This window comes from Nocardia coubleae NBRC 108252, from assembly GCF_001612805.1.
Lineage (GTDB): Bacteria > Actinomycetota > Actinomycetes > Mycobacteriales > Mycobacteriaceae > Nocardia > Nocardia coubleae.
The window spans coordinates 1-113796 of sequence record NZ_BDBD01000019.1; the positions used below are offsets into that span (position 1 = coordinate 1).

Genomic DNA, 113796 nt, shown 5'->3' on the forward strand with positions numbered 1-113796 from the left:
GCGCATGCCCAGGGTTGTTCATCCGTGTCGTTCGTCATTCCACAACGCTACGCCGTGAGATTAGGCAGATCGACCCGAAATCTGCAGTGCCACACAGCGGTTGAAACCTGATCAGATTTCATATATGGCGAGCCAGTACTCCCGCAATTGTCACTGAACCAGATCAAGGGTTGACTGCGGTCGACCAACGTGTAGCCGCGTGCTCGCGTGGTGACTGGAAAGCGTGCAGGAGAGACAGGTTCACCCACGTGTCCCTGCTCGAGGGATCGGAGTATCGGCCAGTACAGCTGCTAAGAGCTGACTAGTAATGTGCGCAAAAACGATTAGGCAGCCGACGCTTGTTCCGTGAACCAGTACACTGCTTCGTCGACGAGAACATCTCCTACCGAGGCGTGTTCGGCAACCACCACCCAGCCCCAGCGCAGACCGCCTCAGTACGTCCCGGCATGGCCGACAGCTGATCCTTTGCACCCGCCAGGCTCGATGCACTGTGCAGCTCGGGGGGTTCTCGTTTCGCGCGGGCAGTCGCTGCACCTTAGTCGGTCGGCTAGCGCGCAGCTTTGATGGCAAGCGTGAGAGCAGAGCTGACAGCGTCTTCTGGCGAAGTGGCGCGCGTAGATTCTGGAACTTCTCTCCCATCGGAGGTAATGATGCGCCACCCTCCGATGGACACGATAGGAACGCCGCCTCTGCGGTTGGCCAGCGCAAGTTCGGAGAGGGTGCCCCATGATCCGCCGATGACGATCACCGCATCAGCCGACTCGACGATGATGGAGTTTCTAGCTTCACCCATGGCGGTGTAGAGGACGGCGGTCAGGCCGTCGCAGACCCTTGTTCGGTCGGTGTCAGGGCGGACGCCGATGACGATGCCTCCTGCGGAAGAGGCGCCTTCGGCTACGGCGGCCATGACGCCGGTTCCACCGCCGCAGATGACGGTGGCGCCTTCTTCCGCAAGGAGTTGTCCGATTCGGGTTGCGTGCTGGGCATCTTCGGCGGTGCAGTCGCGGGGTCCGCACACGGCGACCTGCAGCTGGGGCACGTCAGTCTCTCTCTGCGGTGTAGGTGGTGAAGAGTTCGATCTGTTGAGTCATATCACGGGCGGTGCTGGTCTGGGCTGCGAGTGCGTGCAGTTCGGTTCCTGCGCTGACGACGCGACCGACGATCGGGGTTGTCCGGAGTTCGACGGGAAGGTCAAGGACTCGAGTGATGCGGTAGTGCGCGGCGTCGGCATCGCCGAGCGCCAGGTGCGCGCGGGCGGCATCGAGTTCGGCAGCTGCCCGGAATTCCGCTGGTGAGGAGTCGGCAAGGAGGTCGAGTGCGTTTTCGGCGAGTTCCAGAGCGAGGGTGTTGTGTGTTCGTCCGCCGATAGCGAGGTGGACTTCGGATCCGTAGTAGAGAGCTTTCGCGGGATCGAAGTGCATGACGCCGGGCTCACTGGCGTTGGGGTGAACGTTGGGGGCGAGGTCCAAAGCGAGGTCGAGGGCTGCCATGGCGGCAGCAGTGTTTCCGCGGGCGGCCTGGGCGCGGGCGAGCTGGCTGGCGAGCCGCAGTCGTGTGGAGAGGTCACTGGACTTGGCGAGGCCGTTCTCGGCGAAGTACACCGCTTGGCCGAAGTCGTTGTTCCAGTAGGCCACGTTCGCTTGGATCCAGGAGACGTAGGCACGCAGGTGTTGGTCTTCGGCGAAGTCTGCTGCGAGTTGGGCGGTTCGCGCGTGGGTCTCAGCCGCGCTGGTTCGGCCGAGGTCGGCACAGGCGTGCGCCAGCAGCGCGCAGACTTGGCCGGCGAGCAGGTACAGCGTGGCCGCGGTTCGCGGACGCTGCCGTGGGGCGTCGAGTAGCTGGAAGACTTCTCGGCGGGTCCGGTTGAGCTCGGGGATGAGGGTGATCGGCGGCTTCACCAAATAGTCGACGGCGTGCTGGCCCACCTCGAACCGGAGCTGGTCGAGCACGACGGGATCGACGCCAGTGGTGCTGCGTTTGATCCACTGTGCGGACTCGTCCGTACTCATCGCGATCTCCTGGTCCAAGCTCTCGGTGATGTCGGGTTGCAGCCCTTCCATCATCGGTTGGGGCACCGCGATCAGGCTCTCGAAGGGCATGTGCCAGACCTTCTCGGCGATGCGGCGTGACGCGGGTTGGGCGGCCGGCACATCTCCAGCCATCCAACGTCGTAGTTGCCGTTCCGACAAGGTTGCGGATTCGCGATGCCGCTTTGCTATGTCATTGAAGTGGCGGCACCACTCGGGCACGGTGCGGTTTCCCTGCCGAATGAGCTGCTCGAGGACAGTGCGTGGATCTGGCATAGCCATATTCCCCACCTTTGCTTTCGGTATGTCCACGGTATGCGTTGTGCCCCAGGACAACTAGTGGCTACGCGCGGACGTCCGAGAAAAGTCCGGCAAAAGTCCGGTTGGCGACATTGTGACGTCCGTGCCTGGTGAGTGACGCTCATCTCGTGCTCGGCACCGGGCCCGCGCCATCGGACCACCCCGCGATGGCTGCACAACCGACGCGCCCTTCCGGACCCCCGCCGCACGGGGCAGCGCCTCGGTGCCGAGCACATCGAGTTGGTCGGCGACCAAGGAGGCAGCGAATGCGAAGGCTCGATGACCTCGCGGTGTGCGAGGAGAGCGACCGTGACTGCACCGACCCGGGCTCGTTCGCGTCCTACAACGAGGCGTACTCGGCACTGAAACTGCACGACGCACACGGCCCTCAGTGTCAGCGGCACTTGGCCGCAACCGCTTTCGTCGCCGCCGAGCACGACTGAGTCGCCACGGCGAGGCCTAGGTAGAGACGAGGAACAGATGCCCACCACAGACCTGTCCGCCTGCCCGCCTGAGTCAGAACCACCACCGCCGAAGTTCGGCTCGTCGGGAAGGTCCCTGCGATGACGAGGATGATCGGGTACTTTCGCGAGGCGCTGGTGCACCCGGATGACGTTCTGGTGGTGGAGCATCAACTGCAGCGCGCCGCGTCGGCGGTCGGGGCGCCGCTCCTCCAGGAGGAGATCAAACGCGAGCCAGCACCGACGAGGAACCCGCTGTGGTCGTTGATGGAGACGTTGGACCGGCGCCACGACACCATGCTCGTGCGGACCGTGACCGACCTGGCAGCACGCGATCGGGTCGACCTTCGGCCGCTGATGGGCGGGCCGGCCAGCTACCGTGTGCTGTGGGCGGCGGTCGAGCAGCTGCACTCCGGCGAGGGCGGCTACATCGTCGTTCCGAGCATGACCCACTTCGAAGGTCTGGTCGTCTCGCGGCCCGTGCTCATGCGACAAATCGCTGACCTGCATCCTGCGGTCGGGATCTTGGATGCCAGCAACGCCGACCACCTCGCTGTCGGCGCGAATACTGTGGTCATCGGCGAGTTCCAGGTGCCCCCGGTTCCGCTGGCCGAGGATATTGCCAGCACCAATGCGCGCGCTCGGATCGGCCGTGCCGGGCTGGCCGACCTGGCACCCGCGGTGGACCTCCTGGTCCGCAAGTTGGTTGGCACGGTGACCGAGAAGGACCACTTCTCCGGGCAAGGCCATCTGTTGACGATCCGCATCCATCGCGATCTCGCAGCGAGCACGCTGGTTGTTACCTGTCTCGACACCAGGGACTTCGCAGAAGTCCCACCACACCGAGCGGTGGTGGAGGCCTGCGCGCCTGGACGGATCGCGCGGACGCGCTGGGGGACGTCGGGAACGGCGACGCGGTGCGAGCTTCTGTTGCCGGGCGCTCAGCAATCGGAGCCGCTATCGGCGACGGCCCGGTGAGCGCGATGCAGGTGCACCTCAAGGTGGCGTTTCCGGGCGCTCATCACCGAGAGCGAGTCGTCTTCGACTATCGCGCCGAACGTGAGGTAGCGGAGGCGTTCGCAGCGGATATGACGCGCTGGCACAGCGCCGTGCTCGTCACCATTGATCGAGCGGTAACAGCGACGATGCGCAGACTTCCATGCCACAGGCTCTACGAAGGTGGCGGATGAGCGCATTGAGACCAGGACCTACGGACTGCCGGATCCCAGCCACAGAAGTCGTTGGCGCAGTGCCGTGCTCGCCACTGTCGCTCGGGCAGCAGGTGCAATGACACCTCGGCTGCCCGGCCTGAACTCGATGAGGCTCGACCGCGATGAATGACCCCGATGAACACCAGCTGCCGCACCGCGAGGCACAGAAGATTCCGCCTGCGCGGGTTGATTGCGGAATCGTCAGGGATCCAAGCCTTTTGGGGGCAGTCCTGACGGGGCTGCGAGAAACCTTTCGATACGAGACCAGCACCTAGGCCGAGTAGGTTGCTCCAAGCCGGTTCATCTCACTCCAACTTTCCGGGCGAGAGAAACATCGTGCAGCTAAACAAAGAAAGCGAGTTGTTTACGAGACCCTGAATTGCAGTCCTGAATATCGACGGTGAGGCACGGAAAGCCTTGCACCGCGATTAGGCGTATCCGGTTCAGCGAGCATGCTGGACCGGCATTGGCCGTGCATAGACCATGCGTTTGAGATGTCAAGGGCTACAACAACTTTCGACAGATTTTTGCTGACAGAGGCGGTGCAGGTATGCCACCATCATTGGCGTCAGATCGACTCGGACGATTTCGGAGGGGGTGATTCTGATGACCAAGTGGGTCGCAGGCGGAGCCTGATCTCAGAAGGCCGGCGACGCCCGGCCGAGTTTGATGTCTGTCGGCGTCCAGCATTGCCGCTGGGCGCCGACAGGTAATTTTCCTGAACTGTTTTTCCGTTCATTCCAGCTACCGGAGCGAGGTTTTCTGATGCTTCCGTTCGAGTCATTTTCTTATCCCTTTTTCGATCTGAGCACTTCTGCGGATCATCGGGCGCTGGTGGCTTCTCACCTGTCGACGCCGGATGTCGCGATCCCTGCCGATCACACGCGCGGGCTCAAGGCGTTGTACGTGCACATTCCGTTCTGCGACAGCCTGTGCACGTTTTGCCCGTTCGTGAAGTGGGTCGGTACCCCCGAGCGGGTGGCGACGTTCCTGGCCGCGCTGCAAGTAGAGCTGGAAACCCTCGGGGCGACGCCGCGGATGCAGGGTTGGGTCTTCGACAGTGTCTACATCGGCGGCGGGACGCCGTCGGTGCTGTCGGTGGAGCAGATCGCTGCGTTGATGGCGCAGATCCGCGCGAACTTCACCCTGGCCGCGGATGCGGAGATCTCCTTCGAGTTCGAGGTGAAGTCGGTGTCGCCAGAGAAGTTCGCCGCCCTGGCCGAACTGGGCGTCACGCGGGTGAGTTTCGGCGTGCAGTCCTTCGACCCCGAGATCAGGGACATGGTGCACATCACCGCCACCCTCGACCAGGTCCACGACGCGATCGGCTGGGCCGGTGAGCATTTCACCAATACCAACCTCGACATGATGACCGGTTTCCCTGGTCAGGACCATGCGCACGCACGCCGGGATGCTCGGCTCGCCGCAGAATCGGGTGTGGGCAGTGTGTCGATGTACCCGGTCGACTACTGCATGACCCTGCCGGGGTGGCAGGACCGTATCCGCTCGGGCGAGCTGCCGCGCCCCGCGCTGCTGGATGAGCGGTCGCGGATGTTCCACGAGGCTCGCGCCGCGCTGCTCGAGTCGATGGGCGAGCAGAACATGTACTGCTTCGGCCCGGCGGACGCGCCGGCGACGAAGTACATGTTCTCCACGCTCTACGGCGGTTACCGCGACGAGGCAGTCGGGGTGGGACCGGGCGCCTACAGCTTCATCCGGGGTTTGGCCTGGATGAACGACGCCGACGAGCGGCACTATGCCAAGATCGCGGGCGCCGGGCTGCTGCCGATCACCCGCTCCTCGGTCTACCACGCCTACGAGAAGGGCTTGGTGTTCTTCCCGAAGCGGCTCACCTTCGACATGCGCGACCTGCAGGTGTTGGACCTGGACAAGGTCTACGGCGAGCGGATCGAGCGCATCGTGGACGCCGGGCACGCCGAGATCAGCGGTGACGTGCTGCGGCTGACCGAACCGGGCAAGCTGGTCTACAGCGAGCTGATGGCGCACTTCTTCGCCGACCCGCAGCAGCGGCTCTACCACCGCATCGTCGACCGGCTCTCCCAGCAGGTCGGTGTCATCGACGAGACCGAGTGGAAGGCCGGCGCCGACCGGGTCGCCGCGATGGGCGCGACCAACGCCCTGCCGGGCGCGTCGAGCCGGACCCGCCACAAGCGCCTCCCCCTCGTCACGGCTGCCCCGTGACCGGCGACCCGTACTTCTCCCGGCTCCTGGACGCGCTGACCGCGCCTGAAGCCGGATACGTGCGCGCCAGCACCCCGGCCGCGGCCGGGAGCGGCCCGGACTTCGCGGTCGGGGAGGCCCGGTACCCGATGCCCGCCGAGGTGCGTGAGCGCCTGGCCGAGCAGGCGCGCGGCATGGACCGGTTCTGGTATTCCGATCCCCGTGGGGAGGCCGGACTGCGCGCCATCTATCTGCGCGATCTGGTGGGTGGCGAGGCCGACCCGGACACGGTGCTGGTGACCGCGGGAGGCAAGGAGGCCGCAGCCCTGGCGGTGCGGTTCGCGCTGCATCAGCAGGGCGGCGGACCGGTGCTGATCCCCACGCCCGGATGGGAGCCCTACCGGTTCTGGGTCGAGGCGGCCGGTGCCGAGGTCCGTAGCTATGACCCGTCGGCCATGGCAGCCGACCCGTCGCGGTTGCGGGCTCTGATCGACGAGTGCGATCCACGGCCGCGGGTGCTGGTGCTGAACTACCCGCACAACCCCACCGGCACCTCGCTCTCGCAGGCGGTGATGGATGAGCTGATCGCCGTCGCGACGGTGTACGGGGTGTCGGTGGTCTCCGACGAGGTGTACCGCAGCTTCGGGCCGGCGCCGGTGAGCGCGGCGCGGGCGCTCGCGTTCGACCCGCAGCGTCACCTCGTGGTCGACTCGATCTCGAAGTGGTGCGCGGCTGCTGGGCTGCGCGTCGGATTCGTGCACGCCGAGCGCCGAGTCGTCGACGCGCTGACCGCGGTGCGCGCGGCCTCGGCCTCGTGCACCAGCGTGCTCACCCAGGCATTCGCCGCCAACCTGCTGACCGATTCGGCCGCCACCACCTGGCTCGTGCAGCTGCGCCGCCAGGTGGCCGCCGACCGCACGGACACCGCGGTCGCACTGGGCGAGGCCGGGATCGACGTCGTGTCCCATGGCGGGCTCTACCTGTGGTGCAAGACCCCGGACCCAGCCGCCCTGCCCGCCCGAGACGGGACCGCGGTGGCGGGCGCGCGGGTGAGCGGGGGCGCGGGTTTCGGTGCGCCGGAACACTTTCGGGTGTGCCCGGCGCGGGCCGCGCTGGATCCGGTCGCGGCGGCGGCCGCGGTCGTCGAGACGTTGGGGACCTGGTGATGTTCGATCACTTCGCTGCGCCGCCGTTCCCGGCTACCGAGCCCCTGGCCGCGCTGCTGGATGTGACCCTGCGTGACGGCGGGTTCGAGGTCAATTTCGATTGGCCCGTCGACCACTTCGCGATGGTCACCGCGGCAGCCGGTGCTGCCGGTGTCGAGATCGTGGAGCTGGGCTACCTCGGTGGTGTCCCGCTCGAGCACAGTGTCGCTCGCGCCGGTATCGGCGCCTACCTGACCCCGGAGCACGTCGCCGGCGCCCGCCACGACGGGCTCACCCTGGCCGCGATGGTGCATCCCAGCGCACTGGCACAGCCGATCGACCTGGAGGCCTACGCGGCGGCCGGGCTGGGCATGGTCCGGCTCGTCTACCACCCGGCCTGGGCATCGGCGATCGCCGCGCTGGCCGGCCAGGCGCGCCGCCACCGCCTGGCGGTCGCGGTGAATCTCGCCCTCGCCTCGCGCTACACCGCGACCGAGCTGGGCGATCACGCGGCGCGCATCGTCGAAGACATCGCCCCCGACGTCGTCTACGTCGCCGACACCTGCAGCGCGCTGATGCCGGGACAGGTCGGTGACCTCGTGCAGGGGCTGGTCGCGACCCTGGACGCCGAGATCGGGTTCCACGCCCACGATTTTGTGAACCTGGCCTACGCCAACGCTCTCGCCGCGGTGGAGGCGGGGGCGAGCTACCTGGATGTGTCGCTGCTCGGGCTGGGCCGTGGCGGGGGGAACCTGGTTGCCGAGCCGCTGCTGCTGCGTCACCGGCTGCCCGAGGCCGACCCGGCGGCGGCCGCGCTGCTGCTGGGGTGCCGGTCCCAGCTCGCCGCGACGACCGGTCGCCGCGCCGGGTCGCTGCTGGCGCCGGTGTGCGCGACACTGAACCTGTCGCCGGTCGAGGAACAGGCGCTGTCCCAGTTCGCCGCCGAGGTCCACCTCGACGATGACACCGCCGCGCTGTGGCTGCTCACCCAGGCCCGGCGGGTGCCCGGCCTGCGGGTGCCCGACCTGCGCGCCCACTGGCAGCACGAGGATCTGGCGGCGCGGCGATGAGCGCCCCGATCAGCCACCGCGCGGCCGCGCTGAGCGCCCATAGCTACGACGACTTCCCTTGCGAGGCTGGCCACCTCGACATGCGCGGCGACAACTCGCCCCCGTTGACGGCGGAGTTCGCCCGCCCGATCGCGCTGCCGACCCTTGCGGCCGCGGGTTACGGCGATATCCGCGGCGAGCTTCGGTTGCGCACGGTGCTTGGCGAGCTGTTCGGGGTGTGCCCGGACCAGGTGATGGTCACCGGGGGAGGCAGTGAAGCGCTGTGGTTGGCGATGGCCTGCGTCAGCGATTACTCCGGCTTCATCCGGGTTCCCAGGCCCGGCTTTCCCGGATTCGAGCAGCTGGCTCGGCTGCTCGGGCTGCGGGTGCTGCCCTACGGGCCCGGTGCTGTACCGGGCCGCGGCCGCATTCCCGTGGTGGTCTGCACCCCGCACAATCCGACCGGGATCGTCACCGCACCGGACGCAGCCGGCGCCGGCGCCGGCTGGGTGATCTGGGATCTGTCGCACATGAGCACCGCCGGCCACGACCTGGCCGAGTTCACCGCTGGGTTCGGGAGCGGTGATATCGCGGTGTTCAGCCTGTCGAAGCTGCTGCGGCTGCCTGGCGCCCGGGTGGGCTGCCTGGTGGTACGTGACCCGGAGCTGTTGGCCGCGCTCACACGAGCCAAGACCCATACGTCGATGTCGACGAGCTGCCTGGCCCAGGGCCTGGCGCTTCGGGTGCTCCAAGACCCCGGCGTGCGCCACGAACTGATCATGCGCGCCAAGGTGTTCGCCGATCACCGTGCCCAGCTGCTCGAGGCGGTGGCCGCGGCGTCGAAGCTGCGGGCGGTCGCGGCTGTCGACGGCACCCACCTCTACCTCGAGACCACCGACGGCGGCAACGGGTGGGAGCGGCTGGCCGGGTGCGGGGTGATCGGGATCCCGGGCACCGTGTTCAACGGCAGCGCCCGCGAGGTCCGGCTCTGTATCGCCCAGCCCCAGGAGGTCATCGATGCCGCCGCTGCCCGGGTGGCCGCCCTGTGACCGGCCCACACCGCCACGGTGGCGGCCGGTCAGACCAGGGCGGCGTCGAGGATGCGCACCAGCGGTTTCGGGTCGGTGCCGGGCATCAGCACCCGGAACTGCGCGGCGGCCTCGCTGCTGCGCGCCTTGATCGCCTCGTTGATCAGCCACGCGCTGGCCTTGCGGATCACCGGGTCGCGCTCGTCCATCAGGGCCGCGAGCTCGGGCACGTCGGTGGGCGACAGGCCCGCCTTCACCGGGCGGATCAGTGCGACGAGGTAGAGGCGGCGCTGCCAGATCGACGGGGAAACCGCCAGCGGATGCAACTGGGCCAGCAGCGCGGCGTCGTCGACCAGGGACATGCCGACCACACCGCCGAGCTCGTCGACCGACAACCAGTTGTCCAGCAGCATCGCCCACCGCAGGATCATCGGCGCGGTCATGCGGGTCTGCGACAGGCGCAGCATCATCGACCCGGCCAGCTCGGCTTCATGGGTCTGCCCGTGCCACAGGGCTTCGGCGGCGGCCGCCACCGTCGCCGGGTCCGGGGTCCGCGCGCTGATTCCGGCGGTCTTGAGCGCGGCTTTCACCGCGCCGCGCAGCAGCGGAATCCGCACCCCGAGAACAGGTTTGCCGGGGTGCCGCGCCGCCACGGTCCCCTCGACGTAGGTGGGGTCGGCGTGCTCAGCCAACCCCTGCTCGACATCGGTCACCAGCGACGAGACCCGCCCCGCGGTCACTGCGTCCATCCCCCGAGCCTACGACCCAGCACCGACAACTTTCGGCAGGAGAGACGATGACGGGCACAGCCCTGGACATGACCGGACCGCGACCGGGCGCCGCGAGCCCGGTCTGGGCCGTCTACGGCACCCTCGACCCGCGCGCCCTGACCATCCCCGACGCGTGCGCTGCGGGGATGACCGTGCACCAGGTCCCCACCGACGTGCTGCTGGCCTTGGAAACCGGGAGCCCAGCGCTGCGGGCGCACGCCCTCGAGCGCGTGCGCGTCGGCGGGCAGGACCTGATCGGGGCGGTCGGCTACGACGACTGGTGGAACACCGCTCTGGATGCGCTGAACCCGAACTGGGCGCTGGCAGCGGCACGGGCGCTGGTGACCGACAAGGCCCGCCTGTATGAGGTGCTGCGCGGGCATGGTGTCGCGGTCGCCCCCTACTACACCGGGTCGCTGTCGACCCGGCTGATCCAGTACGCGCTCGACAATCTGGGCCCGCGCCCGATCTTCAAGCCGGCCACCGGCGCCGGATCACGCGGGGTCTACCGCTACCGCGACGAACTGTCCGTCGAGGACAACCTGGCGCTGTACCGGCAGGTCCTGCGCGCCGGTCACATCGACACCGCCACCCCGATCATCGCCACCCAATACCTTGGGGAGCACGACGCCGCGGTGGAGATCAGTGTCGACGTGACGGTGTGCGACAGCCGCATCACCCACGCGGTCGTGCACCAGAAGTGCACTGCGACCGCGACTCCGCCGTATGTCGACGGGCTGATGATCTGCCCGCCGACCGACCGGCGCATCCACGCCGAACTGCCGCAGCTTCCCCAGACCCTGGCCGGGATCGTCGCTGCGATCGGACTCGCCGACGCGGCCCTGCACATCGAAGCGCGTCTGCACCTGCGGCGCTGGCACGTCCTCGACATCGGGGTGCGGCCCGGCTCGGGCCTGGTCGCCCACGCCGCGACCGCCCAGACTGGGGTGGACCCGCGGCTGGTGCACCTGGCCGCCAGCATCGGCCGCCCCCTGCACCCAGGCGCGGTCACCGCCGCGCGTGGCCGCTACTTCGCCACCGCCATCGCCTGCTGCTATGTCACCGACGAGCGTCGCCCGGCGATCACGCTGCTACGCCACAGCTCACTCGCGGACGAGCTTCACGGCTCCGAGGATGTGCTCGGCTGGCACCTCAACGCCGCCGAGACCGACGACGCGCTGCTGCGTCCCGACGCCGGGATCTCGGTCGGGATCGGCGCGCCCGACATGCCCACCGCGCTGGCGCGACTACGGTCGCTCGTCGACCCGTTCGACTTCACCACCACCCACGCCCATGCCGACACCGAAACCGTTGTCGCCCAATGAAAGGAAGCCCGTGCTCAGCTTCAACCACCTCGCCCTCACCACCGCCGACCACGCCAAGTCCGGCCCGTTCTACGACACGGTGTTCGGGCTGCTCGGATACACCCGCGGCTACACCTCCGACCGGCTGTGCACCTGGGGCGGGCCCGGCCCGGAGCTGCTGGTCTACATCACCGAGGGTGAGGACACCGCGCCCCACACACACGGCCGCCCAGGCTGGCAGCACGGCGCCTTCTCCGTCGACGAGCGCGACACCGTCGACGCGGTACACAGCGCGGTCGTTGAGGGCGGCTGGACCGTCGTGCACGCACCGCGCGAGTACCCCGACTACGCGCCGGGCTACTACGCGACCTTCGTCGAGGACCCCGACGGCATCCGCTGGGAGGTCGCCCACATCCCCACCGCCCCTCACTGACGCACCGAACCAGGCACGTCCGGCACCGGCGCAGATCGGAGCCGGACGTGCCCAATAGCACCCTCGTCATGGTCCTGGTCGACCTCGTCATCATCATGATCGCGGCCCGCGTCTTCGGCCGGTTGGCCGAAAAGCTCGGCCAACCGGCCGTGATCGGCGAGATCACCGCCGGCATCCTGGCCGGGCCCACCCTGCTGGGCCCGCACCTGTCGCAGGTGCTGTTCCCGCCCGACGCGCGCCCGGTGCTCAGCGTGCTGGCCAACCTCGGGGTCGTCGCGTTCATGTTCCTCGCCGGGCTCGAGGTCGACCGTAACTCCTTCACCAACCAGCGCGCGGCGATCCCAGCGATCGCAACCGCGGCCTACCTCGCACCCTTCGGGTTCGGCTGCCTGATCGCGGCCACGGCACTGACCCGCCACCACACCGGCGCCAACACCGTGGGATTCGTGCTGTTCATCGGCTGCGCGCTGGCCGTCACCGCGTTCCCGGTGCTCGCCCGGATCCTGGTCGACCGGAACATCATCCGCACACCGATCGGGCAGATGAGCCTCGCGTGCGCGGCGATCGTGGACGCCGCGGCGTGGATCGCGCTGGCCGTCGTGCTTATGCTCGTCGCCCCGACCGGTGGGCATTGGCGGTGGGCGCTGCTCGCGCCGCTGGCCGTCCTGGTGTGGTGGGGTGCTCGCCCGGTGCTGGACCGGCTCGCTGCGGCCGGCACCGGGCAGCAGGTGCTGGTACTAGCCATCGGCACCGCGCTGCTGCTCGCCGCGGTGACCGAGTGGATCGGCCTGCACCTGATCTTCGGTGCCTTCGCCGCCGGGTTGATCTTCCCCCGGGCCCATCGCGACAGCGCCGAGAACGGCGCCGTCGTTGTGAGCACGCTGCTGCTACCGGCGTTCTTCGCCGTCGCGGGCCTGTCGGTCGACCTCGGCATGCTCGACACCACCGGGGTGGGGGAGCTGGCGGTCGTCCTGGCCGCCGCGGTCGGTGCGAAGATCGCCAGCGTGGTCGTGGTCGGACGACTCGCCGGCCTCGATACCCGGACCGCGGCCGCGCTCGCCGCGCTGCTCAACACCCGCGGACTCACCGAACTCGTCATCCTGCACGTCGGGCTCACGGCCGGACTGACCAGCACCAGCCTGTACTCGCTGCTGGTCGTGATGGCGCTGATAACCACCGCGATGACCGCACCACTGCTGCACCGAATCCACCTGCCGCACAAACCAATCCAGTCGCAAGACTTCGTCCGAACGGCAAAAGCGGGGACGCGACAGGCCGACATTGACTAGGACCCGCCATTTCAGCGCAGTACCCTGCCGCCCCGGCTGGCCAGGTGTAGTTTTCAATGCACCACACCACCGGGGGTTGGAGCTGGTCGAAATGTCGATCGTCGACGAATGGCAGGGAAGCGACACCCGCGCTCTGCGGATGGCATTGAACTTGAACGCGAAGGAGTTCGCCGACGCGCTGAAAATTGAAGAACGCACCGTACGTCGGTGGGAAAAGCCGGGTAGCACGGTTGGGATCCGCCGCAAGAACCAGCGGCAGCTCGACGCGATACTCCTTGGCGCGCCCGCTGCCGTGCAGCGCCGCTTCGAGCGGCTGCGCCGCGGTACCGACAGCATCGAGCTGCCCGCTTCCAGCATCGATGCCGATAGGCTGACCATCGACGCCCCTGGTGTCGATGGTCCCGATCAGGTGCAGGTCCTGGCCCACACCGCAGACGGAAAGGCTGTGCTCGTGTCCCTATCGCGCCGCGCACTCGTCGCCGGCCTCGGGCTCGGTGCCGTCGCCGCAACGATTGGAACGTCGCCAGCGACCTCCCGGGCGCTGGCAACCACCCCCGCCGACAAAGACTGGGTGACCCACCTACGTCAACTACGGCTGTCGCTGATCGATAACGACAACCTCTGCGGCGCAGGCAAGATTCTGCCTCTGGTAGAGCACAACGTCGACGTGATCGGCACATTGCGACGGACCGGCGCGGCGGATGCGGCGCAGCTGCAGCGACTGCGGGTCCTGTACGCCGAGTGCGCGTCGTGGCTGCATCAGGACGCTCGGAACTGGGACGCGGCGACAGCCTGGACGGACAAGGCCAACCGCTGGGCACTGACGGTGAAGGATCCCGGGTGCGTGGCGATGGTGGCGATCCGCCGAGCACACATCGCATGCGAACGCGGCGACGGCGTCGAAGCGATCGAAAGCGCCGAGGCGGCATCAGCACAGGCACCGCACAGCAGCAGGGTCGCGGCGGTAGCGGCATTGTTCGGCGGCTGGGGACACGCGCTGCTGCGTGATGCAGTGGCAAGTGCTCGCGCATTCGACCAAGCCCGTGAGCTTGCCGCCGCCGCCGACGACGACTCGGAGTGGGGCATGTTCCTGGATGGCTCCTACGTCGACGTGCACCAGGCGACCGCCGCTGGGCTCCTCGGGCAGCACCGCACCGCCATCAACAACTTCGCCTCCGCGATCGCGACGATGAGAGGCGGATTCACCCGCGACAAAGCGGTGTACACCGCCCGGCTCGCCCTGGCTCACGCCCAGGTCGGAGACTGCGAGGCTGCTTCGGCACTCGGGGTCGCGGCCATGAACACCGGTATCGCTACCAGTTCTGAACGGGTGCTGGCACCGATCCGACAACTGCACACAATGATCGACACGTCCAGCACCGACCCTCACATCCGGGAGTTCGCGGCCGCCGCCGAAGTCTGGTTGGGTCACTCGGCATGAGGCCAAATGTTCTTCTGTCGGTGGCAGTTTCACTCGACGGATATATCGACGACACGACCGACGAGCGACTTCTGCTGTCCAACGCGGCGGACTTCGATCGCGTAGACCAGGTCCGCGCCGAGAGTGACGCCATCATGATCGGCGCCGGAACCGTGCGCAGCGACAACCCGCGACTGATCGTCAAAAGCGAGTCCCGTCAGGCCGATAGAGTCGCGAAGGGGCTCCCCGCTCAGCCGAGGAAGATCACGGTCACCGCATCCGGCGATTTGGACCCGACCGCAAAGTTCTGGCACCACGGCGTCGAAGATGCTCGCCCGCTGGTCTACACCGTCGCCGCGGCAGCACCCAAGCTGCGCGAGCAGCTCGGCGAGCTCGCCGAAGTCGTCGACCTCGGCGACGAAATAGATTTCGCCGCCATTCTCGACCACCTCGGCGGTGTCGGCATCGGCCGGCTCATGGTCGAGGGCGGCACACACCTGCACACCGAATTCCTGGCCCGAGGTCTGGCCGACGAACTGCACCTAGCGATCGGCCCGTCCCTGGTCGGCGACTCGAAAGCCCCTCGGTTCGTCAACCCGGCCCACTTCCCTGGCGGCTCTACGCGACGGCTACACCTGATCGACGTCTCCCAAGTCGGTGATGTCGCATTGCTGCGATACGCACCGAAGGACGCATCAGGTGCCTGAACCTGATGCGTCCGATGGCTCAACTACGCCGTCGAACTGGCGCACCAGTGTCCCCGTGCCGAAGCCGCATTCGCGGTGGGAGCGGGATCGTCACAGATGGCTGGTTGAGGCCTAAGCGGGGCACCACTGTGTGACTGGCAGGCGGCCGTGATGGTGGTGTCGGCGACGCCGCGGCTCGTCGATACGAGATGTCCAGCGCTGGGTGTTCAGGGGGCTCGCCGGGCCTCGTCCAGGTGCCGAGCTGCGCTCGTACCACTCCGAGGCGAACTCGCCTCTCGACGCGGCGACGGCGAGCTGCTTCTGGCACAGGTAGATCAAGATCATCTCGGTGCGGGTCAGCGGGTCGGGTTCGTCGCCCCGGCCCTCAGCGACCCCTCAGCCGTCGAAGCTGCACTGTTCGAGCTCTTCGACGGCTGAGGCGTCGTCCGGGTCGTCGAAGCTGGCTTCGTGGGTGGTCGTCGGCGCTCACCGGTGCTCGTCGGTTCCGTCCGCGGTGCTGGCGCGCGGACCGGGCTGGATTATACCGGGCAAACTCCAGAGCGCCAGTTTCCAGTCCGAGACCGGTGGCACCGGCTCACCGAGCCGGGCGGGAAGAGCCAGGTAGAAGTACGGCTCGTCGCTCGGAGCCACCTTGAGTCGAAAGCCCGCCGCTTCGCCATTCTCCAGGGCTGCGAGGGCTTTTGCGGCGTTGCGTGCGATCGCGCGGGGATGAAAGACCAGCACGTCGGTGAGAGTGAACTCCTTCGCACCGACGGAGAACGTGAAACGTTCTGCGGTGAAGCTGACCCAAGCCGCTTCACCTGCAAGAAGTTGACGTAGGCGTGGGCTGTCGGAACCGTTCAGAGTAACCACACCACCGGGCGCTTCCGGAGATGCGACCGCGTAGCCCTCCAGCAACAGCCGCGCCACTCGCAGATTGATGCGCTCCAGTGGCGTCAAAGCGGCGGGGATGTCGAACGACGACCGGCAATGTTCCTGCACGGCCTTCAGGTCGTAGGCGAGGCGGAACATCGCATCGAGCTCGTCATCGACCTCGGTATCTGCGGGGGGATCGAATGACAGCGACACGAGCAACTTGTCGTCGATGTATACCCGGCAGAGAAGATCGGTCTGGTTGATCGCTGTCAGAATCTCCTCGACACCGAGGGCGTCCGCGGGGCGGATGCGCCGCAGGTTGTAGCTGATATCGGCATGGCCTGGCTGGGAGAGATCCTTCGGGCTCAGCAACTCGATCTGGAGGTGGTCGAAGAAGTCGATCCTCATCGCGAAGCCCTCCGAGCCCTCAGTCAGATGTGAGATCCGCCCTTCGTGCGCGAGGACCTGAGTGCCGTGTTCATCGAAGAACCGAAGCTCCGCCGGAGCACCGATACCCGCGCCGTGGCTCAGTGCCTCGAATCGCACTTCCATCCCTGTGTAAACACCGGCGACGAGTTCTGGTCCGGTGATCGTCACGGCGCCTACGACCTCGGCTGGCAGGACAACCTCGCCCGAGGCACCGAAGCGTGTCGAACGTTCGAACTGCTCTCGCAGCGCAGCATGTTGTGGACCGAACGCTCCTTCGATGTTGACCAGGATCGGGCTCTGTTCCTGCGCACGAGGGTATTTCGGGCGTATTGACCGGGTCACCACGTCACCGACGCGCGCGAAGTCGGTCGCCCAGTGCAGATCGGTCGAGTCCGCCAGCGCGCCCAGAGCGGCCACTCGAATCGGCAGATCGTCAGGGCTGAGCAGGTTGTCGCGCTCACGGTTGTAGATCGCGGCGTTGTCTCGCAGTTCGCTATGAACATCGCGCTGAGCCCAGCGGTCGACCTCGGGAAATTCGATGAGCAGATCATCGAGGTCTTTGCGACCAAAGGGCCGGGTCAGCGGCGTGCCAGCGGTCTTGCCGAGGCCGGTGACGAACGCATGCTCACCAGGAGTCAGGTTTCTCGGCACCACGAGAACCCATTCGTCGACCATGCAGGTCTTGTCGACGGTTCGCGTCTTGACCAGCTTGGCGAACGAGCGCTTGATCTGCGTGCGGCGGGGTTTCCAGCCGCCGCTGAACCCTTCGGGAAAATACTTGAGCTGGAAGATGATCACCCGCCCGCCTTGGCGCACCTCGATGTCGACACCGCCGTCACCACCCCGGCCGTCGAGTGCGATCACCTCGACGTCGGCGCCGCGATATTTGTGGTTGATCAGTGCTTCGACGACGCGGTCGAAGTGTTCCTGACCGATCGTGTGCCAGTCGATGCTCATCGGGGTCGGGCGTCCTTTCACTTTTGCGGTCGACAGCGGCCGCGCCAGCGTGGTTGATGGTGGCGATGGGTGTCCTGCAGGATCCTCCTCGGGGCACAGCCGGTCGGATCAGTTGCCAGTATCCACACCTGCACCGACAGCTTGAGCCCGTAGTGTGCACGGGACTCCGAATGGCATTCGTTCGCGCGCCCGCGTCCCGAGAGCTGCAACATTTCCAATCTCCGCCTCCAGATGCCCAAATCGACTTGGCCCGAACGCCGTTCTCGGTTGTGGTCGTAGCGCAGGGCCAATGCCCGCTGCTCCACCCACCCAGGGCGATGACGTGTCCGTGGATGCCGACGCACGCTCAGGCGTGGGCATCGTTGTCGCAAGCCATGCACCCTTCAGGACTGCGTGCCAAGCTGATTGGCTAACGTAGCGACTGCGCGCGCAACCCGGCTGAAGGAGGGGTCAGCATGCCCATCGGCGATGAACTCAAGGCCGCACGAAAAGCTAAGGGATGGTCGCATACTCGGGTCATCCATGCCCTCACACTTCACGCCCGCCACCACGGCGTCAGCATAATGACCGAGCGAAGCCTTAAAACGGCCTTGAGTCGATGGGAAAATGGACACACCACACCGGATCAGTTCTATCGTGGCCTCCTCGCGAGTGTCCTAGGGCTTCCCGACCCGTATGACCTTCTTACTCAAACTTCACGATACGAACTCAAGCTTGATGTCGCTGTCGACCGCGCAGAGGATCTGAGCAGGTACCAAGGACCTCCCGACAGCGCAGCATCCATCGCGTCGCCGCTTATCGATGATGACCAGGTGGTGGCGGGCTACGTATTCGCGCATTCGCATCTTCTTCCAACTGCAGTCGAGCCAGAATCCACCGACAGGACGTATGCCGCTAACCGGCTTCGCGATCGCGCGGCCCAGCTGATGGAGCTGGACTTCCAGCGAGGCGGGGGGCACGTGCGACCGATGCTGCAATCGTTCTTCCTCGCGGAGGTCGTACCGGCCGTGCGGGCGTGCATGGCCAGCAAATCCGATCGAAATGTCTTCTCCGCAGCTGCCGAAGTTTCTCAGTTGCTCGGGTGGGCAGCTTACGATGAACATCGCCATCGTGAAGCGGCTCGCTACTTCGTGCTCGGTCTCCGATTGGCAAGTGAAGCGGGGGACCAGCTGCTGGGGGCACGGCTGCTGGCAAACCTTTCGCATCAATACACGTTCCTAAGGAAACCTCGGCAGGCCTTGACCTTTGCGCGTGCGGCCGAGTCGGTGTTGCGTGGCCGAGGCACACCGGCGGTCGAAACAATGTGTGTGATGATGGAGGCACGAGCGCTGGCAGTCGCGGGTGAACGCCAGGAAGCGATTGCGGCCATCCTGCACGCGGAGACTCTGTTCAGCCGGAGTAGCGACTTCGAACCGCCCTGGATCGGCTACTACGACGCAGCGGAGTTAGCTGGCGACGCGGCTCATGCATTCCACGACCTCAGCGCCTTCCGGGAAGTGCAAGAGTTTGCTAGTACGGCAATAACTTCCAGCACTCCTGCTCGCACTCGCGGCTTCATACGGTTCTTGTCCGCCCAAGCTGCGCTCGTCGCAGGCGACGCTGACCACGCAGCAGTGCTCGCAGCGGAAGCTATGCAAACCGGTGTGACCGTCCTTTCGGCCCGGCACCAGCGCTATGTCGACGACTTCCGTGCCGCAGCGATTAAGCGAAAAGTCCCTCAACTGCTCGATGTTCTAGAGCGTTATCGCTCTGCTCCGGTTCAGAAGCCGCGCCAGTCTTCGGAGGGCTGACCGTCTCGCAGCGTTTTGATGCGCTTCGCGAACTCTTGTGCTACCGCATCAGAGTGTTCAACGTTCTGGGCAATCCAGGCCGTCATTCGCAGTCGCATGACCGAGCTCACGACACCGAAGCCTTCCCACGTCCGAACGTCGTAACCGTACGCGCGCACAAACGCTTCATAGTGGTGAGAGCTCACCATTCCCAACTCGGCCTCGGTCGCGACCTTCGCCAGATCCCACTCGCGAGGACCTCGACATACACCCTCGAAGTCGAGCAACACGCCCTCGCCTGCAGACGTGACAATCACATTCTTGATGTGCGCATCGCCATGGTTCACACCCGATGGAAGTTCATACCGCACTTCTCGCAACTCAATACCTAGCCGAAGCAATTCTTGTAGCAGGAACTCCCTGTCCTCCGCGGGTATCGATGCCGACTCGACTCGCTGTCGAAGCTGTGCCAGCGGGTCGAAGTCGGGCACAGCCAAGCTCGCAGGCCAGCCCAAGTTGTGAAAGCGGAGAAGTTGGGCACCAAGCAGCGCGAGGTCGGATTCATCAGAGACCCGACCAGGGACATAGCGCCAGAAGGTGACCGGGTAACCCTGCACTACTCGAGGTTGATCCACGGCGAGCGCTTCCGCGGCGGCGAACCCTTGACGCCGAAGCCAGCCGGCGACAGCCACCTCCTTCACGGCAGTCGCCAGGAAATCAGAGTTGCGGGCAATCCGCACAACCACGCCTTCTCCAGGCAGGAGGTACATCAGGTTCTGGCCCAGGCGTAACAGCTCCACCCGCGTCGCCGAGAGGCCAGCATCGGTGCTCGCCTCACGAGCGACGGACACCATCTGGACGGGATCGAACAGGAACCGCTTCTCTGCCACATCACCAGGCTAGCGGCGCCCGCACTTGCTAACACTTGCCAACTACCGCAGAACGGCAGGTGACACCAAGCTCGACCTATGCCCAGGCGCGGACTCTCGACCCCGACCACACGAACCGAATGCACAGCTGCAGGCGGTTCGTCTCTGGCGTCGATGAGCAAACAACCCTGCAGGCAAACAGCGCCGCTGATCTCGCACGCGCCCGGTGAACGCTCGTTCCCGGTGCGGTGTACCCGCCCAACCAGCCCGACCCCATGCGGGGCGTCGCTCAACGAAGGAAATAGCACATGTCATTCACCGGGACTGTCAAGTGGTTCAGCGCCGAGAAGGGTTTCGGTTTCATCGCGCGCGATGCTGGCCGCGATGTATTCGTCCACTACACCGGGATCCTCGGGCAGGGCTTTCGCGCGCTCTCCGAGAATGATCATGTCCAGTTCGAGATCACCGACAGCGACCGTGGACCACAGGCTGTCCAAGTACGACGGGTCGGCTCCCACGGCCAGGAATAGAAGTGTGGCGGGACTCCCCTCGCACCTGATCCGAATATCCCACCCGCCACAAACGTGGAGGACCCGATGACGGCCTACCTCACGAGCTCTACACGACTATGTCACCCAGATGATGCCGCCCAGCGCCCGGCAGCAAGTCCCCGCGCACACGCCCATCCAGACATGGAAGGCGTCACCGTAGCTGCGCGGTGCGCCTACTACCGGCAAGTGTGCCAGTTGCCAGCGGAGCCTGATCCAGTCTCCGGCCAGATCGTTCTCTTGGCTGGGCGGGTCCAGGCAGTCATGGTCTCCGAACTTCTCGGCCGACGGGCTCGAAGTGAGCTCAGGCGTACCGGAGCAGGCTGCGGCCCAATCGTGTCGCACCCCAAGTCCGGGACGTGGACGTTCCTCACCAATTCTGACCGCAGAATCGAAGCGCTCCCAGATGCCGTCCGGTTGTGGGTCAACGGCGTCGTGGTGTTGGCTTCCGGTGCCCGCATCGGTCTCCCGACGCCCACCGCGACCAACACGGGCTCATGTCGTGCATGGGAGTCACCCCCGACCAGCCCTCAACGACCGACAACCACCACGGTCCTCGACGCCGTCCGTCGTTCCCTGCAGCAGGGCGGCGCGCGATGAAAAGCATGCGTTTACTGCCGGTGGACAAAGTGGTTCACCGTGCCACCATCTACCGCAACTCCTGCGGGTTCGACGTGTTCGTTCGGGAATCCACCAGCCAGATCGTGTTGCGGGTCGGGACCGTCGGCGCCATCGAGTTGGCCTCCGCGTTCGGCCAACGAGTAGTCGCGGCACTGCCGTGGCCCGGCCCGGTGATCGTACGCAGTGACACCCGCCAGCCACTGCTGACCATCCTTACCGGTCCCGTACCCGCACACCTACGCGGCGGTGCCACCTTCGCGGCTCTGTCCAGTACCGGGGCGGTGCTCGCTGCCGAGGGCGATGAGGTGTTGCTGCCCTCGCCCCGTGACCCGGCGCGACGTTGGCTACCGCACGAACCCTTGGATCCCTATCGGCCGAGCGCTGAGGTCGTGGTCTCCACGATCCTGGCCTGCCGATAAGCGGCGCCGGAGCCCGTCATGCCGCGGTCTGGATCGCCCCGCCCCGATGAGCCCGACACTCACCTTCGAGTGATCAGTGGCGGGCTCGTCGCCGACTTCAGCGGGTGCGTCTCGGCCGTACAGAACTTTTTGCGCGAGTGCCGGATCCATCCTCGTCCCTCCATCACTGCCCTCGAAGTCAGCGATGGATATCTACCGAAACATCGAATGCCTTGTGAGGTCCTGTGGCTACATCCGTGACCGAGACGCCCGCGCACCGCTGCGCCGCCTACCGGCAATTGGGCTGGCGGGTCGAGCTCGACAGCCACGACAACATCGTGCTGCCCGCCGACCAGATCCACGGCATCCAGGTCTGCGACCGGCTCGCTGACAGAGTCGCAGACCAGTTGCGCCACAGCCGAATTCAGACACCGATCGTGCACAACACCGCGACCGGGCAGCGCATGTTCTTGACCACCGCGATCCGAGCCGAGGACCCGCGCCTGGTCAACATCTTCCCGCGCGGCTCGAAGGTGCAAGCCATCCGCACCGCGCCGGGTTCCCCGATCCCGCTGCCGACCCCGGGTGACCCGACACGGGTATGGCTGAGCCCGCCGCGCCCCGGCGCCCTGGCCGACTTCGAGCTCGTCTACACGATCACCCGCGATGCCGCCCGCGGCCTACTCGACGCCGCCTGACCACCGCCCGCAACGGCCGACTGGTCGCGCCACACCGGATAGCAAGGAAGAACATCATGTCCTACACCAGCATTTACGACCACACCATCGACGGGCTGGCGCCGTTGCAGCGCAGCCTGATCGCGATCGAGGAACGCGTCACCCAGCAGCGAGCCTGGAACCCCGACATCGTGATCGGGCTCGTCCAGACCGAGGACTACGCGCGGGCGATCCTGTCCGAGTGCTTCGGGGTGCTCGAGGTTCCCGACGATCTCGACGAGACGGTCGCCGCACGGATGAAGCGCCAGCAGATCCTGGACCGAGATGAGCGTGACTTCCATTTCCTGATCGGGGAATCGGCGCTGCATCACGTCGTCGGCAGCAGCGAGATCATGGCCGAGCAGATCCTCGCGTTGCGTGACCAGCTCGATGCGCGCCCGCACGTGCGGATCGGGATCGTGCCGCTCAACGCGCGTTTCGTGGGTCCGGCACCGGAGTTCGTCCTGCACGACACCGCCCGCGTGGAGTCCGAAACCGCGACCGGGGAGGTGGTCGCCACCTCTTCGCGCGACGTCGCCTTGGCCGCGCGGCTGTTCGACCGCCTGCACGGCCAAGCCGTCTACGGCCAGGACGCAACGGTCGTGCTCACCCGTGTGCTGGCCCTGCACACCGGCCACTGACCCCCCGTGTGTCCGGTCGGCCAGGCCCCGGCCGACTCGGACACCGACATCGCTGTGCCGCAGCCTCTCTCGACCGATCGATGCCATTTTCAGGAGCCGCCGTCATGACTTCCACTGCATTCGAACAGGATTCGCCGCTGCCGACCGGCATGACAATTCTCGGTGCGGTCCTGGGCTGGAGTGAGGGTGAGGACTTGGCCGACCCGATCCTGGCCGGCGCTGTCGAGCTGGTGGAGATCGCCCGCGCCGAGGGGCTGGCTGGTGAACGGCTCAGCGCGGCACGGGCCGAGCAGATGCGCCGAATCGATACCGCTGTCGCCGAAGCGTTGCCTGTACCGTCGATCGCGACTCCCCCACACACCGAGACCGTCGCGATGAGTCTCGCACGGATGGCCAGCTACGCCGCGCGGCTCGATGACTCCCATACAGCGACCAGTCTGATCATGGTGTGGGGTCCGTTGTTCGAGCTCGCCGTGGCGCTCGACGGACTCCTCACCGACCTCGCCGTCGGCCGACGACGCGTCCCGTTGAGCATCTGGTGGGCCGGTCTCGGCGCAACGGCACACACGCCGGAGCATCCCTGATGCCCGCCCGCCTGGTCACCGCCGTCCTCGGCGTGGCCGTAATGGTCACGGCAGCCACGCCAGCGGCTGGGGCACCGTCCTCGCCCCCGGCCGCGGCGCCCTCAACCGTCCTCGCGCTGGGCGCGTGCCCTGCGCTGTATGTCTTCGCCGTGCAGGGTACCGGTGAGTCGTCACCGGATGCCGCGCCGAGCACCGACACCGGGATGCTGTCGCTGGCGGTGCGTCCGATGATGGCCGCGGCCAGCGATCCCGGTTTGGTCGACCGCGCGTATGTGCCGTATCCGGCCGGGTTCGGCGGCGCGGTCGGCGACTCAACCGTGCCGTATGCGGAATCGGTCGCTACCGGTGTCGTACGCACGGAATCAATGATGCGGCAGGTGCATTCGGCGTGCCCGCAGACCCGTGTCGCGCTGCTGGGCTATTCCCAAGGCGCGCACGTGGTTTCGCTGGTGGCTCAGCAGGTCGGCGCGGGACAGGGGGTCGTGGCTGCCGAGAAGGTCGCGGCCGTGGTGATGATGGCCGACCCGACCCGCAGCCCCGGCGCGCCAGTCTTCCCGGGAACCGATGCCCTCACCCCGGCCCCGGCACCGGGCACCAGCGGTCGACATCTGGCGCTGCTGCCCGCCGCGCCGTTTCCGTCGGTGGCCTCCGGTGGCGGCATCGGCCCGCAACGCGACATCGCCGCCGACTACGGCGCCCTGACCGGTCGGGTGGCGAATCTGTGCGTCGCAGGCGATCTGGCCTGCGACACACCGACCGGGTCGGCGATCTTGCGGGCGGCCGCCGGGGTGGCGTCGCAGTCGCTGCTGTCGGCCGGTGATCCGATCGCCTCGCTGGTCTCGATCGGGCAAGCCCTGGCCTACACCTCACTCGAGGCCGTCTCGACCGCCGTCGAGGACGACGTTTCCGGGGCCTCGTTGACCGAATGGGAAGTGTCGCCGTCCAAGTCGATCTCCCAGCGGCTGGCCGAGGCCTCCGATCCCCGCACCCCGCTCGAGGTGAACGCGGCGTTGGCGGCGGTGATGCGGGTCGGCGTGATCGGGCTGAACACGGTCCACGTGCTGCTGGCCTCGGTCCTGAATCCGGCTACCCTCGCCCAGTTGGGCACTATCGGGTTGTCTCACCCCGCGGCTGCAGTGGCGATGCTTGGTGAGAAGTTCACCACCGCGATCACCGAGCTGATCCCTCCAACCACGTCGGATCGACTCGTCGCGGCGGCCTTCGACGTCGTGCGCCGTGAGGTCGCCGACAACCACGCCCTGCTCGACCTGACGACCTGGGTGCGGATCTGGGAAACGGGCATGCGTCATGACGCCTACTCACGGCCGATCGGCGACGGTCCTTCCCCCGCCGCATGGGCCGGCGCGTGGTTGGCCGCCGCCGCCCACGACGCCGCCGGAACACCCCTGCCCGCGAGCCACTCGACCTCGAATACCGCCACAGCGCCGACCACGACACCGGCCGTGGGGCTTTCCTCGACTACGTCCACGTTCCGTCACGTGGACCTGCCCGCTCCCACCTCCTCCCCAGGCCCCTCGCTGGGTGAGGTGGTGGGAGCCCCCCCAACACATCGCCTCCCCACCGACGGCTCTCCCCGACACTCCAGATCCTTCCGTGCCCGCCACGGTCGCAGCGCCGCAACAACCCGGCATCCACCGCGACACCTCCGCGCCGTCGACCTCATCGATCCCACGACAGCCCGGCGTCAGCGGCCCCGCCCGCTGACCGTGTCGCATCCCATTCTCGAAAGGCCGACCACTTGATGAACGTTGTGCTCGCCGCCGGTCACGACCTGCTCGCACAGCTGAGCAACCCCACCCCCGAAGCGCCGCCGATGTCGAACAAGATCCTGCAGCTGGTGCAGTACCTCACCTGGTTCGTCCTGTTGTCGGGGGTCGTGGCCATCACCTACGCGGGCGGAAAGTTCGCCTGGGAGAAATGGACCGGCGGCGGCCTGGAATCGCCGAAGATGATCGCCGGAGCCATGATCGGCGGCGCCATCGCCACCAGCGCCGGAACCATCATGAACGCCATGATCGGCAACTGATGACGACCCTCAATCCCCGCCCGGATCGGCAGGTCTGTGTCCTGCGCGGCCAGTCGAAACCGCGCCTGCCCGACACGATCGCCCACACGACCATCGCCGGACTGGCCTTGTCGTCCACCGCGACTGCCCTGGCCTACCTCAGCTTCCCAGCCACCGACGCCACCCTGGCCCGCGAGGCCCGGATACATACGGCCGTGTTGGCCTGGCAGTTGTTCATCCATCACGGATTCCATGACCGCGTCCACCGCGAGTTCGTGACCGGGTTGAACCAGGCACGGCGACGCGCTCGCGCGATGGCGGCCTTCGATCCGCTGCCCCAGCTACGCCGATTCGAGCCGACCAGAGCAGTCGCGGCGTTGAACCGCCGCTGGGAACGCCGCCACACCAGCCGCTCCACGGCGCTGGCGCTGCTCGACCTGAGCAACGACGTGAACGGAGCCCGCACAGACCTCGTCGCCCTGCTGGCCCACTACGGTCTGCGACCGCACCAGCACAGCAGCTTCGGCGCCCATCGGCCCGTACTGGTCGAAGCGATCGCCGCCGCCGCACTCGGCGCCCGCCACCTCAATCTCGCGACGTGGCAGGTCTTGGACATCGACGCACTACTGGCCCCGACGGGCCCGAGCACGAGCCCATACACGCAACCGGTTCGGCGCTGGCCGCCACCGGCAGGCGTGCCCGCGCGTGCACAACCTTCGTCACTGTGACATCTCGACCGGACTCGTCCATCTCCACACCACTATTCGAAGGGGGCATCATGTCGCTCGATTTCGACCCGACCACCGCTCAGGAGTTCGTGGCGGTGACACGAACCCAGGTTGTCGGTGACCTCGCCGCTGCCACCCACGCCACGACTGCCGCCGCCGCCGCAGTTCCGGGTCTGGGGTTGATCGGCGCCGAGTTCCGCACCCAGCTCATCGCTGCGCTGGTCGACCACGCCGCCCACCTCGAGGGTTGCGCGAACGCGGTCACTGACCAGGCCGGGCACGTCGAGACCTGCCGAACAAGCTTTGCCAGTCACGACCAGCAGCTCGCCGCGAACCTGTCCACCATCTCCGAAGGACAGTGATGGTCCCCCGAACCAAACCCGCCACCAGCACCGCGACACCGGATCCGGACGCGATCATCACCTACCTGTCGAAACCGATCACCGACCTGCGGGCAGCGTTCGACGGTACCGGTGATTCCACCGACGCGATCGCCCTGCTGAACACCGCGATCACCCAACTCGACGCGACCGAAGCCCCGTACCGGGTGAGAGCCACGGACCTCGAGTCGACCTGGACCTCAGCGGCGGCCGACACCGCAATCCCCGCGATCCGCGGCACACGCACCCAGATCGTCGACAGCAGTGCCGATTCCGGCGACTTCGCCACCCTGATCGACGCCGCGGTCAGCACCAACACCGCCGCCTCCACCGCGCTCGATGCCGAACTCGACGACTTCGCCACCCAAGCCCGCCAGATCCTGAAAGTCTCCCCCAACGACCGAGGCGTAACGCAGGTGATCGACCTGGCCCGCGAGATGTACAGCAGCGCCCTGTCCACTGTGCAGGGCGCCCAAGCCGACTACGACAGCTACAGCAGCAAGCTCGGCGAGAAGTCCTATACAACCCCGAAGTCGAGCCTGGGCACCGGCGGCGGCCCCTCGACCGGCGACCCTTCCCTGCCGACCGACGACACCACCGCAGGCGACGATGCCTCCGCCACAGCGCCCGACACGAACGCAACCTCGACCGACCCTGTTATCGCGATGCAACAAGCCCTTGGGGCCGCGGCGATCGAAGCCGCCACCACCGTGGGCACCCAGCTGATCACCTCCGGCGCCGAAGTCCTGACCACCCTGATCACCGAAGGAGCAGGCGTCGCCACGCACGCCATCGACACCCTCGGCGCCGAAGCCGGTGACACCATCACCGCCGCGCTCACCGGCACAGGCGACAACGCGACCATCCCACCAGCGGCAACTAACAGCGGTGCCACCGCCACGAACCCCACCACCACGCCGGCCGCACCGGTCATCAACTTCGGCGGTTCCGACAAACCCGCAGGCGGTGCCGCAGCCGGTACTGGCACCGGAACGAATGCCGGGGGTTCCCCGGCCGCCGCGCCGAAACCTGAGCCCTCCGCAGGCCCGAACACGGCCGACCCGAAGCCAGCCGCACCGACCGGGCCCGGCGGCACTGGACAACCAGGGGTCGTGCCGAACACTGCGGGCGCGCCCACGACCGCAGTGCTCCCGCCCGCGGGAGCCCAGTCGGCAGCCGGGGACGAGGGCGAGCACAAGCCGCGTACCCAAGCAGGGGTCACGGCCCCGGCCTCGATCGCCGGGGGCCCGGCAGGTGTCGTTGTCCCGGTCATCGGGGCTGTGCCGTCGTGAGCGAGAGCCCGTTGGATCTGCGCCGATACACGCCGTCCGCCGACAGCGACGACGACCGATTCGACACCGAGGACGGGTGGGTCGGGGACTGGTCGGACTGGAGCCAGCCCACCGACCACCGCGACACCGATCACGGCGCCCCGGCAGCGCCACCGGGGTTCCGGCAGGTCGGCCGCAGCTTCGCGCCCGCGCGCGCTGACCGTGGCCCGGGCCGGGTCATCGCTGGGCTCGCCGCCGCATTCGGCATCGCCTTGCTGGTCCTGGTCGTAATCACGCTGGCACTGCACGACACCGCGTCCCCCGTCACCGAGGCGCCGCTGACACCGCTACCCGACCCGTTGCCCATACCTTCGGTCGTCGCGCCGAGCTCACCCACCTACGCGATCGCGGACTGCCCGCACACCCGCACGCCTGCGCTGGCCTCGGGCACCGAACCTGGTGATACGACCAGCGCCGTCTCGGTGATCTTCGCCTTCCAACACGCCTACTACGTCGAAAGATCCGGGACCACGGCCCGCGAATTCGTCACCGCTGACGCGAAAGTGCCCTCCGCCGAGGGGATCCAGGCCGGGATCGACACCGTCCCGGCCGGGACGAAGTACTGCGTGTCCATCGTGCCGACCGCACCGGCTGCCTGGCAGGTCCATGTCCGCGAACAACGCCCCGACGCCGCACCAGAGCTGTTGGCCACCCTGATCTTCCACACCGTCACCGACCCCGACGGCGTCAACAAGATCTCCGAGATCAGCGAGGGACAGTAGTGGCCGACGCCTGCCCACCCGGCACCGGCTCCGCCACGAGTACCCACCGTGACGGCATGCTCGACGCGAGGGAGCCCAACCCAGCCAGGGTCTTCGATGCGATCCACGGTGGCAAGGACGCCTACCTCATCGACCGCCACATCGCCGACAAACTCAGCGCCAACACCACCTTCCGAGTCGCGGTCACCCACGCCCGCGCGTTCATGCTGCGCGCGATCGAGCACCTCGTCGGCGACCACGGGATAACCCAGATCGTCGAACTCGGCTGCGGATACCCGAACGCACCCCAGATCCACGACGTCGCCGCCAACCAGAACCCGAGCGCTCGCACCCTCTACCTCGACCACGACCCCTACGTCGCCGCCCACGCCCTCGCCCTTATGACCGGGCCCAACTCCGCGTTCGCAACCGCCGACCTGACAACCTTCGCCAGCATCGCCGAACACCTCACGACGATACTCGACATCTCGACACCGATCGCGGTATGCCTGTCCGGGACCGCCGAATTCCTCCCCGACGCACCCGCACTGGTGGCGTCACTACTCCAGCATCTACCCGACAGATCCTGGCTGGTGTTCACCCACACCGCCGCCGACCTGCACGACAGCGACATCGACACCGCCGTCGAAACACTGGCCGCAGCCGGGATCCGGTATCGGCCACGCGATCGCGACGAGGTCGAACAGATGCTCGCGCCGTTGCTGCTACTCGATCCCGGCCTGGTCACCGCAGACCTGTGGCGGCCCGACCACAACAACGGCGATGAGTGCCTGGCCGGGTTCGGGGTGTGGCCGCAGCCGACGGTGTGTAGCTACGCCGCCGTGGGCAAGCTACATCACCGATGAAACCGGACAGGACCACATCAGCACAGCGCGCCAGCTGCCCGTCCATCTCGCTGACCGCTCAGAAACTTTCGCGATCTGCTCGCAACAAGAACACTCACCTCACGGATGATCACACCTGACTGCGAGACCCGCCGACGACGCGGCAACGCTGGAACGCGGAAAGACCGATACCCGCCGAAAAGAAGCAGCGACTCGCTGATCCTCCCGCGCTGTCGACAGATATCCTTGCGGCGAGAGCGATTGAGCACCGAGCGCGCCATTAGCTCGGGTGACCGAGCTGGTGTGCGAACGGACGGTGGCGACAGCGCTGACGCACAGCTATGCCGGGGACAGCGCACGGGCCAGATTCGAATACCTGCTCGCTCAATACGACACACAGCTCGCTGTGGAAGATCTGCAGAGTCCCACCTCCCACAGTGCGATAGGCATCGGGATCGACAGTGCTGAACCACGGATCGAAGTGGCTGTTGAGCGTGTCGCTTCCGGCGACCTCGGCAATCGCCGAGGTTCCCAGTGCGCATACCTTCCCGACCAGGTGATAACCGGCGACAGCCTCTGCTGATAGTTTGCGGCGAGCCATCAGCGACGCGACGAGCGAGACGGCCGATATCCCGTTGTCCGCGATGCACAGCATCTCAGTCGGGGAAGCTGATTTCGTGTCGAGCCCGCGCAGATCCTCGACCAGGTCGGTCAGAAACTTGGTCAGGCCGGGCTGGCGGGTGATAGTCGTCGGAGGCATGCGCAGAACCTACGCGCAGCACGCCTGGAAACTGATGACGGAGCGGGGTGTGTCACGCCCTGCTCGGCGGCGACGCATTCCGCCTGGACACCACACTCGGCAACACCCCTTGCCCACGCCCCACTCGTCACCACAGAGGCTGGGCGTGGCCTCGCGTGCGGCCTACAGTAGGTCTGATCGACCGCAGACGGGGGTACTCATGAATATCGACGGACAGGCGGAGTTCGAGCACACCGGCAACACTTATCTACAGGTCCGCGACCGCCTTCGCGTGATGTGCGCACAGTCCTATGTCCACAGGTACTGGTTTGAAGAGTCGCAGGGCAAGCATCTCAACAATCCGGCCGACCTGTTCGATGTACTGGTAGAGCGGGGCTATCTCGAGCCGCTCGAGGGGGACCGAGCCACCGGCCAGGTCTGGGCCTGGGATGCCGGCAGCGGCCGGTTCGAGGAGGTCGTTGCACGTCTGTATCGGACCTCGACCAAGGGTCACGCATTGGCGAATGCCTCTGCGGCCAAACCCGTCAGCCGGGCCACGGCGGACAAGGCACTTGCCAGCTTTCTGCAGAGGGTCGAGCACGTCGCCACGGATCCGATGAACCTCTATGTCGTCGACCGGGTGGTCCTGTTCGGGTCGATGCTGGATCCCACACGCGAACGCCTCAGCGATGTCGACCTGGCCGTCAGTCTCGCCAGGAACGACGCGGTGTACGAGGCGGCCGGTCACAACGTTGCAGGTTCGGTGTTTCTCACCGAGATGAACGGTGGCAAGCACTCCTCTGGCTATCGAGGGGAATCCGGGATCAGAAAGTTCCTCAAGAACAGGTCAAGGGTGTTGAGCTTGGCCCTGCTGTCGGAAGAAGGGAAGATCGCCGGACTACCCGCCGCGACCACACCGCACCGGGTCATCTATGAACGGTTCACAGAATAGCGGCCCTTCCTCCGCCGTCTGGGTCCATACGCGATCCGACCGTCTAGGTGGGCATCGGTGCCCCTGCGGCGATACCCAGCACAGTCCGCGAACACCATGCGGCCGAATCCGCAGGATCAGCTGCAGGTGGTCTCCGAATGCATTTGTATCGTGACCGAGGCCGGAAGGAGACGCAGCTCGGTGACCGAAACCGGCCTGACGGGATCTCCAACGCCCCGGTCGCCGATCAGCAGCCGTCCCGTCGGCTGACTCAGCACCCAAACAGGTTTTCGCCCACTGCCTTCGATCAAGCAGGCCGCGATCCTTGTCGATGATGCGGTCGTCGTCTTGTCTGCACTGATCGCGGCTCCGATACGCTCGGATCGGCCCAACTGCGCAAAAACCGCTGACGCGACGGCAACAGCCAAAACCAATCCGATCGGCGTCTGCATCCACCGTGGAAGGCGCGGCACGGTCATCCAGAACACCGCGACCATCAGGGCAGACACACCGACAGCGATCAAGAACTTCTCGGCATGCAGAACTGCTTCATGCCAGGTGATCTCAAACGCGACCGCCGGGTACCCCAAGGCGCCGAAGTATGCGTAGGCGGGCAGGCGTAGAACGATACCGCCGAGTCCCAGAATTGCTAGCAGAGAAGCGATTCGGGCAAGCGCCGGACGTGTGTGAGATCGGTGACGGGCACGCACCATGTCCACCACAAGGATACCGATCACGAGTACACAGAATCCCGTAACCAAGGCAACGAACTGGTCGCCATCGACGAAGACGAGCCGGCTCAGCAGCCACAGCGCCGGCCCTGCGAAAAGGGATCCAGCCAACGCCGACAACAAGTACGCCACCGTCGCAGAGCGTTTGATCAACTGCGCCGGGTGAGCGCCGATGATCGAAGCGGCCGTGGAATCGATCCACCACGTCGCCTGCCATCGAGAGTGCCCATCGGGGAGACTGACATCTGCTGGCAATGCGTGCAAGATCGTGCGGGTGGCCAGATTCGCCAACCCCGTGCAAACACCGAGCACAACGACGAGCCCTACCACCCATCCCACGAACCAAACAAACGGGCCGGACAGGTCGTTGTTGTCTCCCACCTCGACCCACCGGGCGGTAGCCGTAAACCCAATAGCAGCCGCGATTCCGCACACCACCAGTCGCCGGTTTCGATCGACGGGCGGCTCGGCGGTAAGGCGACGTACTGACCTCCGGAGCCAGGGATGGCGGTAGATGAAGCGAAGCAAGCGCCGTGACACCCGGGCGATGAAGGTGAGACATCCCAACATCAGTACCGTTAGCGGACCGGGAGGATTCGGCGGCGTAGGGTTCGGGTCATCCGTTCTGGACTCGGGCGTTTCCGATGACACCGGCGCCGGCGCGAAGGTAGTCAGAGTGTCGACGGGGCGACCGCGGTAGGTCAGGCCTGCGGGCCCTGGGGACTGGCGATTCGCGTGAAGTTGCCGGTAGCGGATGCGCTCCAGGCTGACCAGGGCGACTTGCGCGTCGCACAATCCGTCCTCGAGTTCCGCTTGGAGGCGCTGCGCTACTGCGGCATCCGCGCCCGGTCCCAGTCCTGTTCGAATGTCGCGGGCGAAGGTGTCGCGGTCATCGGGGCCGGTACCGGGTTGCGAGGTCGGTGACCAGCCGCGTTCGGTGAGAACTTCGCGCGCGCGTTCTCGATCGAACGGCGATCCAGCAATTTCGATCCGGCACCGAGCACGCGCCAGGGCGACGTCGAGAAGATAGTGTCCCCTGTAGTCGACAAGATTGCGCAGACCCACCTGTTACCCCCGATTCCCCTCCAGCAGCGATGGATCCACCGTATCGCGCCGTGTCGGGCACCGGCCACTGGATTGCACCCCACAGCGACGACGCTGCACCGACCGGTAGTAGCCGGCGCAGGCGGCCGCGCTGCTGGCCCGGAACCGACTCGACAGCTACAGGTATCCGCATCCACCGCAGCACACTCGCAGTTGCCGGACCATCCTCATCAGGTACGCCGCCTCCGGACTCAGGAGGCGCAGGTTGCATCGGCGGCCGATGAACTAGATGGGGTTCCAGCCACGATGGCGAGACCGGTCAGGAGTTCACCTTTCACCGCCACGGCGTGAACGAGCGAGGCTTCCCCAACCACGATGGCACCCAATCCGCCACAGCAGGGCGATTCGCTGCGGTTACGCCACTGCGGCGTCATGTGTTGTCGTGGGCAGCTGCGGCCTTGCGGCGCCGGTAGTCGCGCTGACGGCACGCATTGCTGCATAGCGCGCGGCCGTCCTTGGCTTGCACCGTTTTTCGATGGCGGGTTCACGGGCACCATGCACGGGCATTGCCTGCAACGCACCCGTTGCGAACGTAACGTTGTCGCTCCTGCCCGGTCACCGACGTGGATTGTGCACGCAGGGTCGGGTGGCCGAACGGCTGTCGGACCCGCAATCTTCTTCCTGAGGTAGGCCGCGAATTCCTCGGCGTTGATCCGATCATCATCCGGTGACCACTGATCGGGATCCCAGACGAAGCTCAACTCGTAGACGAGGTCGTGGTAAGCCGATAACACATCCGCAGTGCTCGCGCCCGTCCTCAGCGCTACGGCTAGCAAGGACTCGCCACGCAGAAGGGCATCGAACATACGCGCAGGCCTCAGCTCTTCTCTCGACTGCCAGGGCAGATCCCCCGGAATCTCTCGATCTAGGAGCTCCTGCTGTCCCAGCAGACGCCTGAGCCGTTCGGCCAGGCGCGCGGCGGCATCATGCGGCACTACCTGGCGTTCAATCTGATCGGTGCGAGCTCGACGCCTACTCATCGTGTTCCTCCAGGGCCGCTTCTTCCGTCTCCGTCGAAGCGTCTTCTTCTCCTGCCGGCCCGGTGCGGAATCCGAACCCGCCCACGAACGCGGCGAAAATCCTTGGGACATCGTCTCGTTCAGCACGCACGAGCGCAATCACGGTTACGACGAATACCACCCCGAGAAATGCCGTCACCGGCCAGACAGCCAGCGCCGTGGACTCCCCCACCACGGACAGAACACCGGTCGACATCGAAACCCTCCAAACGACAAAAAGCCCCCGGCAGCATGGCCGAGGGCTTCACAGGCGGACAGAAAAAAGCGCTCCAGCTGATGGAGCTGGAGCGCGGGATACAGGTATCCCCTTGAGGGACAAGGTATCAGATGAAGTCTGTCACGGAAAGTTCCCAGGTCAAGACGCAACTTCGCGTTAAGATCCGACTTTCGTAACGCGGCGCGAGAAGCCTCCGACGGCCGTCGGCACACAACCGCCGTTAGGTTCTCGGCGGAGACCCCCCGTAGTTGGCTGTCTCCCTGGCTGGTGCACCGCAGCGCTTGTGGTCATGGTCCAGGCGAGTGCCAGTGAGGAGCGGAAGTAGTGCCGGGCCTGGCGATGATCCATCCGGTGCGGCGGCAATTGGCCTTCATTCGCTACTGCTTCGGGTCTAGCCGAAGATCGAGCAGGGATCGAGATCGCGTCACAGAACGTGATCTCGAGCGTTCGCCTCCACCCTCGCGAAGGACTCAGCCGGACCGTTAGCTCCGAGCGCGTTTTCGAACTCCCTGGCGGTTTCAGGCCAGGCGTTGGTGATCGTGCCGTCGGCGCGCTTCCACCACGCCCCTGCCACACCGTCACACCAGATAGTCCAGGCCAGAGCACGGTCCAGGCGTTCGAGGTAGTTCGCCATTGCCTGCTCGGTCACCTCCAGCGGCGCACCCCGGTCGGTGCTGAGGGCCAGGCAGCGCGCGATGTATCGGGCTTGGTGTTGCTTGAACGAGGGGTTGCTGTTGGACGGGGTGAACGAGTGCGGGCCGGCGATCATGTAGAGGTTCGGGAAGCCTGGCACCGCGAGGCCGTAGAACGCGGTCGGTCGCCCTCGTCGCTGCCACAGTTCGTGCAGGTCTCTTCCCTCACGCCCCCGGACCCGGACTCCGGCAAGGAATTCCGGGGCCCGGAATCCGGTGGCCCAGACGATGACGTCGGCGTGGCGTTCTCTTCCGTCGACCGTGCGGATTCCGTGCGGGCTGAGCCAGTCGATGGGGGCGGTGACCAGTTCGACGTGCGGGTGGGTCAGTGCCGGATAGTAACTGTTGTCGAGCAGTATCCGCTTCTCTCCGATCCGGTATTGCGGTGTGAGTTTGGCGCGTAGCTCGCGGTCGTGCACGTGTCGTCGAAGGTGGGCTCGTGCGAGGAGTTCGGCGGGTCGTGCTGACCACCCGGCGCGCATGATCGGCGCGAGAACCAGATCGGCGGCGCGATAAATCCCTGACCGGGACAGCTCGTGCGCACCAGGCACATGTGTCAGCGCCCACCGCGATACCGGCCCGAACGTGGCGGCCGGCTTGGGCAAGACCCAGGGCGGGGTTCGTTGGTACACCGTCACCCCAGCCGCGACGCGAGCCAGTTCGGGAATCATCTGTGCCGCTGAGGAACCGGTGCCGACCACCGCGATCTGCCCGCTCAGATCGACGGTGTGGTCCCACCGTGCGGAATGGAACGCAGGCCCGGCGAAGGTCTCCGCCCCTGGCATGCGAGGAATCGCGGGACGATGCAGTTGACCGAGCGCCCACACGACCGCGTGGGTGCGGATCAGCTCACCGCTGCTCGTGGTCAGGGTCCAGGTGCGGTCGGTGTCGCTGTAGTCGGCGGCCACCACGGTGGTGTTGCAGCGCAGGTGTGGTCGCAGGTCGTTGCGGTCGGTGACCTCGCGCATGTAGGTCAAGATCGACTGCTGGTCCGGGTAACGGACCCGGGCGTCGCGGTAGGGGTCGAACGCGAACGAATACAGGTGCGCTGGGACGTCGCAGGAACAGCCCGGATAGGTGTTCTCTCGCCATACCCCACCGACCTCGGGTCCTTCTTCGAGGACCAGGAACTCGCCTATGCCGGCGTGTTTCAGTTCAGCCGCCATGGTGAGGCCGCCGAACCCGGCCCCGACGACGACCGCCTTGTGCGTGGTCATGGCCGCACCTGGCCGCTGACCGGCCGGGTGGCGGAGTCGGTTGGCGGGCTCGACCAACCGGTCCAGCGTTGCCACCAGTTCAGGTAGTCCGGGGCGGCCATCGGTGCGTCGAAGGCGTCGAGGTTGATGCCGAATCCGTCGACCAACTCACCCAGATGCGCTCCCAGATACTGGCGGTGGTGGTGTAGCTCGCGGTGGACGCGTTGGGCGCGCCGGGGTGTCATCTGTCGGTGGGCGGCGAACCAGGTTCCGCGGGCCACGATTCGTTCCAGCGTGTAGACCGCGGTGGCGGATTCGAGCAGGCCTCGGGCGGTGTCGTCGCCGACGGAGGACGCGGCGGTCCACAGCGCGGTCGCCGCGAGTCGTTCGCTGGTGGCGGCGGCGAGTTCGATGGCGGCGGTGTCGCGATCGAGTGCGGTCCCGGCCGGAGTGATGTCGTCGCGTCGGAGTCCGGCCGCGATGGTGGTCGCTCTGTCGGTGAGCATCCGGAGGTGCCAGGGCAGATGCGAGGGGGTGGCGGGCAGTTCCAAGGTGGTGATGTCGAAGGTGAGTTGTCCGGCTTGTTTCCACAGCAGCTGTGATTCGCCTTCGGCGGTGATGATTCCTTCGGTGTTGCCGATCCAGTCCTGGATCCAGTTGGTGCGCAACGATCCTTGGGCGCCGCTGCGTTGCCGGCAGGTCAGCAGGACCTCGTGGGCGGTGTAGGCCAGCAATGGTTTGATCAGCATCGACCACACACCGATCAGCGGGTCGCCGGCTGGTGCGGCGGCGGTCATGTCCTGCACGCGGCGCCCGAGCACGCTGGTGGCGTAGGTGGCTGCCAGTGCTGAGACGAGGTCGCGGCGGACCGTACCCCGCTCAGCCATGGGGGTTCGGCCGCCGGGTCGGCGTTGCCGGGCGTAGTTGACCGTGACCGCCAACCCTGCGCGCGCACCGGCGGCGGCCGCACCCGCGAGATCGAGTCGTCCCTGTCCCAGGGTCGTGATCGCTTGGTGGAATCGTGCCCGCACCGGCACTGTCGATGCCATCCCGTGCGCGCCCATCACCGCCCATGTCCCGCCGAGCAACCCATCAGCCGGGACGAACACCTTGTCGAATCGGATCAACGCGTGATCCATGGGGGCCCAGCCCTTATCGGGCAGTGCGGCGACGTGCAGCCCCGGTGTGAGTCCTTGGTTCGTGCGCAACCTCAGGAGCAGGGGAAGGACACCTTCGTCGTGGCCTTCGATGATGAGGCGGGCGGTGACGACTCCGGTCTTCGGTGTTGTCGGGTCGGCGATGCTGGGCATGAATTTCCAGCTGGCCGGGTCAGGTGAGGTGAGCCAGAACCCGCCCCGGATGCCGTCCCAGGTCGCTGTCGTTCGCTGGTCGGCGCCGTTGGTGCCACCGAGCTCGGTCAACAACAACACTCCGACCGCCTGACCGGTGTCGAGTTCGGCGAGCAGGTCACGCTGGTAGGCGGACCCGTTGCCCAGGGCGCTGATCGCGCCGATCGACAGATCGAGATGCCCGGTCAGCACTGGCAGCAGGTGTGGGGCACAGACCGCGGCCCACTCACACAGGACCCCGCGCAGCCGGGTGTCGGCGGCGATCGCGGTCGCCGACCCGTCCAGCCCCGCAATGGTTGCGCGGAGCAGGTTCGGTGCCAGCCTCGCTTCAGCCGGGTACGTCGAACCGGTGCCGGGCCGGTCCCCGAGTTCGGCGATGAGGTCACGCACGCGCTGGTGCATGTTCGGTTCGGTGCCGAGGATCGCGGTGCGCAACGAGGCGACGGTCGGATCACCGGATGAAGAGAACGATTTTCCCGCCTGACTGTGGCGAGCGGGGGTCGGCGGTAGATCGACGCTAGTCATGGCAAAGGTCTCCAAGCGTTTGTCTGGGCACTGGGGCGGAGGTGACTGCTGTGCGGGGCGGCTTTCGGCACTGCGGCTCACGCGGTTGCTCTTCGGGTCCTGCGATCGGGTTGCACCTGGCGTGTCGTTGCCGACCACCGACCGATCGGCGGCGTGGTGGTGGGCGTGGTAGTCCCGCGGTCGAGCTGACGGCGGCTCGTCACGGTTCAGGTCCTGGCGTGAGTGGACGATCCGGTGGCGGCCCGACCGTGGTGTCGGCGTTGTGGTGGTCGGGTTCTGTTGCCGTGGGCGGCAGGGCGAGGTGGACGGCGGTTTCGATCCGTTGCCCGTCGGTGAGGGCCTCATCTGCGGGAGTCAGGTTGGTCAGTTGCAGGTGGGTGCGGGTGAGCAATTCCTCGACCGTCGGCGGCATCGGCAGACCGGGGTCGGTACCGGCCGGTGGGGTGGTGGTGCGGCGCAGGCTGGCCAGCGACGAGCGAACACCCGCCGCGATCGCGGGGGTGGCCAGGTCGCGCCAGAGCGCGGTCAGGTCGTCGACGGCGAGCCGGTGGTGGGTGGCGAGCCGTTCCGCAAGGCGGGCATCGGTCACCGTCGTGCTGCGCTCACGTTGGGCCGGGCTCATGTTGATCGCGGCGGCGGTGTGGATGATGCGGGTGCGGATCGCGACCATGTTGTGCCGAAGCTGCTGCGCCACAGCAGGTTCAGGCTCGCCCTCGATCCCGGCTCGGTACAGATGGTGGTGACGCAGTACCGACACGGTGGCCATGTCGACGAGCCGGTGGGTGTCGGCGACGACGCGGCCGTAGCCGCGTCGGGGGACGTTGTTCTTCGGCGGGTCCCGCAGCACCGTGGTCGGTTGCCACGCCCTGTTCTCATGCCCGTATTCGCGGGCTTGGGTGATCCACACCGCCGGTACCGCCCTGCTGGCGGCCACGATCTCGGCGATGCTGCGATCATGTTCGAGCCGCACCAGTTCGGGGGCATACGGCTGGCTTCGACGCAGCGCACCGGCACGGCGGGCCAGGTCATGGATGTTATTGAGTGCCTCTGCCTGCGGGGCCGGTAGTTCCGAGACCAGACGCGGCCGCGATGACGGGCGACTCATGGCTCGATCCCGGGATAGTTGGTTTGCGGGTCACTGAACACCGGCTGGGTAGTCCACCCGCTGTCGAACTCGTGCGCACCAACTCCGGTCGCGCCGATGGCGGCGTCGATCTGCGCACCGGGTCCGTGGGAGAACAACCCGATCACCCGAACGTGGTTGTCGCCGAGAACGTCAAGCACTGCGCTCGGCTCCGGGGGCGCGATCCTCGAATCGGGGTCGATGCCGGCCTCGGCCAAGGCACGCGCCTGCACAGCGCAGCTGCTGATGTCCGTGGCCGCGATCGCCCGCCACTGGTGGGCGAGTCCGGCTTCGGTCAACCCCGCCGCCGCCGAGGCAGCAGTTTCGATCCACCGGTCGTGTGGCCATAGTTGTCGGGCCTCGTCAGCATCGACCCCGAGCAGGACACCGAGTTGGGCAGATCGTCGCCACAGGCTGTCGAGGTTGTCGTCGACGCCGGCAGTGCCGGTGTTCTGTGCGGCGGCGATAGGCCGGTAGGCGGCATGGATTCCGGTGAACCGCGCCAGGTGATCGATGTCGGTGCGCAGGTTGTCGATCAGCGCTTCCCGATCGACCGGGGCGGCGCGGCGCAGGAACAGGTTGGTGTTCCAGCGGATACCTTTCGTGCCGCGCTCGCGGGCCTGATCGACCCACTCGACCGGCACCCCACCGGCGATGGCAGCGGCGCCGAGCTCGCTGTGCACCGTCGCCCGCGCCTGGAAATCCAGTGTCCATTCCGTTGTCGGCTCGGTGCCGCTGGCGCGTTGGGTAGTCAGGAGCTTTTGGGAGTCGGCGGCCTGATTCTGCAGCGCTTTGAGGACCCGTTTCTGGACCGTGGTCGCGTTGGCCATACTCACTGCGGCTCACCTGCTTCGGTGAAGGCGCGAAAGTCCGGGCCGAACCCAAGGTGGTGGACCGGTGTCGAGGACCCCGGAGTGCCGAACCAATTCGCCGGAACCGGTTCACCATCGAGGCCTGGGCTATCGATGTGGCGGTCGGGTGTGCAGCGGTGCAGTGGGCCGTTGGCGGCGTCGAGGATGTACCGGAATTGGGGGTCGATGTGGCGGACGAACAGTGCGCTCATCGCCTGCTTGTCGTCGGCATTGACTGCGGCTTCGAAGCAGGCGTGCAGTCCGGCGAAGCGGATGGCCACGCTCTGGTGGCGCCACCACTGTCGGCACCAGGTGTATTGGCCTTCCCGGTTGTTCGCGGCGATCTTCACCGCCACCACCGGCAACAGCCACTGCTGCACGAACTCGCTGTAGTGGTCGAACTTCTTCGCCGGTTTGTCATCGTCGACGGCGGCAGGGGTGGTGGTGCCGAACCAGCCGGGCGGGACAGGATCGAACGGCAACGACGGTGTCACCTGGTGGTGATTACGGGTGCAGCGGTGCAGGGGGCCGTTCGCGGCGTCGAGGATCACGTTGACGTGCGGGTCGAAATGGGTGAGCAGGAACGTGCTCAGGCTCGATCCGGCTTTGGCGCGGCGCATCGCCTCGAACGCGGTATGCAGGTGCGCGACCCGGACGGCGACCGGGCGATGAGCCCACCACCGTGAGCACCAGGTGAAGGTGTTCTCCCGGTTGGCTTCGGCTAACCGGACGCTGATCGTGGGCAACATCCACTTGGTGGCGAAGTCGGTGAAGTGCGCGAACTGCGGTGGCATCGGCACCGACGCGGCCGTGGTCTGGGTGGGGCTAGTCACGACTGCCCCTCCCCGTGGCAGGATGAGTGGCTTTGATCAGCGAAACCGGCTCCCCTTCGAACCGTTGCATCGACATACGAACCAGCGGCGCGTACTCGCTGTCGAACCAGGGGACTTTGCGGACGACGACGGGGCCGTGGCCGGGAAGACGAACCAGGGCACGGTCTTTCGGTAGCGCGGCGAGCATGGCGACGTCGAGGATCGGTTCGGCGCGCCAGGACAGGCTGCGTTGGATCCCGCCGGGGGTGTAGGTGCGGGAGCGGTCCGAGACGTCGTGTTGACCGGCCATCGCCGACCAATGCTCCAAATAGTCGCGCGAGGCGATGGACCCGCCGTAGACCTCGATCGACTGGGCCATCATCGTCTTCACACCATTGACCCCCCAGAGGTTTTCGCCCTGCTCAAGAACCTGGAGGATTGTCATCAGGATGATTCCGCAACCTGCGGCGTAGGTGTAGTAAGAGGGCAGTTCGCTGATGCGGGCGCAGTTGGCGGCCTCGTCGAGCACACACAACAGCGGTACCGCCAGCCGCCCGTCCGGCCGGGCCCGCGCCGTGGTCAGAGCGGCTTCCAGGACTTGCCCGACCAGGGCGGCGGTCAACGGGGTGGCACCGTCGGGTCCGGTCATCGACAACGGATAGAGGGTGTCGTTGGAGGTGACGAACGCGGCCGGGTCGAACTCCGGCAACAAATGGGTGCGGGGCTGCTCGGTGGACTCGATCAGGACCCCGTTGCGGATCGACGCCGACTTCCCGCCCCGACTCGGCGCCTTGGCGGCGGTTTCGCTGACCTGGAAGAGTTTCCGCACCGGTGGCGTGACCATCTGGGCATACCCGGAGTCCGACAGCACGTTGAGGAACCGGCGCGCCATGTCGTAGAGGCCGTCGCGCTGTCTCGCGTAGAGGCCTTGGCATTCGATGATGCGGGCGGCGGAGCGGTCGTGGCCGTAGTGGCGCAGGATCAACGCCGGGGTCGGGTCTTGGTCGCGGCCGAGCCATTCCGCGACATGGTGCAGGTCCCCACCCGCGCACGCGGCGGCGAAGATGTGTAGGGCGAATAGTTCTTGGGCGCCGCCGTCGAAGTAGGCGTCGGTTTTCGCGTTCGCGATTTCGTTCGCCGAACCCGCCGACCCGGAGACGAAGAATCCGGCGAGTTTGCGCGCTGCGGGGAGGCCGGTGACCTGGTTGAACAGGTTCACCCAGAACCCGCACACCACCTTCCCGGTGACCGCTTGCAGGTCGCACACCCACACTCGCCCGAGTTGTTCGCGGCCGTAGACGGTGTGCCGGTACAGGTCGGGTTTGTTCGAGGTGGCCAGGCACGGCCCCCACGCCGAAAGCACCGCCGGGATCGCCCACGCCACCGTCTTGCCGGTCCGCTGACCCGCCGTCACGGTGACACCGAGTTCGGCGGGAACATGCAGGGCGATGTCGCCGATGACCGTGCGCCCTAACAGCGGTCCCGGATTCGCTTGCACTTCTGGTGGGGCGTCGATGAGGAGGCGTTGGTTGTCGGCGAGGTTGTCGGCGGCGCGCGCGATGCGGATCTTGCCCGGCGGTTGCATGGTCCGCGCCGCCGCATCGACCTCCCCGCCGCTGGTTAACAATTGCGCTCCGCGGATCGCTCCTGCGCCGGTCACGCAGAGCAAGAACACCGCGATCGGGGTTGCTTGCCAAGGCCATCGCTTGTCTCCGGCGGCCACAGACAGCAAGGCGGCGAACGGGTTCCACGACAGGGGTTGCCCGGCCTGCCAGCTGCCGAGTTTCAAGGCTGCCCACAGCACGAACACGATCGCGAGCAGGGCTAGCAGGATCAGCAGCATGCTGGCTTCTTCACCCAGTCCGGACTTGGTGCGTCGGCGGGTTTCTCGGGGAGAGAACATCATTGACCTGGTCCTTTCAGAAGTGGAGGTCGACACCGGGCGCGTGGCGGGGTGCGTCGATGACACCGGTGAGTTCCGGGCTCGCCCAGTCGGCGGCGGGGTCGGCATCGGGCAAAGCAGCCTCGACCGCACTGGCGATCACCGCCCCACCCGGCGGGGCAGTGCTGGGATCCAGGCGGAGGGTGTTCTCCGCCCCTGCGGCGAGCGCCAGCGCAGGCGGCTTATCGAGGGCGAGACCGAGTTGGCTTCGCAGGGCGTTGAGTTCGGCCATAGCGGTGTCGCGTTCGCCCAGGACGTGCTCGAGTTGGGCCAGCCGCGGAGCTCCGGGCTGCTGCGACCAGTAGTGCCCGGCCAGGCCCGCCTGGTACGCGGCGGTGATCTCAGCGTGGTCGGCCCCGGCGAGCGCGGCGGCGCGGCGGGCGTGCCTGGCGCCGTCCATCAACCGCTCCAACTGGTCGATCCGGACCTGACTGCCTTCGGGTGATTCGTCGAATTCGGTTGCCAGCCGGGCGTGTTGCGCGGCCAGGTCTTGGACCCGGCGCACGGCGCCGATCTGGGCGGGCAACTGGTCGAGCGTGACGGTCGGGGTGAGGTAGGCGTTGCGTTGGGCGGCTGGCAAGAGGGCGGTGATCTCGTCGTCGCCGGTGTCGAGATCTCCGAGGGCTTCCTCGGCGGCGAGGAGTTCGTCGGAGCCGTTGATGATCGCCTCGACCTCGGCCATGCTCAGCTCTACTGCGGCTCGCCCGCCCAACGCGCGGTCGACGAAGCTGTCCGAGTGTGGTGCCTCCACGCCGGGGTCGGGTACGACGCTTAGGTGGCGTGGTCGCCAGCGGGCGCCGTCTTGGGTTGAACGGTCGTTGACCGGTTCGAGGTGTCCGGTCAGTTCCGCGGCTTGCCGCTGCGTCCGGATGGTGCTCGCGTCGATCCCGGCGCCACCTTCGATGAACGATTGCTGCAGCTGACCGAACTCGACGCGAGCCGTTTCGGGGTTCGCGGTCCAGGCATCGACCGCGCTGGCCAGGTCGTGCCACAACTGCTGATGCTCGGGTACGGGGCTTTGTTGCCACTGTCGGGCGATGTCGTGCGCGCGCGCTTTGTACTCGACGACCTGTGCCGGGGTTTCACCATAGGCGGCGATCTCACGTAGCTGGTGGTGAGTAGCGAAGTCGGCGCGCAGTTGGGCTTCGACGTGGTCGGCGGCGTCCCGGTAATAGGCGGGATCGGTGAAACTGCTTCCTCGGTTTTCCCAGGTCATCGAGCGCTCCCACCAGTGGAGAGCAGCCAGGGTGAGGCGGGATTCGAGGGTGAGGGTGGTTGGTCGTGGAGACGGTGGGGCATCGTGCTTCCTCGGATCGAGAAAACGTCACACCCTCGACGGGTGTGGTGAAGTCCCAGCGGTTCAGGTTCGGTCGCCTCGGTCCAGTTCCCCCTGGCCGCGACGCCGACAATTCACGAATCGTGCTGCGGCTCTATAGGTCTGGGCCGCGATTAGTGCCGATCTCACCGACAGGTCCGGGAACCGGATCGGGATCGGGTTCCCACGACCACGCCTTGTCCTCGCCCAGGGCGGCATCGACGACCGCGGTGATCGCGGTGCTCTCGGCGGCCAGATCGATCGAGTCGGCCTGGCGGATGGCGGTGTCGACGAGCTGGGACCGCAACGCGCTCGTCGCATCAGCGATCATCGTGCGCGGTGTCGGCGGCTCGAGCAGGGCGGCGCCGACGTCGGGACCTCGCGGAACATACGGCGGCACCGCCAACGCCGGATCGGCGCTGGCATGGCCATTCCAGGCTCGAGCGAGGTCTTGTTCGGAGTAGGCAGCGAAGGTGACCGCGTGCACGCGGCGGATCCCTTCCACGCTCGACCCCCACAAGCTCTCGCCTTCGGCTGGCGTGAGCTGGGCGGCGGCCGCAAGGACGGTCACCCGGGTGTGCAGTGCCGTCATGTTGTCGGCGAACTGCGCGACTGCGATCGGGTCGGTATCGAAAGCCCATCTCCCGGTAGCAATTCGGTCCATACGGGCGGCTTCCAGGCCGGCCATGCGTTCCATAGTCCACAAGTCGAGCTCGAGCATGTCGAGGTAGAACTCTTGGGCTTGGTTCGCGCGGGCGGGATGCTGGCGCACCACGCCCGGCTTCGGTGCGTCCGCGCCGCGCTGCCCGAGTTCGCGGGCATCGACGACCCAACCCGGGTCGACCCCACCCAACAAGGCCGTGTACTCGGCGTGCTCACGCTGCACGGTGAGCAGCTCGAGTCGCTCGTTCCACACCTGCTCGCTGCCACCGGAGACACCGTCGTCGAACATGGAAGGCCCGGCATCAGCGACCTCCCGATGCTGAGCGGCCAATTGCTGGATCCGGCGCAAGATGCGGCCTTGCCACTGGGCCACCGACTCACCGGGCCTTGGAGCGCTCGTGGTCATCACCACACCCCCTGATCCACACCAGACCCCGGCCCTCGGTCAGGCGGGTGGGGTTGCAGGTCTGGGTCTGGCTCCCACTGTGCTGCTGTTCGGATCCCGGTTGCTTCGACCGCGGTGCCGATACCGTGCCCCGCGCCCGGGCCTAGGTTGTCGGTGAAGCTGACGGCGGCCAAGGCGTGTTCGGCACGTTGGGCGAACTCCCAGGGTGTGGGCGGGCCGAGATCGGTGACGGTCGTGGTGGCGAGGTTGTCGAAAGTACGCGAGACGTCGGCCTCGACACCTTTCCACGACATTTCCGTGAACCGTTGCCGCAGTTCGGCATCGGTGTAGGAGGCCGCGGTCAGCTCCGCCAGCTGTTGCCAGGCGCCGGGGCTGCGGCCCCACAGTTGCTCGGCCTCGCCGGGTTGGACGTTGATCAGTGCCGCGGTCCCGGTCGCACGGCGCCACAGCGCCGCCATGTTGTCGTGGAGTTGGCGTTCTGCTGGCTCGCTGTCCGGCAACCCACCCGTGTGCACACGATGCAGGTACTCCGCGCGGACCAGGGCAGTGTGTTCCAACCGCCACACGTCCTCGGCGAGCTGGTCGAGCAGGTACAGGCGTGCCGGATCCACCCCCGGCGGGGCCGACGTCAGTGATGCTGTTTCGGGGGTATCGCCCCAGCGTGCGCCTCTGGCGCCGGTTTCGGTGGCGTAGTCGATCATCCGTTGCGGGACCCCGCGGGCGTGGGCGTGTAACTCGATCTCACCGCGCTCGTCGTCCAACGCCCTCAGGTGGGACCGCCACGTCTCGAGCTGAACGCTCGGACCGTGGGCGGGCGAGTACTGCGGGGACCCGTGGAACAAGGTGCGGTAGTGGTCGTAGCTGGTGTTCTGGATGCGTTCGAGTAGGCGAAGCTGCCACGACGGCAGATCCTCAGCACCCGAGAGGGGATGACTCACCGGTTTCTCCAATCCTGTTGTTCGACTGTGTGTTCAGTGCTCCTGGAACGGCCTGGAGAGACCGTGCGCGGCGGTTCACGGCCCCGGCCCGATCTCGGGTCCGGTGTGTTGATCCGGGGTCGGGCCCGGTCGGGGATCGGTGGGGTCGTGTTCGGTGTGGGCACCGGTGCCGGTGGCCTCGATCGCGGCGTCGATATCAACGCCGCCGACTACCCGCTCCGTGGGGCGAGGTTCGAGGGCGGCTGCGGCGAGCTCGACCATCCGGTCGGGCAGGACGGGCAGCTGGCGGTTGATGTCGTCGGGAGTGATTCCGGCGGCTTGCAGCACCATCACCGGCATCGACACCGTGGCGAAGTCGGTGTCGATGACGGCCTGCCACCGCGCCGACAACTCCGCCCGGTCGAGCTTCGACAGGGCGTGCGCGACCTGCTCGGTCCACGCCCTGGGGGTGGGTTCCCACGCGTGTTGCTGTTCGACCGTGGTCAAGCCCAGGGTGTGCCCGACCGCGCCGACCTGTTGCCAGCTCACGCCCATGACGCGGCGGAATGCGGAGAACCCGGCACGCGATAGGTCGCCCTGTCGCGCGGCAGCGGCCCCGACGCCGGCCATCGTCTGTAGTTCAGCGACTGCTCGCCGGTGCCCGCGCAGGAGGGTGTCGCGGTCGATCGCTTCGGTGCTCAACAATGGTTGGCCGGGTGCCCAGCGGTGTCCGCGTTCCCCGCAGGCGCGGGTGTAGTCGATCACCGATTTCGGCACCCCGACCGCGGTGGCGATCGCTTCCAGGTTTTCCCTGGTGCGGCGCCCGATATCCAGATGCGCCAACGCCATCGGTGACAAGCCCTGGCTGCCGACGGTGCGGGATTGGTCGATCAGGTGCTGGTTGTCGCTGGCCAGGTTCTGCACGGCCTTGAGCAGCTTGGCCTGCACCGGATTCGGCTCGAACATCTCACCGGCCCCGTCCCACATCGAGATCGCCACGCCACACTTCGAGCTCGGTGCCGGGGACGCGACCAGACGGGGGTTCTGCTCCGCCACTGGTCAAGCCAGGATCAGCAGCGGTGGGATCGACGTCGTGAACCGCCGTCGCCGAAACCGCAGCCTCGATCCATTCACCGTCCTCGACGACCTCCGCGTCGATAATCGCCTCAGCGGCCGGGGCGGTGGTCGGAGCGAGATAGCCCGCGAGGTAACCGAACTCGTGGTGCAAGTGCGCGTCCATGGTCAGATCGGCCGCTAGCCCGCCCACGTCGTCGACGCCGCGCGGTCTGCGTGGGGACCGATTCGCGGCGTTGTCGGTGAAGAAGTCTTCGGAGTCCAGGCCGGTGTCATCGGTGAACCGCTCTTCATAGGCCCGGCGCGCGGCTTCGGCATCCGGAGACAGGTCGCGGGCGGCATCTGCGGCGGCGAACTGGGCCGCTGCGGCCTTGGCGGCGCCGGTGCGTTCATCGAAGTGGTGCAGGGTGTCGGTGAATCCGGCCGCGCGGCGGCGGATCTCGATCATCAGCTCCTTGAGCTCGACATCGAGCTCGTGCAACGCCACCTCGCGGGCTTCGCGGTTGGTGTAGCCAGCGATGCGTGCGGCATGGACCTCGCTGCTCTGCTGCCGGGACAGCTCACCGTCGAGCTCGCGGCGCGCCAAATCTGTTTCAGCCCTGACGATCTGGCCCTCTTTGTGGCGGAGGTCGACCTCGGTGATCTTGGCGGCGTTGTCGATGCGGGCGCGGACCTCGGCGATCTTGACCATGGCCAGTTGTTGCTCGGTTCCCAGGTTGCCGAGGCGGGCCTGGTGCTCGATCCACGACCGTTGGTTCTTGGCCGCTTCGTTCGCGAGTCTCTGATCGGACTCCGCGCGTGAGCGCGATTCCCCGCCCCTGCTGCGGAACAACGCGTTGGTGGTGTGCGCGGTCTGCAACGCCTGCAGAAACCCCTGCCGGACCGCTTGCCCACCTTCTTCGACCGGATCCCCGTTCATCACAACACCCGCATTTCGGCGACCAACCATGCACGTTCGGCCCCCGCGCGAGTCGCCCGCGCGGACACCGAAAACTCGATCGGTGTCCTGGCGGCCGAGGTGAGGGCGACAGTGAAGACCCGGCTCGACGAGGTCGCGGTATCAGGCACAGGGGTATCGCCGGTCACAGCGACCTCGGTGCGCAGCGGCACCCTGGAATCGACCCAGTCCCCCCACGCCTCGGGGGTAATCGGCGCCCACAACGACTCCCCGATCCGGGCGTCTGTCGCATATGTGGCGCGCATCAGCGGCCGCGCGGCCTCGAACGCCGACCGTGCGTCCACCCCAGCAACCGGATCCAGCCGATACAGCATGGTCACCGCGACCTGGAGAACCGCAGACGCCGAACAGGGCGCAACCTCGGTGTGCGGTGGCGGGAACGCCTCGGCGCGACAGCCCGGTTCGACCACCGGCGCATGAGCGGACGAACACCCACTCACCGCCGCCAGCACGACGAGGGCGACGCTGGGGAACGCGACGGGTTTCATGACGCAGCGTCCCAGAGTTCGTGCAGGTCGACGGTGCGCCACCGGACTTCGTCGGGCCAGGTGCATTGCTCGGCGGCGGGGTTGCGCACCGGGACGGTCGCGATGTCGAGTACCAGGCTCGCAGTCGTAGCGATGCGGTGGAGCCGCGCAAAGTCCAGGCCGCGGCTACGCGCCAGATTCAGCCGCAAGACCCCAGCGTCGCCACCCCACTCAGCCAGGGCGTGCGCGGCCAACTCGATCGCCTTCTCCGCCGAGAGGGTGGCCGCCTCTACCCCGTCGACCATCTCAACGCCGAAGGTTTCGTGCCAGATCATGCGACCGGAGGCACCGCACACGGTGAACGCGTCCAGGGTCGCCGCCGACCACACCGTCAGCGCCGGTCCGGTCGCGGCCTTGCGCACGAGGTTGGCACCTGATGTGGCCCAGAGGATTTCGGATTGGCGCAGACCGTCGTAATCGATCCCGGCGAGATCGAGCAAGGCTTGGATGTATCGGTCCGACAAGTCACTGGTAGTGAAGCCGTATTCGGTTGCGAGGCTGTCGAATTCGCCGGTTGTGGCGAAGGCCTGTAGTTCAGTTGCCCGGGCGCGGACCATGTCTTCGGGGGTGGTCGGTGTCGCCGCGGCACAGGTACGGGGGTGGGTGGTCATCGCGTTTTCCTTCGGAGCGATCGGTCAGAAATCTGGTTCGAGCTGTGGGTGCGCAACCTCGCCAGGAGGCGGAAGGTCGAACAGGTCGCCGTCTGCGATGCCGTAGCTGTCCTCGATGCCGGTGGCGGCGATCGCGGCACCGATCCCCGCGCCACTGTCGGGTTCTAAAGGGGCTGTGTGCCGGGTGGTTTCGGCGGCGGTTTCGAGCATGTGCGGGGCTGGGGGCAGTTGGTGGGGTGCGCTGCGGGCGAGGTCGATGCCGACCATGCGCATCGCCGCGACCCGGACACGTCCTTCACGGACCCGGCCCACGTGGGTGAGTTCGCGCCATTGACGCCCCTGATCGGGTGCCGACTGCTGCGAGATCTGGTCCAGGCGTGCTCGCCAGTCGGTCGCCTCGAGCGACCACCAACCGTTGGTTTCGGCCTCGGTGACGTCCAGGGCGGTGGCGACCATCGCGACCCGCATCCACTGCAACCGCAAATGCTCGGCCAACTTGTCCGAGGCCTGCACAGTCACCGCAGCGCGGTCGCGGCGAACTGGGCCCACCGCAGCGAGGGTCGCCAGTGTGTCGACCTGGTGATGGAGCTGGGCGATCAGCAGCGACCGTGCCGCCGGACGTCGTGGCGGCAGCGAAACTGCCTCGGTTGCTCTGCGACCTTGCTGACCAGCCTTCTTCGCGTGAGCGATCCAGTCTGCGGGGACACCGATCGCCACCGCTTGCTCATGCACGACGCGACCGACGACCGAAAGATCCCGAAAGGTCTTGGTGCGGTTGTGGGGTTCCCGCGCCAACTGCCTCAAATCGACGCTGACGTTATGGATCAGCGCCGCCATCCGACGATGCAGCAGCACCGCACCCCGGCCATCGAGGTTGTAAGGTGCCGCGGCCAGCACAGGACGGGCCGGGTCGCGGGGTGTTGTGCGCTCAACCATGATCGGCCACCGAGGTGATGCGGTAGCTAGACATCCGCCACCCCTGCGGGGTTTCAGCAACCGTGACGGTCACCCGCATCCGCCGGTACATGGTGGTGGACCCGTCGTGGTGGAGCACTTGTTGGGTCACCGTCGCCGCGACCGTCGGTCCCGACCCGCCGGTTTCCGCCTGCTCGGCGTCGACCAGGGCGGAGATGATGTCGTTGCTGTCGCGCCACCCCGCCCATTCCGGTAGCGGCGCCAAACCTTTCTCGGGGCCGTTGCCCGCCGCCGCAGCGGCCAGCTCGCCGGTCAGCCACGGCGCTGCACGAACCAACCCGGCACCAGGGTCGGGGTCAGCACGAGGCTGCCAGGAGAACATGGCCGCCAAACCCATCTGGGCGACGGTCACCGCGTCGGCGTCCTGGGGCTCGGGCCCCTCCACGTGGGCGGCACCGGGGGTGTGCGTATCGGATGTGGGCCCGGGGTCGTCGGCGCCGCCAGTCAGTACCGTGGTGAGTGCAATCGCGACGGCCGCGATACCGCCGGTCACAGTGGCGAGAGAAAGACGGTTGCTCATGGTGTCCTCAGCTCAGCGTCGTCGTCATCTGGGTGGCCGTCGCGAGAATGTTGGCCACGTACGGGCGGGTCTGAATCTCGTAATCCGTTGAGCCCGTGGGGAATCCGCCCGAGTGCAGCACCGCGTATTCGCCGGCGTTGTAGCCGGCGAGGTAGAGCTCGGCTGGCCCGTTGGGGGCTACGACCTTGCCCTCACTGATCCAGGTGTCGACCTTGTCGGCGATGCCGCACATGTAGCGGGCTTGGCCGATGATCGCGTCGCCGTCGTCCCACACCGACGCCACACCGTTGCCGTCAGCGTCGATCACATACGGTTGCCCGTCGGTGGCGAGCGCGGTCGCGGTACCAGGCAGGAACTGGGCCAACCCCTGCGCACCCGCCGGGGAGGTGAGCCCTCGCCGGAACCCGGATTCCTGTTTGCCCTGCGCCGCCAGCAACGGCGAGGTGATCTGCGGACACACGGTCCCACCCAGCTGATACCAGGCCAGCAGTTCCTCGGGGACCGTGCCGTGGTCCAGGTCGGTGTCGCCGAGGGCGGGCCCACACACCGTCGTGGTCGCAGCACGCGCGGAGTCCGTGGTGACCGGGCCGATCGGTGTGCCGTCGGGATATCCCCCGCCCAAGGTGGTGACGTGGACGTGATCCATGTGGTTCGCGGTGGTCCCGCCGCGGTCTTCCATCAGGTTGGATTCGCCGGTGGCCGAGCGGTAGGTCTGGCGCCAGATCAGGTAGTCGATGCGCAACGCGGCAGCGTTGGTGATCACGAAGTCGGCGATCCGATCGCCGAGCGCTTTGCCCTGCCCCGACGTCGGATCGGGGATCATGATGTCGATCGCCCGCCCGCTCGGGTGATCGGGCAGCGGATCCTCACGCTGCCCACCGATCTCACGCACCTGCGGAAACTGCTGAACGATGGTGCGGGCCAACCGGATCGTGTCGACCTGCAATCCGCGCTCGGACCCGATTGACGCGGGCATCGGCGCCAACTCGGCCCCTGCTGCTGCACCGGCCTCGATCCCCGTGCCGCCACCCAGGGTAGGCGTCGTCGACGGTGCGACATCGGTCGATCCGACCGGGCTGGTCGGCGCCGACCCACCCTGCAGCCACGGCATCGGATCGACTGCGGTGCCGCCGCCGAATCGGCCTCCGCCGGTCCAGATTTCCAGGTGTAGGTGTGCACCGTCCGGGCCTTCGGGGACGGTCTGACCGTTGTAGCCGACTCCGGCGATCAGCTGCCCGATCCCCACGCTCTGGCCTTGTTCGACCTCGACGTCGTCGGCGAACATGTGCCCATAGACCGAGGACACGATCTCGCCGTCGATGTTGTGGTCGATGACCACCCAGATCCCGAACCCGCTCGCCGCACCCACCCGCACCACGACCCCGTCGGCGACCGCGTAGATCGGGGTCTTGGGTGCGGCGGCGAAGTCTTGGCCTTGATGCGTTGTGCCCCACCGCATTCCGAAACCCGAGGTCAGGGTGTAGGTGCCCTCAGCCATCGGCATCGTCCTCGTTCCATCCGACGCCGAGGAACTCCCTTTCGACGACGTCGACGGCGCACAGTTCTGCTCCTGGGCGACACCGGCGAATATGAGCAGGACGATCAGCAACACGACCGCGCCCAGGGCTGCGGTCGTTGCGCGAGCGGCGCCGCTCATCGCGGGCTCACCGATCTGGTGGGGGTTTGGCCGAGGTTGTCGAAGCGGCGGTTGGTGTTGTGGATCTCGGAGTCGCGTTCGGTGGGGGTGAACACCATCCGGAAGGGGATGCCGGGTTGTTCGGCTTCCCCGGTCTTGAGCAGATAGCAGCCGGTGCCGGGCGGTGTTTCGCGTCGCGTGGTGTCGAGGTCGTCGTCGCTGGGTGGGCGTGGCGCTGCCCAGGAGGTGACCAGCAGTTTCTCGGTGTCGGTCATCCCCGCGACTGCGGCGATGCGGTGGGCTTCTTCGGGGCCGACCGGGCCGATGATCTTCGCCCGAGCTCGTTCGAAGAAGCCGAGCGCTTTGGCTTGTGCGGCGGGGGAATCGAAGGCGGCGAGGTCTTTGATGGTGTGCGAGCACATGATCAGCCCTGTGGCGAGGCCGCGGTTGAGGCGGGTCAGTGCGTCGACGCGGTCGACCATGAATTCCCCGACGCCGAGCACCCGCCAGATCTCGTCCATCACGACCTCGAACGTCCGGGCGGGGGCCAGTCCGGCGTCGGCGAGGGCGTGGGCGGCGGCGACGGCGCCGAATCCGTCGGACCAGCAGGTCATCAGGACCGCGGCCAGCAGTTTGGTGTCGCCTTCGGGGATGCGGGAGATGTCGATGCAGATCGCGGGACTCGACAGATCCAGGCGGGTCGTGGTGGGGCCGTTGAAGATCGCCCCGAACGGTCCTTCGACCAAGGCACGCATCGACCGGCGCAACGGTTTCGTCGCCGTCCGGTAGGCGAGTTCGTCGTCTTCCTCGGCGAACGCACGCAATCGCTCCCCGCCCGCCGAGATCACCGCCAACAGGTCTTCCAGCAGCGGCGGGTCCTCGTGGGTGAAACCACCAGCTGGGCTGTAGAGCTCGCGCAGACCAGCGGCGAGCAGCACCTCCTCGTAGTCCTCGACCCGGCCGCCGCGCACCAGCTCGATCAACCCGGCGACAATGTTGATCTGCCCGGCTTCGACCCGTGCCATCACCTGGCGGCGTTGATCGGCATCGGGGAGTGCGGCGATGACGGCGCCGAGGGCGCCGACGTCGAGGGGGTTGATGGTGCCGTGGCCGTAGCCGACGTCGACGACTTGTCCGTCGAGGCGCTCGACGAGGTCGCGGTATTCGCCTTTGGTGTCGCCCATGCACAGCACGGTCTCCCCCGCCGCGACGGCGCCGGTCATGATGCGTCGGATCAGCGAGGATTTACCGAACCCGTTGAGCGCCAACACGAACGCGATCGGCGCGGTGATGAATCCCCGCAGGAACCATGACATCGGGTCGAAATGCACCGGGGCACCGGTGATGTAGTGACTGCCGACCGGCACGCCCGCAGTTGGGGCGCTGGCCCCGACGCAGAACGGCCACAACCCGGCCACCTGCACAGTCGTGCCGCGCCACTCCGGGGTGCGCGGCACCACCGACGCCCGCCCACCCCCAGCACCGACGTAGCCGCGGTCGGTCAACACCGGCGCGAGAAGATCGAACCCATCCCCCGCAGCACCCTCGCGCCGCCGCGCCGCGGTCGCGCGGCGATGATCGTCACTGGACAGCAGCATCCGTGCCCGCCGGCCCCGCAGCCCGGCCTGTGTGGCCGCGAGCTCGACTTCCGCGCGGCGGGTTCTGCTCAGAACCCTGATGCCCTCGATGATTTCGGTTCTCGCGGGCTTGCCCCGGTCGGGCGAGCCGTTCATGTGCCCGGTCATCCCGAGACCCGTTCGGAGATGGAGGCGTGCTCAGGCAAAATCAGCCCGATCCCGAGCGAGGCGGCGAAGCCGGCGGCTTGGTAGCCGTAGCAGCGGCGCACCGTCAACCGCGAGGCCGCCGCCATCCCTTTGACCGAGGCCTCGATGCCGGGCAGGTCCGCGTCGAGGTGATCGGTCACCGTCACCAACACCCCGAACCGAGTCAACCCCGCCCCGCGAGCTTGCTCCTCCCGCGCGGCGGAGGTGTTGCCGACCCGGATGCGGGCCGCCGCCGAGGAGATCCCGCGTTCGGTCTGTTCGGCGGCGACCGCGTCGCGGAAGTCCGAATCGACCAGTGAGGTCGCTTCCGCGGCCGAATGCAGGCGGTAGACGATCGCGACGCGCTTACGTGGGGCGTCCGGGCGCGGCCGTAGGAGTTCTTCGAGGACGGTTTCCATCACCGCCCCGCGGGGTGCGCCGTCCATTTCCCAGGTGATCGAGCGGGCCCCGTCGTGGACGTAGTGATCCCACCGGTCCTGATGGGCCAGCGGGCCGACCGAGTCCCACGACTGCGACTCCACGATCCGATCCCCCGCCGCCTCCACATCACGCTGAGAGGCCAGGTCGAACCGGCTACGCACCAACCCCAGCACCTCCCACGCCTGCAGAGGTGTGGCGGGCAAGCCGGCGCGGGCGAGCTGGGACAACACCGATTGCAGGCGTTGCCCGATCTCACGGGCCTGCTCGGCCTGATCACGCCGGATACGCCCCTTGCCGATCGCCCGATAGGTGACCGCGATCCGCGCTTCGATCCGCACCCCCACCCCACCGCTGTCGGCAGCCGCTTCGGTCATCACCGTCTTGGCGAAAACGGGGGCACTCGGGCGGATCAGCCGGGTGACTTCCCGGGTTTGCTTCAACCGGGTTTCCACGACGTTGTCCAGCACCGCAGTCACCGCGACCACTTCGCCACCGCGGCTCTGTGAGGCCAGGAACTGGCCGTATCCCTCGACCCAGGAATCGATCTGGGCTTGGTCGACGAGTTCCTTGCCCCGCGGGATCACCCGCACGATCACCGTGTAGTGGTCGCTGCGCCGGATATGCAGCATCGCGAACCGCTTCCCACCCGGCGTCTCGTACTCGGTCAAACGTGAATCAGCTAGCAAGCCCGGCAATTTCGCTAACCCCGGCAGGCGGGAGAACCGACCCGAACGGTAGGTCAGCTCGCCGCGAGATCGCGCACGCGCGAACTGGACCCGCAGCAGCAGAAGTTCCCACCCGGTGCGCCCGTTGCGGGTCACCGCCAGCGGGACGAACACCACCGCCGCCCCGGCCAGGACCGCCCCCGCGAATTCGAGGGAGCGGGTGATCATGAACGACACCATCACCGTGATCACCAGGCCGAGTCCGAGGAGCGACACGCCCCAGGTCAATCCGAAGAACCCGGCCGAGCGTGGCTGTTCCCACCGCCCATACATTCGTGTGCTCATCGGCGGACCTCCCCGGGACCGAGCGAGTCCGGATCCAACTGGCCCGACGATTCCGGGACAGCACGTTGAGCGGTTGACGCGATGCCTTGCAGTGCACCGACCGCGAGCTGGGCACCCAACATCGCCGCACCAGCAGGGCCCGCACCCATCGCACCAGTGGCCGCAGCACTGCCCGACCCACCGGCACCAGCGGCTGAGGCCCGGCCCGCGCTCGCACCACCTGCGCTCGAACCACCCCCGCCTGCCGGCGCAGATCTGGACGCGCCACCGGCCGATGCGGGGGCCGACCCTCCGGGTGGCGAGCCTGAATTCGCCGCCATCGGTCTGGCCCCACCGGTGCCGCCCGGCGGAGGGGACGATCCGCTCGGGCTCGACGACCCTGGCGACGAGCCAGACCTTTCGGCCTCCGAAACCTTCCTGGCTTGTGACCCCCGGCTGCCGGCCGCCGACATCGCGATCCCGGCACCGGCGCCAGCCAACGCTGATGCCGCGCCGCCGCCACCGCCGAGGGTGGCCACTGCGGGTGCGATCAACCGGATCAGCGCGGGGAGCACAATGACGGTCATCAGCATCAAGATCAGGCCGAGCAGCATCAGCTGGGGATCGGTCTGCTCCTCGGCACCGAGGACGGTGAACGCGATCGCATAGACCAGCGCCCCGACCGGCTTCCACAGCACGAACGCCAGCGACCACGCCAGAAGGCGTTTGTAGGCTTGCGAGCCGGCCGAGGACCCGGATGCGGCGGCCACCAAGGGGATCACCGCGACGACCACGACCAGCAACGCCTGCCGGATCACCAGCATGACCAACTGGACCAGCATGCTGATCACGCCGAGCAGACCAACGAGCAGAAGAATCCCGGGCCCGAGAGTGGCCATGGTGTCGGGGTCGAGGATCCGGCCGATGGCGTTCTCGAGATCTCCACGCGTAGCGTCGAAAATCACCCAGTTGGCGAACTGGTCGCCGGCATTCGTGCCTACCGTGATGAGTGTCGCGAAGGTCATCGACGCGAAGATGGCGCGAGCGAGCATGAGGAAGCTCTCCTGCGCTTCTCCCGCCACGCCACCACGTTTGGCCAGTGCCAGCCGAGCCGCCGCGAGCATGATTCCCGCAGTCAAGAGCACCACCTGCAGACCGACGGTGTAGTCCCTGATCTGGGTGAGGACAGGAGCGGGTTGCCCAGCCGAGGAAGATAATTGGGGCGATGGTAACGTCGTCCACCACGTCATCCCCATTCTCAGAAGCTTCGCCAAGCCTGTAACTAGGAAGCTGACAAAGCGGTCGATCACCGAATCACCGGCCGCGTCCACGGCCGCGCTGCCGAACTGGCACGCCTCGCGCACCCCCGGCAACACCGTGCACGCGATATCGGGGACCTGTGTTCGGGCTGGTCCTGCCGCCAGCGGGGCCGCAGCGTCGAGAGAACTGTTCATGATGATCGGGCCTTCCAATCACCGAACCCGGTCAACGACGCGGTCGGAGTTGCTGGGCGCCAGAGGCTTTCGATGTCGTCGGGTACCCGGACGCGCCAGTCGCCCTCGACCCAGACCATCGGCCAGGTCGCGATGGCGTATCCGGTCGTGGAACGGACCGCGAGTTGCACCACGGCCAAGTCGTCGCGGTAGCCCGGTTGAATCCGCACACCTTCGGGCACGGTCACGTAGCGCGCTGCGCCCGGGGTGTCTGCCCGTGACCGCGCGAACCGGTCGATCAACGGCTGTCCGCCGCCGTAGAAGCGCTCGCGCACGACATCTCGCCAGATCGGGTCGTGCGCGGCATAGACCCGTCCGACCGCGTCCAACGCCGCCAGCGCGGCCCCTTGCGGTGTGCGCGCGAACCCTTCGGCAACACCGGCATCGATGCGGGCAGGGCCGTCGCTGCCCGACACCGCGACCGCCGCGCCGCCCCAGATGCGCTGCCACTGCAACCGTGCAGGTGGTGCGCTCAGATAGTCCGGCCGCGCCGGGTCGACACGTTCCTGGGCGCTTTGCGGCAACGCTGCACCGGCTTCCTCGGCAGGGACTTCGAGGCGGTTGCCGAACATGTCGACCGTCGGCGGACGTGCTGCTGACGGTGTCGTTGATGGCGCTGCGGTCGTCGAGCCCTGTCCGTTCTTGGCAGGGGGTTGGGTGGTGTCGGTGTTGTCGTCGCCGGTGATGGTCAGGACGAAGACGGTGATCACGACGGCGGTGATGATGCTGAATAGCAGGACGAGGGTTCGAGTGGCACGCATCAGAGCTGGTCCTCAGGGTCTCGGCAGGGCGACCATGTCAGCGGGGACGGAATCGACTGCGGTGACCGGGCTCTCGGTCACCGTGTCGGGCAGGCGCAGCCGCCACCCGTCGGGGGCCCAGATGACGGTGGCGGTGTTGCGGGTGGTCGAGTTGTCCGGATAGAGAGAGAAGGTCTGGACCTGGGCTTCGGTGTCGGCATAGGCGGTGACGAGGTAGCCGAGGATCGTGGGCACCGTGTCGGTGGCCGGGGTGGTGATCGAGACCTGTGCGCGTGCTGTGGCCCAGGCATCCCTGCCCCGGCCGGGGGCGATCATGCGGTGCCCGACCGCCGCCCATCCGCTGTCGGGTGCGACCGACATGCGCACGGTCGTGTGGATCGCGGCCAGGGCGGCGCCGGCCGGGGACCGGTCGAAGTCGGTGGCGGTCGCACCGTCGATCACGCGGGGGCCTTGCACCGCCACCGGCAGATCAATGCCTTGGTAGGTGCGCCAGCTCAGCCCTGTAGGAGCCACCTGCTCCGTTGTGGGTGTGGGCAGCGGCTGGTTGTCGCCGGGGTCGGTGCCGCCACAACCTGTGGCGGTGAGGCCGGTGATGACGATGGCGAGCCAGGTGATCATTATTGGGCTGGTTGGGGGCGAAAGTTTGTGTGGCATAGGGGTTTCCTGTGGTGTCAGGTGGTGGGGAGGATGGCGATGGCCAGGGCGCTGGCCGAGCCGAGGAGTGCGGCGGCGACCAGGGATCCGAGGAATCCTTCGATCGCTTCTTCGCGGTAGATCCGGACGGCGAGTTGGCCGCCGACGAAGGTCGCGCGCGCCACGCACAGCAGCAGCACGAACCAGGCCAGCCAGTTCAACAGTTGTGTCAGTGGCGCCAACACCTGCGCGGGCAGCGGTGCGGCGATCACCAGTGGCCTCCGAACCGGTCAGCGTCTCGCGCCACGCGGATCGCGGAAGACACCGCTGCGGCGGGCAACCAGGGAAAGGTTCGGGCCAGGTCATGGCCCCCGTCGCGCAGGCTGCTCAGTTCGGCCCACACCGTCTCCGCGAGTTCGGTGACCCTCCCGTAGCGCGCGACTGGGTCGGCGTGCCCGGCCACGATCCAGGTCGGTGTCGCCCGCAGAAGGTCTTCGACCACCGCTAGGTCGGCCCCGCATCGCCGATACGCACGCAGGGTGTGGAGGGCGGCCTCGAGTTCGGCGTCGGTGTGCAGGCGGTGCTCGCCCAGGGCGGTGGAAAGTTGGTGGATGAGACGTCGACCGGCCCGGCGGGCCGCCCCCGTGGGGTGTTCGGTGAGGGCTTTGTCGTGATCGGGTAGTTCGGTCACCGGTGTGATCGCGACGATCGCGTCGATGCGGGCGAGGTCGCGTCGGTGGTGGTAGAGCCATTCCTGAGCGACGATCGCGGCCAGTGAATGCACGACCAGCACCACGCGACCGTCAGCATGGGAGATGACGGTGTCCAGGTCTTCGACGAGTTGGGTCATGCCCGCGGGTCCGGGTTGCAGCGGAAGGTCGTTGCCGTGGCCGCGCTGCTCGTACACGAGCTGGGCGACCTCAGCGCGGAAATGCCGGTCGATCAGCGTCATCATCGGCGCGAAATGGCTTGCGTCGGCGAGCGGTCCGGGCAGGTAGACCACGGTCAGCGCGGCGTCGGGGTTCCCGAACCGGGTTCCGGTCAGCACTGTGCCGTCGGCGGCGGCGATGGCCACAGCGCGTGAATCCGTTGTGATGCTGCGGGTTTCGTGGCGATACTGGGGAGCCTGCATCAGGATCCTCCGGTGACGGCGGCGTTCATGATGGCGCCGGCGGAGGTGGCGATGATGCCGCCGACCATGGCCGCGAACACGATCTTGGGTGATTCGACCGCGCCGCCGTGCCAGCGTTCCCACCCGAACTTGCCCCCGGCATAGATCAGGGCCGCTACCCCGGCCAGGATGACCAGCCAGGACAGGTAGCCGACCAGGTTGGTCAGCTTGTCCCCGCCCGGCGGGACGGTCGGGTTGATCTTGATTTCTTGGGCCAGCACCGTCACGCTGTCGCCCACGACGGATAGAACCGACATCGCTATTTCTCCGAATCGTGCTGGTCGATAAGGTTTTTGGTCGTGCAGGCGAGGACGTCGATGAGCTCGCTGCCGACGTGATGGACATCCAGCGGCACCGCTTCGGTCAGGCGGGCGCGGCGTTGTGGGACCGGGTCGAAGGGGCTGAACTCGGCGAGTTCGCTGAGTTCGCGTTCGATGAGCTCGTCATGCCAACCGATCTCCCACACGTGATCGGCCAGGTCTTCGACCACGGCGCGGTAACGGCGCACCGGTGCCGGCACTCGGCCCGGGCGGGCGGCGCTGAGCACGACTCCGACGACCTGGACACCTTCGGGTGCTGCTCCGGCGTGCCATTCCCGCAACCGGTCCGCGCAAGCGATCAGCCCTGGCAGGCACAACCGTGCCGCCACAACGACACGTTGGGTGGTCTGTGGCGAGCCCGGCCAGGACTGTTCGCAGTCCGCAGCGGGCGCCCACCACCGCGCCAGCGTCGAGGTCCCTGCTCCCCCGTGGGCGCCGACGATCGCGACCGCCGGTGGGTGCGCCCGGGTCGTGGGCAGCGGTTCTCCGCGGATACTGGCCGCGCGGTGTGGCGGGGTCACCGTGGTCGGGTCCAACCGGCGGCCCCCGATCACGGCGAGGGGATGCTGCTGGAGGGTCGATGCGGGCATCAGCTGCCTCGCTTCTGGATGTTGGTGATAACCAACCCGGCTGGCGGTGCGGCGGCGATGTTGATCACCTGCAGGTAGTCGAAGCGGCGGCCGTCGGGATGCAGTTCCACCAGGTGGACCTCGGCGGTGTTCTCCGCGATGGGGGTGATGCCGACGCAGTGGGTGGTGTCGGCCGGTAACGCGGTGATCGCGGCGGCCAGCGGTTCGAGCGTGATTCCGGCCTGCGGGGTCACCAATCGCAGCGCGTCCTCAGCGCTGCGTGTGACGTAGTAGGCGTATTCGAACGCCGCGATCACACCGGCAAGGGTCGTGGTGTCCCCGGCGCCCGCTGTCACCGTTTGCGCGGTGAGCCCGGCACAGGCCCGCTCGGTGGCGGCGACAGGAGAGGCAGGAGTAAGCAAGGTCGTCGTTGTCGCGGAGGCCACGGTGGTGGTGCGGTCGTTGCCTGACATGTCCACCGCGACCGCAGCGACCGCGCCGGTGAGAATGCCGGCGGCGGCGCTGAGCGCGACGATGCGCGACCAGCGCGCCGGTGTGGCGCGGCGGTGGACGCGCTCGCCGAGCCGCCGTGGCTCCGCTGGATCGGGTTGTGGCGGTCTTGGTTTGTTGAGCCAGTCGAGGCCGTGGCTTCGGCTCAGGTCATCGGTGGGCATGGTGTTCACCTCCTCGCTCGATCAGGTGGTTCGGTTGGTGGTCGGGCCCTTCGGAGCACGCCGCTGGGAAGAGCCACTGATCAGGGGGAAGGAACCAGGGCCCGTCGTGCTCCGAAGGGGTCTAGGGGTGCGCCATCGGTGGACTGGTCGTCGCCGATAGCGAACCGGTCTGTGTGACAGTCGGTTTCGCGGTGGTGGACGAGTGCGTCGGTTGTTCCGTTGGAGACGGCGTCGCGACGCTGAGGTCGTGGGCGATCGCGGTGAACCACGCCGTCGTCGCGGCCAGCGGGGTGTCACCGCTCGCGGTCACCGAGACGGTGCTGTAGCTGCTACGGCGGCCGGAGGCGTCGCTGTACTGGGCGGTCGCCGAGGTGGTGTAGAGGTCTTGGGGTTCGGTGATGGTGGAGGTGATGGCCTCGAACGCGTCGTTGACCCAAGTACTGATCGACTGCGGCGGAACCAGATCCACTACGGCATCGGCGACTTTCGTCCCCAGCACCGCAACCGCGGCAGCCGGGTTCGACAGCCCCACGGCGGCGAGCTCGGCGATGGTCGTGGCGGTGAATACCTTCTGGGCCACCGAGACCACGGCGTTCAACCCGATCGTGCCGAGCTTGAACAACGCCGAGAGTGCGTCGGACTCGGTCGGTGTGGTGGCTGTCGGTGAGGACGCGGCGGCGATGCGCTGACCAAGAGTCTCGGTGGGGGTATAGGACAGCTGGTCCAAGCTGGTGCCGGAGATGTCGTCGTTGACGACGCCGACCGCCGTGCTGAACGCGGTGGAAGCCAGGGCTTGGGCGACCGTGGCGATCGCAGCGACCGGGTCCTTACCCTCGGCTTGTCCGGTGATATTGGTGACCGCGGTCAACAACGGGCTCCCGGACTGAACATCACACGTCGCGTCCCCGGCCACACACAGATCAGCCACCCGACCGACCAGCGACCCGTAGTTCGCCGGGGCCGCACTGGTGGCGATTCCAGCCCCGGACAGCCCCACGTTGGCCAGCTCGATCTTGCCCACCTCAGCTCCGGACGTGCCGGGCGCCGCGGCCGGGACCACAGCGTTGGCAGTACCGGGGAGGGCCCCGGTCGCTGCTCGGCGCGCCGGGTTGGCCAGCAGCGCCACCGCAGCGACCTTGTCGGCCGGGACCCGCGACTGACCGTTCCCGGCCTTCTCCGCGAAAGTTGTTGCTACGGCAGCGCCTTGGGCGTATCCAGCGACCGCGATCTGGGTCGTGGGGCATCGGTCGATGACCTCGGTGGCGCGTTGTTCGATCTGCTCGGCTGCGGCGGTCACCGCGGCGGGATAGTTCGTCGTGTTCACCTCGGCGCCGACGACTATGTAGGACCGCTCGATCACCGCGCCTACCGCGGCACCCAACCGGCCGAACGCCTGCCCCAGCACCCCGGTGTCACCGGTGTCGACAGAGGTCGCAGCACCCTCCTCGCCACTCTGGACACCCAGCACGTACAACGCCGGACAGGCAGCGGGCGCGGTTTCACGCAAGGTAGACGTTGGTGCCGGTGCGCTGGTGGTTTCGGCCAGCACAGGGGTGATCCCGATGACGGTCACCGTCAGCCATGTAGCCGCGATCGCGAGGGCCCGGCGCCCAGTGATGGTGTGGTTCATTGGGTTTCACCTTCCGTTCGGTGTCGAGACGGTGGTAATGCCTGCCCGCACCGGAGGGGGTGGTGCGGGCAGGCCGGTCAGTTAGTCGGGTTCGCGCCGTGATGGCGCGGTGGTCGGGCGAATCCGGTACGGAATGCTGTGAGGACGTCGGGGACTCCGAGGTCGGCCGCGCCGAGGTGGGTGACGTCGAATTCCGACCAGGACACGGCCACGTCGCGGGAGGTGTACTCGGCGAACAGTGCGCGGCCGGACTCGATCGGCACCAGCCCGTCGAGCAACCCGTGATACAGGTGCACCGGAACTAATGGCGTTGTGGTACCGAGATTTTCGTGGGTGAGGATGTAGTGCCAGACCGGGTCGTTCCAGGGGTCCGGGCGCTCACACCAGGCGGCCAGGGGCGAGAGAAACTCCACCAGCAACGTGGACAGGTCAGCCTCTGACGCTGCCCGGACTGCGCGGATGCCGGCGTCGGTCAGCAGGTGATCGACCGGCAGATGCGCATACGCCCGCGCCAACCCGACCATCCCCGCGAACGCCAGCCCCGACCACGGGCCACCGTCGAGGGTGGTGATCAAGGAGGCTGGATCGCGGATCACCGCCCCGGCGGCGACCGCGCGGAGGTCGAGTTCGGGGGCGTAGGCGGTCTGGTACTCGGCGGCCGCGGCAGCGACACGGCCCCCGTCGGCGTACCCCCACACCGCGACCGGGGCCTCGAGTTTCGGCTCGTCGGACTGAGAGTTGATCGCGCGTGCCAGGTCCAACGCTGCGTGGGCGCCGGCCTTCTTGGCCAGCCAATGATGCGGACCGAGCCCATGGATACCCAACCCCACCCCGTCGGGGACCGCGACCCGCCAACCCTGCACGAGAGCGGCGGCGATGCTGCTGGTGTCGGGTTCGTTCCCATCGACCAGCAACTGCGAGGGCGCGCAGCGACCACCCAGACCGTGAAAGGTCGGGCAGTACACCACTACCGGGGTCCCCGAGATCGCGTTGTCGGTCGCGGCGGTCGGTTCCAGCACGATGCCCGAGGCGGGCACCGCGATACCGAAGGTGGTCTTGGTCGTGTAGATCACCTGCCAGGCACGCCGCAGACCAGCGATGTGGGGCACCATGACCTCGCGGGTGCGCAGGATCGTTCCGGGGCTGTCGAATCCGATCACGGTGTTTGCGCGGAACGGATCTGCTCCGGCGCCGGTCATGACCGTGATCCCGCGATGTCGTGGGCCAACGCGATCATCCAGGCGATGCCCGAGTTCAACTGTCCGGTCAGGGCGTAGCCGTTGTGGCGTCCGACCGTGTCTGCGAACCGCAACCACGTCACCGGGTTGATCAGCTCGGCGTTCTCGGCAGCAAGCTGGCCCCACGCGGCAGACAGTTGGGCGAGCAATCTGGGCAACAGCACCAGCGGGTTCGCCGCGACCGTCGCGACGATCTCGTTCCACCGTGCCGCTGCCGCCTCGGGATCCGGGACTGGTGCGCGGGGGTCACCGGCATCGACGAGCCGCTGCCCCAAACCAGCCTGGGGCGCGTAGTCGACCGTGCCGACACCGAGGTGGAAGTCGTGGAGTACCACGGTGTTCCAGGCCTCGCCGAGCGCCGAGGTGAACGCGTTGCCCAGCGTGGACAGCGCCGCGGCGGGATTGGTCAGATCCGCCTGGGCGAAGAGCTGCGCACCCAACCGCAAAACCGAGGCCTGGCCGGGCGCAGAACAAGCCAGGTCGCCATCGCTGCAGATATCGGCAACCCGCCCGACGACGGCCCCATAGCCGTCGCCGGTGGTCGCGATCCCCGCCCCGCCCGCCGGGGCTGCGAGGACCTGCACGGCCGAGACCGCCGCACCGGACGTGCCAGGTGCGGGATCGGGCACGGTCTGGCCCGGCCGACCAGGAAAGACTGGTTCGCGTTCGCCCCGATCCGGGTTGGCATACAACGCGATCCCCGCCACCCGATCGGCGGGGACCGGCCCGTTTCCGGCGCCGACGTCGCGGGCGAAGCTCGCCATCGCCTGGGCGCCCTGGCTGTAACCGACACCGGCGAGCATGGTGTCCGGGCAGGCCTCGGCGACTTGTTGTGCCGCGGCGTCGAGGTTGGCCCGGGCACCCGAAACCGAGGACACATACGGGTCGGAGCCCCCGCCGGGGACGATGCCGCCGAATCCCGCGTCGTAGCCGATGTAGGCGCGCTGTACGAGGGCAGGTACCGCACTCACGACCGGCCCGATCAACGATCCGACGACGCCGGTGTCGGCAAGCGGGTCGGCGGTCGGTGAGGACTGCCCGGTGCCCTGAACACCGAGAATGAACAGCGCCGGGCACCCGTCGATCGGCACCGCGACCGCGGGAGGCGCCGGTGCGACCGTGGTGAACAGCGCTGCCCCCACCGTCGCGGCAGCAACGACCGCGACACGTCGTGTGCTGCCGGTCATTGGCCGACTCCGACGCCGGCACCGAATCCGGCACCGATCGTTCCGCCGACCGCCGCGCCGACGGCACCGGCCGGTACTCCGAGGATCGCCGCACCCGCAGCAGCTCCAGCGGCAGCACCCAGGGCGGTACCCGCCACTCCGCTGGTGACTTGCCCGATGATGGGAACCGGGATGACGATGCCGACGGCGGCCCCAGCTATTCCACCGACTGTGCCACCGATCAGCCCTCCGGCTACCGCGCCCACCGCAGCCGCGGGGGCGCCGAGCACGGTCGCACCGGCCGCACCGCCTACAGCGGCGCCGCCCAGGGTTGCGCCGCTGACACGGTCGGAGCGCCCGGCCGGGATACCGACCGAGTCCAGTGCGGTCGCGATCTGCGCTTCGGCACCGGCGGCGGTGTTGTTGATGGTGTCGCGGACTTCCACCGGCAACCAGTCCGGGCTCGGCGTCTGCCACTCCCCTACCCGGATCGTGTTCTCCGGCGGCACGATCGGCGCCACCGGCTCCACCGGAACAGGCAGATGCAGTTCCTCGATCCGCACCGGCTCCACCGGCTCATCGACCTCGGGGGCAGGACGGGCCTGCCCGGTGCGAATCTGTTGGGGCTGTTCGTAATACACCGGAGGCGACGGCTCCGGCGCCGGCTCGGGGGCCGGTTCGACAGGAGGCGGCGGCGGAGCGGGCGTTTCGGTGCCCGGCTGGGCCGGGCTGGTGACACCGCCCTGGTCGGCCACCGCGGCCGAAGGTGCACTCGCATGGGCCGTGGCAGGAGCTGACACGGCAACCGCGACAGGAATGGCGGCGGCCAGCAGCAAGGTGCTGCCGCGGCGAGTCAACCGGGCGCAGAGGTGAGGTTGTTCGGCGTTCGAGTAGGTGGTCGAAGGTGATTCAGGCATGACGGATAGACCCTTTCTCGATGAAGGGTTGAGATGCAGGAAGTGCCGCTGACGTTGCGCGGCAGACGAATTCGAGCCGCCCGCTTGGAGAGGCCCAGCCGGGCGGGCTGCCGCCCGGCCGGGGTACCTCTACGGGGCCGGTCTCACAGCAGGTGCACGGCCAGGTTGAGCCCGTTGCCGGCCAGTGCCAGGAGGTTGCTGAGCAGCGCCAGCCCGGCGTTGATGTAGCTGGCGATCATGATGGGATCCACAGGGAAGTCCTTTCTCAAAATGCATGGAGTGGCTTGCACTTTCCATCCAAGCCACGAAATCCCTTGGGCCGCTAGGTTCTTAACTGATCGAGTTTTGATAGATCACAAAATGATCAGCTAGGGAAGAGCGGATTGTGCAGCAGATTCGCTTTGACGCATCAAGAAACGTTTCTTACCGCGCAACAGAATTCGCCTCCCACAGCGGTCCCATCGTCACCGGGTAGCCTTACCTATGAGGTTGTCATGAACATGCCTGTCCACCATTCGGGCAGCTGCAGGCTAACTTGCCGCCCGAAACACCCTCTGGTAGACCTGGTCTCGTCACGAAGTCGAAATACTCCGTTCAAACCACTCAATCTGTGACTTCCGTCACTACCTCCCGGGGGGGAGATGCAATGAACGACCGAGTTTCACGACCCCACAAGGGACGTCAACGTCGACGTGCCCCCAACCGACCACAGGTCTCGATCCCCGACCTCGGTACCACCATCGGATGGATTCGAGACGATCTCGGCCTCACCCAGACCCAAGCAGCCGCAGAGCTCAACCTCAGCACCGTTCACCTGGGGCGTTTCGAACGCGGCGATTCCAAGCCGCCTTCCGACACGCTCGAGAAGATCATCATCGGCTTGCGCGTGGACAGAGCCATGGCAACACATCTTCGTGAGCTCGCCGCCCCCGCGATCACGCTGGCGCCACCCGATGCCTTGCGCAGGTATGTCCGAGCCGAGAAGTCGCTCATGCTCAACCTCGACCTGTTCCAATCCCGCGCGATACCAGCGGCCTTCATCGACCCGTTCTGGAATGTGCTGGCGCGCAACAACTTGTTCGCCGAGGTCTTTCCCGGTATCGACGACACCAGCTCGATCGCGGTGTGGATGTTGAGTGAGCAGGGCAAGAGCGTGGTCGCCGACTCCGAAGCCGAAGGCTCCTGGACGGTTGCGATGCTGAAATCCGCCCTGGGCCGTCACCGGAACGCAGCTCAGGCCGCAGAGCTCGTTTCCGTTCTGACACCGATCAGCGAGGCCCGGCGACTGTGGGCAGCCAGCGTGAGCGTCTCCTATGGGCGCGATTCACGGTGCCTGTTGCACGCCTACGATGCCGACCGCAAGCCGGTGTCCTACCTGCTGTCACTGACCGACGGGCTGCTCGCCCACCACGTCCAGCTCATCACGGTCACGCCTGAGGCGGCTTGTCCGCGACCGGAATTCAACTAGCCACCAGCGACATCCGGCTGGTGCGGCGGCGACACTACCGCTGCCGCACCAGGCGGATCTTGTGATCGGTCACAGAGGCGAAGTCGTCGGGCTGTGCGCGAGCGTCGGCACCAATTTCTCAGCGCTAGCAGAAAATTGGTGGCGAACTTCCACATTTTCAGGTTTCCTGGAGACGGGAAGAGTCATTGATCGGGCCGAAAGGTGCCCGATGCAATTTCACGCAAGCACTACCCATCTCCCTCTGCTCCCTCTGCGCGAGCGATTTCTCGCGGTGCTATCGGGAGTCATCGCAGCCCATCACCGCGGGCAGTTCCGGCCCACGGATATGAGCGCGCATGGCCGCGATTCGAACACTCCCCCTTCCGATTCACACAGCCTTCGGGACTGCCCGTTCCACCGCCTCTCGAAGAAGAACGCGAGTTTTCTCCGCGATTGCCACGCACTCCTGAGGTACGGCGGCCTGCACCGCGCACCGCTGATCGATGTCCACTACGACCAGCGCCGCACCGATGCATGACGATCCTTCGACCCCGAACCCGACCCCGGCGCCGCTGCGTCGGTGGGTCAACACGAGAACTGCCGCCGAGCACCTCGGCGTCCACCCAGAAGTGCTGCGGCGCTGGGCCCGCCATCCAGGCCAGCACACCTGGCTACCCAAACCTATCCGAGTTGGGAGGGAATTCCGTTGGGACATAGACGAACTCGAATCCGCTCTGGCGAACTCGGGCGGCGAGCCACCCGAGCACGACGGTGAGCCGGGGTAGACCACCTAGGCCTCTCGGGGTACCCGGCAAGCCGATGCTCACCGAGATAGCCCCCGGCCATTGGAAGGCACGCATCTATATCCGTGACACCTCGGGCCGCCGCCGCGAGGTCGTCCGATTCTCCCCGATCAAGCTCAGCGCTCAAGGCCGACCACTACCCGACCGCAGCGGCCAACGCGCTCTCGACGCGGTGATGGCCGCCGCCGTCGCCATCCGTGTCGATCTCGATGACGAGCTGTCGGACTCGATCACCGTCAAGCAGCTGTGGGACCACTACCGCGACCACCTGGTTTCCCTCGGTCGCGCTGAGGGCACCCTCAGCCGCTACGACGAGGCCGCCAAGACCTTCGACAGTGCCTTCGGCGGCAGACGACTCTTCGAGGTCAACACCGCGACGGTGGAAGCCTTCCTCAAGGACGTGGGCCACGCCCGAGGCCCGTCGAACATGCGCACCGCACGCAACGTGCTCTCCGGCATGTTCCGGTTCGCGTGCGCAAGGACAGCCCTCGCTGTGAACCCGGTGCGCGAAGCTCGGATGGCCGAGAACGTCGAAGCCAAGGGTCGCACCGGCGGCGCGGGTGATCTGACCGTCGACGAGCTGCGCTTCATCCTGTCCTCGGTGCGCACCTCGCAGATCCCGTGTCCGCGCAAGCTGTCCAAGGCCGAACGCGAGCGGGGCACACCGGTCAAGGCCTACACCCCGCCCACGGTCGCCGCCTACTGCGAAGGCGCCGACCTCGCCGACGTCATCACCCTCTACGCCGCGACCGGGCTACGGCGCTCCCAGATGCTCGGGCTGGTCTGGTCCGACATCGACCTCGACGAAGCAACCTTGCACCCCGTCGGCAAAGTCGTCCGGGTCGCCGGCAAGGGACTCGTCCGGGTCACCGACGACGATGACCCGAAAAACCACACCGGGATCATGGCCTTGCCAGAGTTCGCTGTGGCGATGCTCAAACAGCGCAAAGACGCGATGGCAGCCAGGCGCAAATCATCGCCGCCGAAGCCCGGGGTCGAGGACCTGGATCTGGTGTTTGCCTCTGCGGTGTGGACCCTGCGTGACCCCCAGAACGTCGGTCACGCGTGGCAGCGTGTCCGGGAAGCGCTAGGTTTCGCCGAGGACATCACCCCGCACAGCTTCCGGCATGCCGTGGCCACGATCCTCGACGACGCGGGCCTGTCCGCGCGAGTCACCGCCGATGTCCTCGGCCATGTCGACGTGGCGATGACCCAGCGGTACTACATGGCGCGAGGACGCCCACACCGGACCGCGGCGAACGTCCTCGACCGCGCCATCGGCAGCACACCCGTGGATCTTGACGCCTGACCTACTCCGCTTCGGTGACGGTCACGCGCCGAGGCGTCGCCGAGGCCGGCGGGGAGGTTCCACCCGTCGCGCCTTGGCATCGCGCAGCTTGTTGATCGAAAAGGCCTGCGGCACAGATGTCGCCGACGATCTGATCAACGACTGTCTCGAGCTGCCAACTCGCATCGATGCGGACCTCGTCGACGAACGTCAACGGTTGCCAGCTGTGGTACCACTGCCCCATCTGGGTCGGCGAGAATTCCTGTGCTTGGGGCCTGCTCGCGTGCCGCCGGACGGTCTCTGCGAAGGACAGGTCGAAGCTGTAGAACATCGCTGATCCCGCTGACACCGAGAGACGTTCGAGCATCTCGCCGTACCGGTCCGCGTCGAGGATGCCTTCCACGATCACGATCAGCCCACGAGCCAGCCCAAAAGCAGCGACATGCTCGATCAGGTCGATGTTCACCGCGCCGGGGGCATCGGTCTCACGAAGCATCGTCCGCCGGACCACATCCTGCGCAACAACCAGGCAGCTTGCGCGCGCAAATCGTTGCTGTACTGCGCGTGCCACGGTCGTTTTGCCCGAGCCCGAGTTACCACGAAGCCCGACCAGCACGCCTCCCGCGCTGACTGGGCTGATGCTATGTCCGGCCACTCGGCTCCCTCCCACCACTCCTGATCACCGGATTTATGCAATGGCGAGCAAAGCGCGCGCCGGCGTCTCGCCCCCTACAGGCTGTCTGAGAGGAGCCGATGTGATGCTCAGCGGTCGTCACTGGTCAGGGAAAACACCGGTGGGGCGGCCCGCCGGGCCGCGGCACCCGCGCCTAGCGAATCCAGCATGTCACGCCAATATGCGCGCCAGGCCGCACGCATCGTGTCGTCGGCCAGGACCGAGTCGACCTTGACGACGCCAGTCTTGCCTTTTTCGTCGAACGGCCATGGGGGCTCCTCGCCCCGTGCCAGACAGATGCGGGCAAGAATTGTCCGGCGAACGATGTCGCGTAGCCGGTCGACGGCGTACCCCAGCCGCACCAGGGTGTTCTTCTCCTCGTCCTGACTCGGTACGCATTCCATCGCGCGGAGTTTGCCGTTGAGTGACCTCACCGAGACTTCACCGCCGTGGACGATGCTCGATCGCAAGCTGTATAGCTGCTTCAGCTCCTCGAAGAGAACGGCGGCCGGATCATCATCGTGTGCCAACACGGCAGCGACGCGGGTACACAGTCGAAGAGTAAGACCTTCACCCTCGTTCGTGCCCAGAACCACCCCTTCCAAGGCGGTAGCGAGATCCACGATCTGTTCACCGTATCCGGTTGTGTCGTCCAGGTTGGCGAACCTCTTGAGCGCCTCCCCGAAGGAACTCAGCCACGTGTCCGGGCCAACGGTCTTCGATCGGGCATCAGCCACCAGATCGGTCAGCGCGGCGATCGCCGGACCTTCGCTCCCATCGAGGCGTGCGGTTCGACGCGTCGTCGTGACGTGAGAGTTCCGGGCTAGAAGTTCGAGAGAAGCTGGCTGGGCGGATATCCGGCTACTCGCTCCGAATACCTGATACATGCCTTGGACATTGGCACCGGTCAACAGACTGACACCGAGTTGAAACCGATCCAACTTGCGCTCGAGGTCGCCTGCTCCGAAGTAATCGAGGCCTGTTACCTGCTCGCGCACCATCAACAAGGCATGTGGAGGCCGAAACGTCTGGGTAAGATGCCGCTTCCAGGCATGGTCGGCATCGGGGATCTCCTTCAGGATTCGATAGTTCAGGTAGCCCTTTCCCTCAGGCACGATCACAACGCCGTTGATCTCGATCTCACTCCCCGACGCCGGCACCAGGTGAGAGATCTGGCGCGCCAACACCATGTCGTAGGGCTGTCCGGACAGCACATCCGTCAGCTGCACGATGGCGGCGGAGACTTCTGGCCCGAGCGGGTCATATGAACCAGCGTAGGAGCATTCCTGCACGCACAACTCCAAGAAGCTGGTCAGCAACCAGGAGGTCATCGACTCCGATTCACCATGCCAGTTGGTGTCCGGAGCCGCCGCGAGGACCGCTTCTGCAAGCCGTGCATACTCCGGCAGCTCTCGCAGAGGCAGCTCTTCGAAGTCGAGACCGGCCTGAAGATGCCGATGGGAGGTAGACGTGGGGATCGCACCCTCTGCCCTCAGCCTCTCGAAGCACACGGACACAAAGGCCCCTGCAAGCGAACCGATCTCGTTCATCGAACTCCTTGGGCGTCATGAGTGGACGTGCCAGTGTGGTTATGCCAGCGAATAGTGACACGACTTATCGGTGGATTCCGTCGGCGTCCAGCATGAGATCAGACCGATCCGATCGGTGAAATATGACGTCACCGGGACGCTGCGCAGAAGACCGCATCGTTGGCGTGTGCCTGGATTGTTGCCGGTGGCGGCCTGCTACCGCAACGCTTGAAGTGCGTGCAGCTGGTACCGGCCCACTTGTCGCACTGCAAGGGGCGAGTCCATCTATAGCTGCTGTGAGGGGATGGCCCTGTGGTCGGTCCCGAGTGCCGGTCAGGTTCACCGATCGAAGCCGCGGAATACACCGTCGTCGTCGACGCTGTTGGCGTAGTCCTCGAAGTCCATGTTGGAGAGGAAGAAGTTGACCTCGACCTCGGCCATCGCGAACGGCGCGATTCGGAAGACCCCGTCGCAGTCCCCTCGGGCATCCGCATCGCTAGTATCGACCGCCAGCAGTGGGTGTTCAGGGTCGGTCATCGTGGTGGTGTCGGCGAGGAACACATAGGTCTGGCCGTCGACGAGGTCCGCCAGTTCGGTGGCGGTCAGCCCATTGAAGTTCACATCGTCGACGGGGGTCAGCCCTGTCTCTGTGTCCTCGTCGTAGGACGCGATCACTGCCGCGAGGGTTTGGGCCCAGGCCGTGTCGTCGGTGAAGTCCGTACGGACCAGAAGCGATTCCCCCTCGGGCAGAAACCGTGCCATACACCAGATTGTGCACCACGCCAGCAGAACACCATGCGCAACAAACATCAGGACGTCAAATTCGCCGATGCGGAAATCCTCAGGTCCGAGGCGACGTCAGCTTTCACCGCTGAGTGACGCCACAGATCGCCGATAGAACCAGCCAGTGTTCCACGCAACCGTCAACGACCGGCATCGGTTCTGAACCCTCGCCCGTCGCCGAGAGGTGCACCGAAATACTTGGCGTCGGTTCACGCCGACAGCTCATAGCAGAACTCGGAGACGTCGCCGATCGACAACTCACGTTGGCGGCCAGTGCACTGCGGCGCAGGTCCCTATGGTGGCCGACGCGGCGCGTGAACGCCAGATGCAGGATCCAACTCATCAATCGATCCAACCGAGCCCGCTGGAGACTGACGGCGACTGTGATCCGACCCAGAGGAGTGATGCGGCCATGCTGGGAACGCGATGGGTGCGAATACCAGCAGGCTAGCGGCCCGAATTCACCCACGCGGAGGACGCCAGGCAATTTGTGGGGAGTTAATGGGGAAAACGAGTCAGGCCGGGCTCCGATGACTTCTCAGAACCCGGCCTGACCTGCACTTGTTGTGGAGCTAAGGGGAATCGAACCCCTGACCTTCTCGATGCGAACGAGACGCGCTACCAACTGCGCTATAGCCCCGTGCGGCTCTGGCGAACCGCGCTGTGACACTGTATCAGGCGGTGCGGCCGGATACCGAATCGGTGTGCTGACCTGCTGTTTTGCCGGTTATTCGCCGACGGCTCGACCGAGGTCGGTGACCCGGTGGCGTAGGGCTCGGGCGGTGGCGGGGTCGAAGGTTTCGAGGTGTTCGAACATCGGGTCCTCGTCGTCGGTGTCGAGCAGGGTGGAGCGGCGGCGCAGGGCGCGGGCGGTGTCGCGGTCCATGGTGCGTCGCGTGGTGGCCGCTTCGGGGGTGGCGGTGGTGGTTTCGCGGGTGCGGCCGCGCGCGAGGCGGGCCATGCGGCGGCGCCGGATCTCCTCCTCGACGTGCACCTGTTTGCGCAGGTACGCCAGGTAGCCGGCGAGCACGGCGGCGGACAGGCCGCAGGCCCACCAGAACATCGAGTTCAGCAGCAGACCGAAGGCCGCGAACAGGATGACGGCGACGATGAGGCCGAGCACCGCGCGCTGGCGGAAGCTGTAGCGGGCGGCGCGGGCGATGGCGTCGGCCTCGGGGTCGTAGCCGCCGCGTCCGCGCCGCGACGGCACGAAGTCCTCGTCGTCGTCGAGCGCGGCGGGTTCGGGCAGGTCGTCGAGGCGGGCGGGTGGTGCGGGTGGGATGCGCGCCGAGACCGGCGGCTCCTCCACTACGGCCTCGCCCGAATCCGGTTCGGCCGCTGCGTCGTCGGCCTCGGTGGCGGTGAGTTCGGCGTCGTTGTCGGGTTCTTCGTCGGGGCCGTGCTCGATGTCGTCGAGTTCTGCTGTGACGGTGGGCTTTTCGTCATCGCCTTCGGTGACGGGCTCATCGGTCGTCATCCGATCCTCCGAATCGGTACGGTGGGGGCGCTTGGTCAGCACACGGGGGCGATAGTCGGGGTCACTCTCGTGTCCGCCCGCCGCCCCGATGCGAATCCGTCGTTCGGCCCCGCCACGGTGCAGCACGCGCGTGGCGAGTGCGGCGTCGGTGGTGCGGCGGATCCGGGGATGCCGGTCCGCGAGGATCGGGAACAGGACGAATACCCACAGAACGACCAGTCCGATCCACAGGATCGAATTAGGCATCGCGGTCATCACCTCCCGTCCCCGCCAACGTGTTGTCCATCCGTGGACGCACTACCGACGTCCGTAGGTTAATTCGGGCACGCGCGCCCGTGTGGCAGGCGCGCCGTGCACACCTGCCACATGAGTAACAGAATTTTCACGGCAGCGCCGCTCGACCCTCCCTGACCAGGCGATCTACGACGGTGCCCATGACCTCTTCGACAGTCAAGCCCACCAGCAGATGATCACGCCAGGCGCCGTCGACGTCGAGGTAACGACGCAGCAAACCCTCTTCCCGGAACCCGACGTTGCGCAGAACGGCTTGGCTGGCAAGGTTTTCCGGCCGCACCGTGGCTTCCACCCGGTGCAGGCCGACCGGCCCGAAGCAGTGGTCGAGCCCGAGCCCGAGCGCCGCCGTCGCCACCCCTTGGCCGCCCAGATCCTTGGCCACCCAATACCCGATCCAGGCCGACCGCAGCGCCCCGCGCACGATATTGCCGATGGTGAGCTGCCCGCTGAACTGGCCGTCGACCTCGATGACCAGCGGAATCATCGCCCCGCGCCGCGCCTCGGCCTTCAGGCTCGTCCACAGCGACGGCCAGTTGGAGGCGTGGTTGCGCGCCTCCCAACTGCCGCGGCCGGTCGGTTCCCACGGTTCGAGGTGGTCGCGGTCGCGCAGCCGGATCCGGCTCCAGGCGGCGGCGTCGCGAAAACGCACCGGCCGCAAGGTGACCTGGCCGCCCGCCACGATCACCGGACCGAGACGAGCAGGCCACCCGGGATGCTGTCCGGCCCGGAAGACGTTCATGGACTCCACTTCTCAGCCGCGCTGCGCCAGGAACGCGACCCGCACCTCGTCGCCGGTGCGGAAATCGGTGTCGTCGGGTTCCACCACGATCAGGCTGTTGGCCTCGGCCAGCGTCGCGAGCAGATGCGAGGAGCCGCCGTTGCCGTTGCCGAGCGGCTGCACCAGGTAGTCACCGGTGGCCTCGTCGCGCAACAACTGGGCGCGCAGATAGCCCTTGCGGCCCGGCATCGAGGTGATGGGAGTGATGGTGCGCGCGTTGACGATTCGGCGCATCGGCTGACGCCGCCCGAGTGCGATGCGGATCAACGGCCGCACCATCACCTCGAACACCACGAGCGCGCTCACCGGGTTCGACGGCAGCAGGAAGGTCGGCACCTCGTCGCGCCCGAGCCGGCCGAAGCCCTGGACGGACCCGGGGTGCATGGCCACCCGGTCCACTTCGAGCTCGCCCAGCCCGTCGAGCGCCTCGCGCACCTGCTCCGAGGCCCAGCCGCCGACCGCGCCCGCGATCACCACGACCTCCGAGCGCACCAGCTGACCTTCGACCACATCGCGCAGGCGGCGCGGGTCGGCGCTGACGATGCCCACCCGGTTCACGTCGGCGCCCGCGTCACGTGCGGCGGCGGCCAGCGCGTATGAGTTCACGTCGTAGACCTGGCCGGGGCCGGGTGTGCGGTCGATATCGATCAGTTCGCCACCGATGGAGATCACCGACAGCCGGGGGCGCGGATGCACAAGCACCTTGTCCTGGCCGACGGCGGCGAGCAGGCCGACCTGGGCCGCGCCGATGATTGTTCCGGCGCGGACCGCCACGTCACCGGGCTGTACGTCGTCGCCCACGCGGCGCACGTAATCGCCGGAGCGGACCGGCTCGAACACCTTGATCCTGGCCCGGCCACCGTCGGTGAAGTCGACGGGGAGCACCGCGTCGGCCAGCGTCGGCATGGGCGCGCCGGTGTCGACGCGCACCGTCTGCCTCGGTTGCAGCCGGATCGGCTGACGCGAACCCGCGACCACCTCGCCGACCACCGGCAGCGTGAGATCGATGAGTTCGCCCTCTTCGTCGCGCACCTCGGCACCGGCGGCGCTCACATCGACACTGCGCACCGCGTAGCCGTCGATGGCGGCCTGGTCGAAGCCGGGCAGCGGCCGCTCGGTGACCACGTCCTCGGCGCACAGCAAACCCTGGGCCTCGGAAATCGCCACCCGGACCGGCCGGGGCGCGACCGCTGCCGCGGTGACCTTGATCAGCTGATCCTCAACCGAGCGCATCGAGCTCCTGTGTGTATCGGCGACGGCTTCGCCGGTTCCCATCGTTTTACGCGACCGGCGCTTGCGGGTCCCATTCCGGGCTGAGCCGGAACTTCAGCCACTCGCGCAGTTGCGGCCCGTATTCGTCCCGCTCGAGGGCGAAATCGACGGCAGCTCGAAGATAACCGCCCGGGTTGCCCAAATCGTGGCGCGACCCACGATGGACGACCACATGGACCGGGTGATCCTCGGCGATGAGCAGGGCGATGGCGTCGGTGAGCTGCAACTCGCCGCCCGCGCCGGGCTCGATGCGGCGCAGGGCGTCGAAGATCGCGCGGTCGAGCAGGTAGCGACCGGCGGCGGCCAACGTCGACGGCGCGTCGGCCAGGTCGGGCTTCTCGACCATGCCGCGCACCCGGAGCACATCGGCCTCCGCGCCCTCGGCCAGGTCTTCCACGTCGAACACGCCGTAGGCGCTGACCTGCGACTTCGGCACGTCGATCGCGCACAGCACGGTGCCGCCGCGCTCACGACGGACCCGGCTCATCGTCTCGAGCACACCGCACGGCAGCACGAGGTCGTCGGGCAGCAGCACCGCGATCGCGTCCTCGTCGGCGTCGAGGACGGGCTCGGCCTGGGCGACGGCATGACCGAGACCGAGCGGCTCCTCCTGCACCACGGAGGTGACGTCGAGCAGGCCCGGCGCCTTGCGCACCTTCTCGAGCAGCGCGAACTTGCCGCGCTCGGCGAGGGTGCTCTCCAGGACGAGGTCCTCGACGAAGTGGGCGACCACGCCGTCCTTGCCCGGCGAGGTGACGATCACGAGACGGTCGGCACCGGAATCCGCGGCCTCGGCGGCGACCAGTTCGATGCCGGGCGTGTCGACTACCGGCAGCAGTTCCTTGGGCACCGTTTTGGTCGCAGGCAGAAACCGCGTTCCGAGTCCGGCCGCGGGGACAACCGCAGTGCGGAAACCGGAAGTCTTGTCTGTCATGCGCATACCCTATCCATTCAGCGTGCCGTCCGATCGCCCGTCGCGACGATCCGGCGTCGGCAAGAGCTTAGGGTGGTCGCTGTGGAGATGCCCGGTGAGCGCACGAAATATGCGTGGCGACGTGAGATCCTGGCCACCCGGGCCGCCGTGGGACCCGCCGAACACGCCCGTGAGGCGAGTGCCCTAGCGGCCACCGCGGCCCTGCTGGCCGGGGCCGATGAAGTGGTGTGCGCCTACGTGCCGACGAAGACCGAGCCGGGCGATCTGCGCATGCTCGATGCGCTGCGCGAGCGCGGCGCCACAGTGTTGCTGCCCGTCACCGGAGCGCCGGGACCGCTGAGCTGGGCGCACTACGCGGGCGCCGATTCGCTGCGTCCCGCGCGCTACGGTCTGCTCGAACCGACCACCGAGAGCTTGCCGCCACCGGTGGTCGCCGAGGCCGCCACGATCCTCGTCCCGGCGCTCGCGGTCGACCGGCGCGGCGTGCGCCTCGGCCGCGGCGCCGGGTACTACGACCGCACCCTCGGCGTGGCCAGTGTGGGCGCGCGGTTGATCGCGGTGGTCCGTGACATCGAGCTGGTTGTCGAGTTGCCCGAGGAACCGCACGACCATCGGATGGGCTGGGCATTGACGCCCGAGGCGGGCTTGAGCGAGCTGGGTGATCCCCGCGCCTGAGCGGCGGAATGAAAAGGCGATTGGCGAGGTTGGCAGTGTCGGCGGTAGAGTGCTAGATCGACGAGACTTGCGGAGGATCCTGTGCCAACTTATTCATATGCGTGCACCGAGTGTGACAACCGCTTCGACATCGTTCAGTCCTTCTCCGAGGATTCACTGACGGAATGCCCGCAGTGCACGGGGAAGCTGCGGAAGCTGTTCAACTCGGTCGGGATTGTGTTCAAGGGCAGCGGTTTCTACCGCACCGACAGCCGTGGTGGCGCGTCCACCGCGAGCGAGCCGGCGAAGTCCTCGGACGGCAACGGCAGTTCCTCGTCGAGCGGGTCGTCCGCGAGCGGGTCGACGTCGAGCGCCGCCGCTCCTGCCGCCGCGAGCTGAGCGAAAAGTTCTCCACACCCCCGAGTTGTCCACAGGCGGGCTTTTCGCCGTTGTCGGTGCTGTCGCCGCGTTCCTAGGCTTCGGGCATGACTCGCAGCCTTGCCGACCTGGGACGTGGCAGCTCCTGGCGGTTCGCTCTCGGTAATCGCCCCGCCTGGGCCGATGCCCTGCTGGCGCGGCGCATCGTGGCCGCCGCGCTCGCCGTTGTCGCCGTGGTCCTGTTCGTGCGTGGCGATCCGGGTGGGGCACGGCAACCGGTGGTGGTCGCCGCCCACGATCTGTCGCCGGGACGGGTACTCACCGCCGAGGACGTGCGGGTCGATCAGCACGAAACCCGAACTCTGCCCGCCGGTTTCGCCACCGATACCGCTCCCCTGCTCGGCGCGACGCTCACCGGCGCCATGCGTGCGGGCGAGACGTTCACCGATCTCCGGGTGGTCGGTCCGCGCTTGGCGGCGGCCGCGGCGGGCACCGACGACGCCCGCATCGTCCCGATCAGGTTGGCCGATTCGGCGGTGGCCGAGGTGTTGCGCGCGGGCGACCGGGTGGACGTGGTCGGTGTCGACGACGCGGCCGGTCCGGGTGCCGACGCACCGGCGCGCACCCTCGCGAAGGATGCGGCGGTCGTGCTCGTCACGGCTACATCCGATCGCCGGGCCGAGCGAATCGTGCTCGTCGCGCTGGCCACCGAATACGCCACCGCCGTGGCCGGTGCGTCATTACGTACGGCGCTGACAGTCGTATTCCATTGAGCGACAAAAGCTTCGGGGCCCACCCCAGTAGGAGCAGGCCCCGATCAGGCTCAGCCGAGGCTGAAAGGCTGACCCCACAGCGTCACCCAGCTGATGACATTGTCGGTCTCGACCTCCACGCTCACGAACGAGCGCGCCTGCGCGTACCCACCGCAGCCGGACAGGCCGATGGTTTCGTCAGCCCAGGTCACCGAGCCGTTGGAACCCTTGAATTTGTTGTTCTTGGAATGCGATTCGTTGCCGTAGTCGTCGGCCTTCTCGAGATCGAGCACGTAGAACGACTGCGCCTGGCCCGGCCCGAGCGACAGCTCGCCACCGGTGCCGATGCCGGCGGAAGGATTGCCCTGGTCATCGACCGCGCCCTCGCCCTCTCCGCTCACACCACCACCGGCGATGTTCACCTGGCAGCCGACGGTGTAGCCGGGGTAGATCTTGCCGCCCGACGCGTCACCACCACCGGACACCGACACCTGGGCACTACCCGACACCCACGCGTTGCGGTGCACCGGAGTCGAACCCATCGACGGACTGATGGTTGCCGATTCGCCGACCATCTTGATGTTCACGACGGTGCCGTCCGACAGCGTCTTGGTGATCTCGCCGCCGGGCAGCGGCACGAAGGTGTCGGCATGGGCGGCGCCGACGGAGAACAGCCCGATGGTGCAGGACACGGCGGCAGCCACGCCCGCCGCCCGCGTCATACTCTTGCGATTGATCATCTCAGTAGACCCCTCGAGGGTGAATTCGATCGAGCTGGCAGGATTTTCGGCGGTCGTCCGGCTCAGCCGATGCTGAACGGCATGCCGTAGAGCGTGGTCTTGGAGTAGTGGTCGCCGATGATCTCGACCACCGTGTACGCGCGGGCCTGGGCGTAACCACCGCAACCCTGCACCTGGATCTCGGCGTCCTGGTAGTCGATGGCGTAGACGCCGGGCTTGGTGATGTCCTTCGAACTGATCTGCGCGAACGCGACCTCACCCGGGCCGAGGTTGAGCCCGATCGAACCACCGGCGCTGACGCCACCGGTACTCACGCCGCCGGACACACCGGCACCGATCGCGTCGTCGGCGATGCTCACCTGGCAACCGACGATGTAGCCGGTATTGAGCTGCGAAGTGCCGTGTGTGGACGAATTATTGGAGCCGGGACGACCGGACGGACCGTTCCACGGCCCGGGCTCACCCTCCGGTGTCTGCTGGACATCGGCCACGACGCTGCCGCTCACCCAGGCCACCCGGCCCGCGCCGTTGGCGGCGAGCGAGGGCGAGATGGTCGCCTTCTCGCCGACGCGGGTGATGCTCAGACCAGGCCCGGCCTTATGACCGTCGGGCAGCGGCACAAAGGTATCGGCGTTGGCGGCACCGGCCGACAGCAGGCCGATCGTCACCGCCGCCGCGGCGCCTGCGCTCCAGGCGCCGCGCACACGATTGGTGCGGTTCTCGCTCATTGTTCCCCTCGAGGTATACGCAAAATCGACCTCGACCATCGAGGTCGATATCTGTAACGCACCCGGCCCCAGCTGACGTGTGCCACAAGGGCACAGCACCGCTGGCAACAGGACAGCCAGTCCTGCCGGGAGGTGGATCGAGAAGCCTGCGGTCACCGAATCGGCGCGAGCTGAGCCGATCGGCGAACGAAACGCGGATGAATCCGACCGCGAGAGCAGTCGATTCGCAACAAACATAATGAGAGCCCTTGGCTATGTCCAGCGAACGCGAAAGGGCCCGTGCACACGCACGGGCCCTTTCGCTTACCGATCAGCTGATCTCGCACCAACATGGGTAACTCGCCGGGGACGGGCTGACCCCGCCACCATCCTGGTCCGGCCGCCGACGCAAGCCTCCCCGCGCCCAGGTCTGGCCTGAATTCGCGGGGAGGCGGGACAACAGATCAGCCGAGGCTGAAGGGCTGGCCCCACAGGGTGACCCAGCTGATCACATTGTCGGTCTCGACCTCGACGCTCACGAAGGCACGAGCCTGCGCGTAGCCGGCGCAGCCGGACAGGCCGATGGTGGTGTCCGACCAGGTCACCGAGCCACTGCCGTTCTTGAACTTGTTGTTCTTGCTGTGCGATTCGTTGCCGTAGTCGTCGGCCTTCTCGATGTCGAGAACGTAGAACGACTTCGCCTGGCCGGGGCCGAGCGAGAGCTCGCCGCCGGTGCCGATGCCGCCCGCGCCGTTGCCTTCCCAGTCGGATTCGACGTTGCCTTCACCGGAGACACCGCCGCCGGCGATGTTCACCTGGCAGCCGACGGTGTAGCCCGGGTAGATCTTGCCCGCGCCACCGGTGGAAACGGTGACCTGCGCGCTGCCCGACACCCACGCGTTGCGGTGCACCGGGGTGGAACCCATCGACGGGCTGATGAGGGCCGACTCGCCGACCAGGCTGATGTCGACGACGGTGCCGTCGGACAGGGTCTTGGTGATGTGGCCGCCCGGCAGCGGCACAAAGGTATCGGCATTGGCCGCGCCCGTGGAGAGCAGGCCGACAGCCACGGAGGCCGCGGCGCCGACGCCCGCCATCCGCGCCATGAACTTACGGTTGATCATAGGATTTGTCCCTCGAGGAGTGAGTTCGCCGTAGCGAGAAGAGGATTCGTACCGGTTCGAAAGACGTCAGCCGATGCTGAACGGCATGCCGTACAGGGTGGTCTTCGAGTAGTGGTCGCCGATGATCTCGACCACGGTGTACGCCCGGGCCTGCGCGTAACCGGCGCAGCCCTGGATCTCGATCTCCGCGTCCTGGTAATCGATCGCGTAGACACCCGCCTTGAGGATGTCCTTCGAGTTGATCTGCACGAACTTGACCTCGCCGGGGCCCAGGTTCACGCCGATCGAGCCACCCGCGTTGACGCCGCCGGTGCTCACGCCGCCGGACACACCGGCACCGATCGCGTCGTCGGCGATGCTCACCTGGCAGCCGACGATGTAGCCGGTGCTGAGGATGGAGGTGCCGTGCGAGGAAGAGTTGTTGGAGCCGTCGCGGCCGCTCGGGCCGTTCCAGGGGCCTGCCTCGCCCTCGGGGGTCGCGGTGACGTCGGCGATGGCCGAGCCCGAGACCCACACGACGCGACCTGCGCCGTTGGCCGCCATCGACGGCGAAATCAGGGCGTGCTCGCCGGTACGGGTGATGGTCACCCCGGGGCCTGCCTTCTGACCGTCCGGCAACGGTACGAAGGTATCTGCGTTGGCGGCACCGGTCGACAGCAGGCCGATGGCCATGGCGGCCGCGGCAGCGCCGACGCCCGCGGCACGGGCGCCGCGGCGCACACCGGTGGTGCGGTTCTCGCTCATACTTCCCCTCATCAGTGTTCTCTAACAGCCGGTCTCGACTTTCGTGACCGGACGGGTGGACCTCACAGGCCCAGCTCAGTGTGTCGCCCCTTTGTTGCCGTTACGTAACCGACTGTTATTTCGGCGATACGGCCGGGGTCGGCGGAGCTACCCGAGGGTAGGGCTGCACCGGATGTTCAACGCACAGAAGTTGAGTACTGCGGGGACCGATTGTGGTGGGTCTGGATGGCGAACATTAAACGCTGCGTTCTAGTTCCAGCAACCGTAGAGTTCGTAAATTTCACTGTGACACCCGGCACAAGTTCATACATCGCCACATGCTTTGACATGCATAAATGCCCTGAGCTTCGGGTTTGTCAAGTGGGATGAACAGCTCCGCTTACCGGACCGCAAACCGTCGCTTATACGACAAAGGACCACACATGAAGTGTGGTCCTCGGAAAATGTAGCCGCTTCGCAATGGGTTAATACTGGATTAACCCCGGTTGGCTATCACGTAGCGGGAAAGGCAGATAACGGGGCGGTCACCCGTGGTGCGGCGGTATTTGCGAACGCAGCCACTCGTCGTCATCGGAACCGCGCGAACCGCCCCCGCGCTCGTCAGCAGTGGTTTCGGGCAGCACATCGCCGAAGATCCGCGCGAGCCGGGCCGCTTCGGCGGCCTTGCGCCGCGCGGCCTCGCGCTCCTCGGGCGATGTGCTGTCCGACGCGTTCATCGAATCACTCGTCCAGACCGGAGAGTTCGCCGATCACCCGGCTCGCCAGCGGGCCGAGGGTGGCCATGCCGTCGCGCACCGCCGAGCGGGTGCCCGGCAGGTTCACCACGAGGGTGCTGCCGGAAATGCCGGAGACCCCGCGCGACAGACCCGCGTCGAGCGAGCCGGCCACGCGGCCCGACGCGCGCAGCGCCTCGGTGATGCCGGGCAGTTCCCGGTCGAGCACCTGGGCGGTGGCCTCGGGGGTGACATCACGCGGCGACATACCCGTGCCGCCGACCGAGATCACCAGGTCCACACCGCCGATGACGGCGGTGTTGAGCGCGTTGCGGATCTCGACCTCGTCGGCCTGCACGGTCACCGAGGCGTCGACCAGGAAGCCCGCTTCGTTGAGCAATTCGGTGACGAGCGGGCCGAGCGAGTCGACGCCGCCGTGCGCCGTCCGGTCGTCGACGACCACTACAAGTGCCCGCCCTGCCACGGGAGCATCGATGTCCATGGTCATCACCGTAGCGCCTACGCACGACAGTGCCGCGTTCGATCGCATCATCGGCCGCTCTCCGCCGCGGCGGCCGTGAGCGTGACGTCCACGGTCTTGGCGTTTCCGCCCTGTTCGTCGGTGTAGGTGATCTTCACGGTGTCTCCTGGCTGGCGGGAACGGACGGCGGCGATCAGCGCGTCGCCGGAATCGATGGGCCGGTCGTCGAGGCGGGTGATGATCGCGCCCGCGGGGATGCCGGCCTTGGCGGCAGGCCCGTCCGGGGTCGCCTCGAGCACCCGGGCGGCCGTGTCGAGCGGACGCAGTTTGATCCCGATCTGGGCGTAGGTGGCCTTGCCGGTCTTGATGAGTTCGTCTGCCACGCGGCGAGCCTGGTCGACCGGGATGGCGAAGCCGAGGCCGATGGATCCGCTCTGCGCGCCCGACATCTCGCCGCCGAGGCTGGCGATGGCGGTGTTGATGCCGATGAGCTTGCCCTGGCCGTCGACGAGCGCGCCGCCGGAGTTGCCCGGGTTGATCGCGGCGTCGGTCTGGATCGCGTCGATGACCGGGTTCACCTGGCTCGGTGTGCCCTCACCGCTGGTCGAGACGGGCCGGTTGAGCGCCGAGACGATGCCCGTGGTGACGGTGCCCGCCAGGCCGAGCGGCGAACCGATCGCCATCACCGGCTGGCCCACCGCGAGTCCGTCGGAGGTGCCCAGTTCGATCGGGGTGAGGCCGGTCTTGTCGGCCTTGATGACGGCCAGGTCGGACACCGGATCGGCGCCGATCATGGTGGCGGGCGCGGTGCTGCCGTCGCTGAACACCACCTCCATCTTCGCCCCCGATCCGGCGCCCGCGGCGACGTGGTTGTTGGTCAGGATCAGCCCGTCCGAGGACAGCACGACCCCCGATCCCTCACCGGAGGCGCGGGTGCCCGCGACCTTGATCATCACCACGCTGGGCAGCACCCGCTGCGCCACCGCCTGGGTCGACCCGGCGGGCGCGTTGGCGGCATTGTTCACCTCGGGTCGTGGTGCCTCCAGCGCGTTGGTCACCGGCGCCGGATCGGAGTCGGCGGCGAGCACGCCGACCACGCCGCCGACGCCGCCGCTCACCAGCGCCAGCGCGGTGGCTCCGGCGATCAACCCGAGCCGCAACGGCTTTCGCGGGGCCGCGGGCGGTGCGGCGTAGGGCTGCTGGGGGTACGGCTGGGGTCCGTAGCCGTACTGCGCGGGCCCATACGGGTGGCTACCCGGCACGGTGGCGGGGTGATCCGCCTGTCCCGGGCCGTGGCCGCCGAGGGGGTGGTCGGCGGGCCGCTGCTGGGGATCGTCGTTCATGGTCACCTTCTCTCACGCTTGCCGACAAGCTTGGCGACGGCTACTGAGAAGCGCCTGAGACCGGCCCGTCAGTTGCCCGAGACTCGGTTCAGGGCGCCTCGTCCGGTTCCACTGCCACGGGCGCCGCCTCACCGGGCAGGACGATGCGGACCAGGGCGCCGCCCCGGTCGGAGGTGTCGATGGCGATGGTTCCGCCGTGCTTGGTCACCACCTGTTTCACGATCGCGAGCCCGAGCCCGGAACCGGGCATCGACCTGGACGCGGTGGTCCGGTAGAAGCGTTCGAACACCAGCTCGCGTTCGCCCGGCGGAATGCCGGGGCCCGCGTCGGCGACGGAGAGTTCCAGCAGTCCCGGACCCGCGGGGCGCATGGTGATCCGCACGACCGCGTCGGGCGGGCTCCACTTGGCCGCGTTGTCGAGCACATTGAGCACCGCGCGTTCCAAGCCTGCCTCGTGGCCGTAGACGAACCACGGGCGCAGGTCGGCGACGAAGGTGATGCCCGCGCGACGCCGCCGCGCACGCTCCAGCGCCCGCTCGGCCACTTCGCCGAGATCCACCCGCTCGTAGACGGTTTCCGGGGCGTCCTCGCGGGCCAGGTCGACGAGGTCGCCGACGAGCGTGGACAGCTCCTCGATCTGGGCGACCACGTCGGCTCGCAGCTCCACCATGTCCTCGTCGGGCACCCGTGGCGCACCCGGTCTGCTCGAGGCGATGAGCAGTTCCATATTGGTGCGCAGCGAGGTGAGCGGGGTGCGCAGCTCGTGTCCGGCGTCGGCGACGAGGCGGCGCTGCCGGTCCCGGGACTCGGCCAGGGCGCGCAGCATGGTGTTGAAACTCTCGGTGAGCCTTGCCAATTCGTCGTCGCCGGTGACCGGGATCGGGGTGAGGTCGTCGGTGCGCGCGACCCGCTCGGTCGCGGCGGTCAGGCGCGCGATCGGGCGAAGACCGGTGCGGCCGACGGCGGTACCGGCCGCGGCGGCGAGCACCACACCGCAGGCGCCGACGACGAACAGCAGCCAGGCCAGCCGGTCGAGCACCTCGCGGGTGCGGTAGAGCTTCTGGGAGATGATGAGCGTGGCGCCGCTGTGCGTGCGCGCCGCGAGGACGCGCTGGTCACCGACGGTGCGCAGCGAGGAGTTGAGCTTGCCGTCGGCCACCGCCAGTTCCTGGGCGCCGACCGGCGGAATCGTCTGCTGCGGCGGCATATACGGCTTGTGATCGGCATAGATCAGCGCGACGCCGACCTCGTTGGAGTACAACCCGGCGAGCACGATCGACTGGAAGCCGATCGACTCGAAATTGTTGTTGATCATGGTCGCCGCCCGCGCCTCGAGCTGCGCGTCGACGTCGGCGTAGAGGGCGCGCGCGACCATGGCGTAGGCCGCGATCGAGGTGACGGCCACCGCGATCAGCACCACCGAGGCGGCCAGCAGGGTGACCCGCCAGCGCAGCGACACCGAGCGCGTGAGCGGCATCGGTGGGCGCATCTCGCCGGGGTCGAGTGGACGGCCGAGCCCGGCGACCACCGGTTCCTTGTGTGCCATGCCCGCGGCCTAGGGAGGGGTCTCGCGCAGCACGTACCCGACGCCGCGCACGGTGTGGATCAAGCGTTCCTCGCCGTCGGCCTCGGTTTTGCGCCGCAAATAGCCGATGTAGACCTCGAGCGCGTTGCCTGAGGTGGGAAAGTCGTAACCCCACACCTCTTCCAGGATCCGCCCCCGGGTGAGCACCCGGCGCGGATTGGCCATCAACATCTCCAGCAGCGAGAACTCGGTACGAGTCAAGCTGATCGAACGTTCGCCACGCGAAACTTCGCGAGTGACCGGGTCCAGCGACAGATCAGCGAACACCATCGCTTCGGATGCTTCGCCGAGATCGGGCGCCCGCCTGCGCAGCAAAGCGCGTAAACGCGCGAGCAATTCCTCCAGCGCGAAAGGCTTCGGCAAATAATCGTCGGCGCCCGCATCGAGCCCGGCCACGCGTTCGGAGACCGAATCGCGCGCGGTCAAAACGAGAATCGGCAGATCATCGCCCGTACTGCGCAGCCTGCGGCACACTTCAAGGCCGTCAAGACGGGGCATCATCACATCGAGAACGAGCGCATCGGGCCTGGCTGTTGTGACTTTCTCCAAAGCGTCCATGCCGTCGACGGCCAGGTCGACGGTGTAGCCGTTGAAGCTCAGTGATCGGCGCAGTGATTCCCGCACCGCACGATCGTCGTCGACAACCAGAATGCGCATGTGCTCAGTTTGCCGTTAGCGACTGAGAACGTACTGAGAGGGTGGCGGTGGTCGGCGTTGCGTCAGCACATATTCGGCGATTTCGGGCTGTCCTGCCCGGATTGCCGTTGACCACCCGGCACGGTATCTTTCCTGCGATAAAAGAAGACCTTCAGTTGGTTCTGCGCTCGCATCGGTCCGCGACCTCCCCCGCGCGGGCCGGGGTCACACGTGGAAGCAGAGGCAACGCACGCGGATGGAACCTGCATCGCGCTCCTGGCAATTCAGCCTGTCGAACTGGTCGGTAACGCGCAAGGTCGGTGTGGTTCTCGTGCTGCCGGTGATGCTCGCGACCACGTTCGCCGTGCTGCGCATCAATGCCGAACTAGAGACCATGACCCAACTCGGTGCGGCGACCGAACAGGCCGCCGTCATCCGGCCCGTCGTCAAATTCGCCACCGCCACCGAACAACTCGCCGTCGCCGCGACCGCCAACTGGGGTGCGATCGCCGACCCACAGACCGACGCCGCGCTCACCACCTACGACCAAGCCCTCGCCGAAGTCCAGAGCGCGCTACGCATGGCAAGCATCGACCGGGCCGTCGCCGACGAACTCACCGCCGCGACCACCACCGGCGCCACGCTGCGCAATACGGTGCGCAGCGGCTCGCCGGCGATGGTCGGCGAACAGACCGACGAGATCGGTGAACGCATCGGCAACGCCCTCGCCAAGACCCCGGTGGTCGAGGACTATGTCGTGCAGCGCTACTTCCTGCAGCTCACCGCCCTGCACCAGGCGCGGCGGGTGCTCACCCGGGAACGCACGCTCGTCGTGTCGCCCGACGCGGGAACGAGCCAGAGCGCTCGCGCGCGGATGCTGGTCGAGCTCGGTTCCGAGCAGACCATGATCAAGACCTACGCGATGATCCTGCCCGGCAACGCGGGCAGCATGGCCTCGCTGCTCGACGCGGTCCAGACCAGGATCAGCGTGTTCAGCCAGAACAACGGCGACCCGACGACCAACGCGGCGGTGCTCAACACCCTGCAGGTCAGCGCCGACACCTACGCGGCGACCATCTCGGGTCTGCTCGACGAGATCGACAAGACCCTCGACCTCAACACCTCGACCGCCCAGACCGCCGCGCTGCGTGAGGCCACCCTGGTGCTCGGCATGCTGCTCTCCGGTCTGGCGCTGGCGCTCGCGGTGGCGCGCACGCTGGTCGTGCCGGTGCGCAGGCTGCGCCGCGACGCGCTCGAGGTGGCGCACGTGAAGCTGCCCGACGAACTCGCCGTGGTGCGCAGCGGTGGCGCGACCCCCGAGATCGCACCGGTGGGCGTGCACTCCACCGACGAGATCGGTCAGCTCGCCCGCGCCGTCGACGAGATGCACGAGCAGGCCCTCAACCTGGCCGCCGACCAGGTGCGGCTGCGCCTACAGATCGGCAACATGTTCGAGACGCTGTCGCGGCGCAGCCAGTCGCTGGTCGAGCAGCAGCTCGCGCTCATCGAGGAACTCGAGCACGACGAGGACAACCCCTCACGCCTGCAGACCCTGTTCCGCCTCGACCACCTCGCCACCCGCATGCGCCGCAACGGCGACAACCTGCTCGTGCTCGCCGGTACCGCCCTGCGCCGTGGTCACCTGCCGCCGGTACCGCTGTCGGACATGCTCTGGAGCGCGGTGTCGCAGGTGGAGGACTACCAGCGGGTCGAGATCGGGAATGTGCCCGACGGCGTGGTCGCCGGTGAGTCGGCCGTCGACATCGAGCACCTGCTCGCCGAGCTCATCGACAACGCGCTGCGCTACTCGCCGCCGAGTACCTCGGTGGCCGTGATCGTGGGCCGGGCCGTCGACGGCGGGTACATGATCGAGATCACCGACCGCGGCCTCGGCATGTCGGCCGACGATCTGCGCACCACCAACGAGCGACTCGCCTCCGGTGGTGAGGTGACCATCGAAACCGCCCGCCGGATGGGTCTATTCGTGGTCGGCAGGCTCGCCAAGCGGCACACCATCACCGTGAGCCTGCGCCGCACCAACGGTTCGGCGCCGCAGCCGGGGATCACCGCGAGCGTGCATCTGCCAAGTGCGCTCGTCGCGCCCCCGCCGCCCTCCTCGGGTCCGGCCACCGGGCCCAATCCGCTGGTGTCGACCGGACCGAATCCGCTTGTCCCGTCGGGCCTCACGGCCGCCGACATCACCGGACCCAATCCGATCATGCCGGTCGGCACACCGAACCCGCTGATCCCGGTGGCGAATCCGCTGGTGCCACCGCAATACGGTTCGACAACCGGCGCCTACGACGCCAGCGAATACCGCGCGCCGCTCACCAAGGCGGGTCTGCCGCAACGGGTTCCGTCGGCAGCGCCGGAATCCGAGCCGGTCGAGGAGACGCCGAGCGGGCTGTGGGCCGAGCACCCGGTCGAGGACCTACCCGAGCCGAAGACCGAGTCCACCGGGCTTCCCCAGCGCACCCCGTCCGCGTCCTGGCAGGTCCCGCCGCCGGTGCGGCCGACCACGGGTCAGCCAACGGCCGCCTGGCCCCTACCGACCCGCAGCCGCTCCGACGAAGCACCCCAGCACGATTCGAACGGGCGTCAGGCGCAGAACCCGGCCGCTCCCGTGCGCCTGCAGCCGCTCGGCGGCGCTCGCACCGATTCGGCCGAGCCGCGCTCGCTCGACAGCGGCCCGGCCTCGCCCGACCCGCGACCTATCGAGGGTCGCCGCGACCCGGCCGACGCGACGCCATCGGCCCTCCCGCAGCGATCGGGCGGCAGCCGCGCCGACACCGACGACGCGACACAGCGATCCCACTCGGGTTCACTCGACGATCGCCGTGATCCGGCGCCCTCGGCCGATCTCCACCGGCTCGACAGCGGCTCGAGCTCCGGCCTGGACACCGCCCAGCCGGCCGGCCTCCACTCGCTCGACGGCAGCGGCTCGGACGCCGACCGGCCCGAGGAGAACCCCTCCGCCGTCGCGCAACCGGTCGACGAGCAGCGACAGGATTCCTCCGCGCGCCTGCAACCGCTCGACGAAGCACCACCCGAGCCCGTCGAGGACACCGCTGCCGACCCCGTGCCCACCTCCTCGACCAGGTTGCAGCCGGTCAACGGTGAGGCGCCGACGCCGATCTATCAGCGCATGGTTTCCGAGTGGCTCGTCGAACCTTCCACAGCCGCAAGCGAATCCGCGTCGAACGGGGCATCATGGAGCTCCCCCGGCGACGCGGGATGGACGGCGGCGGCCAGTGCGGACAAGCCACCGACCTCCGCACGCACCTCCGGTGGACTGCCGATCCGTAAACCGGGCGCACAGCTGGTGCCCGGCGGACTGGCACCGGCCGAGGAAGCGGGCGCCCGCGATCCCGAGGAGATCCGCAACAACTTGACCCGACATCTCAGCGGCGTCCGCAGTGGCCGTGCCGAGATCCAGTACAACGACGGAGGCCTCGAATGAGCAACGCGCACCCCACAGACGAGAATCTGAACTGGCTGGTCGCCCGCTTCACCCGGGACGTGCCCGGCGTCTCGCACGCGGTGCTGGTCTCGGCCGACGGGTTGCTGCAGGCGACCAGCCCGCATCTACCCGCCGACCGCGCCGAACAACTCGCGGCGGTGACCGCGGGCCTGGCGAGCCTGTCCACCGGTGCGGCGCAGCTGTTCGACGGCGGCAAGGTGATGCAGTCGATCGTCGAGATGCAGCGCGGCTACCTGCTGGTGATGAGCGTCGGAAACGGTTCGCACCTGGCGGTTCTGGCCAACAAGAGCCATGACATCGGCCGTATCGGCTACGAGATGGCACTGCTCGTCGACCGGGTGGGCTCGGCGGTCACCGCCACCGCCCGCTCCGCCGGCTGAGGTGAGATGTCGAGCCCGTACGGATCCGAAATCCGGCCGACCACACGCGTCAGGCCCTATGCCCTGACCGCAGGCCGCACCGAACCCGCGATCGCGCTGCCCTTGGAGGCGGTCGTGGAGACGGTTTCCTATACCGCACACCTGGAATGGCCCGCAGGCGATCTACGAAGTGAGATAGTGCGCCTGGCCACACATCGCCTCTCGGTAGCCGAGATCGCGGCATACCTGTCACGCCCACTGGGTATGGTCCGGGTGATGATCGGCGATCTCGTTGTGGGCGGGATACTTCGAGTGCACTCGACGCTGACCGAGCAGGCGAGCTACGACGAACGCCGATCACTGATGGAGAGGACTTTGCGTGGACTCCGTGGCCTCTGAGGGCGCACCGCGCCAGCAGGCACCCGAGCAACGGGTCGCCTCGACGAAGATCGTGGTGGCGGGCGGTTTCGGCGCCGGGAAGACGACCTTCGTCGGCTCGGTGTCGGAGATCGTTCCGCTGCGCACCGAAGCGATGGTGACCCATTTCTCCGACGGCATCGACGATCTCGCCGAGACGCCGGAGAAGGAGACCACCACCGTCGCGATGGACTTCGGCCGCATCGTGCTGCCGGGCAACCTGGTGCTGTACCTGTTCGGCACGCCCGGCCAGAAGCGGTTCTGGTTCATGTGGGACGACTTGATCCGCGGCGCCATCGGCGCGGTGGTGCTGATCGACACCCGCAGGCTGGAAGACAGCTTCGCCGCCGTCGACTTCTTCGAGGCGCGCGGGCTGCCGTTCCTGATCGCGGTGAACCGTTTCCCGAACGCCCCGCGTTTCCCGATCGCGGAACTGCGCGAAGCGCTGTCGGTGCGTGAGGGCATCCCGATCGTCGACATCGACGCCCGCAACGCCGTCGAGGTGCGTCAGGCGCTGGCGGCGGTGACCGAATACGCCATCGCCCAACTCGAGCCGCAGCAATTCGAGGGAGCTGGCAGGCGTGGTTGATCTGCTCGCGACCGGAGCGGAGGTGTTCGGTCGCGGTACGGGCGTGGCGTGGCTGGCTTTCGATCTGTCGGCCGTCGGCGCGGTCGTGGCGTTCGCGTGTGTGCGCCACGCCAAGTACTCGGTGCGGTTCCGCATCGTGTGGCTCACGATGGCCGCCGTCTCGCTCGGTGGCGTCGGCCTGTGGCTGGCGAATTCGGTCGCGCTGCTCGGTATTCACGTCGAGGGCAGCGCGGTGCGCTACAACCTGGCCCTCGGTACGGCCTCGGCCGCCATCGCGGTGATCGCCGTGTTCGCCGGATTCCTGATCGGCGGGCGCAGGCTGGATCTGCCTCGGCTCGTGATCGGCGGGCTGACGATGGGGCTGGGTGTCGGCCTGTCGACCTATCTCACCCTGGACGCGCTCGCGGTGCAGGGCACCGTGAAGGAGTCGCTCGGCCTCATCGGGCTCGTACTGCTGATGTCGATGGCGCTGTGCACGGGCGTGCTGTGGGCCGGTCAGACGGTGCGGTTGATCGCCCTGCGCGTGGTGCTGTCACTGCTGTTCGCCGTCGGTGTCGCGGCGCTGTACTACACGGCGGTCGGCGCGCTGGAATTCGACGTGAACTCCGGCGCTCGCATGCCCGACGGACTGCAGCTGTTCGACCTGGTGTTCCCGATGTTCGTGCTCGGTTCGCTCGGCCTCACGGTGCCCATCACGGCGATCCTGGTCGCACCCGATCGGCGCGAAGCCATCGAGGCCGCCGAGAAGGCCGAAACCGTCGGCGCGCGATAACTGGCTAACGTCCGGTTTGCCGGAATCTTTACCGTCTTCCGCCCCGCTGCCCGAATGCGGCCCGGCGGTGGTGGATTCGGGCGAAAACCGCCCCTGAAGTGGCGATGAGCGGGTTCTCCTTGGTAGGAGAACCCGCCCTCCCGCACGAGAGTACATACCCGTGCAGGACTACGCATCAGTGATTCAGGAATTTTCCTGTGCCGAAAAACAAACCCCGAGTTGGTATCTGGGCGTTCAGCAATCGTTCGGCAAGCTTTCTCGAGCGGCAAGTCCACGTGGCATGCGTCACAACGGTAACCGGGCGATTGCCCCTACCTCCTAGACAAGCCCCTGACCAGGCATTACAAGTGCCCAGTAAGCCCCCTGGACACCATGCTTCCCAGCTCACACGGAAGACGGTGCGTTAGGCCCACATCCGGGCCTCGCGCGGGTTATCGTCCCCGCAGGGCGCTTTCGTCTCGCCCGGCACATCCAAGGTTCGTTCGAAGGAGTTCGCATGGCCGTCAACGTGGTGCTCGACAAAGTTCTCGACAAGGAATACGAGAACAAGACGCTGAAGGAAATCCTGTCCGCGCCGCCGTCGGCCCTCGCCGGGCTCGCCGCAGGCGTCGATCAGCAGCTGCTCGATGCGCTGAAGATCAAGACCATCGCCGACCTCGGCACCAACAAGTACATCAAGCTCGCCGTCGCACTGGTCGCCCTCGCCGAGCAAGAAGGCTGAGAAGTAACCGGCTGACATGGCAACGGCCTGTCGGGGTTCACACCCCGGCAGGCCGTTGCATTTTGTCCGATACCCCGCTTCGGGTTGTCCCCTCCGAACCGGCTCTCGAACACCCTGGGAAGGTCAGGAGATCCGCGCGGGATCGATCAGGCCCTTCCGTACGGCACCAACGATACGACGTGGCACCCGATATTCGACACCCGCCACGGTCACCGGGACGAGTTGCGGCGCCTCGGCCTTCCACTGCGAACGCCTGCTCCTGGTGTTCGAGCGCGACATCCTGCGCTTGGGAACCGCCATGCCTCAGCCCTCCTTGCCCGGGCGCGAACGCTTGCCGTAGCGGCGCTCGAACTTCTCCACCCGGCCCTGGGTGTCGAGATTGCGGGCAGTGCCGGTCCAGAACGGGTGCGAATCCGAGGTCACGTCGACGGTGAGCAGCGGGTAGGTGTTCCCGTCCTCCCACTCGACGGTCCGGTCACTGGTGGCCGTGGACCTCGTCAGGAACTTCTTGCCGGTGTTCGCGTCCTCGAACACGACCGGGTGGTAGTCGGGGTGGATGCCCGCTTTCATGCCGTTTCTCCTCTCGGGTTGGTGTGCTCGCTCGCCGCGGCCGGAGCCTCGGCGGGGTCGGCGCACGGGTCTTCGTGCCATTCGCCGAAGGGGTCCTCCCATCGCGCGACCCGCTCCGGGGCGCGATCGACGAGCAGCAGTTCGTCGTCCTCCACCAGCGCCCAGTGCAGGGCGTGCCGGATCTCGGCGGGGTCGGCGTCGTGGGCGAGGACCACCAGCGACACATCGCGGTCGCCGAACCGGTCGTCCCAGCCGAGCGCCGCCATCGCACGCCGCGCCGGATCGACCTCGGCCTGCTCCTCGGGCGTCATCGCGGCCAGCCACTTGCCCGCCCCGCCGACGCGCAGCCCACCGCCGGCCGATTCGAGCCACACCACCTGGTCGGGCTGGGTGGCCAGCCAGATCCGGCCGCGCGCGGTGACCACACCGTCGAACAGCACGTCGAGGGCGTCGTGCAGCCGGGCCGGATGGAACGGCCTGCGGGCGGCGAACTCGATGATCGACACACCGCAGTCGGTGCTCAGCGGCGGCTGACCGCGCAGCAGCGGTGCGTGGGCGTCGAAGATACGGCCGCGCCGGGCATCGTCGGGCACGCGGGTGAGCAGCGCGCCGATCTCCACCGCGTCGAAGCCGGACAGGTCGGGAAGCCAGGCGGTCGGTGCGCCGGGCGCGAGCCGGGTGAGCACCGCGTCGAGGCGTTCGCGGTCGAGGGGCTCCACACCGTCGGCGAGCACCACGAGTGCGTCGGCGAAGTCGACCTGGCCGACGGCCACCTGGGCGACGGTTCGTTCGTCGTCGGCCGAGGCGAGACCACGGTCGGCCAGCGCCTCGTCACCCGTGGCGTCGGCGAGCCACTGGTCGCCGTCGACGCAGGTCAGCACGGCCTCGATACGCACATTCCGGGCGGCGGGACCGTCGACCCGGTCGGCGACACCGGTCACCTCGACGGTCTCGATCGCGTGGCACAGCGCCTCAGCCTCGATGGCCGGGTCGAGGGCAAGCACGATGCGCCGCACCGGCTCGCGGGCGGCGAGGGTGCACAGCATCGGCAGCAGATCGGCGCGCAGCGTGCACGACACACAGCCGTGAGCCAGTTCGAGCACCGTGGTCGTCACGTTGCCCGCGGTGCGCACCGTGCGCCGGACCACGCCCTCGCGCAGTTCGGCGAGGTCGTGGTGCACGACGACCGTGCCCGCATCCTCGCTCAGCACCGCCGCGATGTGCTCGACGCCGGTCATGGCGGGTCCGGCGAAACCGGCCAGCAGCACCACGGGTGTTCTCCGGTCGGACTGGTCAAGCACCCGGTACCCCTTTCGATAACGATTTTCATTTACTTCGAGGGCAACGGTACAGTGCGGAATAAGCATTGTCGAAAATGGTTGTCATAACCGTGGAGGGAGGTCGCATGTCGGCCCACTGCCAGGTCACCGGACGCAAGCCCGGCTTCGGAAAAGCCGTCTCGCATTCGCACCGGCGCACGAACCGCCGCTGGAACCCCAACATCCAGCGCAAGACCTACTACCTGCCCAGCGAGGGCCGCCGCGTCACGCTGACGGTCTCCGCCAAGGGCATCAAGACCATCGACCGCGACGGGATCGAGGCCGTAGTGGCCCGTATCCGCGCTCGCGGCGACAAGATCTAGGAGCACCCATGGCCTCGAAATCGACCGAACTGCGGCCGATCGTCAAACTCAAGTCCACCGCGGGCACCGGCTACACCTACGTCACCCGCAAGAACCGCCGCAACGACCCCGACCGGATGGTCCTGCGCAAATACGACCCCGTCGTGCGCAAGCACGTCGACTTCCGCGAGGAGCGCTGATGGCGAAGAAGTCGAAGATCGCCCGTAACGAGCAGCGGCGCGTGATCGTCGAGCGCTACGCCGCGCGCCGGGCCGAGCTCAAGGAGATCATCCGCAAGCCGGGCACCGGCGACGACGAGCGCGCGGCGGCCCAGGCCGAACTGCGCGCCCAGCCCCGCGATGCCAGTCCGGTACGATTGCGCAATCGGGATGCAGCCGATGGCCGGCCACGCGGCCATCTCAGGAAGTTCGGGCTCTCCCGGGTACGTGTGCGCGAGATGGCCCACCGGGGCGAGCTCCCTGGGGTCCACAAATCGAGCTGGTAGACACCCACTGATCTCGTGAGAAGGAAAATCCCATGGCAGTGAAGCGAGCACCGTCCAAGAAGGCACGCGCCGAGCAGGGCCGCAAGCCGAAGAAGAACCCGCTGATCGCCGCGGGCATCGAGTACGTCGACTACAAAGACGTCAACCTGCTGCGCACCTTCATCTCCGATCGCGGCAAGATCCGTAGCCGCCGCGTCACCGGGCTGACCCCGCGCCAGCAGCGCCAGGTCGCCGTCGCGGTGAAGAACGCGCGCGAGATGGCGTTGCTGCCGTTCACGACCACCAAGTGAGCTCGTGACAGACGGCCCCGGAGCTGGTGCTCCGGGGCCGTTTTCGTGCCGTGGCTAGGGTGGACGCCATGACACCGCTGTCGCGCCGCTTCGCCCTCGTCGCGAGCCTGGCCGTGCTGTTCGCACCGGCCTGCGCGAGTTCCGGGGACACCACACCCACCTCGGCACCGACGAACACCCGCCCGGAAAGCACCGGTCCCGGTGTAGGCCGGCCGTTCACCGCCGACCCGAACCTGGTCGACCCGCATCCGCTGCCGTTCACCGCGTGGCGCCGGGTGGGCGAGGCAACCATCGCGGTCGACTTCCAGACCGGAAATCCCCAGTGCAACGGCGTCGACGCCACCGTCACCGAAACGGCCGACACGGTCACCGTCGCACTGCGTGCCGGTACCCCCGCCGACGCCGTCGGGCGGATGTGCACGATGGAGGCCGTCCTCGGCACGCTGGAGATCACCCTCGACGCGCCGCTCGGCTCCCGGCAGGTCCTCGACGCGGCCTGAAACGGCAACGGGTGCCGCACCGTGACGGCGCGGCACCCCTTGTGGGGCAAGCGAACTCAGTGCGCGAAGTGGCGCGCCCCGGTGAGGTACAGCGTGACGCCCGCTTCCTTGCACAGCTCCACGGTGTCCTTGTCGCGGATCGAACCACCCGGGTGGACGATGGCGCGCACGCCCGCGGCGACCAGGATCTGCGGCCCGTCGGAGAACGGGAAGAAGGCATCCGAGGCGGCGACCGAACCCTTGGCCCGCTCCCCCGCGCGTTCCACGGCGAGCTTGCAGGAGTCGACCCGGTTCACCTGACCCATGCCGACGCCGACAGCGGCGCCGTCGTCGGCCAGCAGGATCGCGTTCGACTTCACCGCACGGCAAGCGCGCCAAGCGAATTCGAGGTCGGCCAGCGTGGTGGCGTCGGCGGGATCACCGGCGGCGAGAGTCCAGTTGGCCGGGTCGTCGCCCGCGGCGTCGAGCACGTCGCGGTCCTGCAGCAGCGCACCGCCGCTGATCGGACGCAGCTCCACACCCTTGCGGCGCGGCGGCTCGGCGACCAGCACGCGCACGTTCTTCTTGCGCTGCAGCACCTCGACGGCACCGGGCGCGTAACCGGGGGCCACGATCACCTCGGTGAAGATCTCGGCGACCTGCTCGGCCATCTCGACGCTCACCTCACGGTTGGCGGCGATCACGCCACCGTAGGCACTCACCGGATCGGTGGCGTGCGCCTTGCGGTGGGCCTCGGCGATATCGGCGCCGACGGCGATGCCACACGGGTTGGCGTGCTTGATGACCGCCACGGCGGGCTCGTCGAAGTCGAACGCGGCGCGCCAGGCGGCGTCACCGTCGGTGTAGTTGTTGTACGACATCTCCTTGCCGTGCAACTGCTGGGCCTGCGCGATGCCGACGGTGCCGTCGTTGCTGGTGTACAGCGCCGCGGCCTGGTGCGGGTTCTCGCCGTAGCGCAGCACCGCGGCCCGCTCCCACGAACCGGCGACCCAGCTCGGGAACTGCTCGGTCTCGGGCTGCACGGCGGGCACGGCGACCGAGCCCATCCAGCTCGCCACGGCCACGTCGTAGTTCGCGGTGTGCTGGAAAGCCTTGGCGGCCAACGCGGTCCGCTCGGCGAGGGTGAAGCCGCCCGACTTCACGGCCGCGAGCACGTCGTCGTAATCGGTGACGTCGACGACCACGCCCACCGACGGGTGGTTCTTGGCGGCGGCACGCACCATCGACGGACCGCCGATGTCGATCTGCTCCACGCACTCGTCCACACCGGCGCCGCTGGCCACGGTCTGGGTGAACGGGTAGAGGTTGACCACCACGAGCTCGAACGCCTCGACACCGAGCTCGGTGAGCTGGTCGAGGTGCTCGGCGCGGCGGGTGTCGGCCAGGATGCCGGCGTGCACGCGCGGGTGCAGCGTCTTCACGCGGCCGTCGAGGGTCTCCGGGAAACCGGTCAGGTCCTCGACCCGGGTGACCGGAATGCCCGCCTCGGCGATCTTGCCCGCGGTCGAACCGGTCGACACCAGCTCCACGCCCGCGGCGTGCAGTCCGGTGGCCAGCTCGACGAGCCCGGTCTTGTCGTAGACGCTCACCAGCGCCCTGCGGATCGCCTTACGTTCACTCACCGGTGTGCTCGCTCATCTGGTATCTCTGCCTTTCGTCCGTCGGAGACAATGCCTCGCGTCGCGACGGCGGCGATGACCTGCGCCAGCAACCGTCGCTCGACAACCTTGATGCGCTCGTGCAGCGCGGCCTCGTCGTCATCGGGCAGCACGTCGACCGCCTCCTGCGCGAGGATCGGGCCCGTGTCGACCCCGCCGTCGACCAGGTGCACCGTGCAGCCGGTGACCTTGGCGCCGTAGGCCAGCGCGTCACGCACACCGTGCGCGCCGGGGAACGACGGCAGCAGCGCGGGATGAGTGTTGATGAACCGGCCGCCGAAGCGCTCGAGGAACGCGGGGCCGACGATCTTCATGAAGCCTGCCGAGACGACCAGGTCGGGTTCGTAGGCCGCGACCGCGTCGGTGAGCGCGTGATCCCAGGCGGCCCGGTCCGGGTAGTCCTTTACCGCGACCCGGAAGTGGTCGATGCCCGCGGCTTCGGCGTGATCGGTGGCCTGGCACACCCGGTCGACGCCGACGGCGACGATCTTCGCCGGGTAGCCGGGCTCGCGGGCGGCGGCCAGCAGTGCGTTGAGCAGCGAGCCGGTGCCCGAGGCGAGGACGACGACGGTGGCCGGGGTCCGGGCGGGCTTCCACTGGGCAAACGAGGACGTCAGCGCTCTACTCCTGCGTGTGGTCGGGTGGCGGCGATCGACAATGCGCCGGGTCGAGCTTAACGACCGGTGTCCCCGTCACCCTCCGGCAGGTCCGGCTCCACCACCTCGGCGTCGACGATGTCGTCGGTCGGTGGGGTCGTCGAGCCGGGGGCGGCGATGCTCACCTCGGGTTCGTCGTCGATGTCCTCGACGAGTTCGGCGTCGACTTCCACGGCCGGGTCGGCGCGGTATTCGTGGTCGTCGTCGACGTAGTCGTGATCGTCGGTGTAGTCGTGATCGTCGGCGTAGTCGTCGTCCTCGTCTTCGTCGTCGTCCTCGAAGTAGTAATCGTCATCTTCGTCGTAGGAGTAGTCGTCGTATTCGACGGCCGGTGCGAGGAAGCGGCGGGCGAAGACCATGCCGACGAAGCCACCGAAACCGAACCAGGTGATCATCAGCACGACCAGCATCAACAGATCGGGCCCCACCCAACCGACGGCGCCGAGCTGACCGCTGCTCAGGATCGCCAGGACCAGGAAGGTGAGCGTCGACAGGCCGGCACAGGTGAGCGTCGCCCACGGCGCACCGGGGCGATCGTCACTCGTGCGGCCGAGTTCCACGCCGCCGAGCACGCCGACGGCCAGCGGCACGAGCAGCAGCACCGGCCACCACGCGGCGGCGGGACCGGTGGGCAGCGGGATCAACGCGGGGACCGGCGGCACCTGCCCGGCGCTCACACCGAACAATCCCACCGATCCGATCCCGAACTGCACCGCGGCACCGCTGAGCAGCCCGGCGGCGCCGACGATCACGTTCGGCAGGTAGAGCAGCGAGAGCAGGGTCATGCCGAGCACATCGGTCACATCGTGTGCCTGCTGGTAGGTCTCGCCGACGCGGGACAGGTGCGTGCCGAACGAGATCACCGTCGCCAGCGCCGCGCAGCCGAGCATGCGCAGCACGGTGCGGCGGGCGGCGCGCGCACCGAGTACCGCCCACTCCGGGATTTCCACGGGGAGCAGCGCACACAGCGAATCCCAGGCGCGGGCGCAGATCCCGGCGGCGGCCGCGGCCAGGTACAGCACCAGCACCCAGCCGAAAGCGGTGACCACACCGGGCGGTTCGAGTGGCGTGACGCCCGCGGCATCACCGACAACGGCCAGGCACACCGAGGTCATGACGAGCGGCCCGGCGAGTACGGCGGCGGTGAGCCAGCCCAGGTCGACCGGCGTCGGCCGGTTCGGCACGGCCCGTGCGCATTCGCGGGCGGCCAGCCACACCAGCACGACGGTCGGCACCAGCGGCAGCAGACCGAGGGTGGTCCGGCCGACGGTGAGCGGAATCTGATGAGCCGCAAGCCAGGTCGCCGCGACCGCGCCCGGCGCACTGGTGAGTTCGGTGCCCGAGGTGAGCATCACCAGCAGCACCACGACGATCATGGCGGTCAGCGCGCAGATCGTCGGCCGGGCGGCGACGAGCAGCAGGGCCCGCGCCCGGTCCGGTGGCAGCGACCACCAGGGCGGCTCGACCCCGGGGGAGGGGTTACGGGAGGCGTTACGGGAGCTCTTGGCATCCTCCCTGCCGTACACGGCGGGAATTCCTGCATCACCATCGGCCGCCGATCGGGAGAACTCCCGACCGGACTTATACCGACTCCGCAGGCGTTTCACCTCTCTGCCAGCCCGGCAGCGAGGATGTTACGAGCCGCGTTCACATCCCGATCATGGACGGCGCCACAGCGGCAAGTCCACTCGCGAACGTCCAGCGGCAGCCTGGCGTGCAATGCACCGCAATGCGAGCACACCCGGGTCGACGGGTACCAGCGATCCACCACCAACACCTCGCGGCCGTACCAGTCCGCTTTGTACTCCAGCATCGAACGCAGCTGCCGCCAGCTCGCGTCCGAAATCGCACGGGCCAGGGCGTGGTTGGCGACCATGTTGCGCACTGTCAAGTCCTCGATGGCGACCGCTTGGTTCTCGCGAATCAGTCTCGTGGACAACTTGTGCAGGAAATCGGTACGCCGGTCGGTGATCCGGGCATGAATACGCGCCACCTTTCGGCGGGCCTTCTCCCGATTGTTCGACCCCTTCATCTTCCGGGCCAGGTCGCGTTGTGCCTTCGCCAGCCTGCGCCGGTCGGCACGCTCGTGACGAGGATTGACGATCTTCTCCCCCGTTGACAGGACAGCCAAACAGGTCAACCCTACGTCGACGCCGACTGTCTGCGGTGTGGATGGCAGCGCGGCGACGGTCTCCTCTACCAACAAGGACACGAACCACCGACCCGCGCTGTCACACGAAACGGTGACTGTCGACGGCACTGCCCCGTCTGGCATCTGCCGGGACCACCGAATATCGAGCGGTTCGGCCATCTTCGCCAGAGTCAGTTCCCCGCCGCGCCACCGGAAACCCGATCGGGTGTACTCGGCGGACGCACGCGAACGCTTTCGCGACTTGAATCTCGGGTAGCGGGCGCGCTTGGCGTAGAACGCCGCGAAGGCCGCCTGCTGATGCCGGAGCACCTGCTGGAGCGGAACCGAGGAGACCTCATTGAGGAATGCCAACTCCGGCAAGCTCTTCCACTTGGTCAGTTCAGCGGACGCTTGCACATAAGTGGTCGACTTCGACTCCGTCGCGTAACGACGCTGCCGCGCATCCAATGCTCTGTTCCAGACCAGGCGAACACATCCGAACGTGCGCGACAGCTCCGCGGCTTGTGCACCGGACGGGTAGAAGCGGAACTTGTAGGCCCGCTTCACCACCTGCGACATGGCTTACAAATTAGCACATCAGAATGTAAGAAACGGGCACGGAATTGCCGTGTCTCCGCGCGATATGACCGACGTCAATTCAGCGTGGCAGCTTCCCCGGCGAGCGCGGGTCAGGCGCGCCGCGAGCCCACAGGCACACCTGTGGGCTCGCGATCGAAACCTGGGGCCACAACCAGCCGGCGGGTTTTTCCTACTTCTGGTCGTCGCTGGGACGGAACGCGGTGGTCGCGTCGGCCGCCGGGTCGGCGTTCTGCTCGCCACCGAACGGCTGACTCTGCCCGGGCTGCGGCGCCGAACCCTGCTGCGCGCCACCGTAATTGGGCGCACCGAACGGCTGACCGGTCGGCTGGCCGCCGAAGGTCTGGGTGGCACTTTCATCCGGACGCGGCTGCGCCTGCGGGGCCCCACCGTAGGGCTGCTGCTGCGGCGCGGCGCCGTACTGCTGGCCGTAGGGCGACTGCTGCTGCGGCTGACCGTAACCCTGCTGCTGACCCGGCTGACCGTAGGACGGCTGCTGCGCCTGCGGCATCGACGGCGAACTCTGCTGGCCGTAGGGCGACTGCGTGGGGTACTGCCCACCGGTCGAGGCCTGGCCGTAGCCACCCTGACCGAAGGACTGCTGCTGACCCGGCTGGCCGTATCCCTGCTGCCCGTAACCCTGCTGGCCGTACTGCCCGTACTGACCCGGCTGCTGCGGCTGCGCGGGCTTGGGCGCAGGCGGCTTGATGATGCCGAGCTGGAACAGCAGCGCGACCACGAGCAACACGGTGACGACGAACGCGAAGACCGAGACGACGAAGGCGCCCCACTGCAGTTCCGCGCTCTCGATGCTGATGAGCGCCACCACGATGCCCACGAAGCCGGCCGCGGCGAGAGCGACGGCCACGGGCAGGTTGTTCAGCTTGGGCAGCAGCGACAGACCGGCCACGATCGCGGCGGCCAGGATCAGCGCCGCGTAACCGCCCGCACTGGAATCGAACATGCTGCTGGTCTCGGTTTTCGCCCCGAGGGAGAAACCGATGAACGGCGCGAAGCCGAGCAGGAAGGTGACAACGCCGAGTCCGGCGCCCGCGGCGGTGAGAATGAAGGGCAGCCCCTTGGCGCCACCGTCGTCCACGGACGCAGCCGCGGCGGCTCCGGTGCTCGGGCCCTGCGCGGGCGCGGCGGGTGTCGCGGGTGCGTTGTACCCGGAGCCCCCTGTCGGGTAGGACATGTCGTCGTCTCCTTGTCGAGTCGTGCGCATCGGTCGCGTCGAACTGACTGGTGCCTGATCCGATACCTGACGCTACTGCACGCCACGCCCGCGGTCATCACCTACCGATGCAGGCTGTGGATAAACCACCGCCTGTGGATGAATCGACGAAGGCCGCCCAGGCTAAACCTGAAAGCGGCCTTCGACAGTGTGATTTGCGGATTACGCAGTGTTTAATTCGCCTGCCCGGAGGCCCTGCGTGGTTACGCAAGCTACCGCCTCCGGGCCTTGACCGGGTCAGGCAGAGGCGATGGACGCCTTCTCCAGGATCTCGCGAGCGAGCGCGGCGGTGGCGGACGGCGTCTTGCCGACCTTCACACCCGCAGCCTCGAGCGCTTCCTGCTTGGCCTGCGCGGTGCCACCACCGGAGGAGACGATGGCGCCCGCGTGGCCCATGGTCTTGCCCTCGGGCGCGGTGAAACCGGCGACGTAGCCGACGACCGGCTTGGTCACATTCGCCTTGATGTAGGCCGCGGCGCGCTCTTCGGCGTCGCCACCGATCTCGCCGATCATCACGATGATCTTGGTCTCGGGGTCCTTCTCGAACGCCTCGATGGCGTCGATGTGGGTGGTGCCGATGACCGGGTCGCCGCCGATGCCGATCGCGGTGGAGAAACCGAAATCGCGCAGCTCGTACATCATCTGGTAGGTCAGGGTGCCCGACTTCGACACCAGGCCGATCGGGCCCTTGCCGGTGATGTTGTTCGGGGTGATGCCGACCAGCGCCTCGCCGGGGGTGATGATGCCGGGGCAGTTCGGGCCGATGATGCGGGTCTTCTCGCCCTTTTCGACGTTGTAGGCCCACGCGTAGGCGGAGTCCTGCACCGGGATGCCCTCGGTGATGACCACGAGCAGCGGGATCTCCGCGTCGATGGCCTCGATGATGGCGTCCTTCGAGAAGGCCGGGGGCACGAACGCGATGGAGGTGTCGGCGCCGGTCTTCTCCATGGCCTCGGCCACGGAAGCGAACACGGGCAGCTCGATCTCGTTGCCGTCTTTGTCGGTGTGCTTGACCGTGGTGCCGGCCTTGCGCGCGTTGACGCCGCCGACGACGTTGGTGCCCGCCTTCAGCATCAGCGCGGTGTGCTTGGTGCCCTCGCCGCCGGTGATGCCCTGGACGATGACCTTGTTGTCCTTGTTCAGGAAGATGGACATGTTCGCTGTTCCTTACTTCGCTGCGGCGAGTTCGGCAGCCTTGTCGGCGCCCTCGTCCATGGTCTGGGCCAGCGTCACCAGCGGGTGGTTGGCCTCGGCGAGGATGCGGCGACCCTCTTCGACGTTGTTGCCGTCCAGGCGAACGACCAGCGGCTTGGTGGCCGCGTCACCGAGCACCTCGAGCGCGCCCACGATGCCGTTGGCCACGGCGTCGCACGCGGTGATGCCACCGAAGACGTTGACGAACACGCTCTTGACCTGCGCGTCACCGAGGATCACGTCCAGACCCGCGGCCATCACGGAAGCCGAAGCGCCGCCGCCGATGTCGAGGAAGTTGGCCGGCTTCACGCCGCCGTGGTTCTCGCCCGCGTAGGCGACGACGTCCAGGGTCGACATGACCAGACCGGCGCCGTTGCCGATGATGCCGACCTCGCCGTCGAGCTTGACGTAGTTGAGGTCGTTCTCCTTGGCCTTGAGCTCCAGCGGGTCGGTCGCGTCGACGTCGGCGAACTCGAGGTGGCCGGGCTGACGGAACTCGGCGTTCTCGTCCAGGGTGACCTTGCCGTCGAGGGCGAGGATCTCGTCGTTCGGGGTGCGCACCAGCGGGTTGACCTCGACGAGCGTGGTGTCTTCCTTGGTGAAGACCTCCCACAGCTTCTGGATGGTCACGGCCGCGGCGTCGAGCACCTCGGTGGGCAGGTGGCCCTTCTCCGCGATCTCGCGGGCGAAGGTCAGGTCGACACCCTTCACGGCGTCGACGGGGATCTTGGCCAGCCGCTCGGGTGTCTTCTCGGCGACCTCTTCGATCTCCATGCCGCCCTCGACCGAACACATGGCCAGGTAGGTGCGGTTGGAGCGGTCGAGCAGGAAGGAGATGTAGTACTCCTCCGCGATGTCCTTGGCCTCGGCGACCAGGAGCTTCTTGACGATGTGGCCCTTGATGTCGAGGCCGAGGATGTTCTGCGCGTGGGTGAACGCGTCTTCCGGGGTGGCGGCGTACTTCACGCCACCCGCCTTGCCGCGACCGCCTACCTTGACCTGCGCCTTGACCATGACCGGCTTGCCGATTTCCTCGGCAATGGCGCGTGCTTCTTCGGCCGTGTCGCAAACACGACCCTCGGACGAAGGCACTCCGTGCTTAACGAAGAGCTCCTTCGCCTGATATTCGAAGAGATCCATGTACTCACCGTCTCGTCTGCGTTGCTATGACAACGTCTTTGTTGGCGGCCCGACTTGCCGTAGCGACTGGTTGCAGGTCGCTCGAGGGGTCAGCTAGCGGGTCGGTCGGACTCTAACTAGTCACGGGGAGGGCTAAACGACCACATTCATCCTAAGTGGCGCAGGTCACGACGGGTGCGGGGAGGTCACCAAAACCGCTGGCCAAGGCTACTGGTGAGTAGTTTTTCGGTGCCGTGGCAGGTCGGAACACCTAAAGGGGGAACGCCCCGCCATCTACTACGTTATGTCGTCGATCGACCTCACCCGAAGTGTCGCGAATCGGTGAGTTATTCTGCAGCATTACGGTGACGAATCTCACAGACAAGTGTAGGTTCTCGACCAGCGCTTGCCACTCTGCAATCGCTTCGTTACCGTCAATGCGGTCGATGTCACAACCAGGTCACGACAACCAGGTCACGACTGGCAGGTCAGGACTGAGGAGGACGACAAGCTTGAGGAACGTCAGGCGTAGCCGATGAACCACCGCTCCACCTTCCCAGTTGAAGATCGCAACAGCTCAGGCCACCGTTACCGGTACGCCGACGAGTTCACCTCGCACCCGCGAAGCCCCCGCGCCGCCGCGCCACAACCGCAGCAGCCTGCCTGGCCGAGCACCGATTCCTGGCACACCGAGAACTCCTGGTCCGGGAACGACGCCTGGTCCGACAACGCCGCGTGGACGCCCGCCGAGGACGAATGGACCGCCGACGAGTCGGGCTCCTACGACTCCGGCACCTACGAAACAGACTGGGCGCCCGCCGAACCCGAGACCCCGGCACCCGAACCGCGTCGTGCCGAGCGGCGTGGCGGTGCCCACCGCGTGCCCGCACCGCCCACCGCGCTGAAGGGCCGCGCCGCCGTCATCGCCGTCGCCGCTGGCGCGGTCGTCGCGGCAGGCCAGGCCGCCATGGCCTCCCCGCAGCAGCCCGACACAGGCGTCGACTACGAAGCCGCGGGCCAGATCCACGAGATCGCCGCCCAGTCGATGAGCACCACCGAGGTCGCCGACCACGTCACCGGCTCGTCGCCGCAGGTACTCGACGCCACCGCCGTGGCCGACAGGAGCCACTTCGACGACATCCTCGCCAAGGGCCAGAAGTTCGCCGAAGACCTGGCCGCCCAGGAGTCCGCCAAGCTGCGGCCCCTGTTCGCGAAATTCACCACCGGTAACTACACCTCCGGGTTCGGCGCCCGCTGGGGTGTGCAGCACCTCGGCATCGATGTGGCCGGTCCGATCGGCACCCCGATCTACGCGGTCGCCGACGGCACCGTGATCGAAGCGGGCCCCGCCTCCGGTTTCGGCATGTGGGTCCGCATCCTGCACGACGACGGCACCGTCACCATCTACGGTCACATCGACACCGCGACGGTCTCGCAGGGTGAACGCGTGATGGCAGGCGACCAGATCGCCACCATGGGCAACCGCGGCTTCTCCACCGGCCCGCACGTGCACTTCGAGGTGTGGCAGAACGGCACCGACAAGATCGACCCCATCCCCTGGCTCGCCACCCGCGGCATCAGCCTGGGCGCCCAGCGCGACTGAGGACGGGTGACCAGCAGCACGGTTCCGCTTTCCCGTTAGCGGGGTAGCGTTTTCGTATGGCTGGTACGACGAAGTACACGCAGTTCATTGCCCTGCCACCGGAATCGGTGTGGGCGGTGCTGGGGGATCTCACGCAATGGCCCGAATGGAATCCGGGTGTGCGTGCGGTGCGGATGCACGGGCCTGTCGCCGTCGGGGCGACCGGTGACTATGTGCCCAACGGGAAACTCGCCTCGCGCGTGCACGAGCGGTTCGGCGCCCCGTTCACCGTGACAACTCTTGTGCCCGAACGTGAGCTGACCGTCGAGCAGCCCGAACCCGCCGGGACCATGGTGCTCACCTGGCGGCTCGAACCGCGCGCGGGCGGAACAGAGATCACTCAGGAACTGCGCTTCAGCGGTGTGTCCGCAGCGGCGATGCGGGCGGCGGCCGGACCGTTCATCGAAACCGGTGCCCGCGTGAACTTCTCGCGCCTGGCCCGGCTCGCCGGCCTCGTCCCGGCCGACGACGCCTTGAACGTGGTGATCGCTGGTGGCACCGGAGCGCTCGGCGTGCAGATCGCCGCCGACCTCACCTGCCGTGGTCAGCGCGTCACCCTGCTCACCCGGCGCCGCAACCCCGGAATCCCGTTCCGGCAGACCGAATGGGACGGCCGCTCGGTCGGCGCCTGGGCCGCGGAACTCCGCGAACCCGGCCGGATCGCGGTCGTCAACCTGGCGGGCAAACTCGTCGACTGCAGGCCGACCGAACGCAATATCGCCGAACTGCGCAGCAGCCGCGTCGATTCCACCACGGCACTGGTCGCCGCCGCCCGCACCCGTGACACCCCGGTCGACTACTGGGTGCAGGCCAGCACCACCGCCATCTGGTCGGACGCGGGCGAAACGCGCTGCACGGAAACAACACCCGTGCCCGAAGGACTGCCGCAGATGACCGGCGTCGCCGAGCCGTGGGAGCAGGCATTCGACCCGGCCCAGGCCGTGCACTGGACCGTCCTGCGCACATCCATCGTGCTCGACCCGGACGCCCCGGCGCTCAAACGCCTGAGCCAGCTCACCAAAGCGGGGCTCGGCGGACGGGTCGGCCCCGGCGACCAATGGTTCAGCTGGATCCACATCGAGGACTGGCTGCGCATCGTGCGGGCCTGCCTCGGACTCGATCCCGAGGTGAGCATCCCCGACGGCATCCTGGTCGCCGCCACCGAGAACCCGGTCCGCAACGCCGAACTCATGGCGACGCTGCGCCGAACCCTGCATCGCCCGACGGCCCCGCCCACGCCGAAAGCGATCCTGTCGGTGGGCGCGGTCGTGCTGCGCTCGGATCCGGCACTCGGTCTCACCGGCCGTCACGCCACCTCGGAGGTGCTGCCGAAGACCGGCTTCACCTTCCGCTACCCCACCCTGGACAAAGCCCTAACCGACCTGCTGCCGACTTAGAGCTTGACGATGGTCCGGCTGAATTGGGGAATCAGCCGGATCTTTCCGGCGGTGCCGAAGTCGATGGTGACGGTCGCCAATGGGCCGACACCGTCGGCGGCGACCACTCGGCCCAGGCCGTACTTGTCGTCGGTGACCCGGTCGCCCACGGCGAGAACGAGGTCGGTGTTGTTGCGCTTCACCGCACCGCCGGGGGCCGGCCTGCGGGTGCCGGTGCCGCCGCGCACGCCCGGCCGCTGGTCCCAGCCGTCGCCACGCGTCCAGTCCCGGTCGAACCCGCTGTCCTCGCCGCGCCTGCGGCCACGTTGTACCGGCGACACCACCGGTTCGAGCCTGCGCCAATCCAGCAGGTGCTGCGGAATCTCCTGCAGGAACCGCGATTCCGGGTTCGACACCGGCTGTCCCCAGCCCGACCGGACCACGGCTCGCGACAGGTACAGGCGCTGACGGGCGCGGGTGATGCCCACGTACGCCAGCCTGCGTTCCTCGGCCAGCTCGTTCGGATCGCCGAGCGCCCGCATGTGCGGGAACTGCCCGTCCTCCCAGCCGGTCACGAAAACGACCGGGAACTCCAGGCCCTTGGCGGTGTGCAGGGTCATCATGGTGACCACTCCGGAGCCCTCGTCGGGGATCTGATCGGTATCGGCGACCAGCGACACCCGTTCGAGGAACGCCGCGAGCGAACCGGGTTCGGGTTCACCGTCGCCCACCTCGGGCAGCAGACCCTCCTCGCGCGCGGCCTCGGCGTTGTTGAACGCCTCGGAACTGAATTCGCGGGCGACGCTGACCAATTCGTTGAGGTTGTCCAGCCGCGCGCCGTCCTGCGGGTCGTCGGAGGCGTCGAGTTCGGCGCGGTAGCCGGTGCGGTCGAGCACCGCGTCGACCACATTGCCCACATCGGGGTACGCGCTGTCGGCGCGCTGTCCGGCCGCCCGGATCTCGTCGAGCAGGTCGAGGAAACCGGCGATGGCCCGCTGCGCACGGGTATTGAGCAGCGCCACCTTGCCGTCGGCCGCGTCGCGCAGGGCCGCCGCGAAACCGATGTCGCGCTGCTCGGCGTGCACCGCGACACAGGCCTCGGCACGGTCGCCGATGCCACGGCGCGGGGTGTTGAGAATGCGGCGCAGGCTCACGGCGTCGTCGGGATTCTCCAGCACGCGCAGGTAGGCCACCACATCGCGCACTTCCTTGCGCTCGTAGAAGCGGACACCGCCGACCACCTTGTACGGCAGCCCCATGCGGATGAAGATCTCTTCCAGCGCACGCGAATTGTTGTTGGTGCGGTAGAACACCGCCACATCGCCGTAGGTGGCCTCGCCCGCGTCGACCAACCGGTCGATTTCCTTCGCGACGAACGACGCCTCGTCGTGTTCGTTGTCGGCGACGTAGCCGGTGATGAGCTCGCCCTCACCGGAATCGGTCCACAGCTTCTTCTCCCGCCTGCCCTCGTTGCGGGCGATCACGGCGTTGGCCGCCGACAGGATGTGCTGGGTGGAGCGGTAGTTCTGTTCCAGCAGAATGGTTTCGGCATCGGGGAAATCGCGTTCGAATTCCTCGATATTGCGGATGGTCGCGCCGCGGAAGGCGTAGATGGACTGGTCGGCGTCGCCGACGACGCACAGCTCGCTGGGCGGCACCTGCTCGTCGCCGGAATCGCCGTGGTGGCCGACGAGTTCACGCACCAGCACGTACTGGGCGTGGTTGGTGTCCTGGTACTCGTCGACGAGGACGTGCCGGAACCGGCGCCGGTAGTACTCGGCCACCTGCGGGTGGTTCTGCAGCAGCGCGACCGTCTCACCGATCAGATCGTCGAAATCGAGGGCATTGGCCGCGCGCAGCCGCTTCTGGTATTCGCCGTACACGCGGGCGACCAGCGCGGGCAGTTCGGTATCGTCGGCCTCGGCGTCGCGGGCGGCCTGTTCGGGCCCGATCAATTCGTTCTTCAAATTGGAGATGGCCGTCGACAGCAACCGCGCCGAATATTTTTTGGTGTCGATGTCGAAATCGCGGCTGATCATCGTGAGCAATCGGCGCGAATCGTCGGCATCGTAGATGGAGAAATTCGAATTCAGACCCGGCAGCAAAGCCGCCTGCATGCGAAGAATACGCACACAGCTGGAATGGAAAGTCGACACCCACATGCTCGCGGCGCGCGGACCGACGAGCCCGGCCACCCGCTCCCGCATCTCGGCAGCAGCCTTGTTGGTGAACGTGATCGCCAGGATCTGTCCGGTCTGCACTCCGCGTGCGGCGAGCAGGTAGGCGATGCGGCGGGTGAGCACGGCCGTTTTGCCCGAGCCCGCTCCCGCCACGATCAGCAGCGGCGAACCGGCGTGCACCACGGCGGCGCGCTGCTGCGGGTTGAGCCCGTCGAGCAGCCGCTCGGTTTCCTCGGCGCGACGCTGTTCGCGCTCCTTGCGGCGCTGTTCCTGTTCGGCGCTGTGCCGGGCCGCCGCCTCGGCCAGACCGCTGCGAGCCGCACCACCGCCACCGCCGTCACCCTGCGGTGCGGCGGTGCTGTCTGATGCCGCGACCGGGGTGTTCGGCGCGGTGGACGACGTTTCGTCTGCGGAGGGAGCGACCGTGATATCCATCGTCTGTCCACGCTACCGGCGGGCACCGACAAGCGGCCAACCGCCGTCGGCGCGGCCACCGGCGGGCAAACCGCGAGTGAACCGGATGACGACCGGTCTCGTACCCACCCGTGTGAATGTTCTCAGCGGATTCACAAACACAACTGTTTTGCATACCTACCGACCCGTGGCAGACTGGGCCGGGTGGTCAGCGCTGCTTCGCCTGTCCGGATCGGCAATCGATCCGATATCGTGGCGGCAGGCGCCCAGCCGGAAAGTTTTTCAGGGTGAAGGAACAGATCGGTAACACGACGTCCGTATCGACCGATCCCAGTTCTGACACGAGGAGATGAATGATGAGCACCCCTGCTACAACCGCCGGGTCAGAGGCGGCACTGCCGCAATCTGAGGCGGAGATCGAGAAGCTTCGCCTCGAAATCGACGAACTCGACGCCACCATCCTCGCCGCGATCAAACGCCGGAGCGAAATTTCGCGGATCATCGGGCGCACCCGGATGGCCTCTGGGGGTCCCCGGCTGGTGCACAGCCGTGAGATGAAAGTGCTCGAACGCTTCAGTGAGCTCGGCCAGGAGGGCCACACCCTCGCCATGCTCCTGCTCCGCCTCGGTCGCGGACGTCTCGGCCGCTAGGCGCCGAACTCGAACCACGCGGCGGTCGTCCAGATCGCCGCTCACGAAAAGCCGCCCCGGGTGCGACAACATCCCCGGGGCGGTTATTTTTTTCGCTCAGGTGAGGGCGATGTACTTCGTGTCCAGGTATTCCTCGATGCCCTCGGTCCCGCCCTCGCGGCCGAAGCCCGACTCCTTGACGCCGCCGAAGGGCGCGGCCGGGTCGGAGATGACACCCCGGTTCACGCCGACCATCCCGGTCTCCATCGCCTCCGACACCCGAAGCGCACGATCCAGGTCGCGGGTGTAGACGTAGCTGACCAGACCGTATTGCGTGTCGTTGGCGGCGGCGACGCCCTCGTCCTCGGTGTCGAAGGCGACGATCGGCGCGACCGGACCGAATACCTCCTCGCGCAGGATGCGGGCGGCGGGCGGCACGTCGGCGAGCACGGTGGCCGGGTAGAACCAGCCCGGCCCGTCGGGGGTTTCCCCGCCGAGCAGCAGTTTCGCGCCGGTGCTCACCGCGTCGTCGACGAGTTCGGCGACGGTCTCGCGCTGCTCGGCGCTCACCAGCGGGCCGAGCGTCGTCGAGGCGTCCGTTCCCGGTCCGAGCACCACCGATTCGGTCATCGCCGCCACCAGCTTCTCGGTGAATTCCGCGACGACACCGCGCTGCACGTGGAATCGATTGGCGGCCGTGCACGCCTCCCCGCCGTTGCGCAGTTTCGCCTGCATGGCACCGGCCACCGCGCTGTCGATGTCGGCGTCGTCGAACACCACGAAGGGCGCGTTGCCGCCCAGTTCCATCGAGGTGCGCAGCAGCCGGTTCGCCGACGACGAGACCAGCTTCTTGCCCACCTCGGTCGACCCGGTGAAGGTGAGCTTGCGCAGGCGCGGATCGTCGATCAGCGGGCCTGTGACGGCACCGGAACGGCTGGTTGTGACGACCGACAGCACACCGTCGGGCAGTCCGGCCTCGCTGCACAGGCGGGCCAGCGCGAGCATGGTCAGCGGCGTCGCCGAGGCGGGCTTGACGATCATCGTGCAGCCGGCCGCCAGCGCCGGACCGATTTTGCGGGTGCCCATGGCCAGCGGGAAATTCCACGGCGTGATCGCCAGGCACGGCCCGACCGGTTGCTTGGCGACCATGATCCGCCCCGTGCCCGACGGCGCGTGCAGATACCGCCCGTGCACCCGCACCGCTTCCTCGCTGAACCACCGGAAGAACTCGGCGCCGTAACGCACCTCGTTGCGGCTCTCCCCGAGCGCCTTGCCCATCTCGAGCGTCATCAGCAACGCGAACTCCTCGGCCCGCGCCGTGAGCTCGGTGAACACCGCCCGCAGGATCTCACCGCGTTCGCGCGACGGCGTTTCCGCCCACTCCCGCCCGGCCGCCACCGCCGCGTCGAGCGCCCGCATCGCGTCCTCGGGCGTCGCGTCGGCGACCTCGGTGATCACCGACCCGTCGGCCGGATTGTGCACAGGAAATGTGGCCCCGCCGGTAGCGTCCACCGGCCCCGACCCGATCCACAAACCCTTTGGTACGAACTCGATCACGTCCCGTTCAGAAACCATGCCCCCACCCTATGCCGACCCCCCGTCCGAGAAGCCGCCAAACGCCACACGAATAACCACCCCGAAGCAGCCCTCGGCCGCCAACTCGAATGCCGCCATAACCGCATCCC

At 67.4% G+C, this 113796-nt stretch carries 110 protein-coding genes and 1 tRNA gene; 45 read left to right on the top strand and 66 right to left on the bottom strand.

From position 1 onward, the window contains the following. Positions 1 to 547 precede the first annotated feature (547 nt). Both NCO8_RS19820 and NCO8_RS19825 read right to left on the bottom strand, forming a co-directional pair. Complete coding sequence (locus NCO8_RS19820; protein ID WP_245655434.1) at positions 548 to 1039, bottom strand: SLOG cluster 4 domain-containing protein; 492 nt, start codon at positions 1037 to 1039, stop codon at positions 548 to 550. Position 1040: 1 nt separating this feature from the next. After that, a complete protein-coding gene (locus tag NCO8_RS19825) occupies positions 1041 to 2309 on the bottom strand; it encodes an NsdA family TPR-like regulatory protein (RefSeq protein ID WP_501193581.1) in 1269 nt (422 codons plus the stop codon). A gap of 284 nt (positions 2310 to 2593) precedes the next feature. Here NCO8_RS19825 and NCO8_RS31440 point away from each other — a divergent pair, with 284 nt between their 5' ends. The 6 genes from NCO8_RS31440 (at position 2594) to NCO8_RS19855 (ending at position 9423) form a co-directional block, all read left to right on the top strand. Then, a complete protein-coding gene (locus tag NCO8_RS31440; protein ID WP_157104996.1) occupies positions 2594 to 2770 on the top strand; it encodes a hypothetical protein in 177 nt (58 codons plus the stop codon). Positions 2771 to 2890: 120 nt separating this feature from the next. After that, entirely contained in the window at positions 2891 to 3766 is an 876-nt protein-coding gene (locus NCO8_RS19830; protein ID WP_067641658.1) for a hypothetical protein, read from the top strand. A gap of 1067 nt (positions 3767 to 4833) precedes the next feature. Then, on the top strand, positions 4834 to 6201 hold the full coding sequence (locus tag NCO8_RS19840) for a coproporphyrinogen-III oxidase family protein (protein ID WP_067641660.1): 1368 nt from the start codon (positions 4834 to 4836) through the stop codon (positions 6199 to 6201). Next, positions 6198 to 7346, top strand: a complete 1149-nt coding sequence (locus NCO8_RS19845) for a pyridoxal phosphate-dependent aminotransferase (protein WP_067641663.1) — start codon at positions 6198 to 6200, stop codon at positions 7344 to 7346. Before NCO8_RS19840 ends, NCO8_RS19845 begins: the two co-directional genes overlap by 4 nt. Next, a complete protein-coding gene (locus tag NCO8_RS19850; protein WP_067641664.1) occupies positions 7346 to 8395 on the top strand; it encodes a hydroxymethylglutaryl-CoA lyase-like TIM-barrel protein in 1050 nt (349 codons plus the stop codon). Before NCO8_RS19845 ends, NCO8_RS19850 begins: the two co-directional genes overlap by 1 nt. Further along, positions 8392 to 9423 (top strand): pyridoxal phosphate-dependent aminotransferase, encoded by a 1032-nt coding sequence (locus NCO8_RS19855; RefSeq protein WP_084457325.1) that lies wholly within the window; start codon positions 8392 to 8394, stop codon positions 9421 to 9423. The genes NCO8_RS19850 and NCO8_RS19855 overlap by 4 nt, the downstream gene beginning before the upstream one ends. A 29-nt stretch (positions 9424 to 9452) precedes the next feature. Here the strand turns inward: NCO8_RS19855 and NCO8_RS19860 are convergent, their stop codons facing one another. Continuing rightward, a complete protein-coding gene (locus NCO8_RS19860) occupies positions 9453 to 10151 on the bottom strand; it encodes a DNA alkylation repair protein (RefSeq protein ID WP_067641667.1) in 699 nt (232 codons plus the stop codon). Between the two features lie 47 nt (positions 10152 to 10198). Between NCO8_RS19860 and NCO8_RS31875 the strand changes: the two genes are divergently transcribed. The 5 genes from NCO8_RS31875 to NCO8_RS19885 all read left to right on the top strand — a co-directional run bounded on the left by NCO8_RS31875 (position 10199) and on the right by NCO8_RS19885 (position 15325). Next, a complete protein-coding gene (locus NCO8_RS31875; RefSeq protein ID WP_167353311.1) occupies positions 10199 to 11497 on the top strand; it encodes an ATP-grasp domain-containing protein in 1299 nt (432 codons plus the stop codon). Positions 11498 to 11507: 10 nt separating this feature from the next. Next, positions 11508 to 11909, top strand: a complete 402-nt coding sequence (locus tag NCO8_RS31880) for a VOC family protein (RefSeq protein ID WP_067641671.1) — start codon at positions 11508 to 11510, stop codon at positions 11907 to 11909. A 47-nt stretch (positions 11910 to 11956) separates the two neighbouring features. Beyond that, positions 11957 to 13198, top strand: coding sequence for a cation:proton antiporter (locus tag NCO8_RS19875; RefSeq protein WP_157104997.1), 1242 nt, complete (start codon positions 11957 to 11959; stop codon positions 13196 to 13198). Positions 13199 to 13274: 76 nt separating this feature from the next. Further along, positions 13275 to 14639, top strand: a complete 1365-nt coding sequence (locus NCO8_RS19880; RefSeq protein WP_157104998.1) for a helix-turn-helix domain-containing protein — start codon at positions 13275 to 13277, stop codon at positions 14637 to 14639. Further along, a complete protein-coding gene (locus NCO8_RS19885) occupies positions 14636 to 15325 on the top strand; it encodes a RibD family protein (protein ID WP_067641677.1) in 690 nt (229 codons plus the stop codon). Before NCO8_RS19880 ends, NCO8_RS19885 begins: the two co-directional genes overlap by 4 nt. A gap of 465 nt (positions 15326 to 15790) precedes the next feature. On the opposite strand, the gene NCO8_RS19890 is transcribed toward NCO8_RS19885, so the two are convergent. Further along, positions 15791 to 17566: a hypothetical protein gene (locus tag NCO8_RS19890; protein WP_067641679.1), complete on the bottom strand. Its 1776-nt coding sequence runs from the start codon at positions 17564 to 17566 to the stop codon at positions 15791 to 15793. Positions 17567 to 18021: 455 nt separating this feature from the next. Between NCO8_RS19890 and NCO8_RS31445 the strand changes: the two genes are divergently transcribed. Continuing rightward, positions 18022 to 19356 (top strand): helix-turn-helix domain-containing protein, encoded by a 1335-nt coding sequence (locus NCO8_RS31445; protein ID WP_157104999.1) that lies wholly within the window; start codon positions 18022 to 18024, stop codon positions 19354 to 19356. Here the strand turns inward: NCO8_RS31445 and NCO8_RS19905 are convergent. Continuing rightward, positions 19326 to 20225, bottom strand: a complete 900-nt coding sequence (locus NCO8_RS19905; protein ID WP_157105000.1) for a phosphotransferase enzyme family protein — start codon at positions 20223 to 20225, stop codon at positions 19326 to 19328. The two genes, NCO8_RS31445 and NCO8_RS19905, sit on opposite strands and share 31 nt — an antisense overlap. Before the next feature lie 287 nt (positions 20226 to 20512). On the opposite strand from NCO8_RS19905, the gene NCO8_RS19910 reads away from it, so the two are divergent. From NCO8_RS19910 to NCO8_RS19975, 14 genes are all read left to right on the top strand, one after another. Further along, on the top strand, positions 20513 to 20734 hold the full coding sequence (locus NCO8_RS19910) for a cold-shock protein (protein ID WP_067641687.1): 222 nt from the start codon (positions 20513 to 20515) through the stop codon (positions 20732 to 20734). 614 nt (positions 20735 to 21348) lie between these two features. Next, on the top strand, positions 21349 to 21792 hold the full coding sequence (locus tag NCO8_RS19915; RefSeq protein WP_067641688.1) for a hypothetical protein: 444 nt from the start codon (positions 21349 to 21351) through the stop codon (positions 21790 to 21792). A gap of 224 nt (positions 21793 to 22016) precedes the next feature. Then, positions 22017 to 22469 carry a hypothetical protein gene (locus NCO8_RS19920; protein WP_157105001.1) on the top strand — a complete coding sequence of 151 codons (453 nt, stop codon included), beginning with the start codon at positions 22017 to 22019 and terminating at the stop codon, positions 22467 to 22469. Between the two features lie 56 nt (positions 22470 to 22525). Next, entirely contained in the window at positions 22526 to 23128 is a 603-nt protein-coding gene (locus NCO8_RS19925; protein WP_067641692.1) for a DUF5753 domain-containing protein, read from the top strand. A gap of 104 nt (positions 23129 to 23232) precedes the next feature. Beyond that, positions 23233 to 23712, top strand: coding sequence for a hypothetical protein (locus NCO8_RS19930; protein WP_067641695.1), 480 nt, complete (start codon positions 23233 to 23235; stop codon positions 23710 to 23712). Next, positions 23712 to 25475, top strand: coding sequence for a cutinase family protein (locus NCO8_RS19935; RefSeq protein WP_067641697.1), 1764 nt, complete (start codon positions 23712 to 23714; stop codon positions 25473 to 25475). Before NCO8_RS19930 ends, NCO8_RS19935 begins: the two co-directional genes overlap by 1 nt. Further along, a complete protein-coding gene (locus tag NCO8_RS19940) occupies positions 25475 to 25759 on the top strand; it encodes a hypothetical protein (protein WP_067641699.1) in 285 nt (94 codons plus the stop codon). The genes NCO8_RS19935 and NCO8_RS19940 overlap by 1 nt, the downstream gene beginning before the upstream one ends. Continuing rightward, positions 25759 to 26466, top strand: a complete 708-nt coding sequence (locus NCO8_RS19945) for a hypothetical protein (RefSeq protein ID WP_067641701.1) — start codon at positions 25759 to 25761, stop codon at positions 26464 to 26466. The genes NCO8_RS19940 and NCO8_RS19945 overlap by 1 nt, the downstream gene beginning before the upstream one ends. A 50-nt stretch (positions 26467 to 26516) precedes the next feature. Then, complete coding sequence (locus tag NCO8_RS19950) at positions 26517 to 26828, top strand: type VII secretion target (protein ID WP_067641703.1); 312 nt, start codon at positions 26517 to 26519, stop codon at positions 26826 to 26828. Beyond that, positions 26828 to 28138, top strand: coding sequence for a hypothetical protein (locus NCO8_RS19955; protein WP_067641705.1), 1311 nt, complete (start codon positions 26828 to 26830; stop codon positions 28136 to 28138). Before NCO8_RS19950 ends, NCO8_RS19955 begins: the two co-directional genes overlap by 1 nt. Beyond that, entirely contained in the window at positions 28135 to 28899 is a 765-nt protein-coding gene (locus NCO8_RS19960; protein ID WP_067641707.1) for a DUF8176 domain-containing protein, read from the top strand. The genes NCO8_RS19955 and NCO8_RS19960 overlap by 4 nt, the downstream gene beginning before the upstream one ends. A 56-nt stretch (positions 28900 to 28955) precedes the next feature. Next, positions 28956 to 29744, top strand: a complete 789-nt coding sequence (locus NCO8_RS19965; protein ID WP_157105002.1) for an SAM-dependent methyltransferase — start codon at positions 28956 to 28958, stop codon at positions 29742 to 29744. Between the two features lie 268 nt (positions 29745 to 30012). Then, on the top strand, positions 30013 to 30306 hold the full coding sequence (locus NCO8_RS31450) for a hypothetical protein (RefSeq protein ID WP_157105003.1): 294 nt from the start codon (positions 30013 to 30015) through the stop codon (positions 30304 to 30306). Positions 30307 to 30682: 376 nt separating this feature from the next. Next, positions 30683 to 31414, top strand: coding sequence for a nucleotidyltransferase family protein (locus NCO8_RS19975; protein WP_067641714.1), 732 nt, complete (start codon positions 30683 to 30685; stop codon positions 31412 to 31414). A 116-nt stretch (positions 31415 to 31530) separates the two neighbouring features. On the opposite strand, the gene NCO8_RS31455 is transcribed toward NCO8_RS19975, so the two are convergent. From NCO8_RS31455 to NCO8_RS20135, 32 genes are all read right to left on the bottom strand, one after another. Beyond that, positions 31531 to 33189 carry a hypothetical protein gene (locus tag NCO8_RS31455; protein ID WP_157105004.1) on the bottom strand — a complete coding sequence of 553 codons (1659 nt, stop codon included), beginning with the start codon at positions 33187 to 33189 and terminating at the stop codon, positions 31531 to 31533. A 1011-nt stretch (positions 33190 to 34200) separates the two neighbouring features. Beyond that, a complete protein-coding gene (locus tag NCO8_RS19985; RefSeq protein ID WP_157105005.1) occupies positions 34201 to 34443 on the bottom strand; it encodes a hypothetical protein in 243 nt (80 codons plus the stop codon). Between the two features lie 445 nt (positions 34444 to 34888). Next, a complete protein-coding gene (locus NCO8_RS19990; protein ID WP_067642075.1) occupies positions 34889 to 36373 on the bottom strand; it encodes a flavin-containing monooxygenase in 1485 nt (494 codons plus the stop codon). Further along, positions 36370 to 38226 (bottom strand): acyl-CoA dehydrogenase family protein, encoded by a 1857-nt coding sequence (locus NCO8_RS19995; protein WP_167353312.1) that lies wholly within the window; start codon positions 38224 to 38226, stop codon positions 36370 to 36372. Before NCO8_RS19995 ends, NCO8_RS19990 begins: the two co-directional genes overlap by 4 nt. 199 nt (positions 38227 to 38425) lie before the next feature. Further along, positions 38426 to 39331, bottom strand: a complete 906-nt coding sequence (locus NCO8_RS31885) for a hypothetical protein (protein ID WP_167353313.1) — start codon at positions 39329 to 39331, stop codon at positions 38426 to 38428. Next, entirely contained in the window at positions 39328 to 40185 is an 858-nt protein-coding gene (locus tag NCO8_RS20005) for a hypothetical protein (RefSeq protein WP_157105006.1), read from the bottom strand. Before NCO8_RS20005 ends, NCO8_RS31885 begins: the two co-directional genes overlap by 4 nt. Continuing rightward, positions 40182 to 41033, bottom strand: a complete 852-nt coding sequence (locus NCO8_RS20010; RefSeq protein ID WP_157105007.1) for a DUF4913 domain-containing protein — start codon at positions 41031 to 41033, stop codon at positions 40182 to 40184. The genes NCO8_RS20005 and NCO8_RS20010 overlap by 4 nt, the downstream gene beginning before the upstream one ends. Beyond that, positions 41026 to 42915 carry a type IV secretory system conjugative DNA transfer family protein gene (locus NCO8_RS20015; RefSeq protein WP_167353314.1) on the bottom strand — a complete coding sequence of 630 codons (1890 nt, stop codon included), beginning with the start codon at positions 42913 to 42915 and terminating at the stop codon, positions 41026 to 41028. The genes NCO8_RS20010 and NCO8_RS20015 overlap by 8 nt, the downstream gene beginning before the upstream one ends. A gap of 16 nt (positions 42916 to 42931) precedes the next feature. Next, positions 42932 to 44170, bottom strand: a complete 1239-nt coding sequence (locus NCO8_RS20020; protein ID WP_067641734.1) for a hypothetical protein — start codon at positions 44168 to 44170, stop codon at positions 42932 to 42934. A 214-nt stretch (positions 44171 to 44384) separates the two neighbouring features. Beyond that, entirely contained in the window at positions 44385 to 45338 is a 954-nt protein-coding gene (locus NCO8_RS20025) for a hypothetical protein (RefSeq protein ID WP_157105008.1), read from the bottom strand. Continuing rightward, positions 45338 to 46276 carry a hypothetical protein gene (locus NCO8_RS20030; RefSeq protein ID WP_157105009.1) on the bottom strand — a complete coding sequence of 313 codons (939 nt, stop codon included), beginning with the start codon at positions 46274 to 46276 and terminating at the stop codon, positions 45338 to 45340. The genes NCO8_RS20025 and NCO8_RS20030 overlap by 1 nt, the downstream gene beginning before the upstream one ends. A 75-nt stretch (positions 46277 to 46351) precedes the next feature. After that, complete coding sequence (locus tag NCO8_RS20035; RefSeq protein WP_067641740.1) at positions 46352 to 47254, bottom strand: hypothetical protein; 903 nt, start codon at positions 47252 to 47254, stop codon at positions 46352 to 46354. Further along, positions 47223 to 48248, bottom strand: coding sequence for a hypothetical protein (locus tag NCO8_RS20040; protein WP_067641742.1), 1026 nt, complete (start codon positions 48246 to 48248; stop codon positions 47223 to 47225). Before NCO8_RS20040 ends, NCO8_RS20035 begins: the two co-directional genes overlap by 32 nt. Next, the gene (locus NCO8_RS20045; protein ID WP_067641744.1) at positions 48248 to 48775 is read right to left on the bottom strand and encodes a hypothetical protein; all 528 of its coding nucleotides are present in this window, start codon (positions 48773 to 48775) and stop codon (positions 48248 to 48250) included. Before NCO8_RS20045 ends, NCO8_RS20040 begins: the two co-directional genes overlap by 1 nt. Further along, positions 48772 to 49425 (bottom strand): hypothetical protein, encoded by a 654-nt coding sequence (locus NCO8_RS20050; protein ID WP_067641746.1) that lies wholly within the window; start codon positions 49423 to 49425, stop codon positions 48772 to 48774. Before NCO8_RS20050 ends, NCO8_RS20045 begins: the two co-directional genes overlap by 4 nt. A 24-nt stretch (positions 49426 to 49449) precedes the next feature. Next, the gene (locus tag NCO8_RS20055; RefSeq protein ID WP_157105010.1) at positions 49450 to 50361 is read right to left on the bottom strand and encodes a hypothetical protein; all 912 of its coding nucleotides are present in this window, start codon (positions 50359 to 50361) and stop codon (positions 49450 to 49452) included. Further along, positions 50354 to 50920, bottom strand: a complete 567-nt coding sequence (locus tag NCO8_RS20060) for a hypothetical protein (RefSeq protein ID WP_157105011.1) — start codon at positions 50918 to 50920, stop codon at positions 50354 to 50356. Before NCO8_RS20060 ends, NCO8_RS20055 begins: the two co-directional genes overlap by 8 nt. Positions 50921 to 50927: 7 nt before the next feature. Further along, positions 50928 to 52577 (bottom strand): VldE C-terminal domain-containing protein, encoded by a 1650-nt coding sequence (locus tag NCO8_RS20065; RefSeq protein ID WP_067641751.1) that lies wholly within the window; start codon positions 52575 to 52577, stop codon positions 50928 to 50930. Further along, on the bottom strand, positions 52574 to 54301 hold the full coding sequence (locus tag NCO8_RS20070) for a putative type IV secretion/conjugal transfer ATPase (RefSeq protein ID WP_067641752.1): 1728 nt from the start codon (positions 54299 to 54301) through the stop codon (positions 52574 to 52576). The genes NCO8_RS20065 and NCO8_RS20070 overlap by 4 nt, the downstream gene beginning before the upstream one ends. After that, positions 54298 to 55770: an SCO6880 family protein gene (locus NCO8_RS20075; RefSeq protein ID WP_157105012.1), complete on the bottom strand. Its 1473-nt coding sequence runs from the start codon at positions 55768 to 55770 to the stop codon at positions 54298 to 54300. The genes NCO8_RS20070 and NCO8_RS20075 overlap by 4 nt, the downstream gene beginning before the upstream one ends. Beyond that, a complete protein-coding gene (locus NCO8_RS20080; RefSeq protein ID WP_501193582.1) occupies positions 55767 to 57203 on the bottom strand; it encodes a TrbL/VirB6 family protein in 1437 nt (478 codons plus the stop codon). The genes NCO8_RS20075 and NCO8_RS20080 overlap by 4 nt, the downstream gene beginning before the upstream one ends. Continuing rightward, positions 57200 to 58003 (bottom strand): DUF8175 domain-containg protein, encoded by an 804-nt coding sequence (locus tag NCO8_RS20085; RefSeq protein WP_067641755.1) that lies wholly within the window; start codon positions 58001 to 58003, stop codon positions 57200 to 57202. Before NCO8_RS20085 ends, NCO8_RS20080 begins: the two co-directional genes overlap by 4 nt. Positions 58004 to 58015: 12 nt before the next feature. Continuing rightward, positions 58016 to 58621 carry a DUF8175 domain-containg protein gene (locus tag NCO8_RS20090; protein ID WP_067641756.1) on the bottom strand — a complete coding sequence of 202 codons (606 nt, stop codon included), beginning with the start codon at positions 58619 to 58621 and terminating at the stop codon, positions 58016 to 58018. A gap of 53 nt (positions 58622 to 58674) precedes the next feature. Next, complete coding sequence (locus NCO8_RS20095; RefSeq protein WP_067641757.1) at positions 58675 to 58908, bottom strand: hypothetical protein; 234 nt, start codon at positions 58906 to 58908, stop codon at positions 58675 to 58677. Beyond that, positions 58905 to 59768 carry an alpha/beta fold hydrolase gene (locus NCO8_RS20100; RefSeq protein ID WP_067641758.1) on the bottom strand — a complete coding sequence of 288 codons (864 nt, stop codon included), beginning with the start codon at positions 59766 to 59768 and terminating at the stop codon, positions 58905 to 58907. The genes NCO8_RS20095 and NCO8_RS20100 overlap by 4 nt, the downstream gene beginning before the upstream one ends. Further along, positions 59768 to 60064 carry a hypothetical protein gene (locus NCO8_RS20105; protein ID WP_067641759.1) on the bottom strand — a complete coding sequence of 99 codons (297 nt, stop codon included), beginning with the start codon at positions 60062 to 60064 and terminating at the stop codon, positions 59768 to 59770. Before NCO8_RS20105 ends, NCO8_RS20100 begins: the two co-directional genes overlap by 1 nt. 2 nt (positions 60065 to 60066) lie before the next feature. Continuing rightward, positions 60067 to 60717, bottom strand: a complete 651-nt coding sequence (locus tag NCO8_RS20110; RefSeq protein WP_157105014.1) for a hypothetical protein — start codon at positions 60715 to 60717, stop codon at positions 60067 to 60069. Then, positions 60717 to 61370, bottom strand: a complete 654-nt coding sequence (locus NCO8_RS20115) for a DUF8176 domain-containing protein (RefSeq protein WP_157105015.1) — start codon at positions 61368 to 61370, stop codon at positions 60717 to 60719. Before NCO8_RS20115 ends, NCO8_RS20110 begins: the two co-directional genes overlap by 1 nt. A gap of 121 nt (positions 61371 to 61491) precedes the next feature. Continuing rightward, positions 61492 to 63000 carry a cutinase family protein gene (locus NCO8_RS20120; protein ID WP_067641762.1) on the bottom strand — a complete coding sequence of 503 codons (1509 nt, stop codon included), beginning with the start codon at positions 62998 to 63000 and terminating at the stop codon, positions 61492 to 61494. Positions 63001 to 63077: 77 nt separating this feature from the next. Beyond that, a complete protein-coding gene (locus NCO8_RS20125; RefSeq protein WP_067641763.1) occupies positions 63078 to 64199 on the bottom strand; it encodes a lipase family protein in 1122 nt (373 codons plus the stop codon). Beyond that, positions 64196 to 65425: a cutinase family protein gene (locus tag NCO8_RS20130; protein WP_067641764.1), complete on the bottom strand. Its 1230-nt coding sequence runs from the start codon at positions 65423 to 65425 to the stop codon at positions 64196 to 64198. Before NCO8_RS20130 ends, NCO8_RS20125 begins: the two co-directional genes overlap by 4 nt. Next, positions 65422 to 66321 (bottom strand): hypothetical protein, encoded by a 900-nt coding sequence (locus NCO8_RS20135; RefSeq protein WP_067641765.1) that lies wholly within the window; start codon positions 66319 to 66321, stop codon positions 65422 to 65424. Before NCO8_RS20135 ends, NCO8_RS20130 begins: the two co-directional genes overlap by 4 nt. A 646-nt stretch (positions 66322 to 66967) precedes the next feature. Here NCO8_RS20135 and NCO8_RS20140 point away from each other — a divergent pair. After that, on the top strand, positions 66968 to 67789 hold the full coding sequence (locus NCO8_RS20140; protein ID WP_067641766.1) for a helix-turn-helix domain-containing protein: 822 nt from the start codon (positions 66968 to 66970) through the stop codon (positions 67787 to 67789). A 798-nt stretch (positions 67790 to 68587) separates the two neighbouring features. Next, the gene (locus NCO8_RS20145; protein WP_067641767.1) at positions 68588 to 69880 is read left to right on the top strand and encodes a tyrosine-type recombinase/integrase; all 1293 of its coding nucleotides are present in this window, start codon (positions 68588 to 68590) and stop codon (positions 69878 to 69880) included. A gap of 1 nt (position 69881) precedes the next feature. On the opposite strand, the gene NCO8_RS20150 is transcribed toward NCO8_RS20145, so the two are convergent. From NCO8_RS20150 to NCO8_RS20185, 8 genes are all read right to left on the bottom strand, one after another. Then, entirely contained in the window at positions 69882 to 70514 is a 633-nt protein-coding gene (locus NCO8_RS20150) for an adenylyl-sulfate kinase (protein ID WP_167353315.1), read from the bottom strand. 107 nt (positions 70515 to 70621) lie between these two features. Beyond that, entirely contained in the window at positions 70622 to 72082 is a 1461-nt protein-coding gene (locus NCO8_RS20155; protein ID WP_157105016.1) for a HEPN domain-containing protein, read from the bottom strand. Positions 72083 to 72400: 318 nt separating this feature from the next. Further along, on the bottom strand, positions 72401 to 72823 hold the full coding sequence (locus tag NCO8_RS20160; RefSeq protein ID WP_067641770.1) for a DUF6924 domain-containing protein: 423 nt from the start codon (positions 72821 to 72823) through the stop codon (positions 72401 to 72403). 588 nt (positions 72824 to 73411) lie between these two features. Then, positions 73412 to 73484 (bottom strand) — tRNA-Ala (locus NCO8_RS20165). 87 nt (positions 73485 to 73571) lie between these two features. Beyond that, positions 73572 to 74567 carry a divisome protein SepX/GlpR gene (sepX, locus tag NCO8_RS20170; protein ID WP_174550350.1) on the bottom strand — a complete coding sequence of 332 codons (996 nt, stop codon included), beginning with the start codon at positions 74565 to 74567 and terminating at the stop codon, positions 73572 to 73574. Positions 74568 to 74703: 136 nt separating this feature from the next. Then, positions 74704 to 75354 (bottom strand): GNAT family N-acetyltransferase, encoded by a 651-nt coding sequence (locus NCO8_RS20175; protein ID WP_067485934.1) that lies wholly within the window; start codon positions 75352 to 75354, stop codon positions 74704 to 74706. A 12-nt stretch (positions 75355 to 75366) separates the two neighbouring features. Further along, positions 75367 to 76626, bottom strand: coding sequence for a molybdotransferase-like divisome protein Glp (gene glp / locus NCO8_RS20180; protein ID WP_067485931.1), 1260 nt, complete (start codon positions 76624 to 76626; stop codon positions 75367 to 75369). A 46-nt stretch (positions 76627 to 76672) separates the two neighbouring features. Beyond that, entirely contained in the window at positions 76673 to 77599 is a 927-nt protein-coding gene (locus tag NCO8_RS20185) for a UTP--glucose-1-phosphate uridylyltransferase (protein ID WP_067485930.1), read from the bottom strand. Between the two features lie 87 nt (positions 77600 to 77686). Between NCO8_RS20185 and NCO8_RS20190 the strand changes: the two genes are divergently transcribed. From NCO8_RS20190 to NCO8_RS20200, 3 genes are all read left to right on the top strand, one after another. Continuing rightward, positions 77687 to 78274 carry a 5-formyltetrahydrofolate cyclo-ligase gene (locus tag NCO8_RS20190; protein WP_067642076.1) on the top strand — a complete coding sequence of 196 codons (588 nt, stop codon included), beginning with the start codon at positions 77687 to 77689 and terminating at the stop codon, positions 78272 to 78274. A gap of 81 nt (positions 78275 to 78355) precedes the next feature. Continuing rightward, positions 78356 to 78652, top strand: coding sequence for an FmdB family zinc ribbon protein (locus tag NCO8_RS20195; protein ID WP_067641772.1), 297 nt, complete (start codon positions 78356 to 78358; stop codon positions 78650 to 78652). 86 nt (positions 78653 to 78738) lie between these two features. Next, positions 78739 to 79404, top strand: a complete 666-nt coding sequence (locus tag NCO8_RS20200; RefSeq protein WP_067641773.1) for an SAF domain-containing protein — start codon at positions 78739 to 78741, stop codon at positions 79402 to 79404. A 50-nt stretch (positions 79405 to 79454) separates the two neighbouring features. Here the strand turns inward: NCO8_RS20200 and NCO8_RS20205 are convergent, their stop codons facing one another. The 9 genes from NCO8_RS20205 to NCO8_RS20245 all read right to left on the bottom strand — a co-directional run bounded on the left by NCO8_RS20205 (position 79455) and on the right by NCO8_RS20245 (position 87477). Then, positions 79455 to 80123, bottom strand: a complete 669-nt coding sequence (locus NCO8_RS20205) for an MspA family porin (RefSeq protein WP_067641774.1) — start codon at positions 80121 to 80123, stop codon at positions 79455 to 79457. Positions 80124 to 80185: 62 nt separating this feature from the next. After that, positions 80186 to 80851 carry an MspA family porin gene (locus NCO8_RS20210; RefSeq protein ID WP_067641775.1) on the bottom strand — a complete coding sequence of 222 codons (666 nt, stop codon included), beginning with the start codon at positions 80849 to 80851 and terminating at the stop codon, positions 80186 to 80188. Between the two features lie 443 nt (positions 80852 to 81294). Continuing rightward, complete coding sequence (locus NCO8_RS20215; RefSeq protein WP_067641776.1) at positions 81295 to 81954, bottom strand: MspA family porin; 660 nt, start codon at positions 81952 to 81954, stop codon at positions 81295 to 81297. A 66-nt stretch (positions 81955 to 82020) separates the two neighbouring features. Further along, on the bottom strand, positions 82021 to 82698 hold the full coding sequence (locus NCO8_RS20220; protein WP_067641777.1) for an MspA family porin: 678 nt from the start codon (positions 82696 to 82698) through the stop codon (positions 82021 to 82023). 524 nt (positions 82699 to 83222) lie between these two features. Further along, complete coding sequence (locus NCO8_RS20225; protein ID WP_067641778.1) at positions 83223 to 83414, bottom strand: hypothetical protein; 192 nt, start codon at positions 83412 to 83414, stop codon at positions 83223 to 83225. Between the two features lie 4 nt (positions 83415 to 83418). Next, positions 83419 to 83961, bottom strand: a complete 543-nt coding sequence (locus NCO8_RS20230) for a MogA/MoaB family molybdenum cofactor biosynthesis protein (RefSeq protein ID WP_181696798.1) — start codon at positions 83959 to 83961, stop codon at positions 83419 to 83421. Then, complete coding sequence (locus tag NCO8_RS20235; RefSeq protein ID WP_067641779.1) at positions 83961 to 85235, bottom strand: S1C family serine protease; 1275 nt, start codon at positions 85233 to 85235, stop codon at positions 83961 to 83963. The genes NCO8_RS20230 and NCO8_RS20235 overlap by 1 nt, the downstream gene beginning before the upstream one ends. An 88-nt stretch (positions 85236 to 85323) precedes the next feature. Then, entirely contained in the window at positions 85324 to 86781 is a 1458-nt protein-coding gene (locus NCO8_RS20240; protein ID WP_067641780.1) for a sensor histidine kinase, read from the bottom strand. A 9-nt stretch (positions 86782 to 86790) separates the two neighbouring features. Continuing rightward, entirely contained in the window at positions 86791 to 87477 is a 687-nt protein-coding gene (locus tag NCO8_RS20245; RefSeq protein WP_067485428.1) for a response regulator transcription factor, read from the bottom strand. A gap of 235 nt (positions 87478 to 87712) precedes the next feature. Here NCO8_RS20245 and NCO8_RS20250 point away from each other — a divergent pair, with 235 nt between their 5' ends. From NCO8_RS20250 to NCO8_RS20275, 6 genes are all read left to right on the top strand, one after another. Further along, positions 87713 to 90916 carry a sensor histidine kinase gene (locus tag NCO8_RS20250; RefSeq protein WP_067641781.1) on the top strand — a complete coding sequence of 1068 codons (3204 nt, stop codon included), beginning with the start codon at positions 87713 to 87715 and terminating at the stop codon, positions 90914 to 90916. After that, positions 90913 to 91317 carry a roadblock/LC7 domain-containing protein gene (locus NCO8_RS20255; protein WP_067485424.1) on the top strand — a complete coding sequence of 135 codons (405 nt, stop codon included), beginning with the start codon at positions 90913 to 90915 and terminating at the stop codon, positions 91315 to 91317. Before NCO8_RS20250 ends, NCO8_RS20255 begins: the two co-directional genes overlap by 4 nt. 6 nt (positions 91318 to 91323) lie before the next feature. Further along, a complete protein-coding gene (locus tag NCO8_RS20260; RefSeq protein WP_067485423.1) occupies positions 91324 to 91695 on the top strand; it encodes a DUF742 domain-containing protein in 372 nt (123 codons plus the stop codon). Beyond that, entirely contained in the window at positions 91676 to 92302 is a 627-nt protein-coding gene (locus tag NCO8_RS20265; protein WP_225278646.1) for a GTP-binding protein, read from the top strand. Before NCO8_RS20260 ends, NCO8_RS20265 begins: the two co-directional genes overlap by 20 nt. Beyond that, positions 92295 to 93074, top strand: coding sequence for an MHYT domain-containing protein (locus NCO8_RS20270; RefSeq protein ID WP_067641782.1), 780 nt, complete (start codon positions 92295 to 92297; stop codon positions 93072 to 93074). Before NCO8_RS20265 ends, NCO8_RS20270 begins: the two co-directional genes overlap by 8 nt. A gap of 496 nt (positions 93075 to 93570) precedes the next feature. Beyond that, positions 93571 to 93795, top strand: coding sequence for a hypothetical protein (locus NCO8_RS20275; RefSeq protein WP_067485421.1), 225 nt, complete (start codon positions 93571 to 93573; stop codon positions 93793 to 93795). A 123-nt stretch (positions 93796 to 93918) separates the two neighbouring features. On the opposite strand, the gene rpmF is transcribed toward NCO8_RS20275, so the two are convergent. Genes rpmF through mrf form a run of 3 tightly spaced genes read right to left on the bottom strand, consistent with a single transcriptional unit; the run spans position 93919 to position 95666 of the window. Next, positions 93919 to 94095: a 50S ribosomal protein L32 gene (gene rpmF / locus NCO8_RS20280; RefSeq protein ID WP_067485420.1), complete on the bottom strand. Its 177-nt coding sequence runs from the start codon at positions 94093 to 94095 to the stop codon at positions 93919 to 93921. A 3-nt stretch (positions 94096 to 94098) separates the two neighbouring features. Further along, on the bottom strand, positions 94099 to 94365 hold the full coding sequence (locus NCO8_RS20285; protein WP_067485418.1) for a type B 50S ribosomal protein L31: 267 nt from the start codon (positions 94363 to 94365) through the stop codon (positions 94099 to 94101). After that, a complete protein-coding gene (gene mrf, locus NCO8_RS20290; protein ID WP_245655436.1) occupies positions 94362 to 95666 on the bottom strand; it encodes a ribosome hibernation factor-recruiting GTPase MRF in 1305 nt (434 codons plus the stop codon). The genes NCO8_RS20285 and mrf overlap by 4 nt, the downstream gene beginning before the upstream one ends. Positions 95667 to 95770: 104 nt before the next feature. Here mrf and rpmB point away from each other — a divergent pair, with 104 nt between their 5' ends. The 5 genes from rpmB to NCO8_RS20315 all read left to right on the top strand — a co-directional run bounded on the left by rpmB (position 95771) and on the right by NCO8_RS20315 (position 97281). Beyond that, positions 95771 to 96007 (top strand): 50S ribosomal protein L28, encoded by a 237-nt coding sequence (rpmB, locus tag NCO8_RS20295; RefSeq protein ID WP_067485415.1) that lies wholly within the window; start codon positions 95771 to 95773, stop codon positions 96005 to 96007. Positions 96008 to 96015: 8 nt separating this feature from the next. Beyond that, positions 96016 to 96186, top strand: coding sequence for a 50S ribosomal protein L33 (rpmG, locus tag NCO8_RS20300; RefSeq protein WP_011211511.1), 171 nt, complete (start codon positions 96016 to 96018; stop codon positions 96184 to 96186). Beyond that, positions 96186 to 96491 carry a 30S ribosomal protein S14 gene (rpsN, locus tag NCO8_RS20305; protein ID WP_067485412.1) on the top strand — a complete coding sequence of 102 codons (306 nt, stop codon included), beginning with the start codon at positions 96186 to 96188 and terminating at the stop codon, positions 96489 to 96491. The genes rpmG and rpsN overlap by 1 nt, the downstream gene beginning before the upstream one ends. 32 nt (positions 96492 to 96523) lie before the next feature. Then, positions 96524 to 96781: a 30S ribosomal protein S18 gene (gene rpsR, locus NCO8_RS20310; RefSeq protein ID WP_067485410.1), complete on the top strand. Its 258-nt coding sequence runs from the start codon at positions 96524 to 96526 to the stop codon at positions 96779 to 96781. A gap of 68 nt (positions 96782 to 96849) precedes the next feature. Then, positions 96850 to 97281, top strand: a complete 432-nt coding sequence (locus NCO8_RS20315) for a hypothetical protein (protein WP_245655437.1) — start codon at positions 96850 to 96852, stop codon at positions 97279 to 97281. 56 nt (positions 97282 to 97337) lie between these two features. Here NCO8_RS20315 and purH read toward each other — a convergent pair whose 3' ends face one another. The 7 genes from purH to sucC all read right to left on the bottom strand — a co-directional run bounded on the left by purH (position 97338) and on the right by sucC (position 105891). Further along, positions 97338 to 98903, bottom strand: a complete 1566-nt coding sequence (gene purH, locus NCO8_RS20320; protein WP_067641783.1) for a bifunctional phosphoribosylaminoimidazolecarboxamide formyltransferase/IMP cyclohydrolase — start codon at positions 98901 to 98903, stop codon at positions 97338 to 97340. Beyond that, on the bottom strand, positions 98900 to 99556 hold the full coding sequence (gene purN, locus NCO8_RS20325; RefSeq protein ID WP_084457333.1) for a phosphoribosylglycinamide formyltransferase: 657 nt from the start codon (positions 99554 to 99556) through the stop codon (positions 98900 to 98902). The genes purH and purN overlap by 4 nt, the downstream gene beginning before the upstream one ends. Before the next feature lie 56 nt (positions 99557 to 99612). Continuing rightward, the gene (locus NCO8_RS20330; protein ID WP_067641785.1) at positions 99613 to 101121 is read right to left on the bottom strand and encodes a cell division protein PerM; all 1509 of its coding nucleotides are present in this window, start codon (positions 101119 to 101121) and stop codon (positions 99613 to 99615) included. 77 nt (positions 101122 to 101198) lie between these two features. Continuing rightward, entirely contained in the window at positions 101199 to 102305 is a 1107-nt protein-coding gene (locus NCO8_RS20335) for an RNA-guided endonuclease InsQ/TnpB family protein (protein WP_067485397.1), read from the bottom strand. Positions 102306 to 102495: 190 nt separating this feature from the next. Continuing rightward, positions 102496 to 103518 carry a DUF5336 domain-containing protein gene (locus NCO8_RS20340; RefSeq protein ID WP_067485393.1) on the bottom strand — a complete coding sequence of 341 codons (1023 nt, stop codon included), beginning with the start codon at positions 103516 to 103518 and terminating at the stop codon, positions 102496 to 102498. 276 nt (positions 103519 to 103794) lie between these two features. Beyond that, positions 103795 to 104712 carry a succinate--CoA ligase subunit alpha gene (gene sucD, locus NCO8_RS20345; protein ID WP_067485390.1) on the bottom strand — a complete coding sequence of 306 codons (918 nt, stop codon included), beginning with the start codon at positions 104710 to 104712 and terminating at the stop codon, positions 103795 to 103797. A 12-nt stretch (positions 104713 to 104724) separates the two neighbouring features. Beyond that, complete coding sequence (sucC, locus tag NCO8_RS20350) at positions 104725 to 105891, bottom strand: ADP-forming succinate--CoA ligase subunit beta (protein ID WP_067641786.1); 1167 nt, start codon at positions 105889 to 105891, stop codon at positions 104725 to 104727. 514 nt (positions 105892 to 106405) lie between these two features. On the opposite strand from sucC, the gene NCO8_RS20355 reads away from it, so the two are divergent. Both NCO8_RS20355 and NCO8_RS20360 read left to right on the top strand, forming a co-directional pair. Then, positions 106406 to 107473 (top strand): M23 family metallopeptidase, encoded by a 1068-nt coding sequence (locus tag NCO8_RS20355; RefSeq protein WP_067641787.1) that lies wholly within the window; start codon positions 106406 to 106408, stop codon positions 107471 to 107473. Positions 107474 to 107529: 56 nt separating this feature from the next. Continuing rightward, the gene (locus NCO8_RS20360; protein WP_084457334.1) at positions 107530 to 108909 is read left to right on the top strand and encodes a DUF1731 domain-containing protein; all 1380 of its coding nucleotides are present in this window, start codon (positions 107530 to 107532) and stop codon (positions 108907 to 108909) included. Here NCO8_RS20360 and pcrA read toward each other — a convergent pair. Continuing rightward, a complete protein-coding gene (gene pcrA, locus NCO8_RS20365; protein WP_245655438.1) occupies positions 108906 to 111503 on the bottom strand; it encodes a DNA helicase PcrA in 2598 nt (865 codons plus the stop codon). The genes NCO8_RS20360 and pcrA overlap by 4 nt on opposite strands. A gap of 335 nt (positions 111504 to 111838) precedes the next feature. Here pcrA and NCO8_RS20370 point away from each other — a divergent pair, with 335 nt between their 5' ends. Then, on the top strand, positions 111839 to 112132 hold the full coding sequence (locus tag NCO8_RS20370) for a chorismate mutase (RefSeq protein WP_133733847.1): 294 nt from the start codon (positions 111839 to 111841) through the stop codon (positions 112130 to 112132). 96 nt (positions 112133 to 112228) lie between these two features. On the opposite strand, the gene NCO8_RS20375 is transcribed toward NCO8_RS20370, so the two are convergent. Further along, on the bottom strand, positions 112229 to 113686 hold the full coding sequence (locus tag NCO8_RS20375) for an NAD-dependent succinate-semialdehyde dehydrogenase (protein ID WP_067641788.1): 1458 nt from the start codon (positions 113684 to 113686) through the stop codon (positions 112229 to 112231). Between the last annotated feature and the right edge of the window lie 110 nt (positions 113687 to 113796).

What these genes read in the sequence shown, in the direction of transcription:
- NCO8_RS20235 (WP_067641779.1), bottom strand. Translation starts at nt 85,235, where the DNA reads ATGAACGACGATCCCCAGCAGCGGCCCGCCGACCACCCCCTCGGCGGC.
- NCO8_RS20090 (WP_067641756.1), bottom strand. Translation starts at nt 58,621, where the DNA reads ATGATCACCTGGCTCGCCATCGTCATCACCGGCCTCACCGCCACAGGT.
- NCO8_RS20065 (WP_067641751.1), bottom strand. Translation starts at nt 52,577, where the DNA reads ATGAGCGGCGCCGCTCGCGCAACGACCGCAGCCCTGGGCGCGGTCGTG.
- NCO8_RS20100 (WP_067641758.1), bottom strand. Translation starts at nt 59,768, where the DNA reads ATGCAGGCTCCCCAGTATCGCCACGAAACCCGCAGCATCACAACGGAT.
- NCO8_RS20045 (WP_067641744.1), bottom strand. Translation starts at nt 48,775, where the DNA reads ATGAAACCCGTCGCGTTCCCCAGCGTCGCCCTCGTCGTGCTGGCGGCG.
- NCO8_RS19915 (WP_067641688.1), top strand. Translation starts at nt 21,349, where the DNA reads ATGAAAAGCATGCGTTTACTGCCGGTGGACAAAGTGGTTCACCGTGCC.
- NCO8_RS20140 (WP_067641766.1), top strand. Translation starts at nt 66,968, where the DNA reads ATGAACGACCGAGTTTCACGACCCCACAAGGGACGTCAACGTCGACGT.
- NCO8_RS20315 (WP_245655437.1), top strand. Translation starts at nt 96,850, where the DNA reads ATGACACCGCTGTCGCGCCGCTTCGCCCTCGTCGCGAGCCTGGCCGTG.
- NCO8_RS20220 (WP_067641777.1), bottom strand. Translation starts at nt 82,698, where the DNA reads ATGAGCGAGAACCGCACCACCGGTGTGCGCCGCGGCGCCCGTGCCGCG.
- NCO8_RS19975 (WP_067641714.1), top strand. Translation starts at nt 30,683, where the DNA reads ATGAATATCGACGGACAGGCGGAGTTCGAGCACACCGGCAACACTTAT.
- NCO8_RS20190 (WP_067642076.1), top strand. Translation starts at nt 77,687, where the DNA reads ATGCCCGGTGAGCGCACGAAATATGCGTGGCGACGTGAGATCCTGGCC.
- NCO8_RS19965 (WP_157105002.1), top strand. Translation starts at nt 28,956, where the DNA reads ATGCTCGACGCGAGGGAGCCCAACCCAGCCAGGGTCTTCGATGCGATC.
- NCO8_RS20360 (WP_084457334.1), top strand. Translation starts at nt 107,530, where the DNA reads ATGGCTGGTACGACGAAGTACACGCAGTTCATTGCCCTGCCACCGGAA.
- NCO8_RS20335 (WP_067485397.1), bottom strand. Translation starts at nt 102,305, where the DNA reads ATGTCGCAGGTGGTGAAGCGGGCCTACAAGTTCCGCTTCTACCCGTCC.
- NCO8_RS20020 (WP_067641734.1), bottom strand. Translation starts at nt 44,170, where the DNA reads ATGACCTGGGAAAACCGAGGAAGCAGTTTCACCGATCCCGCCTATTAC.
- NCO8_RS20370 (WP_133733847.1), top strand. Translation starts at nt 111,839, where the DNA reads ATGAGCACCCCTGCTACAACCGCCGGGTCAGAGGCGGCACTGCCGCAA.
- NCO8_RS20155 (WP_157105016.1), bottom strand. Translation starts at nt 72,082, where the DNA reads ATGAACGAGATCGGTTCGCTTGCAGGGGCCTTTGTGTCCGTGTGCTTC.
- NCO8_RS19910 (WP_067641687.1), top strand. Translation starts at nt 20,513, where the DNA reads ATGTCATTCACCGGGACTGTCAAGTGGTTCAGCGCCGAGAAGGGTTTC.
- NCO8_RS19930 (WP_067641695.1), top strand. Translation starts at nt 23,233, where the DNA reads ATGACTTCCACTGCATTCGAACAGGATTCGCCGCTGCCGACCGGCATG.
- NCO8_RS20115 (WP_157105015.1), bottom strand. Translation starts at nt 61,370, where the DNA reads ATGCCCACCGATGACCTGAGCCGAAGCCACGGCCTCGACTGGCTCAAC.
- NCO8_RS19830 (WP_067641658.1), top strand. Translation starts at nt 2,891, where the DNA reads ATGACGAGGATGATCGGGTACTTTCGCGAGGCGCTGGTGCACCCGGAT.
- NCO8_RS19885 (WP_067641677.1), top strand. Translation starts at nt 14,636, where the DNA reads ATGAGGCCAAATGTTCTTCTGTCGGTGGCAGTTTCACTCGACGGATAT.
- NCO8_RS19860 (WP_067641667.1), bottom strand. Translation starts at nt 10,151, where the DNA reads ATGGACGCAGTGACCGCGGGGCGGGTCTCGTCGCTGGTGACCGATGTC.
- NCO8_RS20275 (WP_067485421.1), top strand. Translation starts at nt 93,571, where the DNA reads ATGGCCGTCAACGTGGTGCTCGACAAAGTTCTCGACAAGGAATACGAG.
- NCO8_RS20085 (WP_067641755.1), bottom strand. Translation starts at nt 58,003, where the DNA reads ATGCGTGCCACTCGAACCCTCGTCCTGCTATTCAGCATCATCACCGCC.
- NCO8_RS20060 (WP_157105011.1), bottom strand. Translation starts at nt 50,920, where the DNA reads ATGAGCAACCGTCTTTCTCTCGCCACTGTGACCGGCGGTATCGCGGCC.
- NCO8_RS20135 (WP_067641765.1), bottom strand. Translation starts at nt 66,321, where the DNA reads ATGCCTGAATCACCTTCGACCACCTACTCGAACGCCGAACAACCTCAC.
- NCO8_RS20160 (WP_067641770.1), bottom strand. Translation starts at nt 72,823, where the DNA reads ATGGCACGGTTTCTGCCCGAGGGGGAATCGCTTCTGGTCCGTACGGAC.
- rpsN (WP_067485412.1), top strand. Translation starts at nt 96,186, where the DNA reads ATGGCGAAGAAGTCGAAGATCGCCCGTAACGAGCAGCGGCGCGTGATC.
- NCO8_RS31885 (WP_167353313.1), bottom strand. Translation starts at nt 39,331, where the DNA reads ATGAGTCGCCCGTCATCGCGGCCGCGTCTGGTCTCGGAACTACCGGCC.
- NCO8_RS20250 (WP_067641781.1), top strand. Translation starts at nt 87,713, where the DNA reads ATGGAACCTGCATCGCGCTCCTGGCAATTCAGCCTGTCGAACTGGTCG.
- NCO8_RS19985 (WP_157105005.1), bottom strand. Translation starts at nt 34,443, where the DNA reads ATGTCGACCGGTGTTCTGTCCGTGGTGGGGGAGTCCACGGCGCTGGCT.
- NCO8_RS20125 (WP_067641763.1), bottom strand. Translation starts at nt 64,199, where the DNA reads ATGACCGGCGCCGGAGCAGATCCGTTCCGCGCAAACACCGTGATCGGA.
- NCO8_RS19935 (WP_067641697.1), top strand. Translation starts at nt 23,712, where the DNA reads ATGCCCGCCCGCCTGGTCACCGCCGTCCTCGGCGTGGCCGTAATGGTC.
- NCO8_RS20185 (WP_067485930.1), bottom strand. Translation starts at nt 77,599, where the DNA reads ATGACAGACAAGACTTCCGGTTTCCGCACTGCGGTTGTCCCCGCGGCC.
- NCO8_RS20230 (WP_181696798.1), bottom strand. Translation starts at nt 83,961, where the DNA reads ATGCGATCGAACGCGGCACTGTCGTGCGTAGGCGCTACGGTGATGACC.
- sucC (WP_067641786.1), bottom strand. Translation starts at nt 105,891, where the DNA reads ATGGATCTCTTCGAATATCAGGCGAAGGAGCTCTTCGTTAAGCACGGA.
- NCO8_RS20145 (WP_067641767.1), top strand. Translation starts at nt 68,588, where the DNA reads ATGCTCACCGAGATAGCCCCCGGCCATTGGAAGGCACGCATCTATATC.
- NCO8_RS20075 (WP_157105012.1), bottom strand. Translation starts at nt 55,770, where the DNA reads ATGAGCACACGAATGTATGGGCGGTGGGAACAGCCACGCTCGGCCGGG.
- NCO8_RS20080 (WP_501193582.1), bottom strand. Translation starts at nt 57,203, where the DNA reads ATGAACAGTTCTCTCGACGCTGCGGCCCCGCTGGCGGCAGGACCAGCC.
- NCO8_RS31875 (WP_167353311.1), top strand. Translation starts at nt 10,199, where the DNA reads ATGACGGGCACAGCCCTGGACATGACCGGACCGCGACCGGGCGCCGCG.
- rpsR (WP_067485410.1), top strand. Translation starts at nt 96,524, where the DNA reads ATGGCAGTGAAGCGAGCACCGTCCAAGAAGGCACGCGCCGAGCAGGGC.
- sucD (WP_067485390.1), bottom strand. Translation starts at nt 104,712, where the DNA reads ATGTCCATCTTCCTGAACAAGGACAACAAGGTCATCGTCCAGGGCATC.
- NCO8_RS20245 (WP_067485428.1), bottom strand. Translation starts at nt 87,477, where the DNA reads ATGCGCATTCTGGTTGTCGACGACGATCGTGCGGTGCGGGAATCACTG.
- NCO8_RS20070 (WP_067641752.1), bottom strand. Translation starts at nt 54,301, where the DNA reads ATGACCGGGCACATGAACGGCTCGCCCGACCGGGGCAAGCCCGCGAGA.
- NCO8_RS20255 (WP_067485424.1), top strand. Translation starts at nt 90,913, where the DNA reads ATGAGCAACGCGCACCCCACAGACGAGAATCTGAACTGGCTGGTCGCC.
- NCO8_RS19925 (WP_067641692.1), top strand. Translation starts at nt 22,526, where the DNA reads ATGTCCTACACCAGCATTTACGACCACACCATCGACGGGCTGGCGCCG.
- NCO8_RS20355 (WP_067641787.1), top strand. Translation starts at nt 106,406, where the DNA reads ATGAACCACCGCTCCACCTTCCCAGTTGAAGATCGCAACAGCTCAGGC.
- NCO8_RS20105 (WP_067641759.1), bottom strand. Translation starts at nt 60,064, where the DNA reads ATGTCGGTTCTATCCGTCGTGGGCGACAGCGTGACGGTGCTGGCCCAA.
- NCO8_RS20285 (WP_067485418.1), bottom strand. Translation starts at nt 94,365, where the DNA reads ATGAAAGCGGGCATCCACCCCGACTACCACCCGGTCGTGTTCGAGGAC.
- NCO8_RS20225 (WP_067641778.1), bottom strand. Translation starts at nt 83,414, where the DNA reads ATGAACGCGTCGGACAGCACATCGCCCGAGGAGCGCGAGGCCGCGCGG.
- NCO8_RS20130 (WP_067641764.1), bottom strand. Translation starts at nt 65,425, where the DNA reads ATGACCGGCAGCACACGACGTGTCGCGGTCGTTGCTGCCGCGACGGTG.
- NCO8_RS31440 (WP_157104996.1), top strand. Translation starts at nt 2,594, where the DNA reads ATGCGAAGGCTCGATGACCTCGCGGTGTGCGAGGAGAGCGACCGTGAC.
- NCO8_RS19825 (WP_501193581.1), bottom strand. Translation starts at nt 2,309, where the DNA reads ATGGCTATGCCAGATCCACGCACTGTCCTCGAGCAGCTCATTCGGCAG.
- sepX (WP_174550350.1), bottom strand. Translation starts at nt 74,567, where the DNA reads ATGCCTAATTCGATCCTGTGGATCGGACTGGTCGTTCTGTGGGTATTC.
- NCO8_RS20025 (WP_157105008.1), bottom strand. Translation starts at nt 45,338, where the DNA reads ATGACCACGAGCGCTCCAAGGCCCGGTGAGTCGGTGGCCCAGTGGCAA.
- glp (WP_067485931.1), bottom strand. Translation starts at nt 76,626, where the DNA reads ATGCGCTCGGTTGAGGATCAGCTGATCAAGGTCACCGCGGCAGCGGTC.
- pcrA (WP_245655438.1), bottom strand. Translation starts at nt 111,503, where the DNA reads ATGGATATCACGGTCGCTCCCTCCGCAGACGAAACGTCGTCCACCGCG.
- NCO8_RS19945 (WP_067641701.1), top strand. Translation starts at nt 25,759, where the DNA reads ATGACGACCCTCAATCCCCGCCCGGATCGGCAGGTCTGTGTCCTGCGC.
- rpmF (WP_067485420.1), bottom strand. Translation starts at nt 94,095, where the DNA reads ATGGCGGTTCCCAAGCGCAGGATGTCGCGCTCGAACACCAGGAGCAGG.
- NCO8_RS20240 (WP_067641780.1), bottom strand. Translation starts at nt 86,781, where the DNA reads ATGGCACACAAGGAACCGGTGGTCGCCGGGCTCGGCCGTCCACTCGAC.
- NCO8_RS20200 (WP_067641773.1), top strand. Translation starts at nt 78,739, where the DNA reads ATGACTCGCAGCCTTGCCGACCTGGGACGTGGCAGCTCCTGGCGGTTC.
- NCO8_RS20055 (WP_157105010.1), bottom strand. Translation starts at nt 50,361, where the DNA reads ATGGTTGAGCGCACAACACCCCGCGACCCGGCCCGTCCTGTGCTGGCC.
- NCO8_RS19855 (WP_084457325.1), top strand. Translation starts at nt 8,392, where the DNA reads ATGAGCGCCCCGATCAGCCACCGCGCGGCCGCGCTGAGCGCCCATAGC.
- NCO8_RS20340 (WP_067485393.1), bottom strand. Translation starts at nt 103,518, where the DNA reads ATGTCCTACCCGACAGGGGGCTCCGGGTACAACGCACCCGCGACACCC.
- NCO8_RS20050 (WP_067641746.1), bottom strand. Translation starts at nt 49,425, where the DNA reads ATGACCACCCACCCCCGTACCTGTGCCGCGGCGACACCGACCACCCCC.
- NCO8_RS20210 (WP_067641775.1), bottom strand. Translation starts at nt 80,851, where the DNA reads ATGAGCGAGAACCGCACCAATCGTGTGCGCGGCGCCTGGAGCGCAGGC.
- NCO8_RS20215 (WP_067641776.1), bottom strand. Translation starts at nt 81,954, where the DNA reads ATGATCAACCGTAAGTTCATGGCGCGGATGGCGGGCGTCGGCGCCGCG.
- NCO8_RS19890 (WP_067641679.1), bottom strand. Translation starts at nt 17,566, where the DNA reads ATGAGCATCGACTGGCACACGATCGGTCAGGAACACTTCGACCGCGTC.
- NCO8_RS20120 (WP_067641762.1), bottom strand. Translation starts at nt 63,000, where the DNA reads ATGAACCACACCATCACTGGGCGCCGGGCCCTCGCGATCGCGGCTACA.
- NCO8_RS19955 (WP_067641705.1), top strand. Translation starts at nt 26,828, where the DNA reads ATGGTCCCCCGAACCAAACCCGCCACCAGCACCGCGACACCGGATCCG.
- NCO8_RS20205 (WP_067641774.1), bottom strand. Translation starts at nt 80,123, where the DNA reads ATGATCAATCGCAAGAGTATGACGCGGGCGGCGGGCGTGGCTGCCGCC.
- NCO8_RS20375 (WP_067641788.1), bottom strand. Translation starts at nt 113,686, where the DNA reads ATGGTTTCTGAACGGGACGTGATCGAGTTCGTACCAAAGGGTTTGTGG.
- NCO8_RS19950 (WP_067641703.1), top strand. Translation starts at nt 26,517, where the DNA reads ATGTCGCTCGATTTCGACCCGACCACCGCTCAGGAGTTCGTGGCGGTG.
- rpmB (WP_067485415.1), top strand. Translation starts at nt 95,771, where the DNA reads ATGTCGGCCCACTGCCAGGTCACCGGACGCAAGCCCGGCTTCGGAAAA.
- rpmG (WP_011211511.1), top strand. Translation starts at nt 96,016, where the DNA reads ATGGCCTCGAAATCGACCGAACTGCGGCCGATCGTCAAACTCAAGTCC.
- NCO8_RS20260 (WP_067485423.1), top strand. Translation starts at nt 91,324, where the DNA reads ATGTCGAGCCCGTACGGATCCGAAATCCGGCCGACCACACGCGTCAGG.
- NCO8_RS20110 (WP_157105014.1), bottom strand. Translation starts at nt 60,717, where the DNA reads ATGCCCGCATCGACCCTCCAGCAGCATCCCCTCGCCGTGATCGGGGGC.
- NCO8_RS20015 (WP_167353314.1), bottom strand. Translation starts at nt 42,915, where the DNA reads ATGTTCTCTCCCCGAGAAACCCGCCGACGCACCAAGTCCGGACTGGGT.
- NCO8_RS19995 (WP_167353312.1), bottom strand. Translation starts at nt 38,226, where the DNA reads ATGACTAGCGTCGATCTACCGCCGACCCCCGCTCGCCACAGTCAGGCG.
- NCO8_RS31445 (WP_157104999.1), top strand. Translation starts at nt 18,022, where the DNA reads ATGCCCATCGGCGATGAACTCAAGGCCGCACGAAAAGCTAAGGGATGG.
- NCO8_RS19990 (WP_067642075.1), bottom strand. Translation starts at nt 36,373, where the DNA reads ATGACCACGCACAAGGCGGTCGTCGTCGGGGCCGGGTTCGGCGGCCTC.
- NCO8_RS20040 (WP_067641742.1), bottom strand. Translation starts at nt 48,248, where the DNA reads ATGAACGGGGATCCGGTCGAAGAAGGTGGGCAAGCGGTCCGGCAGGGG.
- NCO8_RS20175 (WP_067485934.1), bottom strand. Translation starts at nt 75,354, where the DNA reads ATGAACGTCTTCCGGGCCGGACAGCATCCCGGGTGGCCTGCTCGTCTC.
- NCO8_RS19940 (WP_067641699.1), top strand. Translation starts at nt 25,475, where the DNA reads ATGAACGTTGTGCTCGCCGCCGGTCACGACCTGCTCGCACAGCTGAGC.
- NCO8_RS19850 (WP_067641664.1), top strand. Translation starts at nt 7,346, where the DNA reads ATGTTCGATCACTTCGCTGCGCCGCCGTTCCCGGCTACCGAGCCCCTG.